The 91,738-nt window shown below is 65.1% G+C and carries 86 protein-coding genes; 30 read left to right on the top strand and 56 right to left on the bottom strand.

Translation table 11 applies throughout. The features are described from left to right. The first annotated feature begins 341 nt into the window (after positions 1-341). Positions 342-782, top strand: a complete 441-nt coding sequence (locus AC3A35_RS23625) for a YybH family protein (RefSeq protein ID WP_487438959.1) — start codon at positions 342-344, stop codon at positions 780-782. Between the two features lie 395 nt (positions 783-1,177). Here AC3A35_RS23625 and AC3A35_RS23630 read toward each other — a convergent pair whose 3' ends face one another. After that, entirely contained in the window at positions 1,178-3,886 is a 2,709-nt protein-coding gene (locus AC3A35_RS23630; protein WP_487438960.1) for a helix-turn-helix transcriptional regulator, read from the bottom strand. A gap of 221 nt (positions 3,887-4,107) precedes the next feature. On the opposite strand from AC3A35_RS23630, the gene AC3A35_RS23635 reads away from it, so the two are divergent. The 7 genes from AC3A35_RS23635 (at position 4,108) to AC3A35_RS23665 (ending at position 10,696) form a co-directional block, all read left to right on the top strand. Then, positions 4,108-4,422 (top strand): Rieske (2Fe-2S) protein, encoded by a 315-nt coding sequence (locus AC3A35_RS23635; protein WP_487438961.1) that lies wholly within the window; start codon positions 4,108-4,110, stop codon positions 4,420-4,422. Between the two features lie 31 nt (positions 4,423-4,453). After that, positions 4,454-5,479 carry a universal stress protein gene (locus AC3A35_RS23640; protein ID WP_487438962.1) on the top strand — a complete coding sequence of 342 codons (1,026 nt, stop codon included), beginning with the start codon at positions 4,454-4,456 and terminating at the stop codon, positions 5,477-5,479. 57 nt (positions 5,480-5,536) lie between these two features. Beyond that, positions 5,537-6,517 carry a quinone oxidoreductase family protein gene (locus tag AC3A35_RS23645; RefSeq protein WP_487438964.1) on the top strand — a complete coding sequence of 327 codons (981 nt, stop codon included), beginning with the start codon at positions 5,537-5,539 and terminating at the stop codon, positions 6,515-6,517. Between the two features lie 64 nt (positions 6,518-6,581). Beyond that, a complete protein-coding gene (locus AC3A35_RS23650; RefSeq protein WP_487438965.1) occupies positions 6,582-7,520 on the top strand; it encodes a TauD/TfdA dioxygenase family protein in 939 nt (312 codons plus the stop codon). Between the two features lie 48 nt (positions 7,521-7,568). After that, entirely contained in the window at positions 7,569-8,627 is a 1,059-nt protein-coding gene (locus AC3A35_RS23655; protein ID WP_487438966.1) for a beta-keto acid cleavage family enzyme, read from the top strand. 129 nt (positions 8,628-8,756) lie between these two features. Then, positions 8,757-10,076: an MFS transporter gene (locus AC3A35_RS23660; RefSeq protein ID WP_487438967.1), complete on the top strand. Its 1,320-nt coding sequence runs from the start codon at positions 8,757-8,759 to the stop codon at positions 10,074-10,076. Between the two features lie 20 nt (positions 10,077-10,096). Then, positions 10,097-10,696 (top strand): RBBP9/YdeN family alpha/beta hydrolase, encoded by a 600-nt coding sequence (locus tag AC3A35_RS23665; RefSeq protein ID WP_487438968.1) that lies wholly within the window; start codon positions 10,097-10,099, stop codon positions 10,694-10,696. Positions 10,697-10,788: 92 nt separating this feature from the next. Here the strand turns inward: AC3A35_RS23665 and AC3A35_RS23670 are convergent, their stop codons facing one another. Both AC3A35_RS23670 and AC3A35_RS23675 read right to left on the bottom strand, forming a co-directional pair. Beyond that, positions 10,789-13,167, bottom strand: a complete 2,379-nt coding sequence (locus AC3A35_RS23670) for a putative bifunctional diguanylate cyclase/phosphodiesterase (protein WP_487439069.1) — start codon at positions 13,165-13,167, stop codon at positions 10,789-10,791. 5 nt (positions 13,168-13,172) lie between these two features. After that, a complete protein-coding gene (locus tag AC3A35_RS23675) occupies positions 13,173-13,460 on the bottom strand; it encodes a hypothetical protein (protein ID WP_487438970.1) in 288 nt (95 codons plus the stop codon). A gap of 106 nt (positions 13,461-13,566) precedes the next feature. Between AC3A35_RS23675 and AC3A35_RS23680 the strand changes: the two genes are divergently transcribed. Both AC3A35_RS23680 and serB read left to right on the top strand, forming a co-directional pair. Next, positions 13,567-14,646, top strand: coding sequence for a 3-deoxy-7-phosphoheptulonate synthase (locus tag AC3A35_RS23680; RefSeq protein ID WP_487438972.1), 1,080 nt, complete (start codon positions 13,567-13,569; stop codon positions 14,644-14,646). Then, the gene (gene serB / locus AC3A35_RS23685; RefSeq protein ID WP_487438973.1) at positions 14,643-15,473 is read left to right on the top strand and encodes a phosphoserine phosphatase SerB; all 831 of its coding nucleotides are present in this window, start codon (positions 14,643-14,645) and stop codon (positions 15,471-15,473) included. The genes AC3A35_RS23680 and serB overlap by 4 nt, the downstream gene beginning before the upstream one ends. A gap of 30 nt (positions 15,474-15,503) precedes the next feature. Here the strand turns inward: serB and AC3A35_RS23690 are convergent, their stop codons facing one another. Both AC3A35_RS23690 and yaaA read right to left on the bottom strand, forming a co-directional pair. After that, a complete protein-coding gene (locus AC3A35_RS23690; protein WP_487438975.1) occupies positions 15,504-16,631 on the bottom strand; it encodes a M14 family metallopeptidase in 1,128 nt (375 codons plus the stop codon). A gap of 75 nt (positions 16,632-16,706) precedes the next feature. Beyond that, on the bottom strand, positions 16,707-17,492 hold the full coding sequence (gene yaaA / locus AC3A35_RS23695; protein ID WP_487438976.1) for a peroxide stress protein YaaA: 786 nt from the start codon (positions 17,490-17,492) through the stop codon (positions 16,707-16,709). Positions 17,493-17,600: 108 nt separating this feature from the next. Here yaaA and bioA point away from each other — a divergent pair, with 108 nt between their 5' ends. The 6 genes from bioA to AC3A35_RS23725 all read left to right on the top strand — a co-directional run bounded on the left by bioA (position 17,601) and on the right by AC3A35_RS23725 (position 25,010). After that, positions 17,601-18,947, top strand: a complete 1,347-nt coding sequence (gene bioA, locus AC3A35_RS23700; RefSeq protein ID WP_487438978.1) for an adenosylmethionine--8-amino-7-oxononanoate transaminase — start codon at positions 17,601-17,603, stop codon at positions 18,945-18,947. Positions 18,948-18,951: 4 nt separating this feature from the next. Beyond that, the gene (bioF, locus tag AC3A35_RS23705; protein WP_487438980.1) at positions 18,952-20,115 is read left to right on the top strand and encodes an 8-amino-7-oxononanoate synthase; all 1,164 of its coding nucleotides are present in this window, start codon (positions 18,952-18,954) and stop codon (positions 20,113-20,115) included. After that, the gene (locus AC3A35_RS23710; protein ID WP_487438982.1) at positions 20,112-20,849 is read left to right on the top strand and encodes an alpha/beta fold hydrolase; all 738 of its coding nucleotides are present in this window, start codon (positions 20,112-20,114) and stop codon (positions 20,847-20,849) included. The genes bioF and AC3A35_RS23710 overlap by 4 nt, the downstream gene beginning before the upstream one ends. Continuing rightward, positions 20,842-21,642 (top strand): malonyl-ACP O-methyltransferase BioC, encoded by an 801-nt coding sequence (bioC, locus tag AC3A35_RS23715; protein WP_487438983.1) that lies wholly within the window; start codon positions 20,842-20,844, stop codon positions 21,640-21,642. Before AC3A35_RS23710 ends, bioC begins: the two co-directional genes overlap by 8 nt. Then, the gene (bioD, locus tag AC3A35_RS23720; protein ID WP_487438984.1) at positions 21,639-22,316 is read left to right on the top strand and encodes a dethiobiotin synthase; all 678 of its coding nucleotides are present in this window, start codon (positions 21,639-21,641) and stop codon (positions 22,314-22,316) included. Before bioC ends, bioD begins: the two co-directional genes overlap by 4 nt. A 150-nt stretch (positions 22,317-22,466) precedes the next feature. Continuing rightward, a complete protein-coding gene (locus AC3A35_RS23725) occupies positions 22,467-25,010 on the top strand; it encodes an EAL domain-containing protein (protein ID WP_487438986.1) in 2,544 nt (847 codons plus the stop codon). On the opposite strand, the gene AC3A35_RS23730 is transcribed toward AC3A35_RS23725, so the two are convergent. The 18 genes from AC3A35_RS23730 to rpsB form a co-directional block, all read right to left on the bottom strand. Next, positions 25,011-25,502 (bottom strand): hypothetical protein, encoded by a 492-nt coding sequence (locus AC3A35_RS23730; protein WP_487438987.1) that lies wholly within the window; start codon positions 25,500-25,502, stop codon positions 25,011-25,013. Between the two features lie 123 nt (positions 25,503-25,625). Further along, entirely contained in the window at positions 25,626-26,456 is an 831-nt protein-coding gene (locus AC3A35_RS23735; protein WP_487438988.1) for a TrmH family RNA methyltransferase, read from the bottom strand. 4 nt (positions 26,457-26,460) lie between these two features. After that, the gene (locus AC3A35_RS23740; RefSeq protein ID WP_487438990.1) at positions 26,461-26,916 is read right to left on the bottom strand and encodes a CopD family protein; all 456 of its coding nucleotides are present in this window, start codon (positions 26,914-26,916) and stop codon (positions 26,461-26,463) included. Then, positions 26,913-27,518 (bottom strand): ribonuclease HII, encoded by a 606-nt coding sequence (gene rnhB / locus AC3A35_RS23745; RefSeq protein ID WP_487439070.1) that lies wholly within the window; start codon positions 27,516-27,518, stop codon positions 26,913-26,915. The genes AC3A35_RS23740 and rnhB overlap by 4 nt, the downstream gene beginning before the upstream one ends. A 5-nt stretch (positions 27,519-27,523) precedes the next feature. After that, entirely contained in the window at positions 27,524-28,684 is a 1,161-nt protein-coding gene (lpxB, locus tag AC3A35_RS23750; protein WP_487438991.1) for a lipid-A-disaccharide synthase, read from the bottom strand. Between the two features lie 4 nt (positions 28,685-28,688). Beyond that, on the bottom strand, positions 28,689-29,459 hold the full coding sequence (gene lpxA / locus AC3A35_RS23755) for an acyl-ACP--UDP-N-acetylglucosamine O-acyltransferase (RefSeq protein ID WP_487438992.1): 771 nt from the start codon (positions 29,457-29,459) through the stop codon (positions 28,689-28,691). Then, a complete protein-coding gene (fabZ, locus tag AC3A35_RS23760) occupies positions 29,456-29,893 on the bottom strand; it encodes a 3-hydroxyacyl-ACP dehydratase FabZ (protein WP_487438993.1) in 438 nt (145 codons plus the stop codon). The genes lpxA and fabZ overlap by 4 nt, the downstream gene beginning before the upstream one ends. A gap of 5 nt (positions 29,894-29,898) precedes the next feature. Then, entirely contained in the window at positions 29,899-30,924 is a 1,026-nt protein-coding gene (gene lpxD / locus AC3A35_RS23765) for a UDP-3-O-(3-hydroxymyristoyl)glucosamine N-acyltransferase (protein ID WP_487438995.1), read from the bottom strand. Between the two features lie 15 nt (positions 30,925-30,939). Further along, positions 30,940-31,440, bottom strand: a complete 501-nt coding sequence (locus AC3A35_RS23770) for an OmpH/Skp family outer membrane protein (protein ID WP_487438997.1) — start codon at positions 31,438-31,440, stop codon at positions 30,940-30,942. Positions 31,441-31,474: 34 nt separating this feature from the next. Further along, positions 31,475-33,805: an outer membrane protein assembly factor BamA gene (gene bamA, locus AC3A35_RS23775; protein ID WP_487438998.1), complete on the bottom strand. Its 2,331-nt coding sequence runs from the start codon at positions 33,803-33,805 to the stop codon at positions 31,475-31,477. A gap of 8 nt (positions 33,806-33,813) precedes the next feature. Continuing rightward, complete coding sequence (rseP, locus tag AC3A35_RS23780) at positions 33,814-35,178, bottom strand: RIP metalloprotease RseP (RefSeq protein WP_487438999.1); 1,365 nt, start codon at positions 35,176-35,178, stop codon at positions 33,814-33,816. Continuing rightward, on the bottom strand, positions 35,175-36,377 hold the full coding sequence (gene ispC, locus AC3A35_RS23785) for a 1-deoxy-D-xylulose-5-phosphate reductoisomerase (RefSeq protein ID WP_487439000.1): 1,203 nt from the start codon (positions 36,375-36,377) through the stop codon (positions 35,175-35,177). Before ispC ends, rseP begins: the two co-directional genes overlap by 4 nt. Positions 36,378-36,391: 14 nt before the next feature. After that, positions 36,392-37,219: a phosphatidate cytidylyltransferase gene (locus tag AC3A35_RS23790; RefSeq protein ID WP_487439001.1), complete on the bottom strand. Its 828-nt coding sequence runs from the start codon at positions 37,217-37,219 to the stop codon at positions 36,392-36,394. Then, positions 37,212-38,000: a polyprenyl diphosphate synthase gene (uppS, locus tag AC3A35_RS23795; RefSeq protein WP_487439002.1), complete on the bottom strand. Its 789-nt coding sequence runs from the start codon at positions 37,998-38,000 to the stop codon at positions 37,212-37,214. The genes AC3A35_RS23790 and uppS overlap by 8 nt, the downstream gene beginning before the upstream one ends. A gap of 49 nt (positions 38,001-38,049) precedes the next feature. Continuing rightward, on the bottom strand, positions 38,050-38,607 hold the full coding sequence (gene frr, locus AC3A35_RS23800; RefSeq protein ID WP_487439003.1) for a ribosome recycling factor: 558 nt from the start codon (positions 38,605-38,607) through the stop codon (positions 38,050-38,052). A 19-nt stretch (positions 38,608-38,626) separates the two neighbouring features. Next, entirely contained in the window at positions 38,627-39,343 is a 717-nt protein-coding gene (gene pyrH, locus AC3A35_RS23805; protein ID WP_487439004.1) for a UMP kinase, read from the bottom strand. Between the two features lie 11 nt (positions 39,344-39,354). Continuing rightward, complete coding sequence (gene tsf, locus AC3A35_RS23810; protein WP_487439005.1) at positions 39,355-40,260, bottom strand: translation elongation factor Ts; 906 nt, start codon at positions 40,258-40,260, stop codon at positions 39,355-39,357. Positions 40,261-40,342: 82 nt separating this feature from the next. Continuing rightward, complete coding sequence (gene rpsB / locus AC3A35_RS23815) at positions 40,343-41,098, bottom strand: 30S ribosomal protein S2 (protein ID WP_487439006.1); 756 nt, start codon at positions 41,096-41,098, stop codon at positions 40,343-40,345. A 277-nt stretch (positions 41,099-41,375) separates the two neighbouring features. On the opposite strand from rpsB, the gene map reads away from it, so the two are divergent. Both map and AC3A35_RS23825 read left to right on the top strand, forming a co-directional pair. After that, positions 41,376-42,194 carry a type I methionyl aminopeptidase gene (gene map, locus AC3A35_RS23820; protein WP_487439008.1) on the top strand — a complete coding sequence of 273 codons (819 nt, stop codon included), beginning with the start codon at positions 41,376-41,378 and terminating at the stop codon, positions 42,192-42,194. 24 nt (positions 42,195-42,218) lie between these two features. Next, positions 42,219-44,795, top strand: coding sequence for a [protein-PII] uridylyltransferase (locus AC3A35_RS23825; RefSeq protein WP_487439009.1), 2,577 nt, complete (start codon positions 42,219-42,221; stop codon positions 44,793-44,795). A 46-nt stretch (positions 44,796-44,841) separates the two neighbouring features. Here the strand turns inward: AC3A35_RS23825 and AC3A35_RS23830 are convergent, their stop codons facing one another. Next, positions 44,842-45,351, bottom strand: coding sequence for a TIGR00645 family protein (locus AC3A35_RS23830; protein WP_487439011.1), 510 nt, complete (start codon positions 45,349-45,351; stop codon positions 44,842-44,844). 60 nt (positions 45,352-45,411) lie between these two features. After that, complete coding sequence (locus AC3A35_RS23835; protein ID WP_487439013.1) at positions 45,412-46,149, bottom strand: S-methyl-5'-thioinosine phosphorylase; 738 nt, start codon at positions 46,147-46,149, stop codon at positions 45,412-45,414. A 165-nt stretch (positions 46,150-46,314) separates the two neighbouring features. Here AC3A35_RS23835 and typA point away from each other — a divergent pair, with 165 nt between their 5' ends. Then, a complete protein-coding gene (gene typA, locus AC3A35_RS23840) occupies positions 46,315-48,132 on the top strand; it encodes a translational GTPase TypA (protein WP_487439015.1) in 1,818 nt (605 codons plus the stop codon). Between the two features lie 233 nt (positions 48,133-48,365). Here the strand turns inward: typA and AC3A35_RS23845 are convergent, their stop codons facing one another. From AC3A35_RS23845 to smc, 7 genes are all read right to left on the bottom strand, one after another. Continuing rightward, on the bottom strand, positions 48,366-49,586 hold the full coding sequence (locus AC3A35_RS23845; RefSeq protein WP_487439017.1) for a YbfB/YjiJ family MFS transporter: 1,221 nt from the start codon (positions 49,584-49,586) through the stop codon (positions 48,366-48,368). Continuing rightward, the gene (locus AC3A35_RS23850; RefSeq protein ID WP_487439019.1) at positions 49,583-49,960 is read right to left on the bottom strand and encodes a YajD family HNH nuclease; all 378 of its coding nucleotides are present in this window, start codon (positions 49,958-49,960) and stop codon (positions 49,583-49,585) included. Before AC3A35_RS23850 ends, AC3A35_RS23845 begins: the two co-directional genes overlap by 4 nt. Before the next feature lie 89 nt (positions 49,961-50,049). Continuing rightward, positions 50,050-51,993 (bottom strand): ABC-F family ATP-binding cassette domain-containing protein, encoded by a 1,944-nt coding sequence (locus tag AC3A35_RS23855; protein WP_487439021.1) that lies wholly within the window; start codon positions 51,991-51,993, stop codon positions 50,050-50,052. Between the two features lie 140 nt (positions 51,994-52,133). Beyond that, the gene (gene galU / locus AC3A35_RS23860) at positions 52,134-53,036 is read right to left on the bottom strand and encodes a UTP--glucose-1-phosphate uridylyltransferase GalU (protein WP_487439025.1); all 903 of its coding nucleotides are present in this window, start codon (positions 53,034-53,036) and stop codon (positions 52,134-52,136) included. Between the two features lie 70 nt (positions 53,037-53,106). Then, entirely contained in the window at positions 53,107-55,152 is a 2,046-nt protein-coding gene (ligA, locus tag AC3A35_RS23865; protein ID WP_487439071.1) for an NAD-dependent DNA ligase LigA, read from the bottom strand. Continuing rightward, positions 55,152-56,258, bottom strand: a complete 1,107-nt coding sequence (locus AC3A35_RS23870; RefSeq protein ID WP_487439026.1) for a cell division protein ZipA — start codon at positions 56,256-56,258, stop codon at positions 55,152-55,154. Before AC3A35_RS23870 ends, ligA begins: the two co-directional genes overlap by 1 nt. A 14-nt stretch (positions 56,259-56,272) precedes the next feature. Next, entirely contained in the window at positions 56,273-59,809 is a 3,537-nt protein-coding gene (gene smc, locus AC3A35_RS23875; protein WP_487439028.1) for a chromosome segregation protein SMC, read from the bottom strand. Between the two features lie 135 nt (positions 59,810-59,944). Between smc and dapC the strand changes: the two genes are divergently transcribed. From dapC to AC3A35_RS23905, 6 genes are all read left to right on the top strand, one after another. Further along, a complete protein-coding gene (gene dapC / locus AC3A35_RS23880; RefSeq protein WP_487439030.1) occupies positions 59,945-61,138 on the top strand; it encodes a succinyldiaminopimelate transaminase in 1,194 nt (397 codons plus the stop codon). Positions 61,139-61,150: 12 nt separating this feature from the next. Further along, complete coding sequence (dapD, locus tag AC3A35_RS23885) at positions 61,151-61,969, top strand: 2,3,4,5-tetrahydropyridine-2,6-dicarboxylate N-succinyltransferase (protein WP_487439031.1); 819 nt, start codon at positions 61,151-61,153, stop codon at positions 61,967-61,969. Positions 61,970-62,033: 64 nt separating this feature from the next. Further along, on the top strand, positions 62,034-63,212 hold the full coding sequence (locus AC3A35_RS23890) for a PilT/PilU family type 4a pilus ATPase (protein WP_487439032.1): 1,179 nt from the start codon (positions 62,034-62,036) through the stop codon (positions 63,210-63,212). Between the two features lie 27 nt (positions 63,213-63,239). Further along, positions 63,240-64,382, top strand: coding sequence for a succinyl-diaminopimelate desuccinylase (gene dapE / locus AC3A35_RS23895; protein WP_487439034.1), 1,143 nt, complete (start codon positions 63,240-63,242; stop codon positions 64,380-64,382). 9 nt (positions 64,383-64,391) lie between these two features. Then, positions 64,392-65,348 carry a 50S ribosomal protein L3 N(5)-glutamine methyltransferase gene (gene prmB, locus AC3A35_RS23900; RefSeq protein WP_487439035.1) on the top strand — a complete coding sequence of 319 codons (957 nt, stop codon included), beginning with the start codon at positions 64,392-64,394 and terminating at the stop codon, positions 65,346-65,348. A 58-nt stretch (positions 65,349-65,406) separates the two neighbouring features. Next, the gene (locus tag AC3A35_RS23905) at positions 65,407-65,865 is read left to right on the top strand and encodes a response regulator (RefSeq protein WP_487439037.1); all 459 of its coding nucleotides are present in this window, start codon (positions 65,407-65,409) and stop codon (positions 65,863-65,865) included. A gap of 51 nt (positions 65,866-65,916) precedes the next feature. On the opposite strand, the gene iscX is transcribed toward AC3A35_RS23905, so the two are convergent. The 11 genes from iscX to AC3A35_RS23960 form a co-directional block, all read right to left on the bottom strand. Continuing rightward, complete coding sequence (gene iscX / locus AC3A35_RS23910) at positions 65,917-66,111, bottom strand: Fe-S cluster assembly protein IscX (protein ID WP_487439038.1); 195 nt, start codon at positions 66,109-66,111, stop codon at positions 65,917-65,919. Then, positions 66,111-66,452 (bottom strand): ISC system 2Fe-2S type ferredoxin, encoded by a 342-nt coding sequence (fdx, locus tag AC3A35_RS23915; protein WP_487439039.1) that lies wholly within the window; start codon positions 66,450-66,452, stop codon positions 66,111-66,113. Before fdx ends, iscX begins: the two co-directional genes overlap by 1 nt. Continuing rightward, complete coding sequence (gene hscA, locus AC3A35_RS23920) at positions 66,449-68,320, bottom strand: Fe-S protein assembly chaperone HscA (protein WP_487439041.1); 1,872 nt, start codon at positions 68,318-68,320, stop codon at positions 66,449-66,451. Before hscA ends, fdx begins: the two co-directional genes overlap by 4 nt. A gap of 16 nt (positions 68,321-68,336) precedes the next feature. Beyond that, the gene (gene hscB, locus AC3A35_RS23925; protein ID WP_487439043.1) at positions 68,337-68,870 is read right to left on the bottom strand and encodes a Fe-S protein assembly co-chaperone HscB; all 534 of its coding nucleotides are present in this window, start codon (positions 68,868-68,870) and stop codon (positions 68,337-68,339) included. Between the two features lie 26 nt (positions 68,871-68,896). Next, the gene (gene iscA / locus AC3A35_RS23930; RefSeq protein ID WP_487439072.1) at positions 68,897-69,220 is read right to left on the bottom strand and encodes an iron-sulfur cluster assembly protein IscA; all 324 of its coding nucleotides are present in this window, start codon (positions 69,218-69,220) and stop codon (positions 68,897-68,899) included. A gap of 14 nt (positions 69,221-69,234) precedes the next feature. Then, positions 69,235-69,618, bottom strand: coding sequence for a Fe-S cluster assembly scaffold IscU (iscU, locus tag AC3A35_RS23935; protein ID WP_487439044.1), 384 nt, complete (start codon positions 69,616-69,618; stop codon positions 69,235-69,237). Between the two features lie 21 nt (positions 69,619-69,639). Beyond that, positions 69,640-70,851 (bottom strand): IscS subfamily cysteine desulfurase, encoded by a 1,212-nt coding sequence (locus AC3A35_RS23940; RefSeq protein ID WP_487439046.1) that lies wholly within the window; start codon positions 70,849-70,851, stop codon positions 69,640-69,642. A 36-nt stretch (positions 70,852-70,887) separates the two neighbouring features. Further along, positions 70,888-72,039: a cysteine desulfurase family protein gene (locus AC3A35_RS23945; protein ID WP_487439073.1), complete on the bottom strand. Its 1,152-nt coding sequence runs from the start codon at positions 72,037-72,039 to the stop codon at positions 70,888-70,890. An 11-nt stretch (positions 72,040-72,050) separates the two neighbouring features. Continuing rightward, positions 72,051-72,533, bottom strand: a complete 483-nt coding sequence (gene iscR, locus AC3A35_RS23950) for a Fe-S cluster assembly transcriptional regulator IscR (protein ID WP_487439047.1) — start codon at positions 72,531-72,533, stop codon at positions 72,051-72,053. A 107-nt stretch (positions 72,534-72,640) separates the two neighbouring features. Continuing rightward, a complete protein-coding gene (gene cysE / locus AC3A35_RS23955) occupies positions 72,641-73,396 on the bottom strand; it encodes a serine O-acetyltransferase (RefSeq protein ID WP_487439048.1) in 756 nt (251 codons plus the stop codon). Positions 73,397-73,477: 81 nt separating this feature from the next. After that, positions 73,478-74,209 carry an RNA methyltransferase gene (locus AC3A35_RS23960; RefSeq protein ID WP_487439049.1) on the bottom strand — a complete coding sequence of 244 codons (732 nt, stop codon included), beginning with the start codon at positions 74,207-74,209 and terminating at the stop codon, positions 73,478-73,480. 80 nt (positions 74,210-74,289) lie between these two features. Here AC3A35_RS23960 and AC3A35_RS23965 point away from each other — a divergent pair, with 80 nt between their 5' ends. Next, positions 74,290-75,090, top strand: coding sequence for an inositol monophosphatase family protein (locus AC3A35_RS23965; protein ID WP_487439050.1), 801 nt, complete (start codon positions 74,290-74,292; stop codon positions 75,088-75,090). Between the two features lie 80 nt (positions 75,091-75,170). On the opposite strand, the gene tssG is transcribed toward AC3A35_RS23965, so the two are convergent. From tssG to AC3A35_RS24000, 7 genes are all read right to left on the bottom strand, one after another. After that, positions 75,171-76,229, bottom strand: a complete 1,059-nt coding sequence (tssG, locus tag AC3A35_RS23970) for a type VI secretion system baseplate subunit TssG (protein ID WP_487439051.1) — start codon at positions 76,227-76,229, stop codon at positions 75,171-75,173. Continuing rightward, positions 76,193-78,028: a type VI secretion system baseplate subunit TssF gene (gene tssF, locus AC3A35_RS23975; RefSeq protein WP_487439052.1), complete on the bottom strand. Its 1,836-nt coding sequence runs from the start codon at positions 78,026-78,028 to the stop codon at positions 76,193-76,195. Before tssF ends, tssG begins: the two co-directional genes overlap by 37 nt. A 1-nt stretch (position 78,029) precedes the next feature. Beyond that, positions 78,030-78,509 (bottom strand): type VI secretion system baseplate subunit TssE, encoded by a 480-nt coding sequence (gene tssE, locus AC3A35_RS23980; RefSeq protein ID WP_487439055.1) that lies wholly within the window; start codon positions 78,507-78,509, stop codon positions 78,030-78,032. A gap of 60 nt (positions 78,510-78,569) precedes the next feature. Then, positions 78,570-79,106, bottom strand: coding sequence for an Hcp family type VI secretion system effector (locus tag AC3A35_RS23985; RefSeq protein WP_487439056.1), 537 nt, complete (start codon positions 79,104-79,106; stop codon positions 78,570-78,572). 35 nt (positions 79,107-79,141) lie between these two features. Beyond that, entirely contained in the window at positions 79,142-80,623 is a 1,482-nt protein-coding gene (gene tssC, locus AC3A35_RS23990; RefSeq protein ID WP_487439057.1) for a type VI secretion system contractile sheath large subunit, read from the bottom strand. Then, on the bottom strand, positions 80,620-81,123 hold the full coding sequence (gene tssB / locus AC3A35_RS23995; protein WP_487439058.1) for a type VI secretion system contractile sheath small subunit: 504 nt from the start codon (positions 81,121-81,123) through the stop codon (positions 80,620-80,622). Before tssB ends, tssC begins: the two co-directional genes overlap by 4 nt. 91 nt (positions 81,124-81,214) lie before the next feature. Then, positions 81,215-81,865: a tetratricopeptide repeat protein gene (locus AC3A35_RS24000; protein WP_487439059.1), complete on the bottom strand. Its 651-nt coding sequence runs from the start codon at positions 81,863-81,865 to the stop codon at positions 81,215-81,217. A 92-nt stretch (positions 81,866-81,957) separates the two neighbouring features. Between AC3A35_RS24000 and tssJ the strand changes: the two genes are divergently transcribed. From tssJ to AC3A35_RS24020, 4 genes are all read left to right on the top strand, one after another. Then, positions 81,958-82,674 carry a type VI secretion system lipoprotein TssJ gene (gene tssJ, locus AC3A35_RS24005; RefSeq protein WP_487439060.1) on the top strand — a complete coding sequence of 239 codons (717 nt, stop codon included), beginning with the start codon at positions 81,958-81,960 and terminating at the stop codon, positions 82,672-82,674. Continuing rightward, positions 82,671-84,020 carry a type VI secretion system baseplate subunit TssK gene (tssK, locus tag AC3A35_RS24010; protein WP_487439061.1) on the top strand — a complete coding sequence of 450 codons (1,350 nt, stop codon included), beginning with the start codon at positions 82,671-82,673 and terminating at the stop codon, positions 84,018-84,020. The genes tssJ and tssK overlap by 4 nt, the downstream gene beginning before the upstream one ends. Then, a complete protein-coding gene (locus AC3A35_RS24015) occupies positions 84,017-84,793 on the top strand; it encodes a DotU family type IV/VI secretion system protein (protein ID WP_487439062.1) in 777 nt (258 codons plus the stop codon). Before tssK ends, AC3A35_RS24015 begins: the two co-directional genes overlap by 4 nt. Before the next feature lie 146 nt (positions 84,794-84,939). Beyond that, a complete protein-coding gene (locus AC3A35_RS24020) occupies positions 84,940-86,904 on the top strand; it encodes a tetratricopeptide repeat-containing protein (protein WP_487439063.1) in 1,965 nt (654 codons plus the stop codon). Positions 86,905-86,958: 54 nt separating this feature from the next. On the opposite strand, the gene AC3A35_RS24025 is transcribed toward AC3A35_RS24020, so the two are convergent. From AC3A35_RS24025 to AC3A35_RS24050, 6 genes are all read right to left on the bottom strand, one after another. Then, a complete protein-coding gene (locus tag AC3A35_RS24025; protein ID WP_487439064.1) occupies positions 86,959-87,924 on the bottom strand; it encodes a toll/interleukin-1 receptor domain-containing protein in 966 nt (321 codons plus the stop codon). Between the two features lie 105 nt (positions 87,925-88,029). Beyond that, positions 88,030-89,499, bottom strand: coding sequence for a 3-hydroxyacyl-CoA dehydrogenase (locus AC3A35_RS24030; RefSeq protein WP_487439074.1), 1,470 nt, complete (start codon positions 89,497-89,499; stop codon positions 88,030-88,032). An 83-nt stretch (positions 89,500-89,582) separates the two neighbouring features. Beyond that, a complete protein-coding gene (locus tag AC3A35_RS24035) occupies positions 89,583-90,377 on the bottom strand; it encodes an enoyl-CoA hydratase-related protein (protein WP_487439065.1) in 795 nt (264 codons plus the stop codon). Between the two features lie 119 nt (positions 90,378-90,496). Continuing rightward, positions 90,497-90,895 carry a RidA family protein gene (locus AC3A35_RS24040; RefSeq protein WP_487439066.1) on the bottom strand — a complete coding sequence of 133 codons (399 nt, stop codon included), beginning with the start codon at positions 90,893-90,895 and terminating at the stop codon, positions 90,497-90,499. Further along, a complete protein-coding gene (locus tag AC3A35_RS24045) occupies positions 90,892-91,347 on the bottom strand; it encodes an acyl-CoA thioesterase (RefSeq protein ID WP_487439067.1) in 456 nt (151 codons plus the stop codon). Before AC3A35_RS24045 ends, AC3A35_RS24040 begins: the two co-directional genes overlap by 4 nt. 17 nt (positions 91,348-91,364) lie before the next feature. Further along, a partial coding sequence (locus AC3A35_RS24050) for an acyl-CoA dehydrogenase family protein (RefSeq protein ID WP_487439068.1) occupies positions 91,365-91,738 on the bottom strand: 374 nt, incomplete at its 5' end.

The following is a 91,738-nucleotide window of genomic DNA, read 5'->3' on the forward strand; positions in this document are numbered from 1 at the left end:
CGGCCTTGGAGATCATTGAGCAGATCGAGAACTGATGGTCGCTTGCGGAGGCGGTGCTGGAAGGGGGGTGTCGGCCAAGAGCGGTCTGTCATGTTCGCGACCGAAAGCGGTCACTCCTCTCCCCCGGACAAAGTCATGTCAAGCCGATGTCGCATCAGATCCAGACTCTTGCGCCCGAGGTCCATTGGACATCTGGCTGCGGCATAACTATGGTGAGATCGTTGCGGCCTCCTCCCGGCTTGCACAGCGGGGAGCTCGAATACACAGCGGCCATGACGTCTCCGACACCTTGAAGCGAGTGCGGTACGCCTTCAAATGCCGCCACAAAAGGAGGTGATCTCATGTCAACACAAGAGGAAGTCCGCAAGGCATCAACTCAGTTCTACGCTGCGCTTAACCGCATGCTCAATGGTGACGCTCGGCCCCTGTCGGATATCTGGTCACACGACTCGGCCGTCACCACGATGCATCCGATCGGTGGTCGGCAGGTGGGATGGAACGAAGTTCTGGAATCCTGGGAACAAGTAGCCCAAGTGGCCTCAGACGGGAAGGTCGAACTGAAGGACCAACTTATCCGCGTCGCCGGGGACGTCGCCTGCGAAGTCGGCGTTGAGCATGCGGAGTTCAAGCTGGGAGGACAGAATATCGCCGGCCAGCTTCGCGTGACGAACATCTATCAGCGAGAAGCCGGAGCGTGGAAGATTACGCATCACCACGCGGACCTGGCCCCAGCAATGGTGGAAGTTCTCAATCGCTTGCAGCCGCCGTCCGGGAGAGCCTGAAAATCGTCGAATGCCCACGGCATATTGGCGCAGGAGCCCGGTGTCTGACAACAGCATGCAGCGGACGGCGCTCCGCAGCGTGGATGATGCTGATCGTTGAGCGTCAGCTTCGAGCCAGAACGTCGGTCGGCTTCGGGTCGGGTCCGGCTATAGCGTGAAGTGACAAGCAGTCATTGGCCGCCACAAGCAGGCGAGCGGCAGGTGACCGACGGATTGCCGCCCGACACCGACGTCAGGCCCAAGGTCAGCATTGGCCGATCAGCTGTCCGTGGCGGGTTGAAACCCGTCCCACGAAAAACGTCACCACCGACGGGGCATAACCGGGCGGGCTAGGTGAATGGCGGTCAGTGCCGGGCAAACGCCCACCCCGCAGGAGGCCGTTCCCCCGTCGCCCGTTACTCGTTCCCTTCCAGCAACCCCAACAACTGCGCCCGTCTCACCACGTGCTTCCGGTTCGCGGCATCGAGCTTGCCGAACAGGTTCTTGAGGTGCCACTTCACCGTCTCCTCCCCTACCCCCATCGCCTGCGCGGCTTCCTTGTTGGTGAGGTTGCGGGCAAGGAGTTCGAGGACTTCGCGCTCCTTGGGGGTGAGCACCATGCACGGAAGCGCGCGCGGGCCGGCGGCGTCGCGCGGGGGCAGCGGGGCGGCCGGGCGCAGGACGCGGGCGACGGCGATCGATCGGCTGCGTTCGGGGTAGCCGGCATCGTCCACCGAGAGGCTGCGGGCCCAGTCGGCGATGGCGGGATGGGCGTCGACGAAGACGCGGACGAGGCCGTAGGTGCGGGCGAGGTCCATCGCCTCGCGCAGAAGTTCGCGGCCGTGTTCGCTGTCGCGGTCGAGGGCGTAGGCGCGTAGCGCCATGTTCTCGATGCAGGCGCGGCCGAGCTTGAGGCCTTCGGCGAAGGGGGCGCCGCGTTCGAGGGCGCTGCGGGCGGCGCGCCAGTCCTGCGCGGCGATGGCGGCGTTGGCGTGCGCCATGGCGCGCTGGTACTCGACCATGCGCTGCCACACCGGGCCGTGGCCGCCCTCCTCCCGCGCGAGGATGTCGTCGATGCGCTGCGCGAGCGCGCGGCAGGTTTCGGCGCGGAAGCGGCCGGCGTGCATGCGCGACTGTTCGGCGAGGCTGACGACGCACAGGCGCGGCATGTGGCGCGCGGCGCCGATGGTGAACAGAGTCTCGAGCAGGTCGAGCGCGCGGTGCTCGGCGCCTTGCGCGGCGGCGACCCGGGCGGCGGTGCGGTAGGCGAGCAGCGCGGTTTCGGGGGTGCCGGTGCGTTCGAGCACGTCCAGGCGGTTGGCGAGCAGCGCGGCGGCTTCGTCGACGCGGTCGCGCTCGTAGGCCGCGGCGGCGAGCAGCGCGGCGAACATGCACGACAAGGGATGGCGGCGGCCGAGGGCCTCGTCGGCGTGCGCCAGCACCGGGCTCAGCACCTCTTCGACGAGCTGCACCTGCCCTTCCCACAGGTAGCTCAGGCCGGTGATGAATTCGCCCCAGCGCGCCGAATAGGCGTAAGCGACGCCGTATTCGCCGCGCGGCACCTGTTGCTGGTGGCGGCGCGCGAGTGCCGGGTCGCCGCGCAGGATCGCGAGCACCGACAGGCGGTTGGCGTGCATCTGCAGCAGGCGCGGCTCGCGCGCGGGGGGCGCATCGGCCCAGGGCTCGAACAGCGCGATGCAGCGGTCCGGTTCGTCGCCGTAATAGGCGGCGCCGCTACCGATCAGCGCGCACTCGTAGCGCAGGCCGAGGTCCACGTCCGGCGCGGCGAGGATCTGCGCGACCAGGCGCTCGGCCTCGCCGTGGCGTTCGCTCAGCGCCAGCACCCAGGCCGCCGCGAGGCGCAGCCGGGGGCGCAGGTCGAGCTCGGCCTCGGGCAGGAGCTCGACCCAGTCGAGCACCATGCCGACATGGCCCTGCATCGCGGCGTCGTACAGGCACTGCTCGGCAAGGTCGAACGCGAGCTCGCGCTTGCCGGCGGCGAGCGCATGGCGCGCGGCTTCCTCGAGCAGGCCGTGGTCTTCGAGCCAGCGCGCCGCGCGCGAATGCAGCTCCGCCTGCTCGGCGGCAGGCAGTTCGGCGAGGCGTGCGCGCAGCACGTCGCGGGCGAGCGTGTGCAATCGGCACCATTCGCCGTCGTCACCGACGACGAAAACCGGGATGTCGCGCATCAGCCGCGCCATGCGTTCGGCGGCGTCGCCGGCGCCGGTGAGCGCGCCGCACAGCTCGGGGTGCAACATGTCCGCGGTGGAGATGCGGGTGAGGAAGGCGGCGTCCTCCGGAGCGAGCTTCGCCAGCAGGCCGCCGAGCAGCTGCTCCTGGTTGCCGGCGCGCGCCGACAGGCCGTCGACCACGGCGCGCGGGTCGCCGCCGCGCTCCAGCGCCGCGAGCGCGAGTTGCAGGCCCAGCGGCCAGCCTTCGACGATCTCGTGGATGCGCGCGCAGGTGTCCGCATCGACCCTGGCGGCGAAGCGGTTGCGCACCAGGCTCAGCGTTTCGTCGAGGCGAAAGCGCAGCGCTTCGGCGCCGACCAGCACGCAATAGCCGTAGGAGCACAGATCGGCGACCTCGCGGTCGAGGCCGCTGCGCGCGGCGATCACGAGGCGCAGGTTGGGCGGCGCGTTGTGCAGCAGGTAGGACAGCACCGCGAACGCGGCCTCGGGCAGGCGCTCGGCTTCGTCCACCATCAGAACGAGGTCGAGCGAGGTGTGGGCGACCTCGGCGAGCCAGGCGGTGACGCCTTCGAATTCGCCGGCCGACGCGCCCGCCCCTTCGATCAGGCTGCGCCCGAACGCGGGACGGCCGCAGCCCGAGCGCACGGCCTGGACGAGGCTTTGCACCAGGCGCTGCGGGTCGGTGTGCTCGTCGACCGAGATCCATGCGACCGCCGCACCGTGGGCGAGGACCTCGCGCCGCCACTGCGCGAGCAGCGAGGTCTTGCCGTAGCCCGCCGGCGCCTGCACGACGATCACCTGGCGATCGCTGAACTGCGCCTCGTCCAGACTGAGCCGCGGGCGCGACAACAGATGTCGCGGCGCACGGGGCGGCGTGGTCTTGAGCACGAGTTCCGGCAGCGCAGCAGCGCCGATCTCAGAGGTCATAGACATCCCGAAGGGTGGATCCAGCACACGCGCCGCGGCGGTCGTACGCCCGGGGGGCCGAGCGCGCCGCGCCGTGCGTCGCCCTAGTGTAAACGCGTGATCGGTAGAGGGGAGCGGAATTATCGGAAGCCCCCCGTGGGGGCCACCCCCCCTTACACGAGGGGGGTCGCTCCCCTCCCGCCTCCCTACCATCGGTTGCAAGTTACCCCCGACGCAAGGAGCACCCCATGCAGTTTGTCGACGTTTGCGCACTGGAGAGCATCGCCCCCGGCGGTGCCCTGGCCGTGCGCGCCAGCGGTTGCGACCTGGCGCTGTTCGAGGTGGACGGCGCCGTCCATGCGATCGAGAACGCCTGCCGCCACGCCGGCGCGGCCCTCGTCGGCGGCAAGCGCTGCGGCCGGACGGTGACCTGCCCCGCGCACGGCTGGAAATACGACGTCACCAGCGGCGCGCTCGCGGTGGCACCCGGCCTGGCGGTGCGGACCTTTCCAGTCGAGATCCGCGACGGCAGAGTGCGCGTCGCAACCGGCGACGCCGCATGACCATCCGTTCGATTTCCCGCTAGGAGTCGCCATGTACCACCACCTGCTCGTACCCATCGACGGCACCGATCTCTCGACCGAAACGGTGAGCAACGCCGCCGAATTCGCCCGTACGCTCGGCGCCCGCATCACCTTCTTCCACGCCCAGCCGAACCACGCGGCAGCGTTCCGCGGCGATGCCGAGGTGGTGCGTCTGGCCTCGCCCGCCGACTACGCCTATGCCTACCAGGGCCGTGCGCGCGAGCTGCTGGCGAAGGCCGAATCGGCAGCGCGGGCGCTGGGCGTGCCCTGCGACTCCTCGGCCTCGGTGGGTGACTCGCCCTACCGCGCGATCATCGACGCGGCACGCGCCGCGGGCTGCGACCTGATCTACATGGCCTCGCACGGCCGGCGCAGCAGCCTCGGCATGATGCTGGGCTCGCAGACGCTGAAGGTGCTCGTCAATGCCGGGATTCCGGTGCTGGTCGCGGCGACCTCGAATCCGCCGGCGACCTCGCTGGCAATCGACATCATCCGCGACGAACACCGCTCGCTCGCCGCCGTGCTGCACGCCTGGCTGCACATGCTGGAATCCGGTCGCGCCCCCGAGCAACTGTCCCGCGACGAGCTGATGCGGGCGATGGTCCGGTACATCAAAGCCTTCCCCGTCGAGCTGCACCACCCGAAGGAAGAGGAATACCTGTTCCGCAAGCTGCGCGAGCGCACCTCCAAGTGCAACGCCGAACTGGACGAACTCGAACGCCAGCACGAGCGCGACCTGCAACTGGTGGATGCACTCGCCGACGCGGTCGAGCGCCATGCCGCGGGCGCGGCCGACCTTGCCTCGGTGAAGGAGGCGGTGAGCCGCTACGCACTCTTCATCTGGGAGCACATGGGGCGCGAGGAAGGGGTGATCCTGCCCGCGGCCCAGCGCTACCTGACCCCGGCGGACTGGGACGAGATCAACCTGGCTTTTTCCGAGAACTGCGACCCGCGCTTCGGTGGCGACACCGATGCCGAGTTCAAGCGGCTGTTCTCGCGCATCGTCAATCTCGCGCCCTCGCAAACCTCGCGATAAGGCGCTTTACTTCAATCAAACCGCGGCCGCACTGCGCGCCGCAGCAAGGAGCACACCATGGCCCACGCCATTCGAATCCACCAGACCGGCGCACCCGACGTGATGCGCTGGGAGTCCGTCGAAGTCGGCGCCCCCGGCCCGGGTCAGGTCCGCCTGCGCCACGAGGCGGTCGGCCTCAACTTCGCCGATACCTATTTCCGCTCCGGACTGTATCCGGTGCCGCTGCCGAACGGCCTCGGGGTGGAGGCCGCAGGGGTTGTGGAGGCGGTCGGCGACGGCGTGACCAACGTGGCCGAAGGCGACCGCGTGACCTACACCGGATTCCTCAACACGCTCGGCGCCTACAGCACCGCGCGCATCATCCCCGCCGCGCCCCTGATCAGGCTGCCCGACGCGATTTCCTTCGATACCGCCGCGGCGATGACGATGCGCGGGCTGACCTCAGCCTACCTGATGCGCCGCATCTGGCCGCTGCTGGCCGGCGACACCATCCTGCTGCACGCCGCGGCGGGCGGGGTCGGCCTGATCGTGTGCCAGTGGGCGAAGCTGCTCGGGCTGACCGTGATCGGCACCGTGTCGTCCGAGGCGAAGGCGGCGATTGCCCGCGCCCACGGCTGCGACCACGTGATCTTCTATCGGCGCGAGGATGTCGCGGCGCGGGTGCACGAGATCACCAACGGGGTCGGCGTGTCCGTGGTGTTCGACAGCGTCGGCAAGACCACCTTCGCCGGCTCGCTCGACTCGCTCAAGCGCCACGGCCTGATGGTGTGCTTCGGCACCGCCTCCGGCCAGATCGAGGCCTTCAACCCGCAGCTGCTGGCGATGAAGGGCTCGCTCTACCTGACCCGCCCGGCGCTTGCCGACTTCATCGCCGCCCCGGCCGAACGCGACGCCCTGGCCGGCGAGCTCTTCGACCACGTCGCCGCCGGCCGGATCAGGATCGAGATCAACCAGCGCTACGCGCTGAAGGACGCCGTGCATGCGCATCGCGACCTGGAGGCGGGCAACACGACCGGCTCGTCGATCTTCATCGTTTGATCGACAGAACGAAAAGCGTCCCGCAGAGAGAAAACCAGAACCCAAGGACACAGGAGACAGCTTGATGAACCAGACGACTCACGACAAACCCGCGGCGCCCGCCATCGTGCGATCGAGCGCATTGAATGGCTCGGTCAAGTTCGAGCCGCTCACCGCCAGCATCGGCGCCGAACTGCTCAACGTCAACCTCGGCGACGCCGCGCGCGACCCGGCCCTTTTCGCCGAGATCAAGGCCCTGCTGCTCGAGTACAAGGTGCTGTTCGTGCGCGATCAGGACATCACCCGCGCCGAGCATGTTGCCTTCGCCGAGCGCTTCGGCAGACTCGAAGACCATCCGGTGGCCGGCAGCCATCCCGAGCATCCGGGGCTGGTGCAGATATACAAGTCGCCCGAGCAGCCGATGGACCGCTACGAGAACGCCTGGCACACCGACGCCACTTGGCGCGAGGCGCCGCCGATGGGCTGCGTGCTGCGCTGCGTGGAGTGCCCGCCGGTGGGCGGCGACACGATGTGGGCCAACATGGTGCTCGCCTACGAGCGGCTGCCCGCTGACATCAAGGCCAAGATCTCCGATCTGCGCGCGCGCCACAGCATCGAGGCGAGCTTCGGCGCCGCGATGCCGATCGAGAAGCGCCTCGCGCTGAAGGAGCAGTTCCCCGATGCCGAGCATCCGGTGGTGCGGGTGCATCCCGAAACCGGCGAGAAGGTGCTGTTCGTCAATGCCTTCACCACCCACTTCACCAATTTCCACACCCCGGCGCGGGTGCGCTTCGGCCAGGACTACGCGCCGGGCGCGGCCGACCTGCTGCAGTACCTGATCAGCCAGGCCTTCATTCCCGAATACCAGGTGCGCTGGCGCTGGAGCCCCAACAGCATGGCGATCTGGGACAACCGCAGCACCCAGCATTACGCTGTCATGGACTACGCGCCCTGCCACCGCAAGATGGAGCGCGCCGGAATCGTCGGCGACAAGCCCTACGGTCCGGAAGGCGCGGGCGCCTGAAGCATCCGACTCGAATCCCCCGATCGCAACCCTGCAAGGAGTACCTCAATGAATTTTCTCGACGGCTCGCTGTTCCCCGAAAACCAGCAGAAACTGGTCATCACCGCCGCCCCTTACGGCCCCGAGTGGATGCCCTCCGACTTCCCTGAGGACATCCCGGTGACGATGGAGGAGCAGATCCAGAAGGCGGTCGACTGCTACAACGCCGGCGCCACCGTGCTCCACCTGCATGTGCGCGAACTCGACGGCAAGGGCTCGAAGCGCCTGTCCAAGTTCAACGAACTGCTGGCCGGCATCCGCGCCCGCGTGCCGGACATGATCCTGCAGGTCGGCGGCTCGATCTCCTTCGCCCCCGAAGGCGAAGGCGACGCGGCAAGATGGCTGTCCGACGACACCCGCCACATGCTTGCCGAGCTGACGCCTGCGCCCGACCAGGTGACGATCGCGATCAACACCAACCAGATGAACGTGGTCGAGCAGATGTGCGCCGCCGACGTGGCCGGCACGTCCCTGGGCGAGCCGGCGATGTATCACGCCTACCGCGAGATGACGATCCCGGCCGGCCCGGACTGGGTGGAAGAGCACATCCGCCGCCTGTCGTCGAAGGGCATCCAGACCCACTTCCAGCTCGCCAACATCACCCAGCTCGAAACCGTCGAGCGCATGATGCGCCGCAACGTCTGCAACGTGCCGCTGATTCTGACCTGGGTCGCGATCGGCGGCGGTTTCGACGCACCGAACATCTACAACCTGGCGAATTTCGTCCGCGCCTGCCCGGACGGCGCAGTGCTGACGCTGGAAACCTCGATGCTTAACGTGCTGCCGCTCAACATGATGGCGATCGCGATGGGTCTGCACGTGCGCTGCGGCATCGAGGACAACATCTGGACCCAGCGCCGCGAGCGCAAGATGGGTTCGGTGGAGCAGATCGAACAGTTGGTGCGCATCGCGCGCGAGTTCGGACGCGAAGTCGCCAACGGCAAGGAAGCGCGCGAGATCTACAAGATCGGCACGTTCTACGAAGGCGCCGACGACACCCTGGCGAAGAACGGCTTCGCGCCGAACCGCAAGCCGGGCCAGGTCGGTTTCCTGCAGCACGCGGCATAATCGCGGCGACAGCCGCGCGTCCTCGCATCACCGGAAGGAGAGCCACAACGGCCCCTTCCGCCCATAACAGGAATGCGTGGCGGACGATCGACGTCCGCCACGACCTTCCATCCCCCTGAGGAGACACTCGTGGGACTCCATTTTGCAGAGGCGATGTCCGGCGCGCCGCCGGCTGAGCCCAATGTCTCGCGCACCTACGCGTGGATCGTGTTCGCGCTGACTTTCGGACTGCTGCTGTCCGACTACATGTCGCGCCAGGTCCTCAACGCCGTCTTTCCCATCCTCAAGGCCGAGTGGAACCTGTCGGACACCCAGCTCGGCTCGCTCAGCGGCGTGGTCGCCCTGCTCGTGGGGCTGCTGACCTTTCCGCTGTCGGTGATCGCCGACCGCTGGGGCCGGGTGAAGAGCATCGTGCTGATGGCCACGCTGTGGAGCCTGGCGACGCTCGCCTGCGCGCTCGCGCAGAACTACGGCCAGATGTTCGCCGCGCGCTTCATGGTCGGCGTCGGCGAAGCCGCCTACGGCAGCGTCGGCATCGCGCTGATCCTGAGCATCTTTCCCGCACACCTGCGTTCGACGCTCACCGGCGCGTTCATGGCCGGCGGCGCCTTCGGCTCGGTGGTCGGCATGGCGCTCGGCGGCGTGGTCGCGGTCCATCTGGGCTGGCGCTGGTCGTTCGCGACGATGGCGCTGTTCGGCATGGCGCTGGTCGTGGTGTATTTCTTCATCGTCACCGAATCGCGGCTCGCCTGCGGGCGCCGGGCGGTCGCAGGCGCAGAGAGCGGGAAAGGCCTCGGACGCCTGGGCCTGCGCGCGCTGCTGTCCGGCCTGTTTTCGTCGAGGGCGGTGGTCTGCGCCTATGTCGGCAGCGGACTGCAGCTGTTCATCATGGCCTCGGTGCTGGCGTGGATGCCGAGCTATGTGAACCGCTATTACGCCATGCCGCCCGACAAGGCGGGCATGCTCGCCGCGATTTTCGTGCTGATCGGCGCCATCGGCATGGTGCTCTGCGGCATCGTCACCGACCGCCTGAGCCGCAAGGATCCGGAGCGCAAATGGACGATCGCGATCGTCTATTCGCTGACCTCCTTCGCCCTGCTGACGATCGCCTACCTACTCCCGGCCGGGCCCCTGCAGCTGGTCGTGATCGGCTGCGGCATGCTGCTCGTGGCCGGCACCTCGGGTCCCGCCGGGGCGATGGTCGCCAACCTCACCCATCCGTCGATCCACGCCACCGCCTTTGCCACGCTGACGCTGGCGAACAATCTCCTCGGCCTCGCCCCCGGCCCGTTCGTGACCGGCGTGGTCGCGGACCGGATCGGGCTCCTCGGGGCCATGCAATTCGCCCCGGTGCTCGCGATCGGTGCTGCCACCGCCTTCTTCATCGGCCGCCGCTACTACGCGGGCGACCTGGCGCGTATCGCCGCCGCCAAGGCCCAAACCCAATGACGGAATCCGGAGTCAGCCCCATGCATTCCCCCGCCTCGCCCACCGTGCTGATCGTTCCCGGGCTCCGCGACCATGTCGAGGATCACTGGCAGACGCTCCTCGCGACGAAGCTTCCGAACGCGCGCACTGTGCCGCCGCTGGAGCACGACAAACTGAGCCGGGACGCCCGTGTCGCGGCGCTCGATCGGGCGCTCGCCGAGATCGACGGCCCCGTCGTGCTGGTCGCGCACAGCGCCGGCGTGATGATCGCCGTGCATTGGGCGCAGCGGCACAGCCGGCCGATCCGGGGCGCCCTGCTCGCCGCGCCGGCCGATCTGGAATCCCCCTTCCCGCCCGGCTATCCGACCACCGAAGCGCTGCGCGACCACGGCTGGCTGCCGATCCCGCGCCATCGCCTACCCTTCCCGAGCATCGTCGCCGCGAGCACCAACGATCCACTCGGCAAGCTGGAGCGGATCAGCGAACTCGCAGCCGCGTGGGGCAGCCGCATCGAGAATGTCGGTGCGGTCGGCCACCTCAACCCGGCGGCCGGTTTCGGCGAGTGGCCACGCGCCGAGGACTTCGTGCGCGAACTCGCGGGCGACACGGAATGCGTCGCGGAGAACGCCGAGCTGCGGTGAGCGGGCAGCCCGGAGCCGGATCTTCAGGGGAATACGGGACGCCGGAGAGCGTTGGTCGGCATTCCTTTGGGGAACGGCCGGAGATCCTGCGTTCAGACGGCGACGCCGTCGACGCGGTAGGGACCATCGGACCATTCGGCCTGCGGCCGACCGAACAGGAAGCCCTGGAAATGGTGGCAGCCGTGCTCGAGCAGGAAGTCGTGCTGGGCGTCGGTCTCGACCCCTTCGGCGAGCACGTTCAGGCCAAGGCTGTGGCCGAGCGCAATGATGGTGCGCGCGATCACCGCGTCGTTCGGATCGGTGAGCACGTCGCGGACGAAGGAGCGGTCGATCTTGAGCTGGTCCAGCGGCAAGCGCTTGAGGTAGGACAGCGAGGAATAGCCGGTGCCGAAATCGTCGAGCGAGAAGCACACGCCCAGACGCTTGAGCCGTTCCATCTTGTCCACCACCGCCTCCACGTCGTCGAGCAGCAGGCTCTCGGTCAGCTCGAGCTTGAGCCGCGCCGGGTTCGCTCCGGTCGCACGCAACACGTCTTCGACTTCGTCGGCGAAATCCGGGTGATGGAACTGGCGCACGCTCACGTTCACTGCCAGGGTCAGATCGCGCGTCGCGGATGAAGTCTGCCACCGGGCCAGCTGCCGGCAGGCCTCATCCAGCACCCAGCGCCCCAACGGCAGGATCAGGCCGGTACGCTCGGCCAGCGGAATGAACTCGGCAGGCGAAATCATGCCGCGCTCGGGATGCTGCCAGCGCACCAGCGCCTCGGCGCCGGTGGCCCTGCCGTCGCGGTCGAGTTGCGGTTGATAGTGCAGCGAGAAATGCGCATCGCGCAGGCTGCGCCGCAGATCGGACTCGAGCGCCGAACTGGCCGCGACCGTGGCCTGCATCACCGGGTCGAAGAAACGCAGGGTGTTGCGGCCGGCCTCCTTGGCCTCGTACATCGCCAGATCGGCCCGCTTGAGCAGTTCGTCCACCCGGCTGTCACGCGCATCGAACAGGGTGATGCCGATGCTCGGCGTGCTGTCAACCTCCTGACCGTCCAGCACATAGGCGCCATTGAGCGCGGCGAGGATCTTCTCCCCCGCCGTTTCGGCCCGGCTGGCCGCTTCGTCGACGCTGGCACCGAGCTCTTCGATCATCACCACGAACTCGTCCCCGCCGAGCCGTGCCACGGTGTCGGCTTCACGCACGCACGCAGAAAGCCGCCCCGCAACCTGACACAACAGCTGGTCGCCATACTGATGGCCCTGGGTATCGTTCAGGGTCTTGAAGTTGTCGAGATCGATGAACAGCAAGGCCCCGTGCTGCAGCTTGCGCGCATGGGTGGCCAAGGCATGGCTGAGCCGGTCGGTGAGCAGGCGGCGGTTGGGCAGCCCGGTCAGGGGATCGAAGAAGGCCAGATGGCGGATCTCGTCCTCGGCCGCCTTGTAGCGGCTGATGTCATGGCAGTGCCCATGCCACACCAGACTGCCGTCGGGCTTGCGCTGCGGGGTGGCGAAAGTGCTCATCCACACCGTCCGGCCGTCGGGTCGAATCACCCGGCACTCGACCGCCCACGGCAACAGCGTCATTGCGGAGCGCTCCAGGCTGCTGCGCAACTGGCGGCGGTCATCCGGATGGATCGCAGCGGCAACGCGCGCACCGTCTTCGGCGGCCGCGTCCGGGCTGACCCCGAAGTACTTCGTCAGCCCCCCGCTCGCATAGGCAAAGCGATATTTTCGGTGTTCGCCGTCGCCCTCGAGGCGCAACTGGAAGATGACCCCGGGCACATTGTCGGCAATTCTCTCCTGCCGTTCGCGCAGTTCGCGCTCGATCCGTTCACTGTGCTGCAGCGCCCGGTCGCGGCCCTCGAGATCCTGAATGATCGACTGCTGACGCAGCAGCAGCGCAACCAGGCCGAGGCCGAAGGCAGCGAGCAGGAAGATCATCGCCGAGGTGCTCTGCTGCAGCGTACGCAGCTCTTCGCGCTGCACCGCGGCCTGCTCCATCGAACGCTGGAACACGCTGTCGCTGAGCGTCTTGAGACGCTGGCGCAGGTTCGAGATCCCTTCCAGATGCGCGCTCAGGGCTGCCGAGGTCAGCGGCTCGCGCTGCAGCGTGGCGTCGAGCGCATTCAGCATGTCCTCGACCGAGCCGGCAAACTCGCCCCCGTCCGGCAGCATGTCGCCGTGACGCGCGGCAAGCTTGTCGCGATAGCGGATGAACGCAACATCGAGCGCAAGTTCGAGCTGTGTCCGATGAACCATGGTCGGTCGCGAATGCGCCACCTGCAGCGCCGTCTCCAGCCGGCCGACGTCATGCAGCAGCGCGGAGATATCGCGTTCGCGATACAGTGAATCGAGCGGCAACGCGGACTCGATCCGCGACACATTGCTCCACAGCTGGTGGACGCCACCGGCCGCGACCAGAATGACGAGTGCCGAAGCCAGATACAAGGGCATGCGCAATGCACGCAGGACGAACCCGTACATGACGCTCACTGTTCAAGCACCTCGATCCGATTCACCCACCACACCCGGCGCAGGCGGAGACCCGATTCCTGCATGAGCACGGTCCGGTCGTCGTGCCGATCCTGCACGGCGCCCCCGGCCGTCACCGCCCCCGGCGCCGCCTCGCAGGTGGCACCCGACGGGCCGGACCACGAGCGGCACGCACGACCGAACCGGTGCAAGGCAAACTGGATCGACAACAATCGACAGGCGGGCATCGGCAGGTTCGGGAGGGAGGCAAACGGCGAATTGTAACTGACGGCTCGCCGCGTCATGCGTGAAAAACCCCTCGCCCAGGTCAAATAAAACGGCAATCCGACTGACGCGGCGAGCCTTCGGGTTACAATTCCGCGCTTTCATGGTGCATTGCGGAGCGCCCAGATGCCAGTCGCCCAAACGGAAAATCTCAACATCCTCGCCGTCGATCACATGCCGTCGCCGGAAGAGATCAAGGCCCGCGTGCCGCTCACCGACAAGGCTGCCGCCTCGGTCCTGGCCGGACGCCGGGCGCTGATGGACATTCTCGACCGCAAGGACAAGCGTCTGTTCGTGGTCGTCGGTCCATGCTCGATCCACGATCCGGTGGCCGGCATGGACTACGCCTGGCGCCTGCGCGAACTGGCCGACGAAGTCGCCGACACCATGGTGCTGGTGATGCGGGTGTACTTCGAGAAGCCGCGCACCGCCACCGGCTGGAAGGGTTACATCAACGACCCCTACATGAACGACTCCTTCCGCATCGACGAGGGCATGGAGAAGGCCCGCCGCTTCCTGCTCGATGTCGCCGAAACCGGCCTGCCGATCGCCACCGAGGCGCTCGACCCGATCGCGCCGCAATACTATGGCGACCTGATCTCGTGGACCGCGATCGGCGCCCGCACCTCGGAGTCGCAGACCCACCGCGAGATGGCGTCCGGCCTGTCGACCCCGGTCGGGTTCAAGAACGCCACCGACGGCGACATGGACGTGGCGATCAACGCCATCATCTCCGCGGCGAGCCCGCACAGCTTCCTCGGCGTCAACGGCAAGGGCCAGTCGGCGGTGCTGCGCACGCGCGGCAACAAGTACGGCCACGCGGTGCTGCGTGGCGGCGGCGGACGCCCGAACTACGACACGGTGTCGATCTCGCTCGCCGAACAGGCGCTGGTCAAGGCCAAGCTGCCGGTCAACATCGTGGTCGACTGTTCGCACGCGAATTCGTGGAAGAAGCCGGAGCTGCAACCGCTGGTGATGAAGGACGTGATTCATCAGATCCGCGAGGGCAACCGCTCGGTGATCGGGCTGATGATCGAAAGCAATCTGGTCGCCGGCAACCAGCCGATCCCGGTCGATCTCACCCAGCTTAAGTATGGCTGTTCGGTCACCGACGCCTGCGTGGGCTGGGAGACCACCCTCGACATGATCAAGGGTGCGGATGCCGTGTTGCGTGAAGCGCTCGCTGGCCGGGAACGCGCCGTATGAGTCTGGTCGTGCAGGGTATCGACGTCGACACCGTCGCCCTGAAGACGCTTGCGAAGCTCACCGGTGCGCAGTCGATCGAGCAGATCACCCCGCAGGCGTTCCGGCTGCGGGGGGCCCAGCACCACCCCGGCGTTCCGACCCACTGCGCCCAGGCCGATCTCGACTGGGCATGGATTGCCGACGGTCGCCGACTGGCCGACTTCGGGCTGTTCGTGACCGACATGGACTCGACCCTGATCAACATCGAGTGCATCGACGAGATCGCCGACATGCAAGGCCTCAAGACCGAAGTCGCGGCGATTACCGAAGCGGCGATGCGCGGCGAGATCGATTTTCGCGAGTCGCTCACCCGCCGGGTGGCGCTGCTCGAGGGCCTGCCGGAACAGGCCCTGGCCGAGGTCTATGAACAGCGCCTGGCGCTGAACCCCGGCGCCGAACGACTGATGCGCGGCCTGAAGCAGGCGGGGATCCGTACCGTGCTGGTGTCCGGCGGCTTCACCTATTTCACCCAGCGGCTGAAGGCACGCCTCGGTTTCGATCAGGCGTGGGCGAACGAACTCGAGATCGTGGACGGGCACCTGACCGGGCGCGTGACCGGCGCCATCGTCGACGGCGAGGCGAAGGCCGATCACCTGCGACAGGCCCGGGATGCCCTCGGCCTGCGTCCGGAGCAGGTGATCTGTGCCGGCGATGGCGCCAACGACATCCCGATGTTCCGGGCCGCCGGCTTCGGCGTTGCCTACCGCGCCAAACCGGTGCTGCGCGCCGAGGCCGACTGCAGTCTCGACCACGTCGGCCTGGATGGCATCCTGACCTTGTTCTCGTGAACCCGATCGGCCGGACTCGGGACGCCGGACTCAGGTGCCGGCAACATGCCGGAGGATCGGGTTCAGCATTGCCGCGCCGAGGCGTTCGCTGCGCGCACCATTCCAGCCGGTCTGGCCGTCGGGCAGGTTGGCATTGTCCTTGAACGGCATCTCCAGGGTCAGCGACACGCAGCCGAAGCGGTGCGCCACCCATTTGCTCGCGAGTGACAGCAACTCCTCGCCGAAACGGCCGGCGACATAGCCCTGCTCGGTCTGGAAATCGGGGCTCACCCCCTGCAGACAGTCGACGAAGCGAGCCTGCTGCTGAGCCGTGTCCGCGCTGAAACCGGGCACTTCCTCGGCGGTGGAGAAGAACACGTAGGGCAACGATTCGTCACCGTGGATATCGAGGAACAGCCGGCAGCCGGTCTGCTCCATCGCGGCGCGCACGAGAAACACCTCCGGGCTGGCAACCGGGTCGGGCGACAGCCATTCGCGGTTGAGATTGCGTCCGGCCGCATTGGTGCGCAGGTTGCCCCGTACCCCGCCGTCCGGATTCATGTTGGGCACGATGTAGAGCACCGCATGTTCGCGCACCCTGCGCGCCACCGGATCGGCGCCGTCGAGCAGACGCTTGAGCATGCCCTCGACGAACCATTCCGCCATCGTCTCGCCCGGATGCTGGCGGGCAATGATCCAGACCGGTTGCCGCGTCGGCGATGGGCGCCCCACCACCACCATGTCGAGATCCCGCCCCTCGACCGTAGTGCCCAGGCTGCGAACCTGGGCGAAGGGCGACATCTCCGCCCAACTGATCAGGTCGAGGTGACGCTCGTGGGAATAGGGTTCGAAGTAGGCGTAATAGACAAGGTCCCGTTCGGGCACATGCTCGACGATCAGCTCGCCGTTATCGTAGCGGGTACCCGAGATCCGGAACCAGTTGCGCCGGTCGTAGGAGGCGACGCAGCGGTAGTCCGTCCAGCCGTCGGGATAGGCTGCCTGCGCGGCGTTCTCGAACACCATGCGCACGGGTGTGCCGGCGGCATCGTGAAGGCGGAAATGAAACCACTGGCAGAACGCCGCCGCATTGTCCGCACGCAGGCGCAGGCGGATGTCGTGGGCATCGTCGATGCGCACGACCTCGATCGAACCCGAATCGAATCCCGAACTGATCTTCATGTTGGCTCCAGCAGATTTGTTCGTCGGCAACCGGGGGGCAACGATGCCGTTCGGCCGCCCGGCATGGTCGCGGCGTCAGTCCAGGCGGCGGCGGAACACCATCGTATCGCCGTCGGATGCGTCGGCGGCAAATAGGTAGCCATCGCTGTCGAAACCGCGCAAGGCGTCCACCTCCTCCACGCGATTGACGATCACGTACCGGCTCATCAGGCCACGGGCACGCTTGGCGTAGAAGCTGATGATCTTGTAACGCCCGTTCTTCCAGTCCTCGAACACCGGCGTGACCAGCCGGCCGTGCAACTGCTTGCGCATCACCGACTTGAAATACTCTTCGGAGGCGAGATTGAGCAGCACCGGCTCGCGCCCGGATGCCTCCTCGCGCGCCAGCAGGCCGTTGAGCTCGGCCGTGATGCGCTCGCCCCAGAAGGCGTAAAGATCCTTGCCGCGCGCATTGGCGAGCCGGGTTCCCATCTCCAGCCGGTAGGGCTGCATCAGATCCAGCGGGCGCAATACCCCGTAGAGCCCGGACAGGATGCGCAGATGTGCCTGCGCCCAGTCGAGTTCGGCCGGCGACAGGGTCTTCGCGTTCAGTCCATCGTATACATCGCCATTGAAGGCGAGCACCGCCTGCTTGGCGTTATCGGGTGAAAAGGGGCGCGACCAGCTCGCGTAGCGGGCGACATTGAGCGCGGCAAGCTGGTCCGACAAGTTCATCAGCGCCGAAACCTCAGCGGGCGTACGCTGGCGCAGAATTTCGATGAGTTCGGCGGACTGGTCGAGAAAGTCCGGCTGGCTATGGGTCGGAATCGTCGGCGGGGTCTCGAAATCGAGCGCCTTGGCGGGAGAGATGACTAGAATCATGGAACGGCCCGGGTTGATCAGTTTTCCCGATGTTAGCAAACTCGGGCGGTTTGACACGCACTCCCCGATTCCGCACCATTGACCGGTTTCGCTATCTGCAGAGTTCCGATGTCCACAGCCCCCCTCCTCCTCCAGCGCTCGCTGGCTGCCGTCTGGCACCCCTGTACCCAGATGAAGCACCATGAAACGCTGCCCCTCGTCCCGGTGGTGCGCGGCGAGGGCCCGTGGCTGTACGACGCCGACGGCCGCAAGCTGCTCGATGGCATCAGCTCGTGGTGGGTGAACCTGTTCGGGCATTGCAATCCGCGCATCAATGCCGCGTTGCGCGACCAGCTCGAACAGCTCGAGCACGTGATGCTCGCGGGCTTCACCCATGCTCCGGTGGTCGAGCTTTCCGAACGGTTGGCGGCGCTCACCGGTCACCGCCTCGGGCACGCGTTCTACGCGTCGGACGGCGCGTCGGCGACCGAAATCGCGCTCAAGATGAGCGCCCACAGCTGGCGCAACCGCGGTTGTCCGCACAAGAACCGCTTCATCAGCCTCGCCGGCAGCTACCACGGCGAGACCGTGGGGGCGCTCGCGGTCACCGATGTGGCGATCTTCCGCGACGCCTATGCGCCACTGGTGCGCACCGGTTCCACCGTGCCGACGCCGGATGCGCGGCTGGCAAAGCCCGGCGAATCGGCGGTCGACGTCGCCCGCCAGGCGGCGGCCGTACTCGAAGCCCACCTTGCCGCACACCACGGCGAGACCGCGGCGCTGATCGTCGAACCGCTGGTCCAGGGCGCGGCCGGCATGGTGATGTACGACCCCGAATACCTGCGCCTCGCGCGCGCCCTGTGCGACCGCTACGAGATCCACCTGATCGCCGACGAAATCGCGGTCGGCTGCGGGCGCACCGGCAGCTTCTTCGCCTGGGAGCAAGTGGCCGGGCCGGCAGCCGAGCCCGGTGCAGGCTGGCCGGATTTCCTGTGCCTGTCGAAAGGCATTTCGGGCGGCTATCTGCCGCTGTCGCTGGTATTGAGCACCGATGACGTCTATGCCAGCTTCTACGACGACGCCAGCGCGCGCGGCTTCCTCCACTCGCACTCCTATACCGGGAATCCGCTTGCCTGCCGGGCGGCACTGGCCACCCTCGACATCTTTGCCGAGGACGACGTGATCGCCGCCAACCGCGAGCGTGCGCGGGTGCTCGGTGGCCTCGCTGCGGAGCGCTTCGGCTCCCGCGCCGAAGTCGAACACCTGCGTCAGCGCGGCATGATCCTCGCGTTCGACGTCAAGGATGCCCACCCCGACTTTGCTCGCCGCTTCTTCGCGGCCGGACTCGATCATGGCGTGCTGCTGCGTCCGATCGGCAACACGGTGTACTTCATGCCGCCCTATGTCGTCGATGCGCCCCAGATGCGGCACCTGCTCGATGGCGCTGCCGCGGCACTCGACGCCGCACTGGCCTGACGCCATGAACCAGCTCGACTCCCTGCGCGCCGAACTGAAGGTGCTCGACACCGCCTTTCTGCGCCGCAGCCGGCGCAACAACGCCCTGCCGTGCGCGCCGCATGCGCGCATCGACGGCCGCGACCTGCTCGCCTTCTGCAGCAACGACTACCTCGGGCTCGCCAGCGAACCGGCCCTCGCCAGCGCGCTGGCCGAAGGCGCGGCACGCTGGGGCACCGGCGCCGGCGCCTCGCACCTGGTGAGTGGCCACTACGAGGTGCAGCAGCAGCTCGAGGCGCGCCTCGCCGCCTTCGTCGGCTGCGAACGCGCGCTCTACTTCGCCACCGGCTACATGGCCAACAGCGGCGTGATTCCGGCCCTCGTCGGCCGTGGCGACGCGGTGTTCGCCGATCGTCTCAATCATGCGTCGCTGGTCGACGGCATGTTGCTGTCGCGCGCCACCATGCAGCGCTATCCGCACCTCGACCTCGGCGCGCTCGAGCGCATGCTGTCGGCGAGCACGGCCCCGCGCAAGCTGATCGTCAGCGATGCGGTGTTCAGCATGGATGGCGACGTCGCGCCGCTGGCCGACCTGCTCGCCCTGGCCGAACGGTTCGACGCCTGGTTGCTGATCGACGACGCCCACGGCTTCGGCGTCCTCGGCCCGCAGGGACGCGGTACCGCGTCCGAAGCCGGGATCGCGTCCTGGCGCCTGATCCAGATCGGCACGCTGGGCAAGGCCGCCGGGGTGTCGGGCGCCTTCGCCGCCGGCCACGCCGACGTGATCGAATGGTTGATGCAGAAGGCCCGCACCTACATCTTCACCACCGGCGCGCCCCCCGCACTTGCGCAGGCCCTGCTGACCAGCCTCGAGTTGATCGAACAGGGGGACGAGCGACGAAGCCGGCTCGCGCAGCTGATCGACCGCCTGCGCACCGGCCTGGACTTGCGGCGCTGGATCCTGCTGCCGTCGCGCACCGCGATCCAGCCGGTGCAGGTCGGTGACAATGCGGAAACCCTCGCGCTTGCCCGTGCACTGTGGAACGAGGGGCTGTGGGTGCCGGCGATCCGCCCGCCGACGGTGCCGGTGGGTACGGCACGGCTGCGCATTTCGCTGACTGCGGCCCATACCGGGCCCGACGTGGATCGCCTCAGCGCGACCCTGAACCGGCTGGAAGCCACCCTGTGAGTCCGGTCGTGCTGCTCCATGGCTGGGCGATGACACCCGCCGTCTGGCAACCGTTGCGAAGCGCACTGGAACATGACTGTACCGTGCTCGCACCTGCGCTGCCCGGTCACCACGGCGCGCCTGCCGCGCGCGATACCACCCTGGCCGCGTGGACCGACGCCATGGCGGACGCGATTCCCGAACGCAGCACGGTGGTGGGCTGGTCGCTCGGGGCGATGCTCGCGCTCGATCTCGCCGCCCGCCATCCGCACAAGGTATCGAGCCTGGTCCTGATCGCCGCCACCCCGAAATTCGTCACTGCTGCCGACTGGGCACACGGCCTGCCCGCGGACACCGTCGCCGCCTTCCTGTCGGGCTATGCCGCTGCGCCGGAAGCGACCCTGCGTCGGTTTTTAGCGCTGCAGACCCTCGGCGACCGCGCGCGTCGCGGTCTGCTGCCGACGCTCGATGCGGCGCGCCAGCCCCATCCCGGCGCCGCCGCCATCGCGGCCCTCGCGGACGGGCTCCGCATTCTTGCCGACAGCGACCTGCGTTCGCAGATCGCCACCGTCACCCAGCCGGTCGCACTGGTGCACGGCGCAGGCGACGCGCTGATGCCGGTCGCGGCTGCCCGCTGGCTGGCCGGTGCACTCGCGGACGCCGAGCTGACCGTACTCGACGACTGCGGCCACGTGCCTTTGCTGTCGCACGCCGACGCCTGCACCCGCCTGATCCGGAGCCGGGCCGATGACTGAGCGTGCCGCCCACAAGCGCGCCGTGCGATCGGCTTTCGATCGTGCCGCTGCCGGCTACGACCGCGCGGCGATCGTTCAGCGCGAATGCTGCGCCCGCCTGTTTGCACTGGCGGCGGCGAACCCGGCCCGCGGACCGGTGCGGCGGGTGGTCGACGCCGGCTGCGGCACCGGCCATGCGCTCGACACCTTGCGCAGCCTGTTCCCAGACGCCGTCCACATCGCACTCGATTTTTCGCCGGCGATGCTGAACCGGGCGTGTGCGCTGTCACCGGCTGCAGTTCGGCCGCTGTGCGCCGATCTCGAGCACCTGCCGCTGCAGAGCGCGAGCATCGACCTGCTGTGGTCCAGCCTCGCGATGCAGTGGTGCGACCCGCAGGTGGTCCTGAACGAGGCGGCACGGGTGCTCGCGCCTGGCGGTCTGGCCTGGATCGCCACCCTCGGCCCGCATACGCTGCACGAGTTGCGCACCGCCTTTGCCGCGGTAGACGATGCGGTCCATGTGCTCGATTTCACCACCGCGGACGACTGGACCCGGTGCGCCGGCCGCGCCGGACTCGAGCAGGTGGCCGCTGAGCGCAGCGCGCTTGCCGCACTTGCGCCCGACCTGCGCACCCTGCTTGCCGACATCAAGACCATCGGCGCCCATACGGTGGGCGATGGCCGCCGCCGCAAACCGCTCGGCAGGCAGGCGTGGGCCACGCTGCAGCGGGCCTATGAACCGGCGCGCCGCCCCGACGGCCTACTGCCGGCCACCTACGACCTGATACTGCTCGCCCTGAGGAAACCGGCATGACCTCCACCCGCGCCTGGTTCGTTGCCGGCACCGACACCGAGATCGGCAAGACCTTCGCCACCTGCGCCCTGATTCACGCCGCGCGAAACCGGGGCCTCAGCGCACTCGGCATGAAACCGGTGGCGGCCGGCGCCGAACGGGTGGACGGCGAACTGATCAACGAGGACGCGGCCCGCCTGCGTGCGGCCGGCAGTTTCGACCCGGGGCTCGCCTTCCTGAATCCCTACTGCCTGAAGTCGCCGGTCGCGCCGCATATCGCCGCCGCCGACGAAGGGATCGTCCTCGACGGCGCGCGCATACGCGCGGCCTTCGACCATCTGGCCGGACGCGCCGACCGCGTGTTCGTGGAAGGGGTGGGCGGATTCCGCGTGCCGCTGGGGCCGGACTACGATACCGCCGACCTTGCGCGCGACCTCGGCCTGCCGGTCATCCTTGTGGTCGGCATGCGCTTAGGCTGCATCAACCACGCCCTGCTCACCACCGAGGCCATCCGGACGCGCGGCTTGCGGCTTGCCGGCTGGATCGCCAATCACATCGACCCGGCGATGCTGCGTCAGCAGGAAAACGTCGGGGCCCTGCGCGAGCGCATCGACGCTCCGCTGCTGGGAACGCTGCCCTACGTCCGCGACGCCAGCCCGTCCAGCGTTGCCGACCGTCTTACGCTCCCGGACTGAGCCCTCGCCCGGCGGGGTCCCTGCGGATCTCCACAATACCGGAAGGCTGGCCTCGCCCGGGCGAAGTTGCTATCGTTCCCGGCCTGACGGCAACGAACGAGGGGCGACCACCCGCCATCGGCACGGGTTTTCCTGTCGGCGCCAAACCGGATGTCTATGCACCAGCCCATTGCCCCCTCCCGGATCACCGAACACGCTGAACTGGACATGCTCGGCACCACCGAAGTCTCGGTGGGCGACATTGCCCACACCCCCATCCTTGCCTGTGCGCCGGAACTCCCGATACACGAAACCGCGCGCCGCATGACCGAGGCCGGGGTCAGTTCGATCCTCGTCGTCGACGGCGAACAGGCGGTCGGGATCTGGACCGAGCGCGACACGCTGAGCGTCGATTTTGTCAACCCCGACTGCTTCAGTCTGCCGATCAGCCGCGTCATGAGCACGCCGGTGCGCACGGTGTCGCGACACCTCGCGTTGCGGGAGCTGGCGATACGTTTCCGCGACGATCATGTTCGGCACTACATCGTCCTGGATGACGACGGTCGCCACTATGGAATCGTTTCCCAGACCGACGTCGTCCTGAACCAGGGGGTCGAGCACTACCTCAAGCTGCGCAAACTCGACTCCGTGATCAAGTGCGGTTTGCATCCGCTGGCCGCGCATGCCCCCTTGGCCGAGGCAACCCGGCGAATGCGCACGGACGGGGTCGACGCACTCGCGATCGACTACGGCGACGGCGACTACGGCATTCTCACCGAGCGCGACATCGCCCGCCTGGTGGCCACCCGCGCCGGCGAACGGCCGGTGGGCGAGCTTGCCAACCGCCCACTGCTGACCGTGAACGAGCACACCAGCCTGTACCGCGTGCGCTGCCTGCTGGTCGATCATCACATCCGCCACATCGGTGTGCTGCGCGACGACGGTACGCTTGCCGATCTGGTCAGTTTCAGCGACATCCTTTCCGGCATGGAACTGGCCTACGTGCGCGATCTGCAGCACGCACTGCGGGAACGCGACCTGGCACTGAGCGTCTCGCGGCATGACCTGCATCTGGCCGGGAAGGTCATCGAGAGTTCGCTCGACGGCATCCTGATCACCGACGAGCACAACCGGATCATCTCGGTGAATCCGGCTTTCACCCGCCTGACCGGCTACACCGCCGAGGAGGCGATCGGCCGCACGCCCGCGCTGCTCGGCTCCGGACGCCACGACGCCGCCTTCTACCGCGACATGTGGGCACGACTGGCACAGGACGGGCAATGGCAGGGCGAGGTGTGGAACCGGCGCAAGAACGGCGAAATCTACCCCGAGCTGCTGACCATCACCACCATCACCGATCAGGCCGGCAAGCTCACCAACTACGCCGCCCTGTTCAGCGACATCAGCCAGCTCAAGGAAAGTGAAGCCCGCATCCGCGATCTCGCCTATTTCGATCCGCTGACCGGGCTGCCGAACCGGCGCCTGCTCGAAGACCGGCTGCGGGTGGCCCTCGCCCACGCCCATCGCCACAACGTCCGGGTCGGTGTGATGTTCGTCGACCTCGATCGTTTCAAGCGCATCAACGACACCCTCGGCCATGAGATCGGCGATCAGCTGCTGGTGGAGGTGTCGCGGCGCCTCGGCGCCTGTCTGCGCGAGGACGACACCGTGGCGCGGATGGGGGGCGACGAATTCCTGATCGTGCTGAGCCAGCTCGACACCCCGGACGATGCAGCTCACGTCGCGACCCGCATCATCGATTCATTGCGCCAGCCCATCGTCGTCGGCGGCCATGAACTGGTCGTCACCACCAGCATTGGTGTCAGCCTCTATCCGGACGACGGCCGCGACTCCGGCCTCCTGATCAAACACGCGGATGTGGCCATGTACCGCGCCAAGGACGAGGGGCGCAACCGCTTCCACCTCTATCAGCCGACGATGAACGCGCAGTCGATGGCCCACCTGTCGATGGAGAGCGCGCTGCACCAGGCCCTGTCCAGAAATGAGCTGGTGCTCCACTACCAACCGGTGGTGCGGGTGACCGACGGTCGAACGGTCGCCGCCGAGGCACTGCTGCGCTGGCAACACCCCGATCTCGGCCTCGTCCCTCCGCTGCAGTTCATTCCGGTCGCGGAAGAAACCGGCCTCATCCTGCCGATCGGTGAATGGGTGCTGCGCACTGCCTGTTGCCAGCATCGGCTGTGGGTCGAGGCCGGGTCGCCATCATTGCAGATGATGGTGAACATCTCGGTATCGCAGTTCCGCGACCAGAATTTTGCCGCCATGGTGAGCCGGGTTCTCGCCGAAACCGGGATGCCGCCACAACGCCTGACCCTGGAAATTACCGAGGGCATCCTGATGGACGACAGCGGGCACAGCGTCCAGTTGCTTCAGCACCTGCGCGCACTGGGGGTGCGTATCGCCATCGACGATTTCGGCACCGGCTACTCGTCGCTCGGCTACCTGAAGAACTTCCCCATCGACGAACTGAAAATGGATCGCCTGTTCATCCGCGACATCGACGGCAACCCGCGCGATGCCGCGATCGCCGCCGCCATCGTGACCCTCGCTCACAGCCTCGGCCTGCAGGTCGTCGCCGAAGGCGTGGAAACGGTCACCCAGCTCGACATTCTCGCCACCACCGGGTGCGACCTTGCGCAGGGTTTCCATTTCGGTCGGGCAGTGGCCCCCGACCGGTTCACGGTCTTCGCCTGACTAGATCACCGCGCGTAGCCGCGCGCTCAGTTCGTCCGCGCGCTGACGTCCGGAACGGGTCTCGCTGATCGAGCGCAACCAGTCGTCGAACAGGGCCTGCAATTCCTCGCGACTGCTGCAGGCATGGATGCGCTGCATCAGGCTCAGTTTGCTGTAGGGGCCATTGAAGGTCTTGAGGGTGTTCATCATGAAATTGCGCGCGACTTCGAGCTGTGCCCCACCACTGGCAGCGCCGGCAACCCCTGCGGGAGGCGGCAACACCGCTGCCGGCGCCGGTGCCGGCTCCGCTGCCAGTTCGATATCGACATAGCCCCCGTCGCGCAGGACCGCGAGCGTTTCCTCGAAGCGGGGATCGTTCAGCAGGGTCGCGAGTTCGTCCGTCGACCGGCGGCCGTCGATCAGGATCAGCAAACGACGCACGCGCGGATGAAGGCCGCCACTGCGGCTATCGATTTCTTCCAGCCCTTTGCGGGTCTTGGTGAAGAACGACATCGGTTCTGTCTCCTCGATGTTGGGGGATGTGCTGCCAGTTCGACTGCGCTCTCGCGATCCTGCCTGCCGCTTAAGCGAATCGACTATTGCGGACGACAGGATCGTGGCACTGCCACAGCGCTGTCAAGGAAGCACGCCCTTGACAGGCGGAGAAAAACCCGGATTGCGGCGCTGCCGGACCTGCTCGAACAGACAGACGGCAGCAGCGGCACCGACATTGAGCGATTCGATGCCGGCCGCCATCGGGATGGTGACGATATCGTCCGCCCGTGCCAGCAGCGCGGGCGACACGCCCTGCCCCTCGGCGCCGAACAGCCATGCGATCGCACCCGACAGGTCCAGCGTGTACAGTGAGCGCGCAGTGTCGGTCAGGCCGGTGGCGAGCACGCGGCCCGGATAGTCCGCGAGCGTCGCAAGGACGTCGACCTGCTCGCGTATCGCCAACAGGAAATGGGCACCCATCCCGGAACGCAACACGCGCGGTGACCACGCCTGGGCACATCCGGGTGTCAGCAGCGCCGAGCCGATTCCGGCCGCGGCGGCCGTGCGCAGGATCGTACCGAGGTTACCCGGATCCTGCACCGCGTCGAGAATCACCAGCGAGCCGTTGGCGACCGGTTTCGCCGATTCGGCAGGCACATCCATCAGCGCGAGGATGCCTGACGGCGTGTCGACCGGGCTGACATGGGCGAACAGTGCATCGGGCAACTGCGTCACCGCCGCCCGGCCCGACACCTGGTCGAGTACGGCAATGATCTCTGCCTGTCCGAGTCCCGACACCGATACGAAAATCCCCTTCAATGCCTGCCCGGCTTGCAGGGCAGCCTGTATCAGGTGCACACCGTCGAGCAGGGTTTCACCGTGCTTGCGGCGGTCGCGGGCGTTGTTGGCAAGCCCATGAAGATGCTTGATCCGCGGGTTGTCACGCGAGGACAGGGTATTGAGGCCCTGCATCGGCTTACAGTCCCAGGCCGAGCGTCGCCACCGCGATGGTGATCAGACCGAGACCGAGATTGACGCCGACCCGCTGGCGGATCCGGTTCATCTCGACCGCCGCACGGGCCCAGTCGTCCACGGCCACGGCTTTGCGCATCGCCATCCACGGTCCGAACCAGATCGATACGAATACGCCGATCATCACCAGTCCGGTCAGGGTCATTACGTGCCAGGCGCCGGGCGCCCCGCCGAATCCGACCTCGATCAACATGGCCACTCCCGACAACACGATCAGCACGATGGAGATCCACACCAGCGGAAAGAAGCCCTGCAGTACCCCGGCCCAGAGCGTCAGCCGCCGGTCCGGCGGTAGCTGCATGGCAGCCGGACGCAGGCAAAGCCATGCGAACGCCATGCCGCCGACCCACACCACGACCCCGGCGACATGGAGGAAAAGCATCAGATGGTGCAGGGTCATGCTGGGTCTCCCTCCAGCCATAAAGGCGGATTCTCGAGGACAAGACGGACCGGGGCAAAACTGCGCCGATGGAAATCGCGGACCCCATGCTTGCGGATCGCAGCGAGGTGGGCCGCAGTCGGATAGCCCTTGTGCGCCGCCAGACCATATTGCGGGAACTGCCGATCGAGCACCCGCATCTGCTCGTCCCGAAAGGTCTTGGCGAGAATGGACGCCGCCGAAATGGCCGCCTCGCTCGCGTCGCCCTGCACGATGGCACGCACCGGCAGGCTCAGGAGCGGACAACGGTTACCGTCGACCAGCACCTCGTGCGGCACCGTATCGAGCGCTTCGACCGCACGTTTCATCGCCAGCATGGTCGCGTGCAGGATATTGAGCCGGTCGATCTCGTCCACCGAGGCTTCCGCGATCGCCCATGCCAGTGCCCGCTCCCGAATCAGTGGGGCGAGTCGTTCGCGGGCCTTCTCGGTTAGCTTCTTCGAGTCGGCCAGCCCCACGATCGGTCGCGCCGGGTCGAGAATGACCGCGGCCGCGACCACCGAGCCGCACAGCGGACCGCGTCCCGCCTCGTCTACGCCGCAGATTCGCCGCATCATCTCCATCCCGCTCACGGGGTCAACGCCACGGCGGTCTGCAGATACGGCAGGATCGCTGCCGCCGCCTTCTCTGCGGTGTTTTGCCGCAAGCTCAGGTGGAGTTCGGTGAAGCGCTCCTCGAGCGCCCGGCAGCCCACCGGATCGAGCAACCAGTGCTCGAGTGCATTGGCCAGTTTCTCCGGCGTCGCATCGTCCTGCAGCAGTTCGGGTACCACCGTTTCATTGCACAGGATATTCGGCAGCCCCACCCACGGCAGATAGGCCATTCGTTTCATCAAGCGGTACTGCCACTTGCCCATCCGGTAGCTGATGACCATCGGGCGTTTGAGCAGCGCCGCTTCGAGCGCGGCCGTGCCGCTGGCCACCAACACCGCGTCGGCTGCCGTCATCGCATCGACCGCATGTCCGAACAGCATGCGGATGTGCAGTTTGTCGGCGACATTGCGGTACAGGGCCTCTTCGAACAGGGTGCGAGTTTCGCGCGTTGCCAACGGGACCAGGAAAATCGTTTCCGGGTGCCGCTGGGCAAGGAGCGCGGCGGTTCCGATAAAGGTGTCGGCCAGATTGCGGACCTCCGACTGACGGCTCCCGGGCAGCAGTGCAACCACCTTGCCACTGGCCGGGAGCCCCAGGCGTTCGCGTGCCGCGGCCCGATCCGGCTTGAGCGGAAACACGTCCGCCAGCGGGTGGCCGACGTAGGTCGCGGCGACCCCGGCCTTGTCATAGAGCGGGGTTTCGAACGGAAACAGGCACAACATCCGGCTCACGGAGCGGGCGATGGTCTTGATCCGCCCTCCGCGCCAGGCCCAGATCGAAGGGCTGACGAAGTGGATCGACGGCATACCGGCCGCCTTCACCCGCGCCTCGAGCCAGAGATTGAAGTCCGGTGCATCCACGCCGATGAAAGCCGCGGGCCGCTCACGGCGAATGTCGGCAAGCAACTTCTTGCGGATCGCCGACAACTGGCGGTAACGCTTGAGCGCGTCCACATAGCCATGCACCGCCAGCAGTTCGGATGGCCAGCGTGCCTTGAAGCCCTCGGCTTCCATCTTCGGGCCGCCGATGCCATAGAACTCGACATCGGGCAGGTTCTGGCGGATGGCCCGGATCAGGTGGCTGGCGAGCAAATCGCCGGAGGCTTCTCCGGCCACCATGGCGATTCTGATTGCCATGGTTTCAACGCACCAGACCGCGGCCAGACTGACTGATGAAGTCGGCGAAGGGCTGCAACTCGGCGTGTTCGGCGGCAAGCGCTCCAATCTGTGCACGTGCCTCGTCCAGCTTGAGCCCGGAGCGATAAAGAATCCGATAGGCGCGCTTGATCGCACCGATGCCTTCGGCCGAGAAGCCGCGCCGGCGCAGGCCCTCGCTATTGATACCGTGCGGTGCCGCGGGGTTGCCGGCAACCGTCACGCACGGCGGCAGGTCCTGCAGCAGCACGGTGCCGACCCCGCAGAAGCTGTGCGCGCCGACGCGGACGAACTGATGCACCCCGGTAAAACCACCCAGGATGGCCCAGTCACCGACATGTACATGGCCAGCCAGGGTCGCGTTGTTGGCGAAAATCGTGTGATCGCCCACCTGGCAGTCATGGGCAATATGCACGTAGGCCATGATCCAGTTGTCGCTGCCGAGGCGGGTCACGTGGGCATCCTGACTGGTACCGACGTTGAACGAGCAGAACTCGCGTATGGTGTTGCGATCGCCGATCTCGAGCCGGGTTGCTTCGTCGTCGTACTTCTTGTCCTGCGGCTGGGCACCGATCGAACAGAACTGGAAAATCTCGTTGTCGCGCCCGATGCGGGTGTGTCCCTCGACCACCACATGCGGTCCGATACGGGTGCCGTCACCGATCTCGACGTGTTCGCCGACCAGTGAATACGCCCCGATCGCAACATTCGCGCCGATCTTCGCACCGGGATGAACAATAGCGGTCGGATGAATCATGGCAGGGTCTTGAGCGCACACATCAGTTCGGCCTCGGTCGCGATCTGGCCATCGACCCGGGCAACCCCTTTGTACTTGTAGATATTGCGTTTGCTCTGGGTAATCTCGACATCGAACATCAGCTGGTCGCCGGGCACCACCGGACGCTTGAATCGTACGTTGTCGATGCCGGCGAAGTAGACCACCGAGTTTTCGTCCGGCTTGACCCCCATGCTCTTGAACGACAGCAGGGCCGCCGCCTGCGCCATCGCCTCGACGATCAACACCCCCGGCATCACCGGATGATGCGGAAAGTGGCCGGGAAAGAAAGGCTCGTTCATGGTCACGTTCTTGAGCGCGAGAATGCGCTTGTTCGGCTCGAGCTCCAGCACCCGATCGACCAGCAAGAAGGGGTAACGGTGTGGCAGGTATTGGAGTATTTCGTTGATGTCCATGATATTCAGCTTGAATCCCGTTCTTCCAGGCGTTGTTCGAGGGCGCGTATTCTATCCACCAACGCGTCGAGGTGGCGAAGATGCGCAAAATTCCTGACCCAGTCAGCATGCCCCTGCACCGGAAGGTTCGCCGTGTACACCCCGCGCTTGCGGATTGACTTGGTCACCAGCGTACCGGCCGAAACCACCACGTCGTCGGCGATGGTCAGATGTCCGATGATGCCCGCCTGGCCGCCGATCATGCACCGTGCGCCGATCTGCGTGCTGCCGGCGATGCCGACGCAGCCCGCAATCGCGGTGTACTCGCCGATGCGCACGTTGTGGCCGATCTGGATCTGGTTGTCGAGCTTGACCCCGTTGCCGATCACGGTGTCGTCGAGCGCGCCGCGATCGATGGTGGTGTTCGCACCGATCTCGACATCGTCACCGACGACGACCCGTCCCGATTGCGGAATCTTCACCCACGCGCCGCTGCGCTCGCGGGCGAAGCCGAAACCGTCCGAGCCGATCACCACTCCGGCATGGATAATGCCGTCCGCACCGATCATGCAGTTCGCGTAAATCGTCACCCGCGGGGCCAGCCGCGTGCGCGCTCCGATCCGCACCCCGCGCCCGACAAAGGAGCCGGCCCCGATCACCACGCCCTCGCCGAGCTCGGCGCCCTCCTCGACCACCGCGCTCGCCTCGACGACGGCCGAGGACGGTATCGGGCAGGACACCGCAGCAAGCGGATGGACCCCCGGGATCATCTCCGGCGGCGGATTGAACAGGCGCGCAACGCGTGCAAAATAGAGATACGGATCATCGGTGACGATGCGCGGCCGGTCGGTGACCGCATCCCGGGCATCGCGCCCGACGATCACCGCCGCGGCGCGGCTCGATTTCAGCCTGGAGAGATATTTCGGATTGGCGAGGAAGGATAGGTCACCCTCACCCGCCTGATCGAGGGTTGCCACCCGGCGCACCGCAATATTGCCGTCGCCGACCAGCTCGCCACCGAGGCGAGCGACCAGCTCGTCGAGACGCATCATCGCAGTGCGGCTTCCCTACTTGCCTTCGGACAGGGCCTTCACCACCTTGTCCGTAATGTCGATACGGGGGCTGGCGTACACCGCCTCCTGCAGGATGATGTCGTATTTCTCGGCCTCGGCAATCTGCTTGACGGCGCGGTTGGCCTTGTCCAGAACCGACGCGAGCTCCTCGTTGCGGCGCTGGTTGAGGTCTTCACGGAACTCGCGCTGCTTGCGCTGGAAATCGCGGTTCAGATCGTTGAACGCACGCTCCTTGTTGCGCCGATCGGGCTCGGCCATGGTCACGCTGTTGCGCTCGAGATCTTCCTGCAGGGTCTGCAGGTCCTTGGCCATGCGCTGCATTTCCTGATCGCGCTTCTCGAACTCCTTCTCCAGCCGCTGCTGCGCACGAACGGCAGGACCCGCCTCGCGCATCACACGATCCGAATTGACGAAGCCGATCTTGGTTTCCGCTGCCGCGGTCTGCGCCATCCCGATCAGGGCAAGGGCAATAACGGAGAGGGTACTGATTTTCACATGTGTCTCCACGATAAACGGGGCGCTGGCGTGATCAGAACACGCTGCCGAGCTGGAACTGGAAGCGCTGCACCTCGTCGTCGCTCTCCTTCTTCAGCGGGAAACCGAGGCTGAACTTGAGCGGACCGATCGGCGAACTCCACGCAAATGCCAGGCCGGTACTGTAGCGCACGTCCCCGAAGGTGATACGCTGCTCCTTGCCGGTCAGCGGATCCTCGCCCCAGACATAGCCGGCATCAAAGAAGGCGGAGATGCGGAAAGAGCGATCCTTGCCCGAACCCGGCATCGGGAAGAAGAACTCGGCGTTGCCGACGATCTTGCGCGTACCGCCGGTGGCGTCGCCCTCGGCGTCCTTGGGCCCCAGCGAGCTCTGATCGAAACCGCGCACCGAACCGATACCACCCACGTAGAAATTCTTGTAGAACGGCACCGGCTTGCCACCGTAGCCGTTCGCCCAGCCGATGTCGCCGTTGAGCATCAAGGCATACTCGCGACCGAGCGGGAACCAGTGCTGGTATTGATAGTTCAGCTTGGTGTACTTCAGGTCGCCCGGCGGCAGCGCCATTTCACCGTAGACGCGCTGATAGACCCCTTTGCGCGGGTACAGGAAGCTGTCGCGACTGTCACGCGCCCAGCCGGCGGTCAGCAGCAGGCTGTTTACACTGACCTCGCCGATCCCTGTCGTGTCGTCGCTACATCCGAAATCGATGCAGAAGTCCTTGTATTGCTGAGGACTTTCGTCGAAGGTCGTGATCCGCGTACGGTCCACACCGAGGCCGAAACTGATGCTGTCATCCTCGCCAATGGGATATCCCAGCCGCAGACCGCCGCCGGTGGAAACGGTCTTGTAGCGCGCGATCGAGTAGGACTCGGTCGGATCGTAGGTACGGTGATAGACATCCCAGCCGAGACTGACCCCGTCCGGCGTGTAGTATGGATTGGTGAAGGACAGCGCATAGGTCCGGCTCGCCTTGCTGGTATTGAGCCCCAGCGTCAGCGCGTTGCCGCTGCCGAACAGGTTCTGCTGCGAAATCGACGCAGACAGCACGATATTCTCGGAACTCGAGAAACCGGCACCGAGCATCAGGTTTCCGGTCGCACGCTCCTTGACCCCGAAATTGACATCGACCTGGTCGGTGGTGGCCGGAACCGCCGGCGTTTCCACCGTGACTTCATCGAAGAACCCGAGCTTGTCGACGCGCTCGCGCGAACGGTTGATTGCGGCCGCGTCGTACCAGGCACCTTCCATCTGCCGCATCTCGCGGCGCACGACCTCGTCACGGGTCTTGGTATTGCCGCCCACGTTGATCCGGCGCACATAGACACGCCGACCGGGATCGACGAATACGGTAAACGCCACTTCGCGTTTTTCCTTGTCGACTTCCGGTGCCGCATTCACGTTGGCAAACGCATAGCCTTCGTTCCCGAGCCGGTCGGTGACCGCCTTGGTGGTTTCGGTGAGTCTTTCGCGGGAAAAGATCTCGCCCGGCCGGATTGTGCTCAGCGCCAGATACTCGGATTCGGGCAGCACCAGATCACCGGTGAAACGCACCCCGGTGACCGTGTACTGCTCACCCTCGGTAACGTTGACCGTGATGTAGATCTCTTTCTTGTCCGGCGTGATCGAAACCTGGGTGGAGTCGATATTGAAATCCAGATAGCCGCGGTCAAGGTAGTACGAGCGCAGGTTTTCCAGGTCGGCGGACAACTTCTGGCGCGAGTACTGGTCGTTCTTGGTGTACCAGGTCAGCCACCCGGGGGTGGTGAGCTGGAACAGGTCGACCAGATCATCGGACTCGAACACCTTGGCGCCGACGATGTTGATCTGGGCGATCTTGGCAACGTCACCCTCGTCCACCGCAAAGTTGATGCCGACGCGATTGCGTTCGAGTGGCGTCACCGTGGTCGTGATCTCGGCCGCATACTTGCCGCGGCTCAGGTATTGACGCTTGAGTTCCTGCTCGGCGCGATCGAGCAGCGCGCGATCGAAAATGCGCGACTCCGCAAGTCCCACCTCGCGCAGACCTTTCTTCAGCACGTCCTTGTCGAATTCCTTGACGCCGACCAGATCGATCTGGGCGATCGCAGGACGCTCGTCGAGAAGCACCACCAGAACATCGTTTTCGGTTTCGATACGGACATCACGGAAAAACCCGGTGGCGAACAGGGCACGGATGGCCTCCGCCGCCTGGCCTTCGTCAAAGGTATCGCCGACGCGGACCGGCAGGTAGTTGAATACGGTGCCAGCCTCGGTGCGCTGGATACCCTCCACCCTGATGTCCTTGACCACGAAAGGTTCGAAGGCGAACGCGGGTACGGAGGCAAAGAGAGCCATGATCAGCCCTGAGAGGCGCTTGCGATTCATTCGGATATTCAGCCGGAGATGAGACGATTGATGTCGTTATAGAAGGCGAACGCCATGAGCATTACAAGCAGAGCCAGGCCGATCTGCTGGCCGATCTCCATGACACGCTCCGAAATGGGGCCACCCTTGATGATTTCGATCACATAATACAGTAAATGCCCCCCATCCAGCACCGGGATGGGCAGCAGGTTCAGCACGCCCAGACTGATGCTGATCAGGGCCAGGAACTTGATGTAATGGCTCCATCCGAGCTGTGCAGTCTGCCCGGCATAGTCGGCGATCGTGACCGGTCCCGAGAGGTTTTTCCACGACACTTCGCCGGTGAACATGCGGCCGATCATCTGCAGGCTCAGGACACTGGTTTCCCAGGTCTGGCGTCCCGCCTTCACCAGACCGGCGCCGACGCCATAGCGCACCTCACCGAACATCGAAACCCCGCCCAGGGCCGGCTCGGCCACCGCAATTCCTATCCTGCCGATCGGCTCGCCGTTTTCCGATGTCGCCTCCGGCACCATTCCGATCGACAACAGCGCGCCATCACGCCGGATCGAAAAAACCCGCTCGCGCCCGGCCGATTTGCGAACCTGCGCCACCATCTCGGTCCATGACGCAACCGGCTCGTCGTCAATCGCAACGATCTCGTCGCCCGGTAACAGCCCCGCGCGGGCGGCTACGCCGCTCTCCACCAACTTGCCGACCACCGCCGGAATCAGCGGACGCCACGGCCGTAATCCTATCCGTGCAACCAGGTCGGCCTTGCCGTCGTCGATCTTGATATCGGTCAGATCGAGCGTGCGCAAGGTCTCGACGTCGTCCACGGTGCGCACGCGAAGCACGACCCGGCGGTTATCGAGCGCGTGCCGCAAAAGTACCCAGCGCAGATCCTGCCAACTCTTCACCGGCTCATCGTCGACCGCCAGTACCAGGTCGCCCTCGCGCAAGCCTGCGGCCTGCGCCGGACTGGTGACTTCGGTCAGCGCGACCCGCGGACGCAGTTCATCGGTACCGACGACGAAGACGCCCCAGTAGAGGACGATCGCGAGCAGGAAATTGGCCAGCGGGCCGGCAGCCACGATGGCGAATCGGCGCCAGACGCTTTGCCTGTTGAAAGCCCGATGCAGTTCGTGGGCGGCCACCTCGCCTTCGCGCTCGTCGAGCATCTTGACGTAGCCCCCGAGCGGAAACGCAGCTAGCGCCCACTCGGTACGATCCGCGCCGGCACGCCTGACCACGAGCGGCTTGCCAAACCCGATCGAGAAGCGAAGCACTTTCACGCCGCACCACCGTGCGACCAGGTAGTGACCCAGTTCGTGTACGAGAATCAGCAGGCCGAGGGCGGCAGCAAAGGGGACAAGGTAATCGAACAGGTTCATCGGGTCAGCGTACGTTTCCTGATTTCATTTCGGGCAATCTCCCGCGCGCGCTCGTCTGCCGCCAGCACCGCATCGAGGGAATCGACCGCCATGTGACCGATCCGTTCAAGTGTTGCAGCGATGATATCGGCGATTCGTCGAAAACCGAGACGGCCCGCGAGGAAGGCAGCGACTGCTTCCTCGTTGGCCGCATTGAGTGCGGCAGGCGCGACCCCACCCGCGCGCAGCGCCTGGTAAGCGAGCGACAGACATGGGAAACGTTCGAAGTCCGGACGCTCGAAGCTGAGCTTCGATATCCCGATCAGGTCGAGCGCGCCCACACCCGACTCGATGCGCTCGGGCCAGCCGAGCGCATAGGCGATCGGCGTCCGCATGTCGGGATTGCCAAGCTGCGCCACGACTGAACCATCGACGTAATCGACCATCGAGTGAATCACACTCTGCGGGTGCACCACGACCTCGATCTGTTCCGCCGGCACACCAAACAGCCAGTGCGCCTCGATCACTTCGAGCCCCTTGTTCATCATCGTGGCGGAGTCGACCGAGATCTTGCGACCCATGACCCAGTTCGGATGGGCACAGGCCTGATCGGGTGTCACCGACTCGAGCACCTCGATCGGGGTGGTGCGAAATGGCCCGCCCGAGGCCGTGAGCAGCACGCGGCGCACGCCGGCGGCAACCGGATCGCGCCGGTAGCCCGCGGGCAGGGACTGGAACACCGCGTTGTGCTCGCTGTCGATCGGCAGCAGGCAGGCCCCCGATGCGGCCACCGCATCCATGAACAACTGCCCGGACAGGACCAGCGCCTCCTTGTTGGCGAGCAATACCTTCTTGCCCGCGCGCGCCGCGGCGAGCGACGGTTCGAGTCCCGCTGCGCCGACGATGGCGGCCATCACCGCATCCACGTCGGGCGCGGACGCAACGTCGATCAGCGCCTGTGCTCCGGCGAGGACTTCGGTACGGCAGGCCGCCGTCCGCAAGATCCGTTGCAGTTGCGCCGCCGCCGCGTGATCGACCATCACCGCGAAGCGCGGGGCAAAGCGGAGGCACTGCTCGGCCAGCTTGTCTACCTGCCGGCTGGCCGTGAGTGCGAATACCGAGTAACGCTCGGGATGGCGGGCAATGACATCGAGCGTACTGACGCCGATCGAGCCGGTCGCGCCGAGGATGGTGATTTGCTGCGGAAGGAAGTCGGACATTGGAAAAGGCGCGCTCAGCGGGTGACCCAGAACGCCAGCAGCCCTGCCAGCGGCAGGGTGGAGGTCAGACTGTCGATGCGATCGAGAATGCCACCATGGCCCGGCAACAGCGTTCCACTATCCTTGACGCCGGCCTGGCGCTTGAGCAGGGACTCGAACAGATCGCCGATGATGCTCACCGCGGTAAAGCCGGCCAGCAGCGGCAGCGCGATGCCGAAAACCCAGAGCGGCACCCGGTCACCGCCAAAGGCAAACAGGGCGGCGTATCCGACCACGAGCACACCCGATGCTGCGCCGAGGGCCCCCTCCCAGGTCTTGCCCGGACTGATTGCGGGGGCAAGCTTGCGCCGGCCAAAGGCGCGCCCGCTGAAATAAGCGGCGATATCCGCCACCCACACCATGGCCATGATGCCGAGCAGCAGCCAGGGGCCAAGCTGGCGCAGATGGGCGAGCGCGAGCGCCGGCGGGACCATCACGATCAAGCCGACCGCAACCCCGGCGCCCACCGAGGACAACTGCCATTTGCGCCGCAACCAGAACGGAATCGCGCACAGCCAGAACAAGGCACTGATCAGGTAGAGCGGAATCAGCGCTGCCGCGACCGGCGCACCGTCACTCCCGAGCCCCGCATAGGCCCCGAGCAAGAGACAGGCAAGTGCGGTCAACAGCGCAAAAACGACCCGGCTGAAACCGGCGAACCGCGCCAGCCCACCCCACTCCCAAGCAGCCCCGGCGCAGACCACGGAACAGAACACCAGCCACAACGAAGCCGGCAACATGAATAGTGCGGCAAGCAGACCGAACAGCAGTATCAACGCGGTGATGATCCGCACTTTAAGCATGGCGCCCCGCATTGGCGGCGCCCGCCGCCATGCTCACCTGATCGCTGGTTCGCCCGAACCGACGCTCTCGGCCCTGATAGGAAGCGATTGCAAGATCCAGCGCCCCGCCATCGAAATCCGGCCATAAGGTATCGGTGAAGTACAGCTCGGTGTATGCAAGCTGCCACAGCAGGAAGTTGCTGATGCGCTGCTCCCCCCCGGTACGGATGAACAGATCGGGTTCGGGCGCAAAGCTCATCGACAATTCCGCGGCCAGCGCCTCCTCGGAGACTTCCGCAGGTCCGTCGGGACGATGGGCGAGCACGCGCGAGACGGCCTGCAGGATGTCCCAGCGTCCGCCATAGTTTGCTGCGATCGTAAGATTGAAGCGGGTATTGCCCGCGGTCAGCGCTTCTGCGGCCTGGATCACCTCGACCAGCCCGGCGTCGAAACGGGACAGGTCACCAATGACGCGGAAGCGGATGCCGTTCTGGTGCAGACGGGCGACTTCCTTGTGCAGCGACTTGATGAACAGCTGCATCAGGAAGGACACCTCGTCCGCGGGTCGACGCCAGTTTTCGGAACTGAAGGCGAACAGGGTCAGATATTCGACCCCGCGTTCCATGCACGAGCGGATGGTTGCACGAACCGAATCCACACCGCGGCTATGTCCGGCGACCCGGGGCATGAAGCGCTTCTTCGCCCAGCGCCCGTTGCCATCCATGATGATGGCGATGTGGCGCGGCACTGCTCCGACGGCAGGGACAGCCTGGGTGGAACTGGTAAAGCCTGAATCCGCCATCAAAGGCCTCCACGCATGGCCCGGGTGCGGGCCATTCGGTTCCGGCAGATCAGATCTGCATCAGCTCTTGCTCTTTCTGGGCGAGCAGCTTGTCGATTTCGGCCACGTGCCGATCGGTGAGCTTCTGGATGTCTTCCTCGGTCCGCCGTTCATCGTCTTCCGAGATCAGCTTGTCCTTGACCGCATCCTTGAGCTGCTGGTTGGCGTCACGGCGCAGATTGCGGATGGCGATCTTCGCACTCTCGCCCTCCTGACGCACCACCTTGGTCAGATCACGACGACGCTCTTCGGTCAGCGCCGGCATCGGCACGCGCAGCAGTTCGCCCATATTGGCCGGATTCAGACCGAGATCGGAGTCGCGAATGGCGCGCTCGACCTTGCCCAGCATCGGCTTTTCCCACGTCTGCACGCCGATGGTGCGGGCGTCGATCAGAGTGATGTTGGCGACCTGATTGACCGGCACCATGCTGCCGTAATAGTCCACCATGATGTGATCGAGCAGCCCGGTATGCGCACGACCGGTACGCACCTTGGCCAGATCGGTCTTCAGGGCTTCGACCGATTTCTGCATCTTCTGCTCGGTCGTCTTCTTGAGATCGGAAATCATCGACTTGTCCTCGAATGACTCAGGAATGGACCAGCGTACCTTCGTCTTCACCCAGCACGACACGCTTGAGCGCACCGGGCTTGAAGATCGAAAACACGTTGATCGGCAGTTTCTGATCGCGGCACAACGCAAACGCGGTCGAATCGAGCACCGCAAGGTTGCGCCCGATTGCCTCATCAAAACTGATGCGGTGATAACGCTGGGCCCCCGGATCCTTCTTCGGATCGGCGGTATAGACGCCATCGACCTTGGTCGCCTTGAGCACGATCTGTGCACCGATTTCGGCGCCGCGCAATGCCGCAGCGGTGTCCGTGGTGAAAAACGGATTACCGGTGCCGGCAGCGAAGATTACCACCCGTCCTTCTTCCAGATGGCGGATGGCCCGACCACGAACGTAGGGCTCGACAACCTGGTCGATCCGCAGCGCGGACAGGACCCGCGCCGGCAGGTCGAAACGGCGCATGGCATCGGCCAGCGCCATCGCGTTCATCACCGTTGCCAGCATGCCCATGTAGTCGGCGGTGGCGCGGTCCATGCCCGACGCAGCGCCCTTCATGCCGCGAAAGATGTTGCCGCCACCGATGACCACCCCAACCTGCACGCCCAGGCGGGACACCTCGGCAATCTCGGAGACGATGCGACTGACCACCTCTTCGTTGATGCCATAGGCGTCATCACCCATCAGCGCCTCGCCCGAAAGCTTGAGCAGGATGCGTGAATAAGCGGCAGCGGTCATCGTGCAGCTCCTTACTTCTGCGCGGCAGCAGCAGCGGCAGCCGCTTGTTCTGCCACTTCGGCGGCAAAGTCCGTCACCTTCTTCTCGATGCCTTCGCCGACGATGAACAGCGTGAATCCGGCAACCGATGCGCCCTTGGCCTTGAGCAGTTGCTCGATCGTCTGCTTGCCGTCCTCGGCCTTCACGAAGACCTGGCCGAGCAGCGTCACTTCCTTGAGGAACTTCTGCACCGTACCTTCGGCGATCTTGTCCAGCATCGCTTCGGGCTTGCCGGCCTCACGGGCCTTTTCGATCGCGATCCGACGCTCGGCATCGATCAGGTCGGCGGACACGCCGGTGGAATCGAGCGACTTCGGCTTGGAGGCGGCGATGTGCATCGCCAGATCCTTGCCCAGTTGCTCGTCGCCACCGACCACGTCGATCAGCACGCCGATCTTTGCGCCGGCATGGATGTAGCTCGCAACCTGGCCCTTGGCCTCGATGCGGGCGAAGCGACGCACGCTGATGTTCTCGCCGATCTTGCCGACCAGCGCGGTACGGAACTGCTCCACCGTCTGACCACCGAACTCGAGCGCAGCGAGCGCCTCCACATCGGCCGGGTTCTTCTCGGCAACGAGCGTCGCCAGCGAAGCCGCCAGCGCGATGAAATCATCGTTCTTGGCCACGAAGTCGGTTTCGCAGTTGAGCTCGACCATTGCGGCCAGCTTGCCATCCGCCGCCAGGAATGTCCCGACGATGCCCTCGGCGGTCACGCGCGAGGCCGCCTTGGAGGCCTTGTTACCCAGCTTGATGCGCAGGATCTCTTCAGCCTTTACCAGGTCGCCACTGGCTTCGGTCAATGCCTTCTTGCATTCCATCATCGGCGCGTCGGTCTTCTCGCGCAGTTCCTTGACCATGCTTGCGGTGATTTCGGCCATGCTAACTCCTGAATATTCGTCTACAGCACACGGCGGGCACCAGCCCGCCGCGACCAAACAATCCATTCGACCCGAAACAGGATCAAGCCTGTTCGGGATTGTTCTCTTCTTCAACCTCGACGAACTCGTCGCCACCGGCGGAAACGATTTCCTGCAGCACCTGGCTGCGCCCCTGCAACACGGCATCGGCGACGCCGCGGGCGTACAGTCGGATCGCGCGGGACGAGTCGTCGTTACCCGGGATCACGTAATCCACGCCTTCGGGCGAATGGTTGGTGTCGACCACGGCGATGACCGGAATACCGAGCTTGCGGGCTTCGGTGATGGCGATCTTGTGGTAGCCGACGTCGATGATGAAAAGCGCATCGGGCAGGCCGCCCATATCCTTGATGCCGCCGATGCTCTTCTGCAGCTTTTCCATTTCGCGCTTGGCCATCAGCGCTTCGCGCTTGGAAAGGCGCTCCATCGAGCCGTCCTCGACCATGCCTTCCATTTCCTTCAGGCGCTTGATCGACTGCTTGACGGTCTTGAAGTTGGTCAGCATGCCGCCGAGCCAGCGCTCGTCAACATAGGGCATGCCGGCACGGCGTGCTTCCTCGGCCAGGATTTCGCGGGCCTGACGCTTGGTGCTGACGAACAGGATGTTGCCCTTGTTCGCTGCCAGCTTGCGCGCGTAGTCCATGGCTTCGTTGTACTTGACCATCGTCTTTTCGAGGTTGACGATGTGAATCTTGTTGCGATGGCCGAAGATATACGGGGCCATACGCGGGTTCCAGAAACGGGTCTGGTGACCAAAGTGAACGCCCGCTTCGAGCATCTGACGCATTGTTACCGACATGTGAAACTCCAGATCTAGGGTTAGCCTCCGCCGAACCGGGCGCAGATCAGTGCCGGACATTCGTCCCGACAACTTCTCCGCACCTGCGCCGCCACAGGCAGTGAGCCTGCACGCGGACCCCGATTGATTCGGCGTGTGGATTTTGCCTGCATGAACAGACAAGCCGGTGATGATAGCACTGACCTGACGCGCCGCTCAAGGCCGGATCGAAGGCCGGGTTTGCCCGCAGGAGCCTCATGCGCTAGCCTAGCGTTCTTTGACAGCCTGCCCCGGAACAATGAGCATCACTCTCAAGACCCCAGAAGAAATACAAGAGATGCGCGTCGCCTGCCGCCTTGCGGCAGAAGTGCTCGACTACATAACGCCCTACGTGAAGTCGGGCGTCACCACAGCCGAACTCGACCGCCTGTGCCATGTGTACATGGTCGAGGTCCAGAACACCGTGCCGGCACCGCTCAACTATGCACCCCCGGGCTACACTCCGTACCCGAAGTCGATCTGCACCTCGGTGAATCATCAGGTCTGTCACGGCGTACCGGGCGAAAAGGCGCTGAAGAAGGGCGACATCGTCAACCTCGACATCACCGTGATCACACCCGCGGGCTTCCACGGCGACACCAGCCGCATGTTCATGGTCGGCAACGACGTATCGATCCTTGCCAAGCGACTGTGCCACGTCACCTATGAATGTCTGTGGCTAGGGATCGCCGCGGTACGTCCGGGCGCCCGCCTCGGCGACATCGGCCAGGCGATCCAGCGCCACGCCGAAGCCAACGGATTCTCCGTGGTGCGCGAATTCTGCGGCCACGGCATCGGCCGCAAGTTCCACGAAGAACCGCAAGTCCTTCACTACGGCAAGGCTGGCACCGGGGTGGAACTGCTGCCCGGCATGATCTTCACCATCGAACCGATGATCAATGCCGGCAAGGCCGCGATTTCCGAACTCCCCGACGGCTGGACCATCGTGACCAAGGATCGCAGCCTGTCAGCCCAATGGGAGCACACCATCGTGGTCACCGAAACCGGGGTCGAGGTCCTCACCCTGTCGGCGAATTGCCCGCCCCCACCGGCCCTCGTTGCCGATCGCTTTGCCTGACCGACCACCCCGGATCTCCGCACCTTGACCGAAAGCCCTCCGCTCCAGCAAGCCATCATCGACGAGCGGCGATACCTTGCCGAAGGCAGCGCCGACCTGCGTGCCGCCTATGAAGCACACCCGCTCACCGCCACCCTGCTTCACGGCCGGGCGAAACTGGTCGACGGAGCGATCATCCGCTTGTGGAAAGCCGCCCGGATGCCGACAGAAGCGGCATTGATCGCAGTCGGCGGCTATGGTCGCGGCGAGCTGTTCCCGTGCTCGGACGTGGACTTGCTCATCCTGCTTCCGGCATCGCCGGACGAGGACCTGCAGGTGCAGCTTTCGACCCTGGTCAGCGCGCTGTGGGACGTAGGCCTGGATATCGGCCACAGTGTGCGCACCATCGAGCAATGCCTCGATGCGGCGCTCGCCGACATCACCGTGCAGACCAATCTGCTCGAAGCCAGGCGTCTGACCGGCGACGCGGCCCTGTTCGACGAATTTGCCGCACGCTACCGCGAGCAACTCGACGTGCGGACGTTCTTCAAGGCCAAGCAACTCGAGCAGGAACAACGTTACGCGCGTTACCACGACACCCCGTATGCGCTCGAGCCCAACTGCAAGGAAAGCCCGGGCGGGCTGCGCGACCTGCAGATGCTGGGCTGGATTGCCCGTGCCGCCGGCCTCGGCCGCAACTGGCGCGAACTCGCGCGCCGACGGCTGATCACCGGCGATGAAGCCAGCGACCTGCGCAGTGTCGAACGCTTTCTCCAGCACGTCCGCATTCGTCTGCACTACCTTACCGGTCGCGCGGAGGATCGTTTGCTGTTCGATCACCAGGAAAGACTTGCCCGCATCATGGGGATCGAGGCCGCTGCCGGCCGGCGTGCGTCCGAAACGCTGATGCAGCGCTATTACCTGACCGCGAAGAAGGTCACCCAGATCAACGGCATCCTGCTGCAGAACTACGGCACCGAGATCTTCCCCGGGCGCAGCTCGCCGGCCATCGTGATCAACGCCCGCTTCCAGGCCGTGCGCGAGCTGCTCGACCTGCGCAGCGAGGACATCTTCGAGCGCCATCCCGCGGCCCTGCTCGAATGCTTCCTGCTCTTGCAACAGCGCTCCGAACTCAAGGGCATGACCGCTCGCACGCTGCGCGCGCTATGGCTCAACCGCAACCGGATCAACGCCGCATTCCGTGCCGAGCCGGAGAACCGTGCGCTTTTTCTCGAGATCCTCAAACAGAAGCGCGGCATCGTGCATGCCTTCCGACGCATGAACCAGTACGGCATCCTGTCGCGCTACCTGCCGCCCTGGCGCAAGATCCTGTGCCAGATGCAGCATGACCTGTTCCACGCCTACACCGTCGACCAGCACATCCTGATGGTGCTGCGCAACGTCCGCCGCTTCACCATGGGCGAACACGCGCACGAGTACCCGCTGATGAGCCGCCTCATCCTCAGTTTCGACCGTTACTGGCTGCTCTATATCGCAGCCCTGTTCCACGACATCGCCAAGGGCCGCGGCGGCGACCACTCCACGCTGGGCATGGCCGACGCCCGCGACTTTTGCGAAGATCACGAAGTGGACGCCGAAGACACCGCGCTCGTGGTCTGGCTGGTTCGCCATCATCTGACCATGTCCCAGGTCGCCCAGAAGGAGGACACCTCCGACCCCGAGATCATCCAGCGTTTCGCCGGTGTCGTCGGCACCGAGCGCCGGCTGACCGCGCTCTACCTGCTCACCCATGCCGACATCCGCGGCACCAGCCCCAAGGTTTGGAACGGCTGGAAAGGCAAGCTGCTCGAGGACCTGTTCTTCGCCACCCAGCGCCTGCTGCGCGGCGCCACGCCCCAGCAGGCGCTGGGCCTCGACGACCGCCAGGAGATCGCCCGTCACCTGCTGCGCTATCACGGCCTTCGCCAGGGCGTGGAGGACGCCCTTTGGGCACAGCTCGACGCGGTGTATTTCATGCGCCACTCGGCCGAAGAAATCGCCTGGCACACCCGGGTGCTCTACTATCGCCCGGACGCCGACGAACCGGTGGTGAAGGCCAGGGTATCCGACGAAGAGGAAGGCGTGCAGGTGATGGTGTTCGCGGTCGACCAGAAGGATCTGTTCGTGCGTCTCACCGGCTTCTTCGGACGCATGGGCTTTTCCATTCTCGATGCGAAGGTCCATACCACCCGGCACGGCTATGCACTCGACAGCTTCATGCTCCAGGACACCAGCAACAGCGCGCGCTATCGCGACATTGTCGCCCTGATCGAGCATGAACTCGGCGCCCTGCTACTCAATCCGGGAGAACCTCAACGCCCCGCAAGCGGGCGGATCTCGCGTCAGGTCAGGCATTTTCCGGTCACGCCGCAAGTCAGTCTGCGCGCCGACGAGGCCGGCCGGCACTACATCCTGTCACTGACCGCTGCAGACCGCCCCGGCCTGCTGTTCGATGTCGCGGAGGTGCTGGCCAAGCATGGAATTTCGGTGCAGGCGGCAAAGATCGCGACTTTGGGCGAGCGGGTGGAAGACACCTTCCTCCTGACCGGAGGCGGATTGTCCCAGGACGCCGAGGTGCTGCGTGTCGAGCGTGAGCTGATCGAACGTCTGCAGCAGGTATGAGCAGGGCTCGGGAGCGGTCACTGCGGCCGCACCCGCACGTCTGCGATCAATGTCCCTTGCTGCCGTGCAGCCGATCCATCAACGCGTAGAGCACTCCGGAGAACAGGAAGGTGACATGAATGCCGACCATCCAGCCCAGCTCCCGGTCGGACATATTGGCAACATTCATGAACCCTTTCAGCAACTCGATCCCGGAGATCGCCACGATAGACCCGATCAGCTTGATCTTCAGATCGGAGAAGCCGATGTGCCCCATCCAGTCGGGGCGATCCTGATGGCTATGCAAGTCTTCCATTTTGGACACGAAGTTCTCGTACCCGCTGAACATGATGATGATCAGCAGATTCATGATCAGCGCGATATCCACCAGGGTCAGTACGCCGATGATCAGATCGCCGCCCGAGGCGGTCAGGATCTGCGCAAAGATATGCCAGATCTCTTTGACGAACTTGATCAGCAGCACCACCATCGCCAGCACCAGACCCAGGTAGATCGGTGCCATCAGCCAGCGGCTGGAGAAGAGAAGGTGTTCGAAGCCGCTTTCGATTCGTTTCATAAGCATCCAGGATCCGCGCTCGGAAAGACACGATTGTAGCAGTGCACCATCGCATTGCCCTCAGTCACGACAGAGGTGCTCCAGCACCTTGCGCACCCGCACCATGGCCTCCTGCAGCACCTGTTCGATGCTGTCGAACTGAATGCCCTGTGCGCTGGATGCCCGACCGGCCGCGCTATTGACCACCACATTGATTGCCGCATACGGAATGCCGAGCTCGCGCGCGAGTACCGCCTCCGGCATCCCGGTCATGCCGACCAGATCGGCGCCGTCGCGCTCCATCCGGTCGATCTCGGCCGCGGTCTCGAGGCGCGGGCCCTGCGTGGCCGCATACACGCCGCCGTCGACGACCGGCTCCCCTGCCGCACCGGCCGCCTCGACCAGGCGCCGACGCAAGGTCTCGTCGTAGGGCCGGGTGAAATCGACGTGTCTTACCGGCGTGTCACCACCGTCGAAGAAGGTGCTGGCCCGTCCCCAGGTGTAATCGATGATCTGGTCGGGCACCGCCAGCACGCCGGGCCCGAGATCGGCCCTGATTCCACCTACCGAGGCCACCGAGACGATCGCCGCCGCCTTCGCCTCCTTGAGCGCCCAGATATTGGCACGATAGTTCACCTGGTGCGGCGGAATGGTGTGTCCATAGCCATGGCGCGCCAGAAACACCACCGGCTGACCACACAGGGTGCCGAAAGTGAGCGCCCCCGAAGGCTCGCCATAGGGCGTCCGCGCAATCTCGCGCCGAGTGATCTCAAGCGTCGACAACTGCGTCAATCCGGTACCACCGATGATGGCGAGCATGGCGATTCTCCAGTGGAAAGGGCGCGGATTCTAGCATGGCGTGCGATCCGGTCCGCGCCCGCCACCCGCCGGAGAACCGTCGACGGCAGGACCAGGATAAATCATGCTGCGCCGCCGCAGCAGCACGTGTTAGAATTATCGTCTTTTCAAAGACTTCCCGCCTCCATGTCCCGTTCCATCCGCAACATCGCCATCATCGCTCACGTCGACCACGGCAAGACCACCCTGGTAGACCAGCTCCTGCGCCAATCCGGCACCTTCCGCGAGAACCAGCAGATGGGCGAGCGGATCATGGACTCGAACGATATCGAGAAAGAACGTGGGATCACGATTCTTTCCAAGAACTGTGCCATCCAGTACGGCGACACCCATATCAACATCGTCGACACCCCGGGCCACGCCGACTTCGGCGGCGAAGTCGAGCGCGTGCTGTCCATGGTCGACAGCGTGCTGCTGCTGGTCGATGCCGTCGAAGGCCCGATGCCGCAGACCCGTTTCGTCACCCGCAAGGCACTGGCGCTGGGGCTCAAGCCCATCGTCGTGGTCAACAAGATCGACCGCCCGGGTGCGCGTACCGACTGGGTGATCAACCACACCTTCGACCTGTTCGACAAACTCGGCGCCACCGACGAGCAACTCGACTTCCCGGTCATCTACGCCTCCGGCCTGAATGGTTTCGCGGTGGAAAAAGAGGACGACGAGCGCGTCGACATGCGCCCGCTGTTCGAGGCCATCCTCACCCACGTGAAGCAGCCCGAAGTCGACCCCGAAGGCCCGCTGCAGATGCAGGTCTGCTCGCTCGACTACTCGACCTACATGGGACAGATGGGCATCGGCCGGATCAAGCGCGGCCGCGTCCGCCCCAACCAGGAAGTGGTCGTCATGTACGGCGACGAGAACCGCGGCAAAGGCAAGGTCAGCCAGATTCTCACCTTCAAGGGGCTGGAGCGCTCGGCGGCCGAATCTGCCGAGGCCGGCGACATCGTGCTGATCGCGGGTCTGCCGCAAGTCAATATTGGCGTGACCCTGTGCGATCCCGACTGTCTCGAAGGCATGACCCCGATCGCCGTCGATGAGCCCACACTGACGATGAACTTCATGGTCAATTCGTCGCCGCTTGCCGGCCGCGAAGGCAAGTTCGTCACCAGCCGCCAGATTCGCGAGCGCCTCGAAAAGGAGCTGCTCAAGAACGTCGCCCTGCGGGTGAACTACACCGACGATTCGGACGTGTTCGAAGTCTCGGGCCGTGGCGAGCTTCACCTCACCATCCTGCTCGAGAACATGCGTCGCGAAGGCTATGAACTGGCCGTGGGTCGTCCGCGCGTGGTGTTCAAGGAAATCGACGGCGTCAAGTGCGAGCCGTACGAAATGCTCACCGTCGACGTCGAGGAAGACCATCAGGGCGGTGTCATGGAGGAGCTCGGCCGCCGGCGCGGCGAACTGCAGGACATGCAACCGGACGGCAAGGGTCGTGTCCGCCTCGAGTACCGCATTCCGGCCCGTGGCCTGATCGGTTTCCAGGGCGAGTTCCTGACCATGACCCGCGGAACCGGTCTGGCCAGCCACGTATTCGACGATTACGGCCCGATGGCCAGTGCCATGGCCGAGCGCCGCAATGGCGTGCTGATCTCGCAGAACGACGGCGACGCCGTGGCGTACGCGCTGTGGAATCTGCAGGACCGCGGCCGCATGTTCGTCAGCCCGGGCGAGGCCCTCTACGAAGGCATGATCATCGGTATCCACACCCGCGACAACGATCTCGTGGTGAACCCGATCAAGGGCAAACAACTCACCAACGTGCGTTCTTCCGGCACCGACGAAGCGGTTCGCCTGATTCCGCCGATCGGGCTCTCGCTCGAGTCCGCGATCGAGTTCATTGCCGACGACGAACTGGTCGAGATCACGCCCAAGAACATCCGCCTGCGCAAACGTCACCTGAAGGAAACCGATCGCAAGCGTGCAACCAAGGCCAACGCCGCCTGATTGTTGCAAGCGCATCGCAAGACGCCCCGCCTGCTCGTGCAGACGGGGCGTTTTTTCTGGGAGGCTGTCGGACTCGAGTAGTCGTCACGAGCCGAGTGGGAACGCGACGACAGATTCGGCCGTTTTTGAGGCGCATGGTCATTCCATGCAACAAAAGTACGGGCCGATGTGGACCGCCTCAGTTGCGTTCACGCCCACTGGCGCAGTAGATCAGCCTCAAATCCGACCGCCTCCTAGGGCCCGCCCGCCCCCGAGCGTTCCCCCACCAGCGTGGCTGGGATCGAGTCGCGCCGCTCCACCAGCTTGAGTATCAACAGCAGCAGCGTACCGATCACCATCACGCCGGCGGCGAGGTAGAGCCCCGCGGCATAGCTGCCCCACAGCGCACCCAACCAGCCGGTAATGGCGGGGCCGATGATCTGCGCAGTGCCATAGGAAAGCGTCATCTTGCCCATCATCTTGGCCGGGCGCGTCGGATAGTAACGGCCGGCCATGGTGAGCACCAGGCTCACCATGCCGATGAAGGTACCCCCGAACAGCAAGGCACCGGCCACCGCCGCGAGCAGTCCGCCGGCCATCACCGGCAGCAGGATGCCGACGATCTGCAGCACCGCCGCCAGGATCAGTGCATTGAGATCGCCACTGCGCCGGGCGATGAGATCCCAGATCATGCAAGCCGGTGCCGCCGCAACGCCGATCGCGAGGAAGACCAGGGTTCCCTGCCCCGCCAGCCCCGGCAGGCGATCGACGATGGCCACGATGAAGGTGGCGCTGACGACATAGCCGACACCGGCGCAGAAATAGGCAGCCATGAATATGCGCATGAACAGCGCGCTCGGCGGCCGGTCCTCCATCTTCTGTCCGCTCTTGGTCAGTCCGCTGCGATCGGGTGGCGGCAACCAGCGCAAGGCCGGCACCAGAAGCAGGCAAGCGATGGCGGTAAAAGCGAACCACTGTTCGCGCCAGTCCAGCCACTGGGTCATCAGCGCCACCGCCGCCGCACAGACGACGATGCCGAGTCCGATCCCGGAAAAATGGATACCCAGTTCGCTGCGATGATGGTGCCGGATCAACCAGTTGAGGATGAGCCCGGTGCCCAGCAGCATGCCGGCGGCACTGCTCAGCCCGGCGACGAAGCGCGATAAGGCCCAGACGACCACATCGGTACTCATGCCCATCACAACGGTACTGAGAATCGCAAGGATCAGGCCGATCCGGTAGAGGCGATCCTTGAGCACCAGGTCGCTGATCAGCGAAGCAATCACGGCGCCGCTCAGATAGCCGGCGTAGTTGATGGCAGCCAGCCAGCCGGCCTCGGCAACGCCCAGGCCGGCCTGCTGCTGCATCAATGGCAACAAGGGCGTATAGGAAAAGCGCGCCACCCCCATCACCAGAATGAGGCTGAAGATGCCCGCGCCGAGCACCTTGATGCGTTCTTTCTGTTCTGCGCTCATGTCGAGGGCTTTCCGCCCCCGATCAGGGTCCTCAGGTTCGCGAAGGGCGAATGCGTCGCAATGCTGCCCCCGTCACCGGCAGCCATACTCCCGCCGGCGTGCATTTCGAGTTGACGCTGATGTTCGTTGTCGTGGCAATAGATGCACAACAACTCCCAGTTGCTCCCGTCGGGCGGATTGTTGTCATGATTGTGATCGCGGTGGTGCACGGTGAGTTCGCGCAGGTTGGCGTAGGTGAACTCGCGCGCGCACCGTCCGCAGATCCAGGGATAGAGCTTCAGCGCCCGTTCGCGATAACCCTGCTCGCGCGCATCCGATGCGAGTCGGGCATCGGCGACGATGCGATCCAGTTTGGCGTGATCGATCTTCTTCATGGCTTCCTCACCCACGAGCTCGTCAGACCTCCATTCAACCGGCAGCCGGCCCCGGCTCCGGGCGCCGCCGGCACCCCGCTTCGACCATCCTACCCGCAACTTTCCGCGGTTTCGATCTGCTCCGAGATCAGCAGCCAGTTCTCTTCATGTACATCTAGCTCATCGTTGAGCTTCTGCAACTCCAGCCCGAGTTCGCCGATCAATTGCGGCGGCAGGGACGTGGCCAGACGTGCTTCGAGCGCATGTCTGGCGGTCTGCAGATCGAGGATGGTCTGTTCGAGCTTGCCCAGGTCGCGCTTGAGTCGCTTCAGCTCCTCGGGCGATGTCCGGCGGACCGTTACCGGGGCCGCCGCCGGGGCGGCGGCTTCCTTCGGGCTCTTGAGCGATGCTTTCAGGCTTTCTCGCGCGCGCTTGGCTTCATCGAGCAAATAGCGCTGATAGTCGTCGAGGTCACCGTCGAAGGGCTCGATGCCACCATGCGATACCAGCCAGAATTCGTCGCACACCGAGCGCAGCAGCGAGCGGTCGTGGCTGACCAGCATCACCGTGCCTTCGAACTCGTTGAGCGCCATCGCCAAGGCTTCACGGGTGGCGAGATCGAGGTGGTTGGTCGGTTCGTCGAGCAGCAACAGGTTCGGACGCTGCCACACGATCATGCACAGCACCAGACGCGCCTTCTCGCCGCCGCTCATGGTGCCGACCGGCTGTTTCACCATGTCGCCGCTGAAGTTGAAGGTGCCGAGAAAAGTACGAAGATCCTGTTCGCGACCGCTCTGACCCGCAGGCAGACCTTCCCTGGCCAGCCTCACCATGTGCTCGAGCGGATTGTCGAGCGGCCGCAGCACGTCGAGTTCCTGCTGTGCAAAGTAGCCGATCTTGAGTCCCTTGCCTTCGGTGAGAATCCCGCTGATCGGCTTCAGCGCCCGCGCCACGGTCTTGACCACGGTCGACTTGCCCTGGCCGTTGGCACCGAGAATGCCGATGCGCTGGCCGGCCATCACCGACTTGCTCACGTCGCGCACGATCACTGTCGACGGCGTACCCGCAGCGGCATCTTCAGCAGGCGGATAACCGAAGCAGGCATGCTCCATCGCCAGCATCGGGTTGGGCAGGCTGGCCGGTTCCTTGAATTCGAAGGTGAAGTCCGCGCTGGCCAGTACCGGCGCGAGCTTTTCCATGCGATCCAGCGCCTTCACCCGGCTCTGCGCCTGCTTGGCCTTGCTCGCCTTGGCCTTGAAGCGGGCGATGAACTTCTGCAGGTGGGCGATCTTGTCCTGCTGCTTGGAGTACGCGTTCTGCTGCAACTCCATCTGCTGCGCGCGGGTGTCCTCGAAGGTGCTGTAGTTGCCGCCATAGCGCGTCAGTTTGGCATTGTCGATATGCAGGGTCACGTTGGTGATCGCATCGAGGAACTCCCGATCGTGGCTGATCACCACCATCGTGCCGGCGTAGCGCTTCAGCCACGCTTCGAGCCATACCAGCGCATCGAGATCGAGGTGGTTGGTCGGTTCGTCGAGCAGCAGCAGATCCGACGGACACATCAGCGCACGCGCCAGCTGCAGACGCATCCGCCAGCCGCCGGAGAAGCTGTTGACCGGATTGCACAGCTCGGTGGTCTTGAATCCGAGCCCGAGGATCAGCGCCTGCGACCTTGCCTGGGCATCGTGTGCACCCGCATCGTGCAGCGCCATGTACGCATAGGCCATGCGCTCGCCGTCGCCACTGGCCTCGGCGGCGTGAACTTCGTTCTGGGCGGCGAGCAGCGCGGTGTCGCCTTCGATCACGAAATCGGTGGCCGACTGCTCCGTTTCCGGCATGTCCTGCGCGACCTGCGCCATCCGCCACTGTGCCGGGAGGCTGAAATCGCCGGCGTCTTCGTGCAGCGTACCGTTGAGCAGGGCGAACAGGGTCGATTTGCCGGCGCCGTTGCGCCCGACCAGACCGACCTTTTCGCCCGGGTTCAGGGTGACGGAGGCGTTATCGAGCAACACCTTGGCGCTGCGGCGCAGGGTGACGCCTTTAAGAACGATCATGCAGGTGAAACTCCAGTGAGGGGTTTGGCAACCGCGGCCTGGCGGACGCCGGTAGCCAACTACGACATGCGCCGGATGCATCGGCGCCGTCGGTCAGGGGGCGGACAGTGGGTCGCCGGCGAACCGGCTGACCGTCCGGACTACTTTTCCTTCTTCGTGCCCGCGCCGACGCCAAAACGCGCGTTCAGATAGGCCGAAAACTCCTCGCCGATCTCGTGGTGGCGCAGACCGAGTTCCACGGTGGCCTTCAGATAGCCGAGCTTGGAGCCGCAATCGTAGCGCACGCCCTGAAACTGGTAGGACAGCACCGCCTCTTCCTTGAGCAGCGAGGCAATCGCGTCGGTAAGCTGCAGTTCGCCGCCGGCGCCCGGCTTGAGCGCACGAATGTGATCGAAGATGCGTGGGGTCAGGATGTAGCGGCCGACCACTGCCTGGGTGGTGGGCGCGTCTTCGGGCTTCGGCTTCTCGACGATGCCGGTCACCCGCTGCACGTCACCGACCTGGCTCTCGGTACTGACGATGCCGTACTGTCGGGTCTCTTCGCGCGGCACGTTCATCGTACCCAGCACCGAACAACGGTGATAGTTGTAGACGCCCACCATCTGCTCCATGATCGGGGCCGCATCATGGTTGTCGAGCAGGTCGTCGGCCAGGATCACGGCGAAGGCCTCGTCGCTGACCACATGACTGGCGCACAGCACGGCATGGCCCAGCCCGAGCGCTTCGGACTGGCGGATGTAGATGCAGTTCACGCCCTTCGGTACCGTTTTCTTGACGATCTCCAGCAGTTCGTTCTTGCCCCGCGCCTCGAGCTCGGTCTCGAGTTCGTAAGCCTTGTCGAAGTGATCCTCGATCGAGCGCTTGGTGCGGCCGGTGATGAAGATCATGTCGGTGATGCCGGCCGCAACGGCTTCCTCGACGGCGTACTGGATCAACGGCTTGTCGACGATCGGCAGCATTTCCTTGGGGCTTGCCTTGGTCGCCGGCAGGAAGCGGGTGCCCATCCCGGCAACGGGAAATACGGCCTTGGTTACTTTTTTCATTGTGTCCGACTCCGGAACTATCCTGATAAGTGTCTGTGTAAATCCGTTTCCAACGGTGCCGAAGCGGCGATCACGCGGTAGCGCCGAGCAGGGCCAGCAGGGCCTGCTCGTCGACGATATCGATCCCCAGTTCCTGCGCCTTGACCAGCTTGGATCCGGCTTCGGCACCGGCAACGACATAGTCGGTCTTCCTCGACACCGAGCCCGCGACCTTGCCGCCCTGCGCCTCGATCAGGGCCTTGGCCTCATCCCGGCTCATCGTCGGCAGCGTCCCCGTCAACACGAAGATCTTCCCCTGCAGCGCACCGACAGGCACGGCAGCGGGCTCGCCCTCCTCCCAGCGCACGCCGGCAGCCCGAAGTTGCTCGATGACTTCGCGATTGTGCGTTTCGGCAAAGAACTCGGCGACGCACCGTGCAACGGTGGGGCCCACATCCGGCACCTGCATCAGGCGGGCCTCGTCGGCGGCCATCAACGCATCCAGATTGCCGAAATGACGCGCGAGATCGCGCGCGGTCGTCTCGCCGACATTGCGGATACCGAGGGCGAAAATGAATCTTCCCAACGTTGTGCTACGGCTCCTGTCGATCGCCGCCAACAGGTTCTGCGCCGACTTGTCGCCCATGCGCTCGAGGTTGGCCAGCGCGAGGATGCCCAAGCGGTAGATGTCGACCGGCGTCTTGACGATGGCGGCGTCGACCAGCTGGTCCACCAGCTTGTCGCCCAGGCCGTCGATGTCCATCGCCCGGCGCCCGGCGAAGTGCAGTAGCGCCTGCTTGCGCTGGGCAGGGCAGTACAGGCCGCCGGTACAGCGCGCCACCGCCTCGTCTTCGCCCCGCACCACGTGCGAACCGCACACCGGACAGGTCGAAAAACGTTCGAGCAGGTTGAAACGCGGCAGGTCACCGGTGCGACGCTCGACCACGGGCCCCACGATCTCGGGAATGACATCGCCGGCCCGGCGCACGATCACCCAGTCGCCGATGCGTACATCCTTGCGGTCGATCTCGTCCTGATTGTGCAGGGTCGCATTGGTCACGGTCACCCCGCCGACGAACACCGGCTCGAGCCTGCCCACCGGCGTGATCGCGCCGGTACGACCGACCTGTACTTCGATGTCGCGCAACAGGGTTACCGCCTCCTGCGCCGGGTACTTGTGTGCCACCGCCCAACGCGGCTCGCGGGTCACGAAACCCAGTTGCCGCTGCAGCGCCAGCGAATTGACCTTGTACACGACGCCGTCGATGTCGAACGGCAGAGTGTCGCGCACGGAGGCGATCCGCCCGTGAAACGCCATCAATCCGTCGGCCCCCCTCGTCACCGTTCGGAGCGACGCCACCGGCAGGCCGAAGACGGCGAGCGCATCGAGAATGCCCGCGTGGGTGTCGGGCAGCGCCCAGCCTTCGGTTTCGCCCAGGCCGTAGGCGAAGAACGACAGCGGACGCCGTGCGGCGATACCCGGGTCGAGCTGGCGGATCGCGCCGGCCGCGGCATTGCGCGGATTGATGAACAGTTTTTCGCCGGTCGCCAGCTGGCGCGCGTTGAGGGCTTCGAAGTCGTCGCGCCGCATGTAGATCTCGCCACGCACCTCCAGCACCGGCGGGGCGTCGCCGTGCAGGCGAAGCGGAATGGCACGTACCGTACGCACATTGCCGGTCACGTCCTCGCCACGCTCGCCATCGCCACGGGTCGCCGCCTGGACCAGTACGCCACGCTCGTAACGCAGGTTGATCGCCAGCCCGTCGAACTTGAGTTCGGCCGCATACTCGATCGGCGGGTCCGTTTCGCCCAGTCCGAGTTCGCGCCGCACCCGGGCGTCGAACGCCTGGGCGCCGCTCGGACCGGTATCCGTCTCGGTACGGATCGACAGCATCGGAACCCGGTGGCGGACCGGCGGGAACTGCGCCAGCGGCTTGCCACCCACCCGGCAGGTGGGCGAATCCGCGCTGCGCAGCTCCGGATGCGCCAGCTCGATCGCCTCCAGCTCGCGGAACAACCGATCGTATTCGGCATCCGGAATGCTCGGCGCGTCGAGCACGTAGTAGGCATGGTCGTGCCGGGCCAGTTCGGCGCGCAGCCAGGCCGCGCGCTCGATCAACGAAGGTTCCGCCTCCATCATGCAGAGAACAGTCGCTTGGCCAGAGCGCCGCCGGCCGGGATCTGCTGGCTCGCCATATGCTCCTGGAACTGCAGGATCTGGGCGCGGATCAAGCCCGCCGCCTCGGCACCGAACGGCGCCTTGTTGTCATCGACCACCACACCGTTGAGCGCGGCGGCAAGATGACTGGCGAAGCGCATCATGTGCTCGAATACCAGCGCCCCGTTGGCCACGCACGGAACGTCGATCACCAGCGTGATGCCGCCGGTCTGGAGGGTCCGCATGTCGTCCGCGGCGAACAGCGCCGGCTCGTGATTGCACAGCGTGAAAAGGGTGCCGCCGGTGTCGTCAAGCGCATGGAAACTGCCGTCCCCGCGCAGGACCATGCCTTCCGCCTCGGCCAGCCCGCGAATCTTGGTCCCGTGGAACGGCTGACCATTGGCCGACACGACATTGATCCCGATCTGGACATCGACGTCGGCGCAGAAACGGTCGAGCTCGGTCGCGCTGCCCAGCGCCTCGGCACGCGAGGGCAGGCCGGCCGGCACCGCGAGGAACTGCTCGGCCACGCGCTGCACGCCACCGGAGAAGCGGATGTAGTCCCCCTCCCCGATCGGCCCGCGACGATCCACCAACTGCATCGCCGCACAGAACCAGTGATGTGCGCCGGCGGTATGGGCGGACAGTTCGTGCCACAGGTTGTCGGCATCGTCGAAGGCAAACCAGCGCACCCCTTTGCTCAGGCCATTGAGCGCCTCGTACTGCGCCGCCCACAGCCGCGGTGCATCGAGCGGCTCGATCGCCTCGATGCGGATGATGCAGTCCGCGCGCGGGTCAAGCACGCTCGGCAGTTCGGGCAGCACGCGCTTGGGCGCGGCCTGTCTGAAGGCACGCTCGGCCGCCGCATCGCCGACCGGCTCATCGACAACCGGCTCGCGGCGGGCATCCCCATCGTGCACCTCGCGTACTTCGCCGGGCTCGAGCAACACGTCCCGATGGTCGGAGCGGAAGGCATCCTCGGCCTGCCGGCGATGCTTGCGTTCCTGCCACTTGTTGTAGGCGACGATGACCACAAACGCAGCCACGCCCAACCCGATCAATCCAATCTGCAGTTCACTGTCCATATTGGTTCCTGTTGTCACGCTGCGACCGACTCGGCCAGACGCAGCGCCTCTTCGATATCAACCTCCACCACCCGCGACACACCCTGCTCCTGCATGGTCACGCCGACCAGCTGCTGGGCAATTTCCATCGTAATCCGGTTGTGGCTGATGAAAATGAACTGTGTGTGCGATGACATGCGCTTCACCATCTGCCCATAGCGCTCGGTGTTCGTATCGTCCAGTGGCGCATCCACCTCGTCAAGCATGCAGAACGGGGCCGGATTCAGCTGGAACATCGCAAACACCAGCGCAATCGCGGTGAGCGCCTTTTCACCGCCTGACAGCAGCTGGATGGAGGTGTTCTTCTTGCCCGGCGGCTGAGCGATGATCTGGATGCCCGCATCCAGAATCTCGTCGCCGGTGAGCACCAACTCCGCCCGGCCGCCGCCGAACAATTGCGGAAACAGCGCGGCAAACTGGCGATTGACCGTATTGTAGGTCTCCTGCAGCTGCTCGCGGGTTTCGCGGTCGATCCGCCGGATCGCGTCCTCGAGGGTGCCGATCGCCTGCGTCAGATCGTCGGTCTGGGCATCGAGATAGCCCTTGCGTTCGGACGCCGACCTGAGCTCATCGAGCGCAGCCAGGTTGACCGCACCCAGCTCGGCAATCTCCCGCGCCAGCCTGGCCACTTCGCGCTGCAGCGTGCCTTCCTTGGGATCGGAGGCCAGCAACGGCGCAAGTGCGGTCTCGTCCGCACCGGCTTCGATCAGGCGCTCGTCGAACTGGGCCGACGCCAGTTCCGCGGCCTGCACCGCAAGTCGCAACTCGGCCACCCGGCTACGGATCGGCGCCGCCTCCTGCTCGGTACGCATGCGCAGCTCCTCGGTCTGGCGCAGCGTGGCGGTGGCCTGCTCCAGCGCGTCACGCCGTGCCGCCAGTGCGGCCTCGCGGCTGCCACGCAGGCCGAGCGCAGTCTGCAGGGCATCTCGACTGCGCAGGTCGTCGGTGACCTCGAGTTCACGTTCGCGCGTGCCCTGTTCGACGACGACACGCTCGAGCTGTTCGGCGGCGAGCTGCAGGTTGCGTGCGATATCCTCCAGCTTGCCCGCGCACTCCCGCTCCGAGAAGCGCGCTTCCTGCAGTTCGCGGGCGCAGGTCTGCTCCAGCGCACGCAACTCGCGCAGGCTCTGCTCGCGCTCGCGCAACACCTCGGTTGCGGTATCGAGCCGCTGGTGCTGCAGTTCGGCAAGTTCGGCCGCACGGGCATACTCGAGGTCGGCACGGGCGAAATGCTCGCGTTCGGTCACCTCCTGATGCACCAGATCGCCTAGATCGCGTTCGATCTGGGTGCGGCGCTCATCGGCCCGGCTACGCGCCTGCGCAAGCTTGAGGACCTCGACCTGCTCGGCATGGAGCCCGGCCTGCGCCGACTGCAGCTCACGTCGCAGCGTGTTGATACGGTCCTGCAGATCGGCCGCCGCAGCCTCGGCCGCAAGCAGCGCATCATGCGCGGCGCGCGTTTCGTCTTCGAGCACCGCCTGCTGGCCGGCAAGCTGATCGATCTCGCGCTGACGTTCGATCACGCCGTGGGTGCGGCTGTCGGGCACGAAGTGGATCAGCGCATGGCGGGTCAGTACCTGGCCGCGCATCCCGACCACGCACACCCCCGGCGCGAGCAGCGTCCGCTGCGGCAGCCAGTCCTCGATCCGGTCGACGGCGAAACACGCGTGCAGCCAGTCTTCGAGCAAGGGGCGCAGCGGGTGGTCGACATGCTCGACGCGATCGATCAGGGGCACGGCCCCGACCGGTACGACCGGGCTGGTGGCGGGAGCCGCGGCGCCGCCAAAACCGAGTGCGAGCGACTCGGGCGGCAACTCGTCGAGCATCCCGCGTGCCACGGACTCGGCCGCGCCCTCATCCAGGGTCAACGCAGCGAGCCGCTCGCGCAACACCGCCTCGATCGCCGCCTCCCATCCTGCGGCAACCCGCAACGCGCGCCACAACGGTGGCAATTCGGCATAGCCACGACGCTTGAGCCAGTCGCCGAGCTTGCCTTGCGACTGTACCTTGGCCTGCAACTGCACCAACGCGTCACGGCGCGCACGCAGCTCGGTGACCCGGCGCTGCACTGCACGTTCGCCGTCCAGCGCCGCTTTCAGTGCAGCCTGGGCGGCCGGCACTCGTGCCTGCAAACCGGCCACCTCCTGCTGCTGATCGTCCAGGGCCTCCTGCAGGGCCTCGACCCGCGCCTCGCGTTCGGCCAGCACCCTTGCATCGGGCCCCTGGATCCCGCCACGCTCGGCCTCGAGTCGGGTACGTCGCTGCTGCAAGGCCTCCAGCGCGCGGGTGGCGCTGGCACGGTTGGCCTCCTCGACCCGCAGTTGCTGCTCGGTCTGGGCCAGCTCGCGCCGGGCCGCACCGACCGTGGTGTCTGCTGCAATGCGGGCCGATTCGGCGTCCGGCACCCGATCGCCGATCTCCGCATGGCGCCCTTCGGCCTGTTCGGCCCGCATCGCCGCGTTGTCGGCAAGGTCCTGCCAGCGCGTCCGGTCTGCAGCCAGCGCCTCGCGCCGTGCAGTCCAGTGTCCGTGATCCAGTTCGAGCTGGGCGAGACGGGCTTCCAGTCGCTTGCGCGCTTCGGCCAGATGCTGCAATTCGGTTTCGAGCCGGGTCACTTCCGAACTGACCGCGAACAGCTCGCTCTGCGCGACGTGCACGGTTTCGGACGCGGCGAAATGCGCGTCGCGCGCAGCCTCGATCATGGCTTCGAGTTCCTGCAGACGGGCGCTGTCGGTCTCGATGCGGCGGGTGTTCAGATTGAGTTCGTCGTTCAGGCGCTGATGTTCGGCACGTGCCTCGTTGCGCTTGATCAGCCACAGCAGTTGCTGCTTTTCGACGTGGGCACTGCTGAGCGTGTGATATCGCTCCGCAACCACCGCCTGACCTTCGAGATGACCGATGCGTTCGCCGAGCTCGGTCCGGATATCGTCGAGCCGGGCCAGGTTGTCACGCGCGTCGGACAGGCGCCCCTCGGTTTCGCGGCGCCGCTCGCGATATTTGGTGACCCCGGCCGCCTCCTCGAGGAAGCCGCGGATTTCCTCCGGCCGCGCCTCGATGATGCGCGAGATCATGCCCTGCTCGATGATGGCGTAGGCGCGCGGCCCGAGCCCGGTACCGAGGAACAGATCGATCACGTCCTTGCGCCGGACGTGGGTGTTGTTGATGTAGTAGCTCGAGTCGCCGCTGCGATCGAGCACCCGCTTCACCGAGATCTCGGCATAGCGCGACCACTGCCCGGCTGCTCGACCCTCGTTGTTGTCGAACACGAGTTCGACGCTGGCCCGCGATACCGGCTTGCGCGTCGTCGAGCCGTTGAAAATCACGTCCTGCATCGACTCGCCACGCAAGGCCGAGGCGCGCGTTTCCCCCAGCACCCAGCGCACCGCATCGATGATATTGGACTTGCCGCAACCATTGGGGCCGACCACGCCGACCAGGTTGCCCGGCATCAGCACCGTGGTCGGATCGACGAAGGTCTTGAATCCGGCAAGTTTGAGCTTGGAAAGACGCACGTCAGGGCGCAGGCATAGTGAGCAAGGGAGGCGGCACCCGGATTCGGGAACGCCGGCAAGGCGCCGCATGATAACATCTTCGGCCTTTACGACCTGCTCCGTCCGCCTTCCGCGACGGGCGAAAAGTGTTCCAAAGTGAATCCGAATCTTTCCCGACTCCACTCCTATCCGTTCGAGAAACTGCGCCATCTGTTCGAGGGCATCACTCCGCCCGCCGGCCTGAAACCGATCCGCCTGTCGATTGGCGAACCGCAGCATGCCACCCCGGACTTCATCCGCCAGGCGGTCGCGGACAATCTCGACGGACTGGCGGCCTACCCGACCACGCAGGGCTCGGAGGCACTGCGGGGGGCGATCGCAGGCTGGCTGCAACGCCGCTACGCACTGCCGGCGGTGGACGCCGCCACCCAGGTGTTGCCGGTCAACGGTTCGCGCGAAGCGCTGTTCGCCTTCGGCCAGTGCATCATCGACGGCAGCCGCCCCGGTGCCAGAGTGTTGTGCCCCAACCCCTTCTACCAGATCTACGAAGGCGCAGCCCTGCTCGCCGGGGCCGAGCCGCTATTTCTGAACAATCTGCCGGAGAACGGTTTCGGCTCCGATTTCGCCAGCATCCCGGACACCGTGTGGCGCGATGTGCAACTCGTGTTCGTGTGCTCGCCAGGCAATCCGACCGGCCGCGTGTTGAGCCTCGACGAATGGCAGCGCCTGTTCGCGCTGTCCGATCGGCACGACTTCGTGATTGCAGCCGACGAATGTTATTCCGAGATCTATTTCGACGACGACGCGCTCCCGATCGGCGCCCTCGAAGCCGCCCACCGCCTCGGTCGCAGCGATTTCCGCAATGTGGTGATGTTCTCCAGCCTGTCCAAACGCTCCAACGTTCCCGGCTTGCGCTCCGGCTTCGTCGCCGGCGACGCGAAAATCCTCAAGAATTTTTTGCGCTACCGCACTTATCACGGCTGTGCCATGAGCAACACGGTGCAGGTCGCCTCGATCGCGGCCTGGAACGACGAAACCCACGTCGCCGAGAACCGCCGCTTGTACCGCGAGAAGTTCGCCCGCGTCACCCCGATGCTCGCACCGTGGCTGCAGGTCGAATTGCCCGACGCCGGCTTCTACCTGTGGGCGCGCACCCCCATTCCCGACACCGAGTTCGCCCGCCGTCTGCAGGCTGAATATAATGTGACCGTCCTTCCCGGCAGCTATCTCGCCCGCGAGGCCGACGGCATCAACCCCGGCGCCGGTTTCGTGCGCATTGCACTGGTCGCCGACACTGCGGAATGCGTGGAAGCGGCCGAGCGCATCGTTGCCTTCTGTCAAACCCTGTAAGAGAGTTCCCCAATGCAAGCTTTGCAAGCCATCATCGACACCGCCTTCGACAACCGTGCCAGCCTGTCACCCACCACCGCACCGGCCGAAGTGCGCGCTGCAGTGGAAACCGTGATCGCCGGCCTGGACGCCGGCACCCTGCGCGTGGCCGAGAAGAAGGACGGCCAATGGATGGTCAATCAGTGGATCAAGAAGGCGGTACTGATCTCCTTCCGCCTGCGCGACAACGAGGTCATGCCCGCCGGCAGCCTGAACTACTTCGACAAGGTCCCGACCAAGTTCGGGGACTACACTCCGGAGCAGTTCCGCGAAGGCGGCTTCCGCGTGGTGCCGCCGGCGGTCGCGCGCCGGGGCAGCTTCATCGGCAAGAACGTGGTGCTGATGCCGTCCTATGTGAACATCGGCGCCTACGTCGACGAAGGCACCATGGTCGACACCTGGGCCACGGTCGGCTCCTGCGCGCAGATCGGCAAGAACGTGCACCTGTCGGGCGGCGTCGGTATCGGCGGCGTGCTCGAGCCGGTCCAGGCCGGACCGGTGATCATCGAAGACAACGTCTTCGTCGGCGCCCGCTCCGAAGTGGTGGAAGGGGTGATCATCGAGGAGAACGCGGTGCTTTCGATGGGGGTGTACATCGGCATGAGCACCAAGATCTACGACCGCGAGACCGGTGAGGTGCACTACGGCCGCGTGCCGGCCGGCTCGGTGGTGGTGCCCGGCAGCCTGCCCTCGGCCGACGGCAAATACAGCCTGTATTGCGCCGTGATCGTGAAGAAGGTCGACGCGCAGACCCGCGCCAAGACCGCGATCAACGACCTGCTGCGCGCCTGATCCACCTTGCAATCCTGCGGGGCTGCGGCCCCGCGTCATCATCTCGCCGACGGAGTCCGAACCGATGATTTTCGACAAGCTGTTCCAGCTCATGGCCGAAAAGCAGGCCTCGGACATCTTCATCACCGCAGGTGCCCCGATCCACATCAAGATCCAGGGCCACACCATGCCGATCAATCAGCAGATCATGGAGCCGGCCATGATCCAGAAGATGATCTACGAGATGATGGCACCGGAGCAGATCGAGCACTTCGAACGCGACAAGGAACTGAACCTGTCCTTCGGCCGCCGGGATCTGGGCAATTTCCGCGTCAACGTTTTCTGGCAGCGTAATTCGGTTGCGGTCGTGGTGCGCTACATCCAGGGCGACATCCCGACGGTCGAGAGCCTCGGCCTGCCGTCCTCGCTCGCCGACATCGTGATGGAGAAACGCGGGCTGGTGCTGGTCGTCGGCGCCACCGGATCCGGAAAATCGACCACCCTGGCGTCGATGATCGATCATCGTATTCGCAGCCGCTCCGGCCATATCCTCACGGTCGAGGATCCGATCGAATACCTGTTCAAGCACCGCAAGTCGATCGTCAACCAGCGCGAGGTCGGAATCGACACCCACAGCTGGCACGACGCCCTGCGCAACGCGATGCGCCAGGCGCCCGACTGCATCCTGATCGGCGAAATCCGCGACCGCGAAACCATGCAGGCCGCGCTGGCCTACTCGCAGACCGGCCATCTGTGTTTGTCCACGCTGCATGCCAACAACGCGTATCACGCGCTGAACCGGATCGTGAACTTCTTCCCGCTGGAAAATCGCCCGCTGCTCTACCTCGACCTCTCGGTGGCACTGCGCAGCATCATCTCGCAACGCCTGGTGCGCAAGCCCGATGGCAAGCGGATTCCCGCCGTCGAAACACTGATGAACACCCGGCACGTGTCCGAACTGATCGAACGCGGTGAGCTCAACGAGGTCAAGGAAGCCATGGAACAGAGCCTCGCCCCCGGCTCGCAGACTTTCGAACAGGATCTGTTCCGGCTCTACCACGAGAAGGTCATCGCCCTCGACGAAGCCCTCGCCAACGCCGATTCACCCACCAACCTGTCGTGGCTGATCAACAATGCCCAGTTCGGCGGCGCACCCAAAGGTGTGCAGGAGGTCGCAACCCCGCAGATTCCGGATTTCGAGCGCACCCAGCCCGACGGCGCGTCGTTCCGCGAGTTCACCCTGCACCTCGACGACCAAACGTAAATTCGACCCAAACAAAAAAAGATAAGCATGCACTTCCCCGACAACCCGACCCTGACCCTCGCCTGTGACCTGATTTCCCGCCCATCCGAAACGCCTGACGACGCCGGCTGCCTCGAGTTGATCGCGGCACGGCTCGCCCCCCTCGGATTCATGCTCGAGCGTATCGATGTCGGCGGCGTGTGCAACCTGTGGGCGCGGCGCGGCGATCGGTCGCCGGTGCTGTGTTTTGCCGGGCATACCGACGTCGTCCCCACCGGACCGCTGGAAAACTGGAACACGCCGCCGTTTGAACCCACGATCCGTGAAGGCATGCTCTACGGACGCGGGGCCGCCGACATGAAGACCTCGCTGGCCGCCTTCGTGACCTCGATCGAGCGCTTCGTGGCCGAGCATCCCGACCACGCCGGCAGCATTGCCCTGCTCCTGACCTCGGATGAGGAAGGCATTGCGACCCACGGCACGGTCAAGGTCGTCGAGGCGCTCGCCGCGCGCGGCGAGCGCCTCGACTACTGCATCGTCGGCGAACCCACGTCGGTCGGCACGCTCGGCGACATGATCAAGAACGGACGGCGCGGCTCGCTGTCGGGCACGCTGCGGGTCAGGGGCCAGCAGGGTCATGTGGCCTATCCGCACCTGGCGCGCAATCCGATCCACGAACTCGCTCCCGCCCTCGCCGAACTGACCGCCATTCTGTGGGACGAAGGCAACGAATTTTTTCCGCCCACCACCTGGCAGGTTTCCAACATCCACGCCGGCACCGGTGCCAACAACGTGATTCCGGGCGAATGCGAGTTGATGTTCAACTTCCGCTTCGCGTCGGTGTCGACCGCCGAGAGTCTGAAGGCGCGCACCCACGAGATCCTGGACCGGCATGGGCTCGACTACAGCATCGCCTGGCACCTGTCGGGCAAGCCCTTCATCACCGGTCGTGGCAAACTGGTGGCGGCGCTCTCCGCGGCGATTCACGACTGTCTCGGCATCGACACCGAGCTGTCCACCACCGGCGGCACCTCCGACGGCCGCTTCATTGCCGACATCTGCACCGAAGTGGTCGAGTTCGGTCCGGTCAATGCCAGCATCCACAAGGTGAACGAATGCGTCGCTGTCGACGCGGTCGCACCGCTTTCCGCCGTTTACCTGCGCACCTTGCGCACCCTTCTGGCCGCCTGAGTACCTGACATGACCGACCATACCGACGATCTGGACCACGAACACGAACACGACCATGAACACGAGAGTGGTCCGCTGGCCGAACTCGTCACCGTCCGCGACTGGCTGCGCTATTCAGTGACCCGTTTCAATCGCGCGCAGATCTTCTGCGGCCACGGGGTCACCGACACGTTCGACGAAGCGGCCTGGCTGGTGCTGTCCACGCTCGCCCTGCCGCTGGACCGGCTGGAACCGTTCCTGGACGCCTGCATTCCATCCGACGAGCGCGTCGCGCTGTTCGACAATATCGAGCGCCGCACGGTGGAACGGGTGCCGACCGCCTATATCGCCGGTGAAGCCTGGCTGGGCGAGTTCCGTTTTCATGTCGACGAACGGGTCATCATCCCACGCTCGTTTTTCGCTGAGCTCCTCGAAAACGGCTTCGCCCCGTGGGTGGAGGATCCGGACACCGTCACCAGCGCACTCGACCTGTGTACCGGTTCCGGCTGCCTTGCGATCCTGATGGCCCATGCCTTTCCCAACGCCGACATCGTTGCCGCCGATCTGTCCGACGACGCGCTCGAGGTGGCACGACGCAATGTGGATGACTACGGCCTCGGCGGGCAGATCGAACTGGTCCATAGCGACGTGTTCGGCGCACTCGGCGAGCGCCGGTTCGACCTGATCCTGAGCAATCCGCCCTATGTCACCGCCGATGCCATGGCCGCCCTACCGCCCGAGTACCTTCACGAACCGACGATGGCGCTGGCCGCAGGCGAGGACGGGCTGGATATCGTGCGCAAACTGATTGCACAATCGGCCCGCCATCTCCACCCTGAAGGCATACTGGCAGTGGAAGTCGGACATAATCGCGACATCGTGGAAAGCGCCTTCCCCGAACTGCCGTTCAGCTGGCTATCGACACGCGGCGGTGACGACATGGTTTTCTTGCTGAAACGAGAAGAACTGCCTGGTGGACAGGACTGAATTCATCTGCCAGTGTTGATGTAAGCAGACCGCACGACGATGTATATGGAGATTGCCCATGGCGATGGAACGCCCGATCCTGCTGATCGAAGACAACCCTGACGACGAGGCGCTCACGCTCAGGGCATTCAGCAAAAACCAGATCGGTAATCCGGTGGTCGTCGCCCGCGACGGAGTGGAGGCGATCGACTACCTTGCGGGCACGGGCAGCCATGCAGGTCGTGACCTCAGCAGCATGCCGGTGCTCATCCTGCTCGATCTCAAACTGCCAAGGATCGATGGACTCGAGGTATTGCGCCGTATCCGCGCCGGCGAACACACCGCGATGCTGCCGGTGGTCGTACTGACGACGTCGCGCGAAACCCAGGATATCGAACAGGCCTACCGGCTGGGGGCGAACAGCTACATCCGCAAACCGGTCGATTACGAACGTTTCATTCAGGCGGTCGGCCAGATTGCGGTCTATTGGCTGACTCTGAACGAAACCGCCGAAAGCGCAGCGAACAGCCCGTACTGAAAAAAGGGCCGGGATTCGCCCCGGCCCTGCTCCGTTCCTCGTAAAGGCGGTTCAGGCGAGTTCGTCGATCCAGGCCTGCTGAATCGCCTCGAGGACACGCTCGCCACAGTGTTTGGGGTCGTCGTCGAACTCCGGCAACGCGATGACCCAGCTCATCAAATCGACAAAGTTCAGGCGGGCGGGATCCACCTCGGGATGCGCGTCTGCCAGCTGGATGCCGATCTCCTGCACTTCCGTCCATTTCATCAGTGTTTGCCCTCCCGGGCCATGTTGATCGTATAGCGGGGAATCTCGATCACCAGCGGCGTCTTGCCGACGACCGCCTGGCACGACAGCCGGGAAAGCGGCTCCAGGCCCCAGGCCTTGTCGAGCAGATCCTCTTCCTCTTCGTCCGCCGTGCCGAGCGACGAAAACCCCTCCCGCACGACGACGTGACAGGTGGTACAGGCGCAGGATCGCTCACAGGCGTGTTCGATCTCGATCCCGTTGGCGAGCAGCGCATCGCAGACCGTCGAGCCTTCTCCGGCCTCGATCACGGTGCCCTCGGGACAGAGTTCGACATGGGGCAGCACAATGATCTGGGTCATACGGAAATCTCGTCTATCTTGTGGCCAGTCAGCGCCGAACGAATGCTACTGTCCATGCGCCGCGCGGCGAATTCGTCGGTGGCCCGGGCAAGCGCCTCGATGCCGGTCTTGATGGCACGGTGATCGTATCCTGCCCGTAGCTCGCGAAGGTGAGCAAGCACGATGTCGATCTGCTCACGCTCCTTCGCGTCGAGCAAGGCCCCATCCTTGGCCAGCGCCTGAACCGTCGCCTCGATCACCCGATCGGCTTCCACCTGCTGCTCCCGTAGCGCACGCGCAAGCATGTCGTCGCCGGCCCGGTCAACACCCGCTCTGAGCATGCCGGTAATCTCGTCGTCGGACAGTCCGTACGACGGCTTGACCAGTACGCTGGCTTCCACGCCGGACGACATCTCGCGAGCCGACACCGACAGCAGACCGTCTGCATCGACCTGGAAGGCGACCCGGATCCGCGCCGCGCCGGCCACCATCGGCGGAATGCCACGCAGTTCGAAGCGCGCCAGTGAACGGCAATCGGACACCAGTTCACGTTCGCCCTGAACCACATGGAAGGCCATCGCGGTCTGGCCATCCTTGAAGGTGGTGAACTCCTGCGCGCGCGCGATCGGTAGCGTCGAGTTACGCGGTATCACCTTCTCCACCAGCCCGCCCATGGTCTCGAGACCGAGCGACAGCGGGATCACGTCGAGGAGCAGCCAGTCTTCGTCGTCGGCCTTGCGGTTGCCGACCAGCGCATTGGCCTGCATCGCGGCGCCAAGCGCCACGACCTTGTCCGGATCGAGGTTGGTCAGCGGCTCCTGGCCAAAGTATTCGGCCACGGCGCGCTGGATGTGAGGCATGCGGGTTGCCCCACCGACCATCACCACGCCCTTGATGTCTTCGGGGGCAAGCCCGGCGTCCCGCAGCGCCTTGCGCACCGGCCCGAGCGTCTTCTGTACCAGATGACGGGTCAGGTCGACGAACTGGTCGCGGCTGATGACCAGATCGACCTCTTCACCTGATCCAAGCTGCAGGTGTACCGGCGCCTCCTCGAACGAGGTCAGCAACTCCTTGGCCTCGCGCGCCTTCATCTGCAGCCGACGCGCATCCTCCGACGAGGGCGGATCGATCCGTGCCTGGTCGAGCATCCAGCAGAACAAACGATGGTCGAAATCATCGCCCCCGAGCGCGGCATCGCCGTTCGTGGACAGCACCTCGAACACACCCCGCGACAACTTGAGGATCGACAGGTCGAAGGTTCCGCCGCCAAGGTCGAACACCGCGTACACGCCCTCGGCGGCGTTATCCAGACCGTAGGCAACCGCAGCGGCGGTCGGCTCGTTGAGCAGGCGCAACACTTCGATACCGGCGAGCCGGGCCGCATCCTTGGTGGCCTGCCGTTGCGCGTCGTCGAAGTAGGCGGGAACCGTGATCACGGCGCCAGTCAACTCGCCGCCAAGACTGGCCTCGGCACGCAGGCGCAGCGCGCGCAGAACCTCGGCCGAGATCTCGACCGGACTCTTGACGCCCTGAACGGTGCGCAGCCGAACCATGCCGGGGCTCTCTTCAAAGTCGTAGGGCATGGTCTCGACATGGGCGACATCCTTGAGTCCGCGCCCCATGAAGCGCTTGGCCGAGACGATCGTGTTCCGCGGGTCGGTGGCCTGAGCGGTCACCGCCGCGTGGCCAACATCGATCGTGCCATCGGGACGATAACGCACGATCGAGGGCAGCATCGCGCGGCCGGTCTCATCCTGAAGGCAGACCGCAATGCCATTGCGTACCGTTGCCACCAGCGAATTCGTCGTACCGAGGTCGATGCCTACCGCGAGCCTGTGCTTGTGCGGCTCGGCGGACATTCCGGGTTCTGCGATCTGCAACAGGGCCATCGGGAGATTCCAGGGGTCAGGTTTCGAGCGCCTCGAGGGCGTCATCGATCTCGTGTTGGAGTTTTTCGATAAACATCAGGCGACGCACGGTATCCGCTGCGGCCGGATAATCATGCGCATCGTCCAGCTCACGGCCAAGGCCGTCCATGACCTCGCGGGAATGGACACGCAGGCGCTGGTGGAGTTGCTCGAGCTCGTCCACGTCACCCGCTGCCCGCGCCTCCTCCACCGCCTCGCGCCACTCCATCTGCTCCATCAGGAACTCGGCCGACATCGCGGTGTTGGTTTCCAGGTCGGCATCCACCCCGGCAAGCTCAAGCAGGTATTGAGCGCGTGGCAAGGGCTTCTTGAGCGTGCGATAGGCCTCGTTGACCCGGGTCGCCCACTGCATCGAACGCCGCTTCTCGAGGTCGGAGAGGTGCGCATGACGATCGGGATGAACCTGCGACTGCAATTCATGCCAGGCGTGATCCAGCACGGACTCATCCAGTGCAAACGTGCGCGGCAACTCGAATAGGGCGAAAAAATCCTGCGTCAGGTCGATGCTCATGCGCTCTTGCGTTTCCGTTCAGGCAATCAGACGTTGAAGCTCTCGCCGCAACCGCAGGAATCCTTGACGTTGGGATTATTGAACTTGAATCCCTCGTTCAGACCCTCGCGCACGAAGTCCAGTTCGGTACCTTCGAGGTAGGCAAGGCTCTTCGGGTCCACAATCACCTTGACCCCGTGGCTATCGAAAACCAGATCCTCGTCATGCGTCTCATCGACGAACTCGAGCTTGTAAGCCATGCCGGAACAGCCCGACGTTCTCACCCCGAGCCGGATACCAACGCCCTTGCCACGCTTGGCGATGAAGTTCGCCACATGCCTGGCCGCGCTTTCAGAAAGGGTGACGCCCATCATCATTCTCCCGTTCAGACTTCGTGCTTCTTCTTGTAATCGGCGACTGCCGCCTTGATCGCATCCTCGGCGAGGATGGAGCAATGAATCTTGACCGGCGGCAACGCCAGTTCCTCGGCGATCTGGGTGTTCTTGATCTCGAGTGCCTGATCCAGCGTCTTGCCCTTGACCCACTCGGTCACCAGCGAACTGGAGGCAATGGCCGAACCACAGCCGTAGGTCTTGAACTTGGCGTCCTCGATCACACCGTCCTTGCCCACCTTGATCTGCAGCTTCATCACATCACCACAGGCCGGTGCCCCCACCATGCCGGTCGCGACGCTGTCGTCGTCCCGGGCGAAAGAACCCACATTACGGGGATTCTCGTAGTGGTCCAGAACCTTTTCGCTATATGCCATTTTCCTGCTCCTGCTGAAGTGTTAGTGCGCCGCCCACTGCACGGTGTCGAGATCGATGCCGTCCTGGAACATCTCCCACAGCGGGGAGAGTTCGCGCAGCTTGCCGATCTTCCTGTGCAGCAGGTCGATGGTGAAATCGATCTCTTCCTCGGTGGTGAAGCGACCGATGGAGAACCGGATCGAACTGTGCGCCAGTTCGTCGTTGCGCCCCAGGGCCCGCAGCACGTAGGACGGCTCCAGGCTGGCCGACGTGCACGCCGAACCGGAAGAGACCGCAATATCCTTGATCGCCATGATCAGGGATTCGCCCTCGACGTAGGCGAACGAGATGTTCAGGTTGTGCGGCACGCGCTGCTCGAGGTCGCCATTGACGTAGGTCGCCTCGATGTCGGTGAGCCCCGCAAGCAACTTGTCGCGCAGGCGGCGAACGCGGGCATTTTCGGTCGCCATTTCCTCACGAGCGAGACGAAAGGCCTCGCCCATGCCGACGATCTGATGGGGCGCAAGCGTACCCGAGCGCAGGCCGCGCTCATGGCCACCGCCGTGCATCTGCGCCTCGATGCGGACGCGCGGTTTGCGGCGCACATACAGCGCACCGACACCCTTCGGCCCGTAAGTCTTGTGCGCGGAGAAGCTCATCAGGTCGACCTTGAGCTTTTCCAGGTCGATATCGACCTTGCCCGTGGCCTGGGCCGCATCGACGTGGAAAATGATGCCCTTGTCGCGACAGATCTCGCCGATCGCGGCGATTGGCTGCACCACGCCGATCTCGTTATTCACGAACATCATCGACACGACAATGGTATCGGGACGCAGTGCCGCACGGAACGCGTCGAGATCGACCAGCCCGTTTTCCTGCACGTCGAGATAGGTCGCCTCGAAACCTTCGCGCTCCAGCTCGCGAACGGTGTCGAGCACGGCCTTGTGCTCGGTCTTGAGGGTGATGACGTGTTTGCCCTTGCCCTTGTAGAAGTGCGCGGCGCCCTTGATTGCCAGATTGTTGGACTCGGTCGCGCCCGACGTCCACACAATCTCCTTGGGGTCGGCGTTCACCAGCGCAGCGACCTGTTCCCGTGCATCCTCGACTGCCTTCTCCGCCTCCCAGCCGAACGCATGCGAGCGGCTGGCGGGATTACCGAAGTGCTCGGTAAGCCACGGGATCATGGCCGCTGCCACACGCGGGTCTACCGGTGTGGTCGCAGAATAGTCGAGATAGATGGGAAACTTGAGCATTGCGTATTCTCCGCGGATTCGTTGTATCTGATCTGTTCACGCTGCCATTGCAGCGAGATTCTTCAATTCGTTGATGATACGCACCAGCGTGGCCGCAAAATCGGTCACCTGTTGCGGCGTTGTATCGCGCCCGAGACTGACTCGCACCGCACCGCGCGCAAACTGGGGCTCGACTCCCATCGCCAGCAGCGTGTGCGACGGCTCCGGATTGGCACTGGAACACGCCGAACCACTGGCACAGGCAAAGCCGGCACGATCGAGTTTACCCACAAGTGTTTCCCCGTCGATACCATCGAACGCAAAAAACGTCGTGTTCGGCAGGCGCATCGCCCCGGCCGCAAAAATATGGGCCCCGGCAGCAAACAGCCCTTGCTCGAGCGACTCGCGCAACGCCGACAGCCGCACCGACTCGCCCGCCTGACGTGCCACTGCAGCTTCGCACGCATGTCCGAAACCCACGATCGCCGCCACGTTCTCGGTACCCGAGCGAAGACCGCGCTCCTGACCGCCGCCTGCGATGAGCGGGGCCAACTCGACCCGCTTATCCACCACCAGCGCCCCTGCGCCGACCGGCCCACCGATCTTGTGCGCCGAAAGCGTCAGGGCATTGACTTCGAGCGCACGAAAATCGATTGGAATCTTGCCCAGCACCTGTACCGCATCGGTGTGCACGAAAGCGCCGCCACCCCGTGCCTCGGCCGCAAGCGCGGCCACATTCTGCACGACGCCGGTCTCATTGTTGGCGAGCATGACCGAAACCAGCGACGGACGCGCTTCCAGCGTCGAACGCCACTCTTCCGCCTTGATCAGCCCATTGCCATCGACCGCAATCTCGCGCATCACCCAGCCCAAGCGCCGCAATTGCCGGGCCGGCTCACGGACGCACGGATGCTCGATCGCACTGACCGCGATCAGTCCCGGTTTCATCAGCGCGGCAGCACCCTTGATGAACAGGTTGTTTGCCTCCGATCCACCACTGGTGAACACGACTTCGGTCGGATGCGCTCCGACTGCTGCGGCCACCCGCCCGCGCGCGTCATCGATCGCGGCCCGCGCCTGCCGCCCGTACTCATGACGACTCGACGCATTGCCGAAACGCCCGTCGAGCCAGGGCAACATCGCTTCCCGAGCCACCGGATCGAGCGGCGTACTCGCATTCCAGTCGAGATAGGCAGGTGCAAACACGATATTCACCCGAGTCAGGCGGACGCCGCCTCACGCAACGGGGTCAAGGCTCGACGGCGCACTTCCTTGAGCACATTGACATCGGGGTCCGGCTGAATCTCGCGCGCGACCAGTGCTCCCAGCGAAACCGAGTCGAGATAGGAATACATCCGCTTGTTCAGATTGGTCCACAAGTCGTGGGTCATGCAGCGGTGCTCGTCATGGCAATTCTGCTTGCCACCACAAAGGGTCGCGTCGAGCGGCTCATCCACCGCGATGATGATATCGGTCACCGTGATCGAGCGCATGTCGCGCGCCAGACGGTAACCACCGCCGGGACCGCGCACGCTGGTCACCAGTTTGTGCCGCCGCAACTTGCCGAACAGCTGCTCCAGGTAGGACAGCGAAATTTTCTGGCGTTCGGCAATGCCGGCCAGCGTAACCGGCCCGTCACCCTGCCGCGAAGCCAGATCAATCATCGCAGTCACAGCGAACCGTCCCTTGGTCGTCAGTCTCATGATGCATCCTCGCAGCAGAATAGAAGGCGCCCGGTCGAATACCCGAACGTTTCACTCAACTATACGGATCCCGACAAAAACGGTCAACCAAGGCCCGGAAGGGCTCTCTAATCAACCATCTTCGATAGCCGCGAGGCATCAAAATCATCTTTCGACTCGACCGCCGGATCGAGCTTGAAGCCGGCGGCTTCGAGCCGTTCCACGATGACCTGGAAACGGCGGTCCGTTTCCACCGCATGATCAAGGAGGCCGTGTAACGTCTTGGCGACAGGGTCGTCCATGTCACGCGTCACGCCATAGGCAGAGAAGCCCATCTGCTCGGCCTTCTGAGCACGCTCGGCATCCCGTTCCGGATCGAGAATCCGCGCCGGATTGCCCACCGCGGTGGCACCTGCAGGTACCGGCTTGACCACCACGGCGTTGGAACCGATCTTCGCCCCCTCACCCACCTCGAAGCCGCCGAGCACCTTGGCACCGGCCCCGACCACCACCCCCCTGCCGAGGGTCGGGTGGCGCTTGGTGCCACGGTAAAGCGAAGTCCCGCCGAGCGTCACCGCCTGATAGATGGTGCAATCATCACCGATCTCCGCAGTTTCGCCGATCACCACCCCCATGCCGTGGTCGATGAACACGCGGCGACCGATGACGGCCCCCGGATGGATCTCGATACCGGTCAGAAAACGGCCGACATGACTAACGAAACGCCCGAGCCAGAACAGATCCCGCCGCCATGCGGCATGCGCAAGGCGATGAAAGATCAGCGCATGAACGCCCGGATAACAGGTCAACACCTCGAACGTCGAGCGGGCTGCGGGATCGCGCTCGCGAACGCTGGCCAGGTCTTCACGCAGGTGCTCGAACATTTGGTGCAGTCTCCGGATACGGTCACAGGTCGGTGCAATGTGGATTGCGGCAAGCCGGAATCCTATTTCCCACTATTTTACTCAACTTTTACGCTGAAAGCTGGACAGCATCCCGCGCAGAATGCCGACCTCCTCCTTTTCGAGCCGTACCCTGCCGAACAGCCGCCGAAAACGCGGCATCAGCCGGCGCGGATTGTGCGGCTCGTGAAAACCGCTCTCGGTCACCGCCTGTTCGAGATGGGCCAGAAAGCCCTCCACCTCGTCGTGCGTAGCCGGCTGCGGCTGCGGATCGCCGGCGTACACCGCCGCCGGCTGCAGCACTTCCATTCGCAGCTCGTAGCACAGCAACTGAACCGCCGCCCCGAGATTGAGCGAGGAGAAATCCGGACTGCTCGGGATCGTCACCGGCATGCCGCACAAGGCAACCTCTTCGTTGGTCAAGCCGCTGGTCTCGTTACCGAACACCAGTGCGACCTCACCGCGCTCGGCCCATTGCACCAGCACCGCCGCCGCAGCGCGTGCATTGAGCCGGGGCAAGGACAGCTCGCGCCGTCGCGCGGTGACGGCCGCGGCCATCACCGTGCCGGCGAGCGCCTCCTCGAGCGTCGTCACCACCTGGGCAGAAGCCAGCACATCGCCCGCACCGGAAGCACGCGCATCCGCCACCGGATCGGGGAATACGGCCGGCGAGACCAGCCACAGCCGGGTCAGGCCCATCGTCTTCATGGCTCGCGCGGCCGCACCGATATTGCCCGGATGGCTGGGTCGCGAAAGCACGATACGGACGCGGTCAAGCGCAAAGGCGCGGTTCATATTAAAATTCGTCGTTTTACGTATTTGATCGTTACGGGGCGCACTGCCCTGGACCGCTCCATCTGCCGAGACCGATCCGCATGCATCCCTTCCTGAATATCGCCGTAAAGGCCGCCCGCCGCGCCGCCACCGTCATCAACCGGGCCTCGACCCAGCTCGAACTGCTTACCGTCGAATCGAAGTCGCCCAACGATTTCGTGACCGAAGTCGATCGCGCCGCCGAGAAGGCCATCATCGACGTCCTGCGCGATGCCTACCCGGGGCACGGGATTCTAGCAGAGGAGTCCGGCGAGTCCGGCGCCGACAGCGAATTCGTGTGGATCATCGATCCGCTCGATGGCACCACCAACTTCATCCACGGCTTCCCGCAGTACGCGGTCTCGATTGCGCTGACCAAGAACGGCGTGCTCGAACACGGCGTCATCTACGACCCGACCAGCAATGAGCTCTACACCGCCTCGCGCGGTAGTGGCGCTTATCTCAACGATCGCCGGATCCGGGTGTCGCGCCGGGTTCGCCTTGCCGACTCGCTGATCGGCACCGGCTTCCCCTACCGTCAGTTCGACAACGTGGACGCCTATCTCGCCATGTTCCGCGAGCTCACGCAGAAGACCGCCGGCATCCGTCGCCCCGGTGCGGCCTCGCTCGATCTCGCCTACGTCGCGGCCGGTCGTCTCGACGGTTTCTGGGAAATGGGCCTGGCGCCGTGGGACATGGCCGCCGGTGTGCTCATGATTCAGGAAGCAGGCGGTCTGGTCTCCGATCTCGCGGGCGAAAGCAACTTCATGGCCACCGGCAACGTGGTTGCTGGCACCCCCAAGGTATTCGGCCAGTTGCTGCCCGTCATCCAGTCTTACCGCAACGACAGGCTGCAGAGCTGAGACCGGATGCCACCGGCCCCGCTTCCGCGGGGCTGTCGTGCCGCGCCCGTCTCTCCGCACCACCCCAAATCGGCAAGCCATCAGTGGGATGGAGGGATCTCGAACGCCGGGTCGCTGCGATCGGTCGCCGCCGGCTGCGAGCACAGGAAGGAATCGAAGCCCAGCCGGCTCCGTGGATTCGACTCCAGCCGATAGCCGCGAACATCCGCGGCACGCAGGATCGGACGGATCTCATACTCGAACTCGGGGCCGGTCAACAGACCGAGCAGTTTGCCTAGCGCGGCCGCCTGCCCGCTACCAGGCAGAAAGGACTGGTATTGCCTGTCCGCCAACGGCCCGATAAAGACCCGCACCCGCAGGTTGCACTGCCACACCCGGCCGCCAAGCAAGGCACCCGTTCCGAGACCCGTATTCGAGCATCCCAGGGCGGAGTACTGCACCTCGGACAAGCGATACCACTTGCCAACGAACTGCTCGAGCCGGACCGGTACCCGGAAATAGGTCGCAAGCACGTGCTCCATGGCGCACGCAGATACCGGCCGTTGCCGCAACAGTCCGGCAAAGTAGGCCAGCACCTCATCGTCGATGGCACCCGCATCGTCAGCAAGGCGATCACGTACCCCCTCGTGCCCAAAGCCACAAAGAGCCAATACCTGGGGAAGAAAGTGGTTGCGACGGTCACGTTCGTACAACAGTGCAGGCTTGTACTTTCGCCAGGCCAGGTAGAACTGTGCAACCGAGCGGTTGGAGAACAGATCGAAAAATGCTCGCGGCGCGGAGTTGCGCCGCGAGCGCTCCTGGTCGACGACGCGTTCGGTGTAATGAACCGGCAGCGCGCCCTGGCCGCCGAGCAAGCCGATGAAGCTCGGGGTGATGTCGACCGCACTCAGGGTCGCGCGCCCCGTCGGGGCGTGCGCTCCCTCTCCGACCGCGGAGATTGATTCGATCTGACTGGGCGCGAAGCCGAGGCTGACGGTATTGCGAAAGCGAAGCTGCGCCGGCAACGCGGCGGTATTTGGCGACCCGCTGTCGAAACAGCGCTCGAGCAACCTCACCGACTGGAAGAATTCGAATCTCCAAGGGGTGTCGAGCAATTGCTCGATCAGCCCAGGATCGACGCGCCGCTGTGTGGTTCGCACCGAATCAGCTCCTCGCCACTGCGGCTCGACAGCAGTACCAGCTGGACAAAGCTGTTGATATGGACGTAGAGGCCGAGAAAGCGGTCAATGACGCGCGCAAACACATCCACGCCGGAGCCGACGAACGCCTCTGCGTCGATCACGATCCGGACCTCGATGCCACGGACAAAGCTGGCGAAGGGCTTGCCGGCCAGCCAGACCGTCTTTCCGGACTGCTCGATGTGCTTGATCCCGTCGATCTGGCGCCGCGAAAGCGCTGTACGGGGCAGGTCGTAGAGACCGAGGATTTCGCGAAATGCATGCACGCCGCTGCCGGAGATCGACAGCTGATTCAGCGACAGGTGCGAGATCAATCGCCACACACCCTCTCGTCGATGCTCGAAACGGGACGGCGTGGAAGGCCTGCGCAACAGACGGAACGCCCCCCTGATCGTCCCCCCGTCGATGAACAGGTCACCCCCGGGAAGGCCGATCGACAACAGGGTCGGCAAGTCGCGGTTGGTACACGTCAGTACGACGCTCAGCACATCGGTTCCCGGTTTGAAAGGGTCGAAATCGGCTTCGACAAGCGAAATTCCGGTCTCGTAACCGGGGCTCTTGGCGGCGACAAGCTCGTCGCGAGACGAGATCCAGTAGTTTCCCTCCCGGGCCGGGCTCTCGCCGTGATGGAGCGAAAAGAAGGGGCGAAACTCGGTGGTGCTTTCCCCCTGCTCGGTCTGCCTGACCCGACGCACCGAATCGATCGAATAGACCTCGTAGGCAAAAGCCCGCCGCCCGTCGGCGACCACCGGGTAAGTCGCCTTGCGGCCGGTGACCCGAATCGGGTCACCCCGCTTCGAAAACAGATTGACCACCGGCACGCAGCCAAGACGCAGATTTCCGGTTCGCAGCGTCTTCAACAATCGCGCAGGATCACTCTCCGCAGGCAGGCCGCTCAGGATGAAATGCAAGGTGAGCCCCCCCCGGTGCCAGGATCCGGCCGGCAGTCGCCCGAGCTGAAGATCGAAGAAGTTGAATTTTTCCGGAAATGCGAAGAACTCGGTCAGATGGCGGTAGGCATCGTGCGCACTGTCCGGAAAATCGATCAGCGCCTCATCGTCGGCAAAGCCGACCGGCTCGATCAAGGAATCATCAAGGGCGTGCCAACCCGCGTCGCTCTCGACGTGCACAGCGATCACGGAGCGGAACAGTGCGTCGCGCAACGCGGCCACGACGGAAGGCTCGGCATCGATGAAGAACCGCAATGAAGAGACGCGGTTCGCTGCGCAATCCGGCCCCTCACCCGTCGGTTGCAGTCCGAGGCTGAGCATCGCACTGGATGCAGGTGGCAGTCGTACCCCGACCGGGGCCTGTGGAGCGGCACTGAAGGAAAAATGCACGATCCGGACCGGCAAGACCTCCAGTGCCCATGCCGTCCTGAATGTACACGGCGCGCCCCTGACCGGCCTTGAATGGAGTTCGGTACCGCGCGGAATCGACATCGCCGTTGCCGGCCCGCGGTCACCCCACTCATCGTCGAGCTGGGCGATGGAACACGACGGAAAAGGCCTCAGGTAGTGTGGATAGACCACGTTCAACAGGGCTTCGGCAAATTCGGGATAGGAGTCCTCAAGGCGCTTGCTCACTCGTGCGCTGAGCAGCGCAAAGGATTCGATCATCCGTTCGACATGAGGATCCTCGCAACCATCGCCCGACATCAGCAGTCGTGACGCGATCTTTGGATAGCGTTCGGCAAACTCCTGGGAGTGCTTGCGCAGGAACGAGAGTTCCCGCTCGTAATAGGGCAGCAGATCCTTCATATCAGGTCGCCGTGCCGACCCGGCCACTGGAAGCCACCGAGTACTGCAGTGTGGTCGACTGCAACATGGCATCGAAGCCGACCGGCTCGCCGGCACGATCGAGCACCAACCAAGCCTTGATCGAGAACATCAGCTGGTTCGTCGATCGGCGGTCCGGGTCCAACCACACCTCCACGTTATGCAGTCGCGGCTCGTTCGCTGCAATCGCCTGACGGATTGCCGCGCATATGAGCTTGCAATCGTGGACGCTGCTCAGGCTCATGCTCGAGAAGTCGGTCAGCCCATAATTGATGATCGAACACCGGGCCTCGGGATAGTCGACGAGCAGCACACCGTCCATCACCATCCGGGTGTTCAACAGCGACTCGAGGTCACGGGCCAGCGCCCCCTTGAGCTCATCGACCGAAAACCGGCGCATCTCCGCTATCGCCGGACCATCGTCGAACAGCTTGTCGAACAATGCAGACCCAAATTCTTTCATGCGGGCAAACTCCGGGACAGGTGACGGTATCTGCCGTCACCTGCACGATCAGGGACACGTTCAGCTCAGGCTCGGCGTGTTGTTTGCAAGATTCCAGGCCCCCTGGATATTGACCTTGCCCGACTTGTTGCCGTCGATATTGAGTTCGTCATAGGTCCACTTGACCGCCGAGTACTTCAGCGCGAAGGTTTCCATCGGGATGCCCTCGCTGGAGACATTCGGCGAAATCGCGGCAATCAGCACATTTTTCAGCTCGATTTTCAGATACTGGTGGCGATTCTGCGCATTGCCCGGGTTGCCGGTGGAATTCTTTCCGCCGTGCGCGCGATAGAAATAGATCGCCACATCGTTGATCACCAGCCCAGACGAGCAAGCCTGATAGAACTTCGGGCTCGAACCGTCGATATCCTTGGTAAACACCATGTCTCCGTGCTCGCATCTCTCGGCGGTATGCCCTCCGGAACTCGATGCGGTGGCCGACTTGGGCTGCATGATGGAGTGTGCCCAGGTGTAGACCTCGACCTGGTCCTTGTGCTTGGCGTCGCGGGAATCTCCCTTGATGTCACTGCCCTTGAACTCGACATAGATATCCTTCATTGCACATTGCTCCTGAGTGATTGAACGGGCCTGCGTCAAACCTTGCGGGTCTGCGGCAGCTCCGCGACCAGACGCAAGGAAACCGAGAGCTCATCGAGCTGAAAATGTGGGCGGATGAACGACACCGCCCGATAGACACCGGGACGGCCCGCAACCTCGCTGACCTCGATCGAGGCCTCGCGCAACGGGAACTGCGCCTTGGTCTCCTGCGAAGCGGAGTCGTCGGCGGTCACATAGCGATCGATCCAGCGCTGCAGATAGGTCTCGACATTCGCGGCCGACGCGAAACTGCCGATCTTCTCGCGCATCATTGCCTTCATGTAATGCGCGATCCGGCACACGGCAAAGATGTATTGCAGCTGCGCGGACAGGCTCGCATTGGCGTTGGCGGAATCGGTGTCGTATTTCTTGGGCCGCTGAGCCGACTGCGCGCCGAAGAAGGCGGCGTAATCCGTGTTCTTGCAATGCACCAGCGGCATGAAGCCGAGGTCGCTCAACTCCTTCTCGCGCCGATCGGTGATCGAGATCTCGGTAGGGCATTTCAGGGCGACTTCGCCCTCGTCGGTATGGAACAGGTGCGTGGGCAGATCCTCCACCAGTCCACCGCCTTCCACTCCACGGATTGCGGCACACCAGCCGTATTTTTCGAACGCGTCAGTCAGGCGTGCGCCGAACGCATAGGAGGCGTTGCACCACAGGTATTTCGAGTGGTCTGTCCCATCCACGTCCTCGACAAAATCGAAGCCTTCGGTCACCAGCCCGTCCCTCGGGTTGTACGGAAGTCGGCCGAGAAATCTCGGCAGCGCCAGACCGACGTAACGCGCATCCTCCGACTCGCGAAACGATCGCCATTTGGCATATTCGACGGTATCGAACACCTTCGCGAGATCACGCGGCTTGCCCAGATCGGCGAACGACTCGAGACCGAACATTTCGGGCGAGGAGGCTGTAATGAAAGGAGCATGGGACGCGGCCGCGACGTGGGACAACTGCTCCAGCAGATAGAGGTCCTCGGGCTGACGGGTCAGTTCGAAGTCACCGACCAGGGCGCCGAACGGAGCGCCACCGAAGGTGCCGAACTCCTCCTCGTAGACCTTTTTGAAGATCGCGCTCTGATCGAACTCGATCGCCGCCTTGAAGTCCTTGACCAGCTCCCGCCGGGTGGCATTCATGAGCTTGATCTTCAAGCGCGTACCGGTGGTGGTCTGGCGGGCGAGGTAGTGCAAACCAGTCCAGGTGCTCTCGAGGCGCTGGAACGCGGGCGCGTGCATGATCTCGCTGAGCTGGGCGGAGATCAGCCGATCCAGTTCCGCAATTCGCGCATCGAGCGATGCGGCGAGGTTGTCCGATACGACCACCTCCCCCTCGAGCACCTGCGCGGCGAGCTCGCCAATGATGTCGCGCGCGCGAACACGCTCCGTGTCGGAGCGGGCAACCCGACTCTCTTCGATGATGCGGTCGAGCAGGCTGGGTTCAGCCGACGCCACCACCATCTGTGGACCGTGCACGGTATTCATTGGACCTCCCCGTCGGTTTCCGGCAGCCCGCCGCGCCGGAGGGCTTCCAGCTTCTCGGTCTGCGCAACGACATCGGCCAGCAGGTCTTCGAGTTTCTCGTTGCCGGCGAGCTTGTTGCGCAGGTCGGCAAGGCGGGAACGCACTTCCATCAACTTGCGCAACGGCTCGACCCGCTCCACCACGGCCTCGGGGCGAAAATCCTCGAACTTCCCGAAGGTAAGATCCACGGCCAGCTCGCCACCGTCGTCGGTGAGGCGATTCGCCACCCGGAATGCGGTTCGTGGCGCGAGGCCGCCCATCACGTCATCGAAGCTGTCCAGATCGATGTTGACAAACTTGCGATCGCGCAGCCGCACCTGCGCCTGCTCGCTCTGGGCGGCAAAGTCACCGATCGCACCAACGACAAAAGGAAGTTCCTTGAGCTCGATCGCATCGCCACGCTCGACGTCATAGGTGAGCTGCACACGGGGGGGACGCACGCGTTGCAGCCGCTTCTGCACACTCTCTTTCTTCGACATTCGGATCCTCCTATTCTCGCCAAAAACCAGGAAAGGAGGTGCCCACCCTGCGGGGGAGGACCTCCTTTCCCACTTACTTCAGGACACTGAAAGGGTCCCCGCCGACTGCCGCTGCCTGCCCGTCCGGGCGCTGCGTGCCACGTCGCGAGGTCGCTGCCGTCGATACGGGACCCCGAGTCGATTCCCGTCCGGCGGGTTTTGCCGTGGCCCTCCTGACCCGCGGCGACGGAGCGACGACCGGCAGGACGAGCACCTCTTCACCCAGCGTTTCGCGGAGCACCTTTGCGAGGCTGCTCGCGTCCGCGCGGGCCGACCCGGACAGCTCCGCATCACCCCGTAATCCGACCAGCGATTCGGTTGCCACGCGCAGGCCTCCGACCGCCCGGAGACTCAGTGCGAGACGCTCTTGCGGATCCCGTCGCAGAACTTCGTCGGCGGCAACGATTGCATTGCCATAGTCGCCGGCATCGAAATAGAGCTTTGCCAGACGACCCCACGGTTCCTTGCGGGCGGGGGATTCGGCTGCGGTCTGGCGCAGGAGCCGGATGGCTTCATCACCCTTCGATTCGGCAAGCAGGCGGTCAACGGTTTCAGCCGTTGCCTCGAGCCGCCGGAGCAAATCTGCATCGGTCATGGGCTGCGGCACCGAGGCGCATCCGGTCAGAATCAGGATGAGTGCGCCCGACATACAGCTGCGGATTCGGCCGAACTGCGCATTGATCATGGTTTGTCGTCCATCTGTCGTGTTATCCACGGCATTGAAAAGAACCTAACGGCATAGTACATTGACATTCTTTTAATGACAAACAGATTTCCATGAGCGCCGCCACGGGAACCCTCGCCCTGCAAGCTCCATCCGACAGTTCGATCCGCATCCTCGCTGCGTCCTTCCTTGCGCCTGCACTGAAGCCCCTCCTGTACGGTACTGCGATCGCATTCGGGGTCGGGGGCTGCGCAACGCCGGGCGCACTCCAGCTGGCTGGCATCGCGGTCGGCGGAGCAATGACCGCGGTGCTCGAATCGACCGGCATCAAGTCGCCGGCGGGGGGCGCCGATGCAGCGCCCCGACAGCCGATTGCCATCACCATCCACGGTGGCGACGCACTCAACACGTCGGACTCGGGCGAAGCACTTTCGGTCGTCGTCCGGCTCTACCAGCTGCGCAGCGAAACCGGCTTTTCGGCGATGTCGCAGATCCAGGCAGAAGACGAACGCGCCGGACTCGCCGCGCTGGGGGACGAACTCGTGACGGTCCGCGAGATCACGGTCCTTCCCGGCCGAACCTACCGCCTCCAGGAACACCTCGACGGCGCGGCACGCTTCATCGGCCTGGTCGCACTGTTCCACACCGCGGCGCCCGGGCAATGGAAAGTCGCGTTCGCGCGCGAGGGGCTGGCCGACAGCGGGATTGCCATCGTGCTCCATGCCTGCGCCATGAGCGTTGTCGGCGGCAAGATCGCATCCTCCGGGGCGGGAAGCAGCCTATCGACCTTCGCCGGCAGCAGATGCGGCATCCGCCAGGGAGTCCGATGATCGTGAGCAAGGCCAAGATACTCTGGGGCGAAGGGCTCTTTCTTCGTCCGCAACATTTCCAGCAACAGGACGCCCATCTCGAGGCACTCGTTCGCCACGCAATGCTGAGCGCACAGCCCTACTGCTGGGGGATCCGGACGCTCGACATCGACCGCGATGCACTGGGCAGCGGCGTGCTCCGGCTCCACCGCGCCGAACTCATATTCGCCGACGGCGAATCCTACTGCGCTCCGGGCAACGACCTCCTGCCCGAACCAGTGGCCCTCAATCGCGCCTCCTTCACCGACGGCATTGCGGAGTTCCATCTCGCGGTCCGTCACCTGCAGGACCATGGCAGCAACTGTGCCGCCGTGGACACGCCGGTCGGGTCGACCCGTTTCGCGATTGACGCGATCACGATTCCCGACCGTTATACCGGTGCGGTCGAAGCGGAAATTACCACCCTGTTGAAGCGCGGACTGTTCAAGTCCGCTCAGGAGCCAGTCGACGCCTATGCATGCATGCCGGTCGTCCGCATCCGCAGAACGGCAACCGGCGGCTACGAATGTGATCCCGATTTCATGCCGCCAACGCTGCAGATTCATGGATCAGACCTGCTGGTCAATCAGTTGCAGCGACTGCTCGACGCGTTGCAGGCGAAGGCGCAGGCACTGTGCGGGCTGCATCGGGAACCGTCGCGGAGCGTCGTCGAGTTCCGTTCGGGGGATGTCGCATCGTTCTGGCTCTTGCACACGGTCAACAGCGCCTTTGCCGCGCTGACGCATCTCAAGCATGCGCCGCTCGTTCACCCCGAGCGCTTCTTCCAGGAACTGCTCCGGCTGGCAGGCGGCCTGATGACCTTTTCGAAACTGCATGAACTGGCCGATCTGCCGGCCTACGATCACGCCAGCCCGGGGCCGGTCTTCATCCGCCTGGATCAGGTGCTTCGCACCCTGCTCGATACGGTGATCTCGACGCGCTACTTCAACATCGCGCTCACCGAGACCAAACCCGCTTTCCACAGTGGTCGCCTCGACTCCGGAAAGATCACCGCCGAGACCGCCTTCTACCTTGCGGTGAACAGTTCGCACCCGCTCTCCGAGATCATCGAGTCGGTCCCGCTGCGGATGAAGATCGGTGCACCGGACGACGTCGACAAGCTCGTGCTCTCCGCACTGAGCGGTGCGCGCCTCACCCATGCCGCCCAGGTCCCGCATGCGATCCCCGTTCGCCCGGGAACCTGCTACTTCACCATCGATCCCGGTGGCGCCCTGTACGAGCGCATGCTCAAGGCCCGGACCGTCACCATCTATGCTCCCGCCAGTTACCGGGATCTCAAGCTCGAACTGATCGCCCTCACCTCATGACCTCCGCCCCGCCTTCCCTGTTCGGCAGTTCCGCCTCGCTACCGTCCGACATCGCCGCCACGCCCGGACCCGGCACCACCCTGGTCGACCTGCTCTACGAAGGTTTCTACATGGTCTTCCTGCTCGGCAACGGCAAAACCCCGAGGAGCAGCAGCGATTTCTCCGCTCGGGTCACGCAGTTCCTGGGCGAATTCGAACGCGAAGCGAAGCGGCGGAATTTCGAGCCCGAAGAGGTCTACGACGCCAAATACGCCTTCAGCGCCATGGTCGACGAGGCGGTACTGTCATCGCGAATGGGCATCCGCGATGAGTGGGAGCGCCAGCCGCTTCAGCTGACCCTGTTCGGCGACCAGCTCGCCGGCGAGCACTTCTTCGACAAGCTGGAGATCGCCAGGAACAGCGGCAGCCAGCGTCTCGCCACCCTGGAAGTCTTCCACATGTGCCTGCTGCTCGGCTTCAAGGGCAAGTACCTGATCGAAGGCTCGGAGAAGGTCAACTACCTGACCGCCCAGCTTGGCGCCCAGATCGCCCACATCAAGGGCAGGCATGCCGGATTCGCGCCGCACTGGAAGGCCCCGGACAACATTGTCCACACGCTCCGGCGCGAGTTGCCGGCCTGGGTACTGGCCGCAATCCTGACGCTCGCCGGACTACTGGGCTACCTGGGGCTCAAAGCCCATGCCGATGCCCTCACCGCCCAGGACATGGCGCCCTACACCGAGCTGATCACCTATTCGCGCAAGCCACCTCATCTCACCATCACGCTGCCCTGATCGCCGCCCCGCTCTCTCGGACCGCAGAGCGGCAGGCACTCATGACGTGGAGGCGGTCGTGAGCCCGCATCCCTATAATGTGCAAAACGACCAGTGCCCGGCACCACCTGCCGGCCATCCGCAAACCGCTGCGACAGGATCGGTGCATGAAGCCTCACGCCTTCGTTGCGATGCCCTTCGGCACCCAGCCCGGACACGACGGGACGTCGATCGACTTCAACCGCGTCTATACGGACTATATCCGGCCGTCACTGGTCGCGGCCGGCCTCGCGGTGTTTCGTGCCGACGAGGACATGGGGGCCGGCGGCATCGGCGCCGACATGCTCCAGGAACTGCTGATGGCCGACGTGGTGGTCGCCGACCTCACCCTCGACCATCCCAGGGAGTGGTACGAACTCGGCATCCGCCATGCGCTGCGCACGCGGGACGCGATTCTGGTGCAGGGATCGCGCTCCGACCCGCCTTTCGACATCGGCGCCGACCGCAGGCTGCGCTACCACCTCAAGAACGGCATCCCCGACCCCTCCGCCCTCGCCATCGACTGCCGGCGCCTGACCGCCCTGGCGCGCGCCACATTGGCGGCATCGCACGGGCGCAAGGCGAGCCCGGTCTTCAGCCTGCTACCACACCTCCGGGAAGCCGACTGGAAAACGTTGCTCACCCCACGCAACCCGTTCACTACGGCTTACGAGGCGTGGGCAGCGCACGTGGAGACTGCACGGCGACTCCTGCGTCCGGGCGACATCCTAGTGCTGGCCGAGGAAACACCCAACATCGCCCTGCACGTCGAGGGCCGGATGGCGGCTGGCGACACGCTGCTCGCGTTGCGGCACCACGAGTTCGCCCTCGAGCAGTTCGACACCGTCCTCGCCATGGCGCCGGATCACCGCGCGGCACGCGCCGGGCGGATCGTCTGTCTCGGCGGTCTCGGCCGTTACGACCAGGCACGGACAGCTGCCCGCAATCTGATCGCTGATCATCCGGACGACGCCGAAGCGTGGGCGCTTGCCGGCGGGGTCGAGAAGCACGACTGGATCGGGCGTTGGTGGCAGGACGGTGACAACCCCGGCGCGCCGCGCGAGCGTGCGCGCCAAGAGGACGCCGTGCTCGGCGTAGCGATCGGGTGCTATCGGCGGGCCTTCGTCGCCGACCCCGCGCACCATCGCGCCGGCCTCAACGCGCTCACCCTGGAACGCCTGCGCGGGCATCTCGGCGGCGAAACCGCGCCCGGAGCGATCGCGCAGCTCGCGGGCGGCGTGCGCTGGGCGGGCCTCAGCGCGCAGGCACGCAATCAACAGGATTACCAGGCTCACGCCAGCTGTGCTGCGCTGAGCCTGCTGGTCGACGATGCGGATGAGGTGATCCGCGCCTATCGCTGCGCGGTGACGGCGGCCACGGGGGACTGGCTCGCGCTCGACGCCATCCGCCGGGCGCTGTGCCTGCTGCGCGCCCTTGCGTACCGGCCGGCCGAGACGGCGGCCGCGCTCGACCTCGTGGCCGACGGGATCGCACGCAGCACTCCGCCCTACATGCCGCGTCGGGTCTTTCTGTTCAGCGGTCACATGGCCGACGCCCCCGAGCGCGGCACCCCGCGCTTTCCGCGCAGCAAAGAGCGCGCCGCCGCGCAGCGGATCGCATCCACCCTCGACACCCTCGGCGCAGGCCCCGGCGACCTCGCGCTGACCCAGGGCGCGAGCGGTGGTGACATTCTCTTCCTCGAAGCCTGCGCGGCCCGCGGGGTGCGCCTGCACCTGATGCTCCCGCTGGCCGAGGCGGAGTTCGTCGATCGCTCCCTGCTCCCCGCAAACGGTGGCAGCGAATGGCGCGAACGCTACTTCCGCCTCAAGGCCGGGCTGGCCGATGCCCCGCGCATTCTCCCGGACGAGCTCGGGCCGCCCCCGCAATCCGTGGGCGACGACAGCGAAAACCCGTTCGAACGCTGTAACCGGTGGCTGCTGTGTACGGCGCTCGCGTGGGGGATCGACAAGGTGCATTTCATCTGTCTGTGGGACGGCGGCGGCGGCGACGGCCCCGGCGGCACCGCGCACATGTACCGGGAAGTGAAACGCCGAACCGGCAAGGTCAGCTGGATCGACACCCGCACGCTGTAGCGGCACATCAACGCAGATCGCGCACGACCAACCCACGGCCGCAGGCCGCTCCGCTCAGGGCCGGCGCAAGGTGAAGCGCACCAGCGGCTCGGCGCTGCCGGCGCCGCTGGTATGCAGGCTGAATGAAATCTGCCCCACCGCCGGCGTGCCCACATAGCGATGGGTGAGTTCGCGCGGCGGCGCGTCGCCGGAAACGACTTCGGTGCGCGAGATGAACTGCAGCCGGCCATCGACCAGCCGGCCCTGCTCGATCGCCCGCGGCAACCCGAGATAGCCCGCGCTACCCAGGATCTCGTCACCGGCCAGGATGAACTCGAAACGCTCGTCCATCGACACGCCCCATGGGTAGTCGATCCTCCCGCTCCATACGCCGGTCACGGTGTCCGGGTCGATCGAACCGCGCCCCGTCATCCACAACGAAACCGCCGCCAGCAGTATCGCCATCGCAATCGCGCCCCCCAGCCAGCGGCCGAGCCTGCGCCCGGACCGCCAGCCAACCGCGACGTCGACCGCCTCCTGAGCGGCCCGTTCGCCCGCCCCGGCCGCGGCATCGGCAAGCAGCAGCCCGGCCAGATCGGCAAGCGCCTGCTCGAGCCTTCGCACATCCGACTTCCAGGCCGCATCCCGCAACTCGAGGGCATGCCGCCCGGCAAACGGGCGCAAGGATGGCGGCAGATCCGTCGCCGACATCATCTGCGCACCGGCAACCAGGACAGGGATCACCGGTTTGCCGGATTGCAGGGCGAGTTCGATCTCGCGGCGCACGAGATCGTCCTTCCGATCGAGACGTCGCACCTGGCCATCCGTGGCATCGAGCCAGCGCGGGCCGATCAGCACCAGCACAGCGCTGACCTGAGCAAGACGCTCGACAATGAACTGCTCGAAATCGGCGCCGGGGGGAATGTCATCCACATCGCGGAACACCGCTCCGTCACCGAAACGACGCTCGAGCGCGTCGGACAGCCGACCGGCATAGCCTGCGCTGTCGTCACGCCGATAGGAGATGAAGAAGATTGGCATCGAGGGCCCCCGCAGCGCGACCGGGGATGGCCGTGTTCCCTCCGGATTCAAGCATGCCAGACGCGAATCTGCCAGATCAATCGGGCAATCCGCGCCCGATCCGGATCAGCCCTCGGGGGTGAGCAGCGACACCCCCAGCCGCGCACGGCGGATCAGCCACGGGCTGGGACGATAGCGCTGGTCGCGGGTGTAGGCCTGCAGGGCATCGAGAATGGCGAGCACTCGCGCCGCGCCGAGGCGGTCACCCAGTTCCAGCGGTCCGCCCGGATAGCCGAGCCCGAGACGCACCGCGGTGTCGATGTCCTGTGGACTGGCGATGCGCTGCTGGGCGATGTCGCAGCCGAGGTTGACGATCATCGCCAGCACGCGTTGGGTGATGAAGCCCGGGCTATCGTGGATCACCGACACCGGCACCCCGTCGGCCGCGAACAGGCCGTGAGCCGCGTCGCGCATCGCGGGGTCGGTCAGCGGCGTGGTCATCAGCGTACGGCGACGCCCGAGGTCGGGCAGCAGGTCGATCGCCACCGTGCGTCGGGGGTCGAGACCATGACGCAGGCACAAGGTCGTCGCGTCCTCGCCCCACGGTGCGACCAGGCACAGGGCGTCGGCCGCGGGCTGCGGGCCGTCGTCGATCACCCCGCCCAGCCCGGTCACGCAGGCGCGCAAGGCGGCCCGGTCGCCTTCATCCTCAACGGCAATGAACACCCGTGGCGGGCGTGCATCCGGCGGTGATTGTTCGGGAGAGACCGCAGCCACGCCATCCCGATAGAAATAGAAGCCCTCGCCGCTCTTGCGCCCGAGCAGCCCGGCGGCAAGGCGCTGGCGGGTGATCGGTGACGGTCGATAGCGCGGCTCCTGATAATACTGGCCGAAGATCGACTCCATCACCGGGTGCGACACGTCGAGCCCGGTAAGGTCGAGCAGCTCGCACGGCCCCATGCGAAAACCCGCGGCCTCGCGCAGCACGCGATCGAGCGTCACGGCGTCGGCAATGCCCTCGCCGAGGATGCGCAGCCCTTCGGTCAGATAGGCCCGCCCGGCATGATTGACGATGAAGCCGGGGGTGTCCTGCGCACGCACCGGGGTGTGCCCCATGCTCTCCGCCAGCGCGCTCAGGCGCTCGCAGACTGCGGGATCGGTGCGCGCACCGTCGATGACTTCGACGATCTTCATCAGCGGCACCGGGCTGAAGAAGTGGAAACCGGCCACCCGCTCGGGGTGAGCGCACGCCGCGGCGATGGATGTAACGGACAGCGACGAGGTGTTGGTCGCCAGGATGCAGTCGACGTGCACCACGCCTTCGAGTTCGCGCAGCAGGCCGCGCTTGGCTTCGAGATCCTCGACGATGGCCTCGACCACGGCGTCGCACCAGGCCAGTTCGGCCAGCGATCCGACCGGCTTCAGCCGTGCGCGCGCTGCGGTGCCGTCGGCCTCGGCCACGCGCCCCTTGACGACGAGCTTGTCGATCATGTCGCCAACCGCGGCGATGGCCTCGGCGGGCGCAGCAGGCCGCGCATCGAACAGCCGCACCTCGATGCCGCCAATGGCGGCGATCTGGGCAATGCCGCGGCCCATCAGGCCGGCGCCGACGATGCCAAGGGTACGAACGGGGAGATCAGGATTCAATTAGGGGCTCCACCCGGCGCGGCGGCGGACGCTCAGCGTCCCTTCCACACCGGTTTGCGTTTTTCGAGGAAGGCGCGCACGCCCTCGTTACGGTCCTCGGTGCCGGCGAGCACGACGAAGTTGCGCCGCTCCAGCGCCATGCCGGCGCCAAGCGGGGTCTCGAAGGCCTGCAGCACCGCGTCCTTGGCCAGGCGCACCGCGAGCGGCGCCTTGGCGGCGATCTTGCGCGCCAGTTCGTGCGCGCGCCCGAGGCAGGCATCGTCGGCTGCGACTTCGGCCACCAGCCCGGCCGCCTGTGCCTCACGGGCAGAGATGAACTCGCCCGCCAGCACCATCTTCATTGCCAGCGACTTGCCCACCGCGCGGGTCAGGCGCTGGGTGCCGCCGGCGCCGGGGATGATGCCGAGATTGATCTCGGGCTGGCCGAACTGGGCCGATTCGCCGGCGACGATGAGGTCGGCGTGCATGACCAGTTCGCAGCCACCGCCCAGCGCATAGCCGCACACCGCACCGACCACCGGCTTGGGGAAGCGGCCGATCGCGGCGAACAGGCGCGGACGCTCCTCGAGCAGTACCGCCTGCATGTCCTTGGCCGCCATTTCGGCCAGGTCGGCACCGGCGGCGAATACGCTGTCGCCACCGGTCAGGACCACACAACGCACCGCGTCATCACCCTCGGCCTGTTCAAGCAGGCCGACGATGCCGCGCAACAGCGGGGTGGACAACGCGTTACGCGCCTCCGGCCGGTTCAGCCGGATCTCCAGCACGCCCGCCTCGGGCCCATTGACCAGCAGCCCTTCGGGCGCCAGGGACTTCGCTTCGCTCATGCTCAAGCTCCAGATTCATGAAAGGATGGAATTCGGGTCGGGTGCCCCGCGCCGCGTCATCGGGGATGGCGCAGCACCGGACGGCACCCGCCAGGGGGCGTCCATTCTTCCACAAACCGTCAGTCCGGAATCACCGCGGTGACTTCGATCTCGACCTTGGCCTCGTCCTCGACCAGGTCGGCGACCTGGATCGCAGTCATCGCCGGGTAGTTCCTGCCCATGACTTCGCGATAGACCGCGCCGATCTCCTTGAGCCGGGCGACGTATTCCTTCTTGTCCTCCAGATACCAAGTCATACGCACGACGTGCTCCGGGCCGCCGCCGGCCACGCGCACCACGTCGACCGAATTCTTCAGCGCGAGGTAGATCTGCTGCACCAGGTCGTCGCTCTCGAACTTGCATTCGGCGTTCCAGCCGATCTGGCCGCCGACGAAGATCTGGCGACCGCGCGCCTCGATGCCGTTGGAGTAGCCGCGGGGCTTGGCCCAGCCTTCGGGTTGCAGGATGTTGTTCATCATTGGTTCTCCATGAAGCGGGTGATCGCGTGGCGGATGTCCTGCGGCCAGGCGATCGCACCGTGGGTGTCGAGCGAGGTGGCGACGATGACCTGGTACGCCCGCAGGCGCACCCTGTCCTTGCCCTGCGCGACATGGCGCAGGATCAGCGACGAGTTTCCGAGCTTCTCGACGCTAAGGTGAAAGCTCAGCGTCTCGCCGAACTGCGAGGGGCTGAGAAAGGAGGTGTCGAGCTGGGCGGTGGGGGTGCCCATGCGGCGCACGCCGACGATCTCGGACCACGGGTAGCCGATGTGTTCCAGCCAGTCCTCGACCACGCTGTTGAGCATGCGCAGGTAGTTGGGAAAGAACACGATGCCCGCGGGATCGCAATCCTCGAAACGGATCTTGCGGTCGACGACGAACTCGGCGCCAAAGCCGATCCCGTGCTCGTCCGGTCTGTGGTTTGCGCTCATCGGGGCATCGTCCGGTTTCAGTTGGCGAACGCGGCGATGCCGGTGATGGCGCGGCCGAGGATCAGCGCATGCACGTCGTGGGTGCCCTCGTAGGTGTTGACCACCTCCAGGTTCACCAGATGACGCGCCACGCAGAACTCGTCCGAGATGCCGTTGCCACCGAGCATGTCGCGCGCCATGCGGGCGATGTCGAGCGACTTGCCGCAGGAGTTGCGCTTGATGATCGAGGTGAGCTCGACCGCCGCGTTGCCCTCGTCCTTCAGGCGCCCCACCCGCAGGCAGCTCTGCAGCCCCAGGGTGATCTCGGTCAGCAGGTCGGCGAGCTTCTTCTGGATCAGCTGGTTCGCCGCGAGCGGGCGGCCGAACTGCTTGCGGTCCAGGGTGTATTGGC

This window comes from Azoarcus sp. Soil_N_20 (assembly GCF_057656155.1).

Bases quoted from the DNA above. Each gene is read 5' to 3' on its own strand.
- AC3A35_RS23635 (WP_487438961.1), top strand. From the start codon at position 4,108: ATGCAGTTTGTCGACGTTTGCGCACTGGAGAGCATCGCCCCCGGCGGT.
- galU (WP_487439025.1), bottom strand. From the start codon at position 53,036: ATGAAAAAAGTAACCAAGGCCGTATTTCCCGTTGCCGGGATGGGCACC.
- tssK (WP_487439061.1), top strand. From the start codon at position 82,671: ATGATCGTGAGCAAGGCCAAGATACTCTGGGGCGAAGGGCTCTTTCTT.
- AC3A35_RS23735 (WP_487438988.1), bottom strand. From the start codon at position 26,456: ATGCAGGGCCTCAATACCCTGTCCTCGCGTGACAACCCGCGGATCAAG.
- AC3A35_RS23965 (WP_487439050.1), top strand. From the start codon at position 74,290: ATGCATCCCTTCCTGAATATCGCCGTAAAGGCCGCCCGCCGCGCCGCC.
- AC3A35_RS23870 (WP_487439026.1), bottom strand. From the start codon at position 56,258: ATGGACAGTGAACTGCAGATTGGATTGATCGGGTTGGGCGTGGCTGCG.
- prmB (WP_487439035.1), top strand. From the start codon at position 64,392: ATGACCGACCATACCGACGATCTGGACCACGAACACGAACACGACCAT.
- tssF (WP_487439052.1), bottom strand. From the start codon at position 78,028: ATGAAGGATCTGCTGCCCTATTACGAGCGGGAACTCTCGTTCCTGCGC.
- pyrH (WP_487439004.1), bottom strand. From the start codon at position 39,343: ATGACCGCTGCCGCTTATTCACGCATCCTGCTCAAGCTTTCGGGCGAG.
- AC3A35_RS23790 (WP_487439001.1), bottom strand. From the start codon at position 37,219: ATGCTTAAAGTGCGGATCATCACCGCGTTGATACTGCTGTTCGGTCTG.
- AC3A35_RS23890 (WP_487439032.1), top strand. From the start codon at position 62,034: ATGATTTTCGACAAGCTGTTCCAGCTCATGGCCGAAAAGCAGGCCTCG.
- tssJ (WP_487439060.1), top strand. From the start codon at position 81,958: ATGAGCGCCGCCACGGGAACCCTCGCCCTGCAAGCTCCATCCGACAGT.
- lpxB (WP_487438991.1), bottom strand. From the start codon at position 28,684: ATGGCAATCAGAATCGCCATGGTGGCCGGAGAAGCCTCCGGCGATTTG.
- yaaA (WP_487438976.1), bottom strand. From the start codon at position 17,492: ATGATTCTAGTCATCTCTCCCGCCAAGGCGCTCGATTTCGAGACCCCG.
- AC3A35_RS23670 (WP_487439069.1), bottom strand. From the start codon at position 13,167: ATGTACGGGTTCGTCCTGCGTGCATTGCGCATGCCCTTGTATCTGGCT.
- AC3A35_RS23725 (WP_487438986.1), top strand. From the start codon at position 22,467: ATGTCTATGCACCAGCCCATTGCCCCCTCCCGGATCACCGAACACGCT.
- frr (WP_487439003.1), bottom strand. From the start codon at position 38,607: ATGATTTCCGATCTCAAGAAGACGACCGAGCAGAAGATGCAGAAATCG.
- AC3A35_RS23640 (WP_487438962.1), top strand. From the start codon at position 4,454: ATGTACCACCACCTGCTCGTACCCATCGACGGCACCGATCTCTCGACC.
- AC3A35_RS23730 (WP_487438987.1), bottom strand. From the start codon at position 25,502: ATGTCGTTCTTCACCAAGACCCGCAAAGGGCTGGAAGAAATCGATAGC.
- AC3A35_RS23905 (WP_487439037.1), top strand. From the start codon at position 65,407: ATGGCGATGGAACGCCCGATCCTGCTGATCGAAGACAACCCTGACGAC.
- cysE (WP_487439048.1), bottom strand. From the start codon at position 73,396: ATGTTCGAGCACCTGCGTGAAGACCTGGCCAGCGTTCGCGAGCGCGAT.
- AC3A35_RS23855 (WP_487439021.1), bottom strand. From the start codon at position 51,993: ATGATCGTTCTTAAAGGCGTCACCCTGCGCCGCAGCGCCAAGGTGTTG.
- lpxD (WP_487438995.1), bottom strand. From the start codon at position 30,924: ATGATGCGTCTCGACGAGCTGGTCGCTCGCCTCGGTGGCGAGCTGGTC.
- AC3A35_RS24015 (WP_487439062.1), top strand. From the start codon at position 84,017: ATGACCTCCGCCCCGCCTTCCCTGTTCGGCAGTTCCGCCTCGCTACCG.
- tsf (WP_487439005.1), bottom strand. From the start codon at position 40,260: ATGGCCGAAATCACCGCAAGCATGGTCAAGGAACTGCGCGAGAAGACC.
- AC3A35_RS23940 (WP_487439046.1), bottom strand. From the start codon at position 70,851: ATGCTCAAGTTTCCCATCTATCTCGACTATTCTGCGACCACACCGGTA.
- AC3A35_RS24000 (WP_487439059.1), bottom strand. From the start codon at position 81,865: ATGATCAATGCGCAGTTCGGCCGAATCCGCAGCTGTATGTCGGGCGCA.
- AC3A35_RS24035 (WP_487439065.1), bottom strand. From the start codon at position 90,377: ATGAGCGAAGCGAAGTCCCTGGCGCCCGAAGGGCTGCTGGTCAATGGG.
- AC3A35_RS23675 (WP_487438970.1), bottom strand. From the start codon at position 13,460: ATGACGCGGCGAGCCGTCAGTTACAATTCGCCGTTTGCCTCCCTCCCG.
- AC3A35_RS24030 (WP_487439074.1), bottom strand. From the start codon at position 89,499: ATGGGCCGCGGCATTGCCCAGATCGCCGCCATTGGCGGCATCGAGGTG.
- AC3A35_RS23655 (WP_487438966.1), top strand. From the start codon at position 7,569: ATGAATTTTCTCGACGGCTCGCTGTTCCCCGAAAACCAGCAGAAACTG.
- serB (WP_487438973.1), top strand. From the start codon at position 14,643: ATGAGTCTGGTCGTGCAGGGTATCGACGTCGACACCGTCGCCCTGAAG.
- rpsB (WP_487439006.1), bottom strand. From the start codon at position 41,098: ATGTCGGTAACAATGCGTCAGATGCTCGAAGCGGGCGTTCACTTTGGT.
- AC3A35_RS23650 (WP_487438965.1), top strand. From the start codon at position 6,582: ATGAACCAGACGACTCACGACAAACCCGCGGCGCCCGCCATCGTGCGA.
- AC3A35_RS23690 (WP_487438975.1), bottom strand. From the start codon at position 16,631: ATGAAGATCAGTTCGGGATTCGATTCGGGTTCGATCGAGGTCGTGCGC.
- fabZ (WP_487438993.1), bottom strand. From the start codon at position 29,893: ATGGACATCAACGAAATACTCCAATACCTGCCACACCGTTACCCCTTC.
- AC3A35_RS23625 (WP_487438959.1), top strand. From the start codon at position 342: ATGTCAACACAAGAGGAAGTCCGCAAGGCATCAACTCAGTTCTACGCT.
- iscU (WP_487439044.1), bottom strand. From the start codon at position 69,618: ATGGCATATAGCGAAAAGGTTCTGGACCACTACGAGAATCCCCGTAAT.
- AC3A35_RS24025 (WP_487439064.1), bottom strand. From the start codon at position 87,924: ATGCCAATCTTCTTCATCTCCTATCGGCGTGACGACAGCGCAGGCTAT.
- AC3A35_RS24045 (WP_487439067.1), bottom strand. From the start codon at position 91,347: ATGAGCGCAAACCACAGACCGGACGAGCACGGGATCGGCTTTGGCGCC.
- iscX (WP_487439038.1), bottom strand. From the start codon at position 66,111: ATGAAATGGACGGAAGTGCAGGAGATCGGCATCCAGCTGGCAGACGCG.
- bioA (WP_487438978.1), top strand. From the start codon at position 17,601: ATGTCCACAGCCCCCCTCCTCCTCCAGCGCTCGCTGGCTGCCGTCTGG.
- AC3A35_RS24020 (WP_487439063.1), top strand. From the start codon at position 84,940: ATGAAGCCTCACGCCTTCGTTGCGATGCCCTTCGGCACCCAGCCCGGA.
- AC3A35_RS23835 (WP_487439013.1), bottom strand. From the start codon at position 46,149: ATGCTCGCCATCATCGGTGGTACCGGATTGACGCAGTTGTCGACGCTT.
- typA (WP_487439015.1), top strand. From the start codon at position 46,315: ATGTCCCGTTCCATCCGCAACATCGCCATCATCGCTCACGTCGACCAC.
- tssC (WP_487439057.1), bottom strand. From the start codon at position 80,623: ATGAATACCGTGCACGGTCCACAGATGGTGGTGGCGTCGGCTGAACCC.
- rnhB (WP_487439070.1), bottom strand. From the start codon at position 27,518: ATGGAGATGATGCGGCGAATCTGCGGCGTAGACGAGGCGGGACGCGGT.
- hscB (WP_487439043.1), bottom strand. From the start codon at position 68,870: ATGAGCATCGACCTGACGCAGGATTTTTTCGCCCTATTCGAGTTGCCG.
- AC3A35_RS23740 (WP_487438990.1), bottom strand. From the start codon at position 26,916: ATGACCCTGCACCATCTGATGCTTTTCCTCCATGTCGCCGGGGTCGTG.
- dapD (WP_487439031.1), top strand. From the start codon at position 61,151: ATGCAAGCTTTGCAAGCCATCATCGACACCGCCTTCGACAACCGTGCC.
- hscA (WP_487439041.1), bottom strand. From the start codon at position 68,320: ATGGCCCTGTTGCAGATCGCAGAACCCGGAATGTCCGCCGAGCCGCAC.
- bamA (WP_487438998.1), bottom strand. From the start codon at position 33,805: ATGAATCGCAAGCGCCTCTCAGGGCTGATCATGGCTCTCTTTGCCTCC.
- AC3A35_RS23960 (WP_487439049.1), bottom strand. From the start codon at position 74,209: ATGAACCGCGCCTTTGCGCTTGACCGCGTCCGTATCGTGCTTTCGCGA.
- AC3A35_RS23845 (WP_487439017.1), bottom strand. From the start codon at position 49,586: ATGAGCGCAGAACAGAAAGAACGCATCAAGGTGCTCGGCGCGGGCATC.
- rseP (WP_487438999.1), bottom strand. From the start codon at position 35,178: ATGAACCTGTTCGATTACCTTGTCCCCTTTGCTGCCGCCCTCGGCCTG.
- bioC (WP_487438983.1), top strand. From the start codon at position 20,842: ATGACTGAGCGTGCCGCCCACAAGCGCGCCGTGCGATCGGCTTTCGAT.
- AC3A35_RS23830 (WP_487439011.1), bottom strand. From the start codon at position 45,351: ATGAAACGAATCGAAAGCGGCTTCGAACACCTTCTCTTCTCCAGCCGC.
- AC3A35_RS23630 (WP_487438960.1), bottom strand. From the start codon at position 3,886: ATGTCTATGACCTCTGAGATCGGCGCTGCTGCGCTGCCGGAACTCGTG.
- bioD (WP_487438984.1), top strand. From the start codon at position 21,639: ATGACCTCCACCCGCGCCTGGTTCGTTGCCGGCACCGACACCGAGATC.
- AC3A35_RS23985 (WP_487439056.1), bottom strand. From the start codon at position 79,106: ATGAAGGATATCTATGTCGAGTTCAAGGGCAGTGACATCAAGGGAGAT.
- ligA (WP_487439071.1), bottom strand. From the start codon at position 55,152: ATGGAGGCGGAACCTTCGTTGATCGAGCGCGCGGCCTGGCTGCGCGCC.
- iscA (WP_487439072.1), bottom strand. From the start codon at position 69,220: ATGGGCGTCACCCTTTCTGAAAGCGCGGCCAGGCATGTGGCGAACTTC.
- lpxA (WP_487438992.1), bottom strand. From the start codon at position 29,459: ATGATTCATCCGACCGCTATTGTTCATCCCGGTGCGAAGATCGGCGCG.
- AC3A35_RS23680 (WP_487438972.1), top strand. From the start codon at position 13,567: ATGCCAGTCGCCCAAACGGAAAATCTCAACATCCTCGCCGTCGATCAC.
- AC3A35_RS24040 (WP_487439066.1), bottom strand. From the start codon at position 90,895: ATGATGAACAACATCCTGCAACCCGAAGGCTGGGCCAAGCCCCGCGGC.
- iscR (WP_487439047.1), bottom strand. From the start codon at position 72,533: ATGAGACTGACGACCAAGGGACGGTTCGCTGTGACTGCGATGATTGAT.
- uppS (WP_487439002.1), bottom strand. From the start codon at position 38,000: ATGGCGGATTCAGGCTTTACCAGTTCCACCCAGGCTGTCCCTGCCGTC.
- dapE (WP_487439034.1), top strand. From the start codon at position 63,240: ATGCACTTCCCCGACAACCCGACCCTGACCCTCGCCTGTGACCTGATT.
- ispC (WP_487439000.1), bottom strand. From the start codon at position 36,377: ATGTCCGACTTCCTTCCGCAGCAAATCACCATCCTCGGCGCGACCGGC.
- map (WP_487439008.1), top strand. From the start codon at position 41,376: ATGAGCATCACTCTCAAGACCCCAGAAGAAATACAAGAGATGCGCGTC.
- AC3A35_RS23645 (WP_487438964.1), top strand. From the start codon at position 5,537: ATGGCCCACGCCATTCGAATCCACCAGACCGGCGCACCCGACGTGATG.
- AC3A35_RS23665 (WP_487438968.1), top strand. From the start codon at position 10,097: ATGCATTCCCCCGCCTCGCCCACCGTGCTGATCGTTCCCGGGCTCCGC.
- fdx (WP_487439039.1), bottom strand. From the start codon at position 66,452: ATGACCCAGATCATTGTGCTGCCCCATGTCGAACTCTGTCCCGAGGGC.
- tssE (WP_487439055.1), bottom strand. From the start codon at position 78,509: ATGAAAGAATTTGGGTCTGCATTGTTCGACAAGCTGTTCGACGATGGT.
- bioF (WP_487438980.1), top strand. From the start codon at position 18,952: ATGAACCAGCTCGACTCCCTGCGCGCCGAACTGAAGGTGCTCGACACC.
- AC3A35_RS23850 (WP_487439019.1), bottom strand. From the start codon at position 49,960: ATGAAGAAGATCGATCACGCCAAACTGGATCGCATCGTCGCCGATGCC.